At 47.7% G+C, this 114,549-nt stretch carries 115 protein-coding genes and 2 tRNA genes (1 of these 117 cut by a window edge); 33 read left to right on the forward strand and 84 right to left on the reverse strand.

Annotated elements, in window-relative coordinates; genetic code table 11:
* Positions 1–90 precede the first annotated feature (90 nt).
* From B5F83_RS00275 to B5F83_RS00345, 14 genes are all read right to left on the reverse strand, one after another.
* The gene (locus tag B5F83_RS00275; protein ID WP_087325122.1) at positions 91–5,592 is read right to left on the reverse strand and encodes a LamG-like jellyroll fold domain-containing protein; all 5,502 of its coding nucleotides are present in this window, start codon (positions 5,590–5,592) and stop codon (positions 91–93) included.
* Entirely contained in the window at positions 5,574–6,758 is a 1,185-nt protein-coding gene (locus B5F83_RS00280; RefSeq protein WP_239383782.1) for a LamG domain-containing protein, read from the reverse strand. The genes B5F83_RS00275 and B5F83_RS00280 overlap by 19 nt, the downstream gene beginning before the upstream one ends.
* A gap of 1 nt (position 6,759) precedes the next feature.
* On the reverse strand, positions 6,760–7,266 hold the full coding sequence (locus B5F83_RS00285; RefSeq protein WP_021927535.1) for a hypothetical protein: 507 nt from the start codon (positions 7,264–7,266) through the stop codon (positions 6,760–6,762).
* A gap of 2 nt (positions 7,267–7,268) precedes the next feature.
* Positions 7,269–12,620, reverse strand: coding sequence for a tape measure protein (locus tag B5F83_RS00290; RefSeq protein ID WP_087325124.1), 5,352 nt, complete (start codon positions 12,618–12,620; stop codon positions 7,269–7,271).
* Positions 12,621–12,875: 255 nt separating this feature from the next.
* Positions 12,876–13,520, reverse strand: coding sequence for a hypothetical protein (locus B5F83_RS00300; RefSeq protein WP_021927440.1), 645 nt, complete (start codon positions 13,518–13,520; stop codon positions 12,876–12,878).
* Positions 13,521–13,593: 73 nt separating this feature from the next.
* Entirely contained in the window at positions 13,594–14,103 is a 510-nt protein-coding gene (locus B5F83_RS00305) for a hypothetical protein (RefSeq protein WP_087325129.1), read from the reverse strand.
* Between the two features lie 11 nt (positions 14,104–14,114).
* Entirely contained in the window at positions 14,115–14,540 is a 426-nt protein-coding gene (locus B5F83_RS00310; RefSeq protein ID WP_087325131.1) for a hypothetical protein, read from the reverse strand.
* Positions 14,537–15,013 carry a hypothetical protein gene (locus B5F83_RS00315; protein WP_087325133.1) on the reverse strand — a complete coding sequence of 159 codons (477 nt, stop codon included), beginning with the start codon at positions 15,011–15,013 and terminating at the stop codon, positions 14,537–14,539. The genes B5F83_RS00310 and B5F83_RS00315 overlap by 4 nt, the downstream gene beginning before the upstream one ends.
* Positions 15,004–15,333, reverse strand: a complete 330-nt coding sequence (locus tag B5F83_RS00320) for a hypothetical protein (RefSeq protein WP_087207085.1) — start codon at positions 15,331–15,333, stop codon at positions 15,004–15,006. Before B5F83_RS00320 ends, B5F83_RS00315 begins: the two co-directional genes overlap by 10 nt.
* 2 nt (positions 15,334–15,335) lie before the next feature.
* Entirely contained in the window at positions 15,336–15,671 is a 336-nt protein-coding gene (locus B5F83_RS00325; RefSeq protein WP_021927445.1) for a DUF6706 family protein, read from the reverse strand.
* A gap of 1 nt (position 15,672) precedes the next feature.
* A complete protein-coding gene (locus tag B5F83_RS00330; protein ID WP_021927446.1) occupies positions 15,673–16,029 on the reverse strand; it encodes a hypothetical protein in 357 nt (118 codons plus the stop codon).
* A gap of 3 nt (positions 16,030–16,032) precedes the next feature.
* Positions 16,033–17,268 (reverse strand): hypothetical protein, encoded by a 1,236-nt coding sequence (locus B5F83_RS00335; RefSeq protein ID WP_087325135.1) that lies wholly within the window; start codon positions 17,266–17,268, stop codon positions 16,033–16,035.
* 17 nt (positions 17,269–17,285) lie between these two features.
* Positions 17,286–17,975 carry a hypothetical protein gene (locus B5F83_RS00340; RefSeq protein ID WP_239383783.1) on the reverse strand — a complete coding sequence of 230 codons (690 nt, stop codon included), beginning with the start codon at positions 17,973–17,975 and terminating at the stop codon, positions 17,286–17,288.
* Positions 17,932–18,546 (reverse strand): hypothetical protein, encoded by a 615-nt coding sequence (locus B5F83_RS00345; RefSeq protein WP_087207077.1) that lies wholly within the window; start codon positions 18,544–18,546, stop codon positions 17,932–17,934. The genes B5F83_RS00340 and B5F83_RS00345 overlap by 44 nt, the downstream gene beginning before the upstream one ends.
* Positions 18,547–18,812: 266 nt before the next feature.
* On the opposite strand from B5F83_RS00345, the gene B5F83_RS00350 reads away from it, so the two are divergent.
* The 6 genes from B5F83_RS00350 (at position 18,813) to B5F83_RS00375 (ending at position 23,148) form a co-directional block, all read left to right on the forward strand.
* Positions 18,813–19,280, forward strand: a complete 468-nt coding sequence (locus B5F83_RS00350; protein WP_087325139.1) for an HU family DNA-binding protein — start codon at positions 18,813–18,815, stop codon at positions 19,278–19,280.
* Positions 19,281–19,393: 113 nt separating this feature from the next.
* Positions 19,394–19,603, forward strand: coding sequence for a DUF4248 domain-containing protein (locus B5F83_RS00355; protein WP_087325141.1), 210 nt, complete (start codon positions 19,394–19,396; stop codon positions 19,601–19,603).
* 190 nt (positions 19,604–19,793) lie between these two features.
* The gene (locus B5F83_RS00360; RefSeq protein WP_087325143.1) at positions 19,794–20,675 is read left to right on the forward strand and encodes an Abi family protein; all 882 of its coding nucleotides are present in this window, start codon (positions 19,794–19,796) and stop codon (positions 20,673–20,675) included.
* Positions 20,676–20,702: 27 nt separating this feature from the next.
* A complete protein-coding gene (locus B5F83_RS00365) occupies positions 20,703–21,683 on the forward strand; it encodes a DUF4236 domain-containing protein (RefSeq protein WP_087325145.1) in 981 nt (326 codons plus the stop codon).
* A 299-nt stretch (positions 21,684–21,982) separates the two neighbouring features.
* Entirely contained in the window at positions 21,983–22,279 is a 297-nt protein-coding gene (locus B5F83_RS00370; RefSeq protein ID WP_087325147.1) for a hypothetical protein, read from the forward strand.
* Positions 22,276–23,148: a phage antirepressor KilAC domain-containing protein gene (locus B5F83_RS00375; RefSeq protein WP_087325149.1), complete on the forward strand. Its 873-nt coding sequence runs from the start codon at positions 22,276–22,278 to the stop codon at positions 23,146–23,148. The genes B5F83_RS00370 and B5F83_RS00375 overlap by 4 nt, the downstream gene beginning before the upstream one ends.
* Positions 23,149–23,482: 334 nt before the next feature.
* Here B5F83_RS00375 and B5F83_RS00380 read toward each other — a convergent pair whose 3' ends face one another.
* The 31 genes from B5F83_RS00380 to B5F83_RS00530 all read right to left on the reverse strand — a co-directional run bounded on the left by B5F83_RS00380 (position 23,483) and on the right by B5F83_RS00530 (position 45,388).
* Entirely contained in the window at positions 23,483–25,054 is a 1,572-nt protein-coding gene (locus B5F83_RS00380) for a hypothetical protein (RefSeq protein WP_239383784.1), read from the reverse strand.
* 182 nt (positions 25,055–25,236) lie between these two features.
* On the reverse strand, positions 25,237–26,661 hold the full coding sequence (locus B5F83_RS00385) for a phage portal protein (RefSeq protein WP_087325151.1): 1,425 nt from the start codon (positions 26,659–26,661) through the stop codon (positions 25,237–25,239).
* 11 nt (positions 26,662–26,672) lie between these two features.
* Positions 26,673–27,941: a phage terminase large subunit gene (locus tag B5F83_RS00390; RefSeq protein ID WP_239383785.1), complete on the reverse strand. Its 1,269-nt coding sequence runs from the start codon at positions 27,939–27,941 to the stop codon at positions 26,673–26,675.
* Between the two features lie 151 nt (positions 27,942–28,092).
* On the reverse strand, positions 28,093–28,635 hold the full coding sequence (locus B5F83_RS00395; RefSeq protein WP_087207055.1) for a hypothetical protein: 543 nt from the start codon (positions 28,633–28,635) through the stop codon (positions 28,093–28,095).
* Positions 28,636–28,685: 50 nt separating this feature from the next.
* Positions 28,686–29,066: a hypothetical protein gene (locus B5F83_RS00400; protein ID WP_143822422.1), complete on the reverse strand. Its 381-nt coding sequence runs from the start codon at positions 29,064–29,066 to the stop codon at positions 28,686–28,688.
* A 104-nt stretch (positions 29,067–29,170) separates the two neighbouring features.
* Entirely contained in the window at positions 29,171–29,401 is a 231-nt protein-coding gene (locus B5F83_RS00405) for a hypothetical protein (RefSeq protein WP_087325155.1), read from the reverse strand.
* Positions 29,402–29,431: 30 nt separating this feature from the next.
* Complete coding sequence (locus tag B5F83_RS00410) at positions 29,432–30,037, reverse strand: hypothetical protein (protein ID WP_021927472.1); 606 nt, start codon at positions 30,035–30,037, stop codon at positions 29,432–29,434.
* A 5-nt stretch (positions 30,038–30,042) separates the two neighbouring features.
* A complete protein-coding gene (locus B5F83_RS00415; protein ID WP_087325157.1) occupies positions 30,043–31,143 on the reverse strand; it encodes a DUF4417 domain-containing protein in 1,101 nt (366 codons plus the stop codon).
* Positions 31,133–31,570, reverse strand: a complete 438-nt coding sequence (locus B5F83_RS00420) for a hypothetical protein (protein ID WP_087207044.1) — start codon at positions 31,568–31,570, stop codon at positions 31,133–31,135. The genes B5F83_RS00415 and B5F83_RS00420 overlap by 11 nt, the downstream gene beginning before the upstream one ends.
* A gap of 80 nt (positions 31,571–31,650) precedes the next feature.
* On the reverse strand, positions 31,651–31,965 hold the full coding sequence (locus tag B5F83_RS00425; protein ID WP_239383786.1) for a hypothetical protein: 315 nt from the start codon (positions 31,963–31,965) through the stop codon (positions 31,651–31,653).
* A gap of 119 nt (positions 31,966–32,084) precedes the next feature.
* The gene (locus B5F83_RS00430) at positions 32,085–32,477 is read right to left on the reverse strand and encodes a hypothetical protein (protein ID WP_087325159.1); all 393 of its coding nucleotides are present in this window, start codon (positions 32,475–32,477) and stop codon (positions 32,085–32,087) included.
* A gap of 1 nt (position 32,478) precedes the next feature.
* Positions 32,479–32,805 (reverse strand): hypothetical protein, encoded by a 327-nt coding sequence (locus tag B5F83_RS00435; protein WP_087207038.1) that lies wholly within the window; start codon positions 32,803–32,805, stop codon positions 32,479–32,481.
* A gap of 2 nt (positions 32,806–32,807) precedes the next feature.
* Entirely contained in the window at positions 32,808–33,380 is a 573-nt protein-coding gene (locus B5F83_RS00440) for a 3'-5' exonuclease (protein WP_087207036.1), read from the reverse strand.
* 2 nt (positions 33,381–33,382) lie between these two features.
* Entirely contained in the window at positions 33,383–34,189 is an 807-nt protein-coding gene (locus tag B5F83_RS00445; protein WP_087325161.1) for a ParB/RepB/Spo0J family partition protein, read from the reverse strand.
* Between the two features lie 134 nt (positions 34,190–34,323).
* Positions 34,324–34,500 (reverse strand): hypothetical protein, encoded by a 177-nt coding sequence (locus tag B5F83_RS10685; RefSeq protein ID WP_164488559.1) that lies wholly within the window; start codon positions 34,498–34,500, stop codon positions 34,324–34,326.
* A gap of 318 nt (positions 34,501–34,818) precedes the next feature.
* On the reverse strand, positions 34,819–35,085 hold the full coding sequence (locus B5F83_RS00450; RefSeq protein WP_087325163.1) for a hypothetical protein: 267 nt from the start codon (positions 35,083–35,085) through the stop codon (positions 34,819–34,821).
* A 4-nt stretch (positions 35,086–35,089) separates the two neighbouring features.
* Positions 35,090–35,539, reverse strand: coding sequence for a hypothetical protein (locus B5F83_RS00455; protein WP_087325165.1), 450 nt, complete (start codon positions 35,537–35,539; stop codon positions 35,090–35,092).
* Positions 35,540–35,725: 186 nt separating this feature from the next.
* Positions 35,726–36,214, reverse strand: a complete 489-nt coding sequence (locus B5F83_RS00460; RefSeq protein ID WP_087325167.1) for a DNA N-6-adenine-methyltransferase — start codon at positions 36,212–36,214, stop codon at positions 35,726–35,728.
* Positions 36,215–36,216: 2 nt separating this feature from the next.
* Positions 36,217–36,765: a hypothetical protein gene (locus B5F83_RS00465; RefSeq protein WP_087207028.1), complete on the reverse strand. Its 549-nt coding sequence runs from the start codon at positions 36,763–36,765 to the stop codon at positions 36,217–36,219.
* Positions 36,762–37,415 carry an AAA family ATPase gene (locus B5F83_RS00470; protein WP_239383787.1) on the reverse strand — a complete coding sequence of 218 codons (654 nt, stop codon included), beginning with the start codon at positions 37,413–37,415 and terminating at the stop codon, positions 36,762–36,764. Before B5F83_RS00470 ends, B5F83_RS00465 begins: the two co-directional genes overlap by 4 nt.
* Positions 37,345–38,139: a hypothetical protein gene (locus B5F83_RS00475; RefSeq protein ID WP_087207026.1), complete on the reverse strand. Its 795-nt coding sequence runs from the start codon at positions 38,137–38,139 to the stop codon at positions 37,345–37,347. Before B5F83_RS00475 ends, B5F83_RS00470 begins: the two co-directional genes overlap by 71 nt.
* A 49-nt stretch (positions 38,140–38,188) precedes the next feature.
* Positions 38,189–38,953, reverse strand: a complete 765-nt coding sequence (locus B5F83_RS00480) for a hypothetical protein (RefSeq protein ID WP_087325169.1) — start codon at positions 38,951–38,953, stop codon at positions 38,189–38,191.
* 25 nt (positions 38,954–38,978) lie between these two features.
* Entirely contained in the window at positions 38,979–39,431 is a 453-nt protein-coding gene (locus tag B5F83_RS00485) for a hypothetical protein (protein WP_087325171.1), read from the reverse strand.
* A gap of 27 nt (positions 39,432–39,458) precedes the next feature.
* Positions 39,459–40,103, reverse strand: a complete 645-nt coding sequence (locus B5F83_RS00490; RefSeq protein WP_087325173.1) for a hypothetical protein — start codon at positions 40,101–40,103, stop codon at positions 39,459–39,461.
* 86 nt (positions 40,104–40,189) lie between these two features.
* Positions 40,190–40,666 carry a hypothetical protein gene (locus tag B5F83_RS00495; RefSeq protein ID WP_087325175.1) on the reverse strand — a complete coding sequence of 159 codons (477 nt, stop codon included), beginning with the start codon at positions 40,664–40,666 and terminating at the stop codon, positions 40,190–40,192.
* Between the two features lie 2 nt (positions 40,667–40,668).
* Complete coding sequence (locus tag B5F83_RS00500) at positions 40,669–41,397, reverse strand: MBL fold metallo-hydrolase (RefSeq protein ID WP_087325176.1); 729 nt, start codon at positions 41,395–41,397, stop codon at positions 40,669–40,671.
* 11 nt (positions 41,398–41,408) lie between these two features.
* A complete protein-coding gene (locus B5F83_RS00505; RefSeq protein WP_087325178.1) occupies positions 41,409–42,401 on the reverse strand; it encodes a recombinase RecT in 993 nt (330 codons plus the stop codon).
* Positions 42,398–42,688 carry a hypothetical protein gene (locus tag B5F83_RS00510; protein WP_143822423.1) on the reverse strand — a complete coding sequence of 97 codons (291 nt, stop codon included), beginning with the start codon at positions 42,686–42,688 and terminating at the stop codon, positions 42,398–42,400. Before B5F83_RS00510 ends, B5F83_RS00505 begins: the two co-directional genes overlap by 4 nt.
* 6 nt (positions 42,689–42,694) lie before the next feature.
* Positions 42,695–44,656 (reverse strand): AAA family ATPase, encoded by a 1,962-nt coding sequence (locus tag B5F83_RS00515; protein WP_087325182.1) that lies wholly within the window; start codon positions 44,654–44,656, stop codon positions 42,695–42,697.
* A gap of 1 nt (position 44,657) precedes the next feature.
* Positions 44,658–44,942, reverse strand: coding sequence for a hypothetical protein (locus B5F83_RS00520; RefSeq protein ID WP_087325184.1), 285 nt, complete (start codon positions 44,940–44,942; stop codon positions 44,658–44,660).
* Between the two features lie 230 nt (positions 44,943–45,172).
* On the reverse strand, positions 45,173–45,388 hold the full coding sequence (locus tag B5F83_RS00530) for a helix-turn-helix transcriptional regulator (protein ID WP_087325188.1): 216 nt from the start codon (positions 45,386–45,388) through the stop codon (positions 45,173–45,175).
* Positions 45,389–45,576: 188 nt separating this feature from the next.
* On the opposite strand from B5F83_RS00530, the gene B5F83_RS00535 reads away from it, so the two are divergent.
* From B5F83_RS00535 to B5F83_RS00550, 3 genes are all read left to right on the forward strand, one after another.
* Positions 45,577–46,266 carry a S24 family peptidase gene (locus B5F83_RS00535; RefSeq protein WP_087325190.1) on the forward strand — a complete coding sequence of 230 codons (690 nt, stop codon included), beginning with the start codon at positions 45,577–45,579 and terminating at the stop codon, positions 46,264–46,266.
* Between the two features lie 26 nt (positions 46,267–46,292).
* Positions 46,293–46,484 carry a hypothetical protein gene (locus B5F83_RS00540; RefSeq protein ID WP_143822424.1) on the forward strand — a complete coding sequence of 64 codons (192 nt, stop codon included), beginning with the start codon at positions 46,293–46,295 and terminating at the stop codon, positions 46,482–46,484.
* A gap of 265 nt (positions 46,485–46,749) precedes the next feature.
* Complete coding sequence (locus B5F83_RS00550) at positions 46,750–47,253, forward strand: hypothetical protein (RefSeq protein WP_087325194.1); 504 nt, start codon at positions 46,750–46,752, stop codon at positions 47,251–47,253.
* A 566-nt stretch (positions 47,254–47,819) separates the two neighbouring features.
* Here the strand turns inward: B5F83_RS00550 and B5F83_RS00555 are convergent.
* The 5 genes from B5F83_RS00555 to typA form a co-directional block, all read right to left on the reverse strand.
* Entirely contained in the window at positions 47,820–49,142 is a 1,323-nt protein-coding gene (locus B5F83_RS00555) for a phage integrase SAM-like domain-containing protein (RefSeq protein WP_087325196.1), read from the reverse strand.
* Positions 49,143–49,253: 111 nt separating this feature from the next.
* Positions 49,254–49,325: transfer RNA gene (locus B5F83_RS00560), tRNA-Arg, on the reverse strand.
* A 149-nt stretch (positions 49,326–49,474) separates the two neighbouring features.
* Positions 49,475–49,657: a 50S ribosomal protein L32 gene (gene rpmF, locus B5F83_RS00565; protein ID WP_087275663.1), complete on the reverse strand. Its 183-nt coding sequence runs from the start codon at positions 49,655–49,657 to the stop codon at positions 49,475–49,477.
* A gap of 19 nt (positions 49,658–49,676) precedes the next feature.
* The gene (locus B5F83_RS00570; protein WP_087275666.1) at positions 49,677–50,204 is read right to left on the reverse strand and encodes a YceD family protein; all 528 of its coding nucleotides are present in this window, start codon (positions 50,202–50,204) and stop codon (positions 49,677–49,679) included.
* Between the two features lie 97 nt (positions 50,205–50,301).
* Complete coding sequence (typA, locus tag B5F83_RS00575) at positions 50,302–52,101, reverse strand: translational GTPase TypA (protein WP_087275669.1); 1,800 nt, start codon at positions 52,099–52,101, stop codon at positions 50,302–50,304.
* 112 nt (positions 52,102–52,213) lie between these two features.
* On the opposite strand from typA, the gene guaA reads away from it, so the two are divergent.
* On the forward strand, positions 52,214–53,791 hold the full coding sequence (gene guaA, locus B5F83_RS00580; protein WP_087275671.1) for a glutamine-hydrolyzing GMP synthase: 1,578 nt from the start codon (positions 52,214–52,216) through the stop codon (positions 53,789–53,791).
* A gap of 37 nt (positions 53,792–53,828) precedes the next feature.
* On the opposite strand, the gene B5F83_RS00585 is transcribed toward guaA, so the two are convergent.
* Positions 53,829–54,869, reverse strand: a complete 1,041-nt coding sequence (locus B5F83_RS00585) for a phospholipase D-like domain-containing protein (protein WP_087275674.1) — start codon at positions 54,867–54,869, stop codon at positions 53,829–53,831.
* An 89-nt stretch (positions 54,870–54,958) separates the two neighbouring features.
* Here B5F83_RS00585 and B5F83_RS00590 point away from each other — a divergent pair.
* Together B5F83_RS00590 and B5F83_RS00595 are read left to right on the forward strand one after the other, a co-directional pair.
* A tRNA-Leu gene (locus B5F83_RS00590) sits at positions 54,959–55,042 on the forward strand.
* Positions 55,043–55,805: 763 nt separating this feature from the next.
* Positions 55,806–56,759, forward strand: coding sequence for a D-2-hydroxyacid dehydrogenase (locus tag B5F83_RS00595; RefSeq protein WP_087275677.1), 954 nt, complete (start codon positions 55,806–55,808; stop codon positions 56,757–56,759).
* A gap of 85 nt (positions 56,760–56,844) precedes the next feature.
* Here the strand turns inward: B5F83_RS00595 and B5F83_RS10690 are convergent, their stop codons facing one another.
* From B5F83_RS10690 to thrS, 17 genes are all read right to left on the reverse strand, one after another.
* Positions 56,845–58,632 (reverse strand): hypothetical protein, encoded by a 1,788-nt coding sequence (locus B5F83_RS10690; protein WP_087275680.1) that lies wholly within the window; start codon positions 58,630–58,632, stop codon positions 56,845–56,847.
* 202 nt (positions 58,633–58,834) lie between these two features.
* The gene (locus tag B5F83_RS00605; RefSeq protein WP_143822425.1) at positions 58,835–59,425 is read right to left on the reverse strand and encodes a hypothetical protein; all 591 of its coding nucleotides are present in this window, start codon (positions 59,423–59,425) and stop codon (positions 58,835–58,837) included.
* 25 nt (positions 59,426–59,450) lie between these two features.
* The gene (gene deoC, locus B5F83_RS00610; RefSeq protein ID WP_087275686.1) at positions 59,451–60,344 is read right to left on the reverse strand and encodes a deoxyribose-phosphate aldolase; all 894 of its coding nucleotides are present in this window, start codon (positions 60,342–60,344) and stop codon (positions 59,451–59,453) included.
* Between the two features lie 27 nt (positions 60,345–60,371).
* Entirely contained in the window at positions 60,372–60,854 is a 483-nt protein-coding gene (dtd, locus tag B5F83_RS00615) for a D-aminoacyl-tRNA deacylase (RefSeq protein WP_087275689.1), read from the reverse strand.
* Positions 60,855–60,858: 4 nt separating this feature from the next.
* On the reverse strand, positions 60,859–61,623 hold the full coding sequence (locus B5F83_RS00620) for a radical SAM protein (RefSeq protein ID WP_087275692.1): 765 nt from the start codon (positions 61,621–61,623) through the stop codon (positions 60,859–60,861).
* Positions 61,624–61,636: 13 nt separating this feature from the next.
* Positions 61,637–62,836 carry an amidohydrolase family protein gene (locus B5F83_RS00625; RefSeq protein WP_087275695.1) on the reverse strand — a complete coding sequence of 400 codons (1,200 nt, stop codon included), beginning with the start codon at positions 62,834–62,836 and terminating at the stop codon, positions 61,637–61,639.
* Positions 62,837–62,838: 2 nt separating this feature from the next.
* Positions 62,839–63,387, reverse strand: a complete 549-nt coding sequence (locus B5F83_RS00630) for a DUF4296 domain-containing protein (protein WP_087275698.1) — start codon at positions 63,385–63,387, stop codon at positions 62,839–62,841.
* Positions 63,384–65,846, reverse strand: a complete 2,463-nt coding sequence (gene pheT, locus B5F83_RS00635) for a phenylalanine--tRNA ligase subunit beta (RefSeq protein ID WP_087275703.1) — start codon at positions 65,844–65,846, stop codon at positions 63,384–63,386. The genes B5F83_RS00630 and pheT overlap by 4 nt, the downstream gene beginning before the upstream one ends.
* Before the next feature lie 7 nt (positions 65,847–65,853).
* Positions 65,854–66,792, reverse strand: a complete 939-nt coding sequence (ftsY, locus tag B5F83_RS00640) for a signal recognition particle-docking protein FtsY (RefSeq protein WP_087275706.1) — start codon at positions 66,790–66,792, stop codon at positions 65,854–65,856.
* Between the two features lie 194 nt (positions 66,793–66,986).
* Positions 66,987–67,142: a DUF4295 domain-containing protein gene (locus B5F83_RS00645; protein ID WP_087275709.1), complete on the reverse strand. Its 156-nt coding sequence runs from the start codon at positions 67,140–67,142 to the stop codon at positions 66,987–66,989.
* 11 nt (positions 67,143–67,153) lie between these two features.
* Positions 67,154–67,342, reverse strand: a complete 189-nt coding sequence (rpmG, locus tag B5F83_RS00650) for a 50S ribosomal protein L33 (RefSeq protein WP_087275712.1) — start codon at positions 67,340–67,342, stop codon at positions 67,154–67,156.
* A gap of 12 nt (positions 67,343–67,354) precedes the next feature.
* Positions 67,355–67,597 (reverse strand): 50S ribosomal protein L28, encoded by a 243-nt coding sequence (gene rpmB, locus B5F83_RS00655; RefSeq protein WP_087275717.1) that lies wholly within the window; start codon positions 67,595–67,597, stop codon positions 67,355–67,357.
* 76 nt (positions 67,598–67,673) lie between these two features.
* Entirely contained in the window at positions 67,674–69,020 is a 1,347-nt protein-coding gene (gene lepB, locus B5F83_RS00660; protein WP_087275719.1) for a signal peptidase I, read from the reverse strand.
* Positions 69,021–69,034: 14 nt separating this feature from the next.
* The gene (gene rplT / locus B5F83_RS00665; RefSeq protein ID WP_087275721.1) at positions 69,035–69,379 is read right to left on the reverse strand and encodes a 50S ribosomal protein L20; all 345 of its coding nucleotides are present in this window, start codon (positions 69,377–69,379) and stop codon (positions 69,035–69,037) included.
* Between the two features lie 80 nt (positions 69,380–69,459).
* Complete coding sequence (gene rpmI, locus B5F83_RS00670) at positions 69,460–69,654, reverse strand: 50S ribosomal protein L35 (RefSeq protein ID WP_087275724.1); 195 nt, start codon at positions 69,652–69,654, stop codon at positions 69,460–69,462.
* A gap of 46 nt (positions 69,655–69,700) precedes the next feature.
* Positions 69,701–70,198 carry a translation initiation factor IF-3 gene (infC, locus tag B5F83_RS00675; RefSeq protein WP_239383792.1) on the reverse strand — a complete coding sequence of 166 codons (498 nt, stop codon included), beginning with the start codon at positions 70,196–70,198 and terminating at the stop codon, positions 69,701–69,703.
* Between the two features lie 162 nt (positions 70,199–70,360).
* Positions 70,361–72,319, reverse strand: coding sequence for a threonine--tRNA ligase (gene thrS, locus B5F83_RS00680; RefSeq protein WP_087275729.1), 1,959 nt, complete (start codon positions 72,317–72,319; stop codon positions 70,361–70,363).
* Positions 72,320–72,396: 77 nt separating this feature from the next.
* On the opposite strand from thrS, the gene B5F83_RS00685 reads away from it, so the two are divergent.
* The 3 genes from B5F83_RS00685 to B5F83_RS00695 all read left to right on the forward strand — a co-directional run bounded on the left by B5F83_RS00685 (position 72,397) and on the right by B5F83_RS00695 (position 74,683).
* Positions 72,397–72,972 carry a DUF4199 domain-containing protein gene (locus tag B5F83_RS00685; RefSeq protein WP_087275732.1) on the forward strand — a complete coding sequence of 192 codons (576 nt, stop codon included), beginning with the start codon at positions 72,397–72,399 and terminating at the stop codon, positions 72,970–72,972.
* Between the two features lie 13 nt (positions 72,973–72,985).
* The gene (locus tag B5F83_RS00690) at positions 72,986–73,951 is read left to right on the forward strand and encodes a glycosyltransferase family 2 protein (protein ID WP_087275734.1); all 966 of its coding nucleotides are present in this window, start codon (positions 72,986–72,988) and stop codon (positions 73,949–73,951) included.
* A 222-nt stretch (positions 73,952–74,173) separates the two neighbouring features.
* Positions 74,174–74,683, forward strand: a complete 510-nt coding sequence (locus tag B5F83_RS00695) for a hypothetical protein (protein WP_143822426.1) — start codon at positions 74,174–74,176, stop codon at positions 74,681–74,683.
* Between the two features lie 1,074 nt (positions 74,684–75,757).
* Here the strand turns inward: B5F83_RS00695 and B5F83_RS00700 are convergent.
* The 4 genes from B5F83_RS00700 to B5F83_RS00715 all read right to left on the reverse strand — a co-directional run bounded on the left by B5F83_RS00700 (position 75,758) and on the right by B5F83_RS00715 (position 81,357).
* Positions 75,758–76,225 (reverse strand): polymer-forming cytoskeletal protein, encoded by a 468-nt coding sequence (locus B5F83_RS00700; RefSeq protein ID WP_087275740.1) that lies wholly within the window; start codon positions 76,223–76,225, stop codon positions 75,758–75,760.
* 164 nt (positions 76,226–76,389) lie between these two features.
* Positions 76,390–77,790: a dihydrolipoyl dehydrogenase gene (lpdA, locus tag B5F83_RS00705; RefSeq protein WP_087275743.1), complete on the reverse strand. Its 1,401-nt coding sequence runs from the start codon at positions 77,788–77,790 to the stop codon at positions 76,390–76,392.
* An 8-nt stretch (positions 77,791–77,798) separates the two neighbouring features.
* Positions 77,799–81,068 carry a preprotein translocase subunit SecA gene (gene secA, locus B5F83_RS00710; RefSeq protein ID WP_087275746.1) on the reverse strand — a complete coding sequence of 1,090 codons (3,270 nt, stop codon included), beginning with the start codon at positions 81,066–81,068 and terminating at the stop codon, positions 77,799–77,801.
* 118 nt (positions 81,069–81,186) lie between these two features.
* Positions 81,187–81,357, reverse strand: a complete 171-nt coding sequence (locus B5F83_RS00715; protein WP_087275749.1) for a 4Fe-4S binding protein — start codon at positions 81,355–81,357, stop codon at positions 81,187–81,189.
* A gap of 129 nt (positions 81,358–81,486) precedes the next feature.
* On the opposite strand from B5F83_RS00715, the gene B5F83_RS00720 reads away from it, so the two are divergent.
* Genes B5F83_RS00720 through B5F83_RS00730 form a run of 3 tightly spaced genes read left to right on the forward strand, consistent with a single transcriptional unit; the run spans position 81,487 to position 84,727 of the window.
* Positions 81,487–82,584 carry a DUF1573 domain-containing protein gene (locus tag B5F83_RS00720; RefSeq protein ID WP_143822427.1) on the forward strand — a complete coding sequence of 366 codons (1,098 nt, stop codon included), beginning with the start codon at positions 81,487–81,489 and terminating at the stop codon, positions 82,582–82,584.
* Positions 82,581–83,693, forward strand: a complete 1,113-nt coding sequence (gene meaB / locus B5F83_RS00725) for a methylmalonyl Co-A mutase-associated GTPase MeaB (protein ID WP_087275755.1) — start codon at positions 82,581–82,583, stop codon at positions 83,691–83,693. Before B5F83_RS00720 ends, meaB begins: the two co-directional genes overlap by 4 nt.
* Positions 83,690–84,727 (forward strand): putative manganese transporter, encoded by a 1,038-nt coding sequence (locus tag B5F83_RS00730; RefSeq protein WP_087275758.1) that lies wholly within the window; start codon positions 83,690–83,692, stop codon positions 84,725–84,727. Before meaB ends, B5F83_RS00730 begins: the two co-directional genes overlap by 4 nt.
* Before the next feature lie 19 nt (positions 84,728–84,746).
* Here the strand turns inward: B5F83_RS00730 and B5F83_RS00735 are convergent, their stop codons facing one another.
* From B5F83_RS00735 to B5F83_RS00745, 3 genes are read right to left on the reverse strand one after another with little or no spacing between them, the layout of a single operon-like run.
* Positions 84,747–86,423: a PCMD domain-containing protein gene (locus B5F83_RS00735; protein ID WP_087275760.1), complete on the reverse strand. Its 1,677-nt coding sequence runs from the start codon at positions 86,421–86,423 to the stop codon at positions 84,747–84,749.
* Positions 86,424–86,425: 2 nt separating this feature from the next.
* The gene (locus B5F83_RS00740; RefSeq protein WP_087275763.1) at positions 86,426–87,208 is read right to left on the reverse strand and encodes a hypothetical protein; all 783 of its coding nucleotides are present in this window, start codon (positions 87,206–87,208) and stop codon (positions 86,426–86,428) included.
* 14 nt (positions 87,209–87,222) lie between these two features.
* A complete protein-coding gene (locus tag B5F83_RS00745; RefSeq protein WP_087275766.1) occupies positions 87,223–88,416 on the reverse strand; it encodes a DUF4493 domain-containing protein in 1,194 nt (397 codons plus the stop codon).
* A gap of 197 nt (positions 88,417–88,613) precedes the next feature.
* Here B5F83_RS00745 and B5F83_RS00750 point away from each other — a divergent pair, with 197 nt between their 5' ends.
* Positions 88,614–90,464, forward strand: a complete 1,851-nt coding sequence (locus B5F83_RS00750) for a DNA topoisomerase IV subunit B (protein ID WP_204207291.1) — start codon at positions 88,614–88,616, stop codon at positions 90,462–90,464.
* 28 nt (positions 90,465–90,492) lie between these two features.
* Positions 90,493–91,026 carry a 1-acyl-sn-glycerol-3-phosphate acyltransferase gene (locus B5F83_RS00755; protein ID WP_158094116.1) on the forward strand — a complete coding sequence of 178 codons (534 nt, stop codon included), beginning with the start codon at positions 90,493–90,495 and terminating at the stop codon, positions 91,024–91,026.
* Here the strand turns inward: B5F83_RS00755 and B5F83_RS00760 are convergent.
* From B5F83_RS00760 to B5F83_RS00780, 5 genes are read right to left on the reverse strand one after another with little or no spacing between them, the layout of a single operon-like run.
* A complete protein-coding gene (locus tag B5F83_RS00760; protein ID WP_087275775.1) occupies positions 91,011–92,078 on the reverse strand; it encodes a polysaccharide pyruvyl transferase family protein in 1,068 nt (355 codons plus the stop codon). The two genes, B5F83_RS00755 and B5F83_RS00760, sit on opposite strands and share 16 nt — an antisense overlap.
* A complete protein-coding gene (locus tag B5F83_RS00765; RefSeq protein ID WP_087275778.1) occupies positions 92,075–93,217 on the reverse strand; it encodes a Coenzyme F420 hydrogenase/dehydrogenase, beta subunit C-terminal domain in 1,143 nt (380 codons plus the stop codon). The genes B5F83_RS00760 and B5F83_RS00765 overlap by 4 nt, the downstream gene beginning before the upstream one ends.
* Before the next feature lies 1 nt (position 93,218).
* Positions 93,219–94,766, reverse strand: a complete 1,548-nt coding sequence (locus B5F83_RS00770) for an oligosaccharide flippase family protein (RefSeq protein WP_239383788.1) — start codon at positions 94,764–94,766, stop codon at positions 93,219–93,221.
* A gap of 8 nt (positions 94,767–94,774) precedes the next feature.
* Positions 94,775–95,773 (reverse strand): glycosyltransferase family 2 protein, encoded by a 999-nt coding sequence (locus tag B5F83_RS00775; RefSeq protein WP_087275781.1) that lies wholly within the window; start codon positions 95,771–95,773, stop codon positions 94,775–94,777.
* Between the two features lie 21 nt (positions 95,774–95,794).
* Complete coding sequence (locus tag B5F83_RS00780; RefSeq protein WP_087275784.1) at positions 95,795–96,754, reverse strand: hydrogen peroxide-inducible genes activator; 960 nt, start codon at positions 96,752–96,754, stop codon at positions 95,795–95,797.
* 181 nt (positions 96,755–96,935) lie between these two features.
* Between B5F83_RS00780 and trxA the strand changes: the two genes are divergently transcribed.
* Complete coding sequence (gene trxA / locus B5F83_RS00785) at positions 96,936–97,364, forward strand: thioredoxin (protein WP_239383793.1); 429 nt, start codon at positions 96,936–96,938, stop codon at positions 97,362–97,364.
* Between the two features lie 128 nt (positions 97,365–97,492).
* Here trxA and B5F83_RS00790 read toward each other — a convergent pair whose 3' ends face one another.
* From B5F83_RS00790 to dnaX, 3 genes are read right to left on the reverse strand one after another with little or no spacing between them, the layout of a single operon-like run.
* Positions 97,493–98,695: an L-serine ammonia-lyase, iron-sulfur-dependent, subunit alpha gene (locus tag B5F83_RS00790; protein WP_087275787.1), complete on the reverse strand. Its 1,203-nt coding sequence runs from the start codon at positions 98,693–98,695 to the stop codon at positions 97,493–97,495.
* Positions 98,696–98,704: 9 nt separating this feature from the next.
* Positions 98,705–99,457, reverse strand: a complete 753-nt coding sequence (lptB, locus tag B5F83_RS00795) for an LPS export ABC transporter ATP-binding protein (RefSeq protein ID WP_087275790.1) — start codon at positions 99,455–99,457, stop codon at positions 98,705–98,707.
* Positions 99,458–99,503: 46 nt separating this feature from the next.
* Positions 99,504–101,234, reverse strand: a complete 1,731-nt coding sequence (gene dnaX / locus B5F83_RS00800) for a DNA polymerase III subunit gamma/tau (protein ID WP_087275793.1) — start codon at positions 101,232–101,234, stop codon at positions 99,504–99,506.
* Between the two features lie 61 nt (positions 101,235–101,295).
* Here dnaX and B5F83_RS00805 point away from each other — a divergent pair, with 61 nt between their 5' ends.
* The 3 genes from B5F83_RS00805 to B5F83_RS00815 are packed head-to-tail and all read left to right on the forward strand — an operon-like array spanning position 101,296 to position 104,056.
* Positions 101,296–102,153, forward strand: a complete 858-nt coding sequence (locus tag B5F83_RS00805; protein ID WP_087275796.1) for a hypothetical protein — start codon at positions 101,296–101,298, stop codon at positions 102,151–102,153.
* Positions 102,143–103,393 (forward strand): pitrilysin family protein, encoded by a 1,251-nt coding sequence (locus tag B5F83_RS00810; protein ID WP_087275798.1) that lies wholly within the window; start codon positions 102,143–102,145, stop codon positions 103,391–103,393. The genes B5F83_RS00805 and B5F83_RS00810 overlap by 11 nt, the downstream gene beginning before the upstream one ends.
* Positions 103,394–103,408: 15 nt before the next feature.
* Positions 103,409–104,056: an O-methyltransferase gene (locus B5F83_RS00815; protein ID WP_087275801.1), complete on the forward strand. Its 648-nt coding sequence runs from the start codon at positions 103,409–103,411 to the stop codon at positions 104,054–104,056.
* On the opposite strand, the gene B5F83_RS00820 is transcribed toward B5F83_RS00815, so the two are convergent.
* Positions 104,006–105,331, reverse strand: coding sequence for a peptidoglycan DD-metalloendopeptidase family protein (locus B5F83_RS00820; protein ID WP_087275804.1), 1,326 nt, complete (start codon positions 105,329–105,331; stop codon positions 104,006–104,008). The two genes, B5F83_RS00815 and B5F83_RS00820, sit on opposite strands and share 51 nt — an antisense overlap.
* A 149-nt stretch (positions 105,332–105,480) precedes the next feature.
* On the opposite strand from B5F83_RS00820, the gene B5F83_RS00825 reads away from it, so the two are divergent.
* The 9 genes in view from B5F83_RS00825 to murG are tightly spaced (at most 13 nt apart) and all read left to right on the forward strand, a layout consistent with a single transcriptional unit that may run on beyond the window.
* On the forward strand, positions 105,481–105,933 hold the full coding sequence (locus tag B5F83_RS00825) for a hypothetical protein (RefSeq protein ID WP_087275807.1): 453 nt from the start codon (positions 105,481–105,483) through the stop codon (positions 105,931–105,933).
* A 13-nt stretch (positions 105,934–105,946) separates the two neighbouring features.
* Positions 105,947–106,861, forward strand: a complete 915-nt coding sequence (gene rsmH / locus B5F83_RS00830; RefSeq protein WP_087275810.1) for a 16S rRNA (cytosine(1402)-N(4))-methyltransferase RsmH — start codon at positions 105,947–105,949, stop codon at positions 106,859–106,861.
* Between the two features lie 3 nt (positions 106,862–106,864).
* Positions 106,865–107,191: an FtsL-like putative cell division protein gene (locus B5F83_RS00835; RefSeq protein WP_087275814.1), complete on the forward strand. Its 327-nt coding sequence runs from the start codon at positions 106,865–106,867 to the stop codon at positions 107,189–107,191.
* A gap of 8 nt (positions 107,192–107,199) precedes the next feature.
* A complete protein-coding gene (locus B5F83_RS00840; protein WP_087275818.1) occupies positions 107,200–109,068 on the forward strand; it encodes a penicillin-binding protein 2 in 1,869 nt (622 codons plus the stop codon).
* Positions 109,065–110,507 (forward strand): UDP-N-acetylmuramoyl-L-alanyl-D-glutamate--2,6-diaminopimelate ligase, encoded by a 1,443-nt coding sequence (locus B5F83_RS00845; protein ID WP_087275822.1) that lies wholly within the window; start codon positions 109,065–109,067, stop codon positions 110,505–110,507. Before B5F83_RS00840 ends, B5F83_RS00845 begins: the two co-directional genes overlap by 4 nt.
* 13 nt (positions 110,508–110,520) lie before the next feature.
* Positions 110,521–111,705: a phospho-N-acetylmuramoyl-pentapeptide-transferase gene (gene mraY / locus B5F83_RS00850; protein ID WP_087275826.1), complete on the forward strand. Its 1,185-nt coding sequence runs from the start codon at positions 110,521–110,523 to the stop codon at positions 111,703–111,705.
* Between the two features lie 2 nt (positions 111,706–111,707).
* On the forward strand, positions 111,708–113,042 hold the full coding sequence (gene murD, locus B5F83_RS00855) for a UDP-N-acetylmuramoyl-L-alanine--D-glutamate ligase (protein WP_087275829.1): 1,335 nt from the start codon (positions 111,708–111,710) through the stop codon (positions 113,040–113,042).
* On the forward strand, positions 113,039–114,316 hold the full coding sequence (locus tag B5F83_RS00860; RefSeq protein ID WP_087275832.1) for an FtsW/RodA/SpoVE family cell cycle protein: 1,278 nt from the start codon (positions 113,039–113,041) through the stop codon (positions 114,314–114,316). Before murD ends, B5F83_RS00860 begins: the two co-directional genes overlap by 4 nt.
* Positions 114,300–114,549 carry the 5' portion of an undecaprenyldiphospho-muramoylpentapeptide beta-N-acetylglucosaminyltransferase gene (murG, locus tag B5F83_RS00865; protein ID WP_087275835.1) on the forward strand. It continues 863 nt past the right edge of the window, so only the first 250 of its 1,113 coding nucleotides appear in the window; its start codon is at positions 114,300–114,302; its stop codon lies beyond the right edge, outside the window. The genes B5F83_RS00860 and murG overlap by 17 nt, the downstream gene beginning before the upstream one ends.

The raw sequence follows: 114,549 nt of genomic DNA on the forward strand, positions 1-114,549 counted from the left end.
AACAGAATCGTCAGCAAAAACGCACATGGTATAGCATACACCAAATGCTTTGTCCTGTTACTCTCTTTTAGCCAGTTCATAGTTATACTATCAAAATTTGTATTGCCATTCTGGAGCTAAGATTATAAACTCACAACTTCCGTCATTCCTTGTTGAATCGTCAGAAGTCCAAACATCGAAATATGTTGTTGAAAGAGCCATAATAGTACCCTTTACTGGTGAATCAGAGTTGTTATACACAGTTCCATATCCAGTTAGCATTACCCTATATCCAGAGGGTATATTGGAACTCGAAAATGAAACCCTATATTTACCCTCTGCTTGTCGTGATACCGAAAGAATGGAAGTGATAGACTTTCCATCCCACCAAGTCCCACTTATCGAAGCTCCTGAATTAGTTCCACTAATCCTGCCTATTGCCAGTATAAGAGGATGTCTGCCTTTTGCTCCAGAGGTAACAAAATCAGTCCATGCGAAACGGCTTGTTATTTCCCATCTTCCTTTTCTTACCGTTGATGTTGATCCGGGCAATTCAAAACAAGTCATTTCTACTATTTCTTGAGGTCTTACTAAGGCGTAATAATCAAGAACGCTACTTGAAAATCCTGCCTCTGCTGTAAAACTATATACTCCAATTTGGTAATTGCCTTGACCATATTCTCCACTGTTGTACAGTCGGCACACTTTACCAATATCATCCATATCTTGCCCCATAGATATAGTTTTTAAGCTTGTTGTCGCTGGAAGATAGAATATATTCACATCAGAGAAAACACCAGACCAGCCAGTAGATAACTGCATTGTTCCCTGCAAACGTACTTCTCCGTTCACACCGTCCAGATATATGCTACCATTCTGGGCTTCCAGTCGGTTGTTTCTGAATACCCATCCTGCTATGTTGGCATTTTCAGCCAGAAGCAAGTTGGTAGCCACGCTCTCGAATTGCGCACCGAAAGGATTCCACTTGCTTGTATTGGTAGGCACGACACCCGAAAAAGTTCCGGCATCAATACGGGCGATATAGAAAATTCCGTTGTACTTCACTACATCAAGCCTGTACTTTGTACCATAGTAGGTTTTGGAACTGTTGTATGTGCCTTGATATACCGCTGCCGGGCTTTCTCCCTGATCGCCTTTTTCACCCGGATCACCAGTTTCTCCCTTTCCACCTGTTACACAGATAGCCGCTGTAGTGGTAGAAGTGCCGTTGGTATAGGTGATAACGGATCTCGTCCAGATATACCAGCCATCTTTCCAAGTAGGTCTGGTGGTACTCCATGAGCCGCCAGTTTGCGAAGTAGGGCTGCTGGATAGGTAGTATTGCTCCACAATGGATTTCACGCCCACGCCAGTAGAGCCAGTTGCACCCTTGCCGCCAGTGATACAAACAGCCTTAGTGTATTCGGTAGATCCATCGGTAAGCACGGTTTTTGTCCTTGACCAGATATATTTCCCATCTTCCCACGCTGGAGCGGTGGTTTGCCAGCCGCTTGTAGGTGCTGTAGTGTTGGAAGAGCTTTTGGCATACTCCACATCAACGGTGTTTATACCTACACCGTCCTTTCCATCGTAAGGATTGATACGGAAAGGGGTACACCAGTTCTGTACCAGTTTGTCGCTTGCTCCGCTCTTATCCTTGCCTATGTCAGTAGCCGATAATGCACCGTCATAAAGCCTTATGTTGTCATAGAACACGGAAGATCCAAACATATTATCATCGTACATGGAAAAGCCTACCACCTCTTCATTTATGCTGCCTGTCTGCACCAGAGATCCATTAATGAATATAGATACCGTTCTGTCATTGAAACGCAAAGCAACATGAAACCAAGTGTTCTTTGACACGGTTATGCTCTTCTCCACATAGTCCCTGCCATTGTAGCCGTTCAGCATCCACCGTATGAGCGTCTGATCCGTTTTCATCCAAAAACAGAGCGTGAAACTTTGACCAAACGGAAGATCCCAATTAATCTGACACTCCGCATTGTCGCTAAGATCAACGGCATATCGGCTACCGTCTTGCACAACGGAAGCACCATTTTTCAATGCCCCAGACACGCCATGCCCGGTAATATCCAGAAGCGTAGTTTCCCCTTGCTGCACGGGAATATCAAACACTTTCTTATCCGATAGCCCGGACTTCTTAGCCATCGTACACCACAAGTATTCCAGATTCCCAACGGTCGGCATGGTTGTACTCCACCCAGCCGGATTTTCGGCATCAGCATCCAGAGCCGGAGGTGAAACGGTAGATCCGTTTTTGGCATACCTGTATTCATAGTATTCTCCAGTGGTTGCATCGCTACCAGCCGCACCGCTTTCACCCTTGATCAAACTCCAAGTGTAATCAGTGGGGTTGTCGCTGTCTTTCTGTATGAAGTCCACATATTGCCCAATGTATGCGCCCGGCTCTTCACCGTTGTTTGCAGTGAATGACAAGCCCCCGTTATCGCTGTACTTGATATGCAGATAGGAAGTCTTTCCATCCTCACCATTTATGCCCGGCAATCCGTCCTCACCATTGAAGCCCTTGAATCTTGCCCATGTGTATTTTTTCGGGTCGTTGCTATCAGCTTGCGTATAGTCCACATAAGTACCTATGTAGTCAGACGGAGTTTCGGTCATTTGTGAGGCACTGGTTGGATTTTGCACGGAGGAGTATTTGATATGGAAATAGCTTGTCTTTCCATCTGCACCCGGAACACCCGGCAAACCATCATCCCCCTTAAACTTGCTCCAAACATAATCTTTCGGATCATCGCTTTCTGTAGCCGTTTCTTTATTTGTAGCAATACCTATGTACATGGTGGTATCTTTGGGCTGCTGGTACATAGGATTACCGTCTGCATTGTCAGAATAGGCAATCCATGTATAAAGCGTTTTTCCATCTTCGCCCGGCTCACCCGGAACGCCATCTTTACCCATTATGTCAGACCATTTATAATCCTTTGGATCGTTGCTTTCAGTCGGAGTTTCCTTGTTGTATGCAAAACCTATGAAGCCTTTTCCTGTAGGATTATCAGAAATGCCAGTACCGTTTACATCATCAGCATAACGAATCCATGTGTAGTAACTCTTTCCGGGTAGCCCATCTTCACCGGGTAAACCATCATCGCCTTTCTGCCCCTGCTGCCCTTTCGCTACTACTTTCCAATAAGTCGTATTGGTTGGTGTAATTCCCTTTGCCGGAGTTGGATAAATGTACCTGTATGTACAAGTTTCCGCACCGTTGCTATAGCTAACCTCATCGCCTGTATAGTACACATATTCCTCGTTGTAATCTCCACGATACACACCGATAAACGACACATCGCCAGAATCGCTTAACAAGCGTACATTATGCAAGGTAAGTTGTTTTAATGCCGTCACATTCCAGTCAATAGAGCTTGTGGTATCACCGATTCTGAATTTGTTTCCGTCCAAATCCAAATAACACTCCCCGTCACTGGTAACAATCGCTCCAGTGGTGATAGTCTTTCCGTTGATTCTGGTAAATCCATAAGTGGTTACGAAGTCACGGAAATTATCATCAGGATATAATGAGCTTATGATACCTATCTGGAAATAGTAGTTGTTCGGATCTTCTGTAGGCTCAAACTTGTAGGGTGTTTGCGTAACGACAAACACGCCATTCGATCCAGTCTTGCTACATTTGGCAAACACATAGTAACCGCCCTGTTCGGATAGCGTAACGCTCAATTCGCTTAAATTCCATTGCTTAATGGTGGTTTCATCTATTGTCAAGTGTGCCAATATGCCGGAAGAAGCATCAAATCTGTTGGCATTACCGTTTACATTGGCTTGCATCACCACACCGATCAGAACAAACTGCTGGCTCTTCGATCCAACGGTAAGCATATTGGTATCAATAGAATTAGGTCGTATGTTTTCTGGATCAAAATAACCGTCTGTGTCATACACCATATTCCTTAGCTCTTCTGTTGTACGCCATCCCCTGCGTGCCTTGCTCAAATCTTTCAGTCGGTTTGCTTCTATAATCTTGTTATGCTCAATCACATCTATAACCGTCTGTTGGCTTATGGATATGGTGGTAGTGTCGGATAGGGTAAGGCTGTAATCGTGATCCACAAGTAAGTTACGGCTTATCTTCTGGATTCTTATGCTCTTCTCCACACCGAAACGCACATCTTTTACTGGCACATAGTCCCCAACCTTAAAGACGCTGGTTTCGCTATCATCCGGCAAGTTTTCCAGAAAATAGGAACGGTCAAAGGTCAGAGCATACTGCACTCTGGACTGTGTACGTGGCTTGAAATCATCATACCCGGCATACCACAGATCTTCTTCTGCATTATCCTCATAGGACTTTGGCAGATTTATATCCGTGATCTTGTAGGTATTTCCAACCTCAACACGGAAAGCCTCACTATCAGTAGTTGGTATTGTAAGCCCTCGTTTATCTGTGAAAGGTATTAGGGTGAATTGCTTTTTAGCGTGATCATATCCACCATCAGCCTTAACCTCAAACTGTTGCCCGGCAAGCCTACCAGTAATGAAAGTGATCTTTGCCGTAACTCCATTGATAAGATACTTCGTACCGTTATCGTCCTTTTCGTTAAGGTCGAAGTCCATAGTATCATCAACGAATGAGTTTATATCATCCTCCACAATAGCCGTTACCACTCCTGTACGCTTCGGATATATATCATCATATTGTGCGCCATCCTCTTCACTCCCTATTTCCTGTGCCAGTTCCGCATCCTCAATATAACGCTTATTATCATCATCAATGCCTATCATTTCACTGTTTGCCGGGATAACCGTACCGTCAGCCAACGTATGCTCATTCTTATTCATACGCTTAGGGTATGGAAGTTGCAAGCGTTCTGAATAGTTCCTGTAGTCACTTCGTATGTTGGTAGTTCCACCCTCCACCCAAAGACGGGTGATAATGGCTTTATCATCCACCTTTTGATCTTTCAGAGTGAACAGTCCACCACCTTTCCCCCACTCGAAATAATCGCTTCCGTTAGGTGGCACTACCTTTGTCCCGAACTTTCCGATATGGATCGTGCGCACACCGTTGTTTTGGGTGATACGGAACTCCAGCTTGAAATTATTATCGCTACATAGCGATTGCAAAACCTGTAGGCAGTTCTGCTTTGAGAATGATATTGTGCGTGGCTCTGTGTCCGGGCAATTCGCTTCATCAAAAGCCCATAATCCCGGATAGTCACGGTTCATGTTGTATATGATCACCTTGACAAAATCCCGAATGGAATAGGTAAGATCAAAAGTCATGGAAGTAGATTTTCCGCTTTCGTCTGTATTCCTGTATTGGGTTTTCATCAGTTCATACATCACGCCATAGAATACTGCATCATACTGGTAGTATCTATCCGTTTTCATTTCACGGGTGGCACGTGTGCGGATCGTGTATTCTTCACCGCACACTATGATCTTATCGCCTTTCTCGAAGTCAAGCAATTCAGTGGAGATAATAGACAACTGTATGTTATCATCCCCCATCAAAGATATGTTCTGCGTTGCCGATTTTACGGTACAGAAAGGATCTCTGCTGAATAGCTGTATAGTACCCCCTTTTCGCTTGATTACTTCAATTTCTCCCATATTACGATCGCATTAGTGGAAAATTCCTCTATATCCTCAATTACACCGCTAACAATAATGTCATATTCCCCGGCTTCTTCGTAGGTGTGTTCCAAAGCAACATCCGTCCCATGCACATTAAATGTATGGCTTCCATCGCCCCAATACACGTTAAGGAACTTCGTGCTTGTAACGGTTATGGTTGCTTTGCTGTTGGCATTCCCAATATGCCGTAAAACCCTCTTCACTGGCTCACATTCAACCAGCTTCAACGAGAATGTACCAACCATAATATCGTTGTTGTAAGTTCCCCAAGTCTTATCCACATCTACATCATCAGGTACATACACTTCATATACCAACGGTTTTGCTTTTCCGTCATACTCGCATTTCAGGCGCACTGTACCCTCCTTGTCGAATTGTTCCATGAAGAGATTAACCCAGTTTACAAACTCCGATCTGCTGGAAGCCTCTATAAAGCAATCAAGCGTGATCGTGCGCTCCTTGTACCGTGGTCGCTTCAAGTCAATAACCTTTCCGTGATAGTTATCCCAATCCACTTCCAAACTTTCTTTCCTTTCCAGTCTGCCAAGAAGCCCGGAAGAAGCGGAAACATACACGCCAAATTCTTTTATGTTCTTTCCGTCTATGTAGTATTCCACATCTGTATTTGCCTGTAGCTTCATTACCTCCGTAGGTGTCTTTGCCACATTGAATAAACGCAACTCATCAATGAGTGATTGAGTACCGTTAAGGCTTTCATCATTCAATGATAGACCTTTCGGAGTGCCGGATATGGTTTCTTTGAATATACGGCTTGTGTTCTGGTAAACCTCGAAAGTGTTGCCGGACTTCACAAAGGCAAAGAAATACCAGTTCTTAGGCATTACGTTCACCCACTGCTCCAGATAATTATCCACACCGTCAAAGTTCAAGAGCCAGCCAAGTTTGCTTGTTGCCGGGTACACATAGCAAGACAATGTGAAATCGCCGCTGAAAGGGATAGCCTTTTCTGTCTGGCACTCACCAGCACCATTCATAGACAAAGATTTTCCGCTCTTCGCTATTTTGGAGAATGTAGCACCATCAGAAAGCGTTGCATCAGCCCTGCTTAATGAAAAATCGTATGCTTTACTGCCGTCTGGATCGTCAAATGGCAAATAGAGGATTAAATTATTGTCTATCATATCAATAAGTATTTTTATTTGTTCGTATTATTTTTACCTTTCCACCAACTGTTTCAACGGTTGCATTACCGTACACATTAACCAGTACCTCCGCATCACCGCCAGCCACAGCGATAGCAAGGTATGAGTTATCGAATATGTCAATGGTTACAATAGCATGATCGCCCACATTCACAGAGGCTTTGGAGTTGTGCCGGATATAGATGTTTGAAACAGCAAACCCGTCATACTCCAACATCGCTTTGCAGTCACCGTTCAACACTACATCTTTCCTGTTTTTCTCCACAACTTCATCATCCACATATACACCGTAATCCTCACACTTTCCTTTGAAGTTCGTGCGTAGGAAGTCCAGTGTTGGATAATCATTCTTTATACAGAAGTCTATCCCCCGTATATACAATTCAGCAAGGGAATCCACGCCCAAATCCGGTTTGAGCTTCATTTGCCATAAACGGCACAATCCCTTTGCTATCCCATCCTGTTTGATTTGGTGTACCAGTTCCATAATTACGATATTCCTTGTGATAATAATGAGTTGTCTTTGTTCTCTATCCTTTTCAAAGTTTCCTTTATCTCCGTAAGCTCATCGGCACTAATTTTAGTGTTCTGCGCTATCTGGATTTGATAGATAATGTTCTGCCTCATAATAGCTATCTGGTCGCTCTGGTTGATCACAAAGGCATTCAACCGTCCGGCAATCACTCCGCCCGTTTCCTCGCTCATCGAAGTAACAGCACCAGTAAGGGGATCGGATTCCTCTTCTTCATCTGTCTGATCCTTGATCCAGTCACCTACACCCTCCAAAGCCATATTGAATTTGTCCGCTCCCTCCTTTACCATTTCCTCAAACCGTTTCTTTTCATAGTCAGAAAGCACATTATCCTGCATGGCTTCTCCAAGATACAGAACGGCATCATTAATGGCTTTTGCAAGGAACTGGCGTTTCAATGCTTCTACAACCGCATTTTTCAGCGTTTCTTTTGTCACTTCTCCCAATGCCTTTGCTGCATCTTCACCTTGACAATAGGCATCTACAAGCGCATCGGCAAAATCATCAATGGCACTTTGAACATCTGTTCCGGCAAGCGTTTCAAGCATATTTCGCTCCAGATCCTCAATCTGTGTGTCAATGTCCTTAATGGCTTCTTCCAATTCTGCAATCTTGTTGTTGTCGGTGTCTTTTTTGTCTTTTTCCGCCTGTATCCGCTGCTTGATAAGCTCCTGTTGTTCCCGGAGATTCTGTTTCTGCAATTCATAGATAGCAAACATATCCCCGTTGTTTTGCTCTTGCTCTAAAGCATTTTTTAGCTCCTTGATTTGCTTTGTAAGTTGGGCATACCTTATGAAGTCCCAGCTTTGACGGGCTACAACCGCCTGTTGCTCCAATGCGGCTATCTCATCCTTTATCCCTTGTATGCGCTGCTCATGCGCTGCCCTTTCCTCATCGCTGTAAACCCAGAATGTCTGGTCGTATGAGTGTTGCAGTCTGTCAAAGGCATTTGATAGCTTATCAACATCCATCTGTATATTCTGAATCCTTTCCTCCAGTTCATCATCATTGTTAAACAGTCCGGCAATCCACTGGATAGCCTGTAAAGCAATGGATATGGCGGCAAGGATAACAGAGCCTTTTTCAGCCGTTGCTATGGCTGCTGACATGGCGATACCAGCGGTGGCAACACCCTGTATCATCTGGATAGTGGATTTGCCAGTCTCACCAAGTAAATCACCCAGTACATCGCAACTGTCTATGGCATCATTAACGAAGTTGAAACACCCCTCGGTGGCAGATGCTAAATTCTTCCAATCCGTTTTTATATTACCGCTGGAATGCTTAGATTTTTGTTCAGCCGTTCCAAAAACAGATTTTATTGCATTCCCTAATGATTTAAACGGATTTACATCAAGGATCTTTTGTTTAGCCTCATCCAACCTATCCAATACGGCTTTCATATCCGCTGGATTCAGATTCATATCAGAGGTATTCATCTTACTTTGAATATCTCTTACCAACTTATCTATTTGCTCCACTGTCAAAGCATCAAGATCCGTAAACAGATTACGCCAACTGTCGCTCTGCATAAGGAATGAAGCATTTAAGGCGGAAAGTGCCTCATTCTCGCCCTCGTTCAGCTTAGCCATTATTTCTTCATTGTTTTGTGCAATGGCTTGTGATCGCAACATCGCATATTCATCCTGAATGGCTTTCTTTTGTTCCTCATAACTTCTGTAATTATTCAGTATCTTATCCTGAATTTCTTTATCCGCTTCCGCCTGCTTCTCCGATATGAATAGGCTTGCTTCCGCTTTCTCATCTTCACCTACCAGCCCTGTACTTCCGCTTACAAGCCTTTCTTTGGCATCGGCTATGGCTTGTACCCTCTCTGCAAGTGTGCTTGATTGCGATATTGCTTCCGTCACACTTTCCTTGAAAAGATCCATTGCGGACTTTGCGCCCGTGATCTCATCATATTGCATATTCAGGGAAATAAGGTGGTTTCTCTCGCCCTCTGTCAGTGTTCCGGCTTCTTTCTTCTGGTTCATTTCTGCTATCTGGTTTTCCAGATATTGTTTGAATGAAGCACCGCCTTTCAGTAAGTTTGCGAACTGTGTGTTCGCCACATCTTCGCCCAGATTACGCACCCAGCGGAAATACAACTCATACTGCTGTTTTTTGTAGGCTATTTCACCATCAAACAACTTATTTTGATCTCTCTGATAACTGGTATTCTCAATGCTTCTTCTCTCATCGAATCCGGCTTGCTCCGTTGCAGTCAATCCACCCATTCCGGCTGCTTTACGTGCTTCCTCCAGTTCTCTTTTCTCTCTGTCTATGCGATCCAGATTCTCTTTGTGCTGTAAGTCCAGAATGGCTTTACGTTTCTCATAGCCATCTTCCATGATAGAGATACGTGCCTCTTCCAGTTTCCGATCCGCTTCCAGTTGCTTGTCTTTTAACGGATCTACCTTGTCAGCCTGTCTGGTAGTTGTCTTTGGTAGTCTTGATTCCAGCCCACTTATGGTTTTCGTCAGTTCCTTATATTTGGCACTATTGATAACCACATTTGAACGCTCTTCTTTAAGCTGCTTGATACGCTCATTTATGCCGGATTCAGTGTTAAGGTTGTCTGTCTTTGTGTCCCTTGCTCCCGTCAGTTCATCCATTAGCTTTTTGAGGCTCTGTAGTTCTGTTGTGTCAGCCTCAACCTTTACTTTCTTGGCATTGAGCGTGTCTATTTGGGTTTGAGTTTCCTGTATCTTCTTATCAAGCTCTTCAAAGGACATACTTACATAGTCCACACTGTCTGTTACTGGCGTGGCATCCTTTGGGGCAAAATAGGCACTAAGGCTATTATCAACTTGGTTAATAGCCTCGTTCATTTCCTTAGCCTTGTTTATCTGTGAGGTCAAGTAGGATTCTACTATACCCTTGAATCCGGCTATCTCTGCATCGGTGGCTTTGGTAGCTGCCTTTGTAGAGTTCAAGATGCTTGCTACAACCTCATTATATTGCTTAGTGAACGCATCCCCGGACATGGAAGCAAGCAACTTGGCATTATCCTCAATCTGGCTTCTTATGGCTTCCTGTACAGCACCTCCCATGTTCCGTATGTTTTCAGATGCTTCATATATCGGTACTTCGTATGTATCACCTCCAGTTGAGCGGTTTGTTACTGTCCGTTTCTTTCCTGTGTCATAGCTTGCATTTCCCAATCTCTTTATGAAGTTGTCATAATTTTCATCTGACTTCTCCAGATATTCCTGTAGTTCCTGCTCGACATACTTAGCCTTGATCTTTTCGGCTGTAGTCTGCTGGATTGCGGCTGTCAGTTCGGCATACTTCAATTTCTGTTGGTCTATGGTGGCATTCTCATCAAGCAAAGTCTTGTTGTATTCCTTGCATATAGCATTGATTTTACGAATGGCATCACCATGAGTTTTCGTGCCTTTCTCCGTATTGCGAAGAATGGCAAACAACAAATCCAGATTATCAATCTGCTTCTTTGTCGTGTCCTGAAACTCTCCCATTGCATCGGTGGCTTCCTCTTCGGAACTTTTGAACAATGTTAGCGCACTGATCAGCATTCCAACCAGAGAAAGAATCCATCCGATCGGATTACTCTTCATGGCAAGCCAAAGCGACTTCATCGCAAGTGTCGCTTTGTTTGTGATAGAGGTTAGTGCAGTCGTTATAGCCCCCTGCGTTGTCTTTGCCGCTGTATCGGCTACAGAGGCTGCTGTTGCCTGCCTTGTAGCTGTAGCCTCCAACTGCTTACGTTTGGTGTAAAAGTCCGTTTGAGCGGCTAATGCGGCTTTTCTGGCGGCACTCTGGTTGTCTTGCGCTGCCTCCAGTTTCTTTTCAGCCGTGGCGATCCTTGTTGCATCCCCGGCTTGCCTTGCCCAATACAGTTCATACCGTGCCATTTCGGTTGCTTGCATGGCAGAAACAGCCGTTTGTTTGGCGGATTCAACTTTTTGTGCTGCTGCCTTGACATCGGTACGCATAGCCTCCAGAGTGGCGGCATTGTTTCTTTGCTTCGCTGCCACTTCTTGCTCCAGAGCGGCACGATATACAGCACTCTTAGCCGATAGATCGGTTTTGCTAAGTGCTTCCCTTTGCTCAACAGTCAATACAGAAGTAGCTACAGCCTCATAATTGGCAGAAGAGGCGGTAAGGTTAAGGTTGGATAAGTATTCCTGCTGTTGTGCTGTCAAAAGTTGCTGTATGGTGGCAATACGGAGTTTCTTTACCAGATTGGCTTGCTCTTCCGCTGTAAGCTCCTTTTGCAATGCGGCTACATGGGCTTGTTGTACAGCTGTCATAGCCTTTATTTGTGCCGCTGTCTGCCCTGTAATGGTGGCTTCTGCTTTCAGTAAGGCTATCTTTGCCTGTTTAACCGTGTTGTCTATCAAAGCAACCCCGGTATATCCCTTTGTGGCAAGTGTATTCAGCATTATTGCCGCCTTGTAGCTTCCATAGGCAATAGTAACAGCCTGTACAATACGGATAATCTCATCCATATTCTCTACAAGGTCTATAGCACCCTGAATAGCTCCAGCGAACAAATCTTCATTATCCTTGCCGATCTTGTTAAGCGCACTATCCCAAGCATCGCCCAAGTTTGAAAGCATACCAGTAAGCGATTTGCTTTGCTCTTGCATGAGGTTGAAATATATTCCTCCCTCACTGGTCATGTTCTTAAATGCTTTCTCTACTTCCGGGAAGCCAACTTTTCCCTCTGTAACCAGCTTGTTAAGTTCTTGCCTATCTACGTTAAGCACCTTTCCCAACTCTTCATAGATAGGAATACCACGCCCGGCAAACTGGCGAATATCCACCGTGTATGCCCTGCCTTGCGATCTCAATGTTCCATAGAGGTAGATAAGATCTCCAAGTGGCGCACTCACACCAGAAGCCACATTACCAAGCATCACGATCTCATCTACCACGCTTCCCACATTTGATCCGAAAGCAAGCATCTGTTTTGCTCCTTGCGCTATACTGGTAAGGTCAAACGGAGTTTTAGCGGCTGTATCTACCAGTTGCGACATAAGCACCTGTGATTTTTCGGTGCTTCTCAACATGGTATTGAAAGCCAGTTCAAGTTGCTGGAACTGCCCACGCACTTGCACAATGCTCTGAACAAGGCTCATCATTCCTTGCCCAACAAGGTAGGAAACGATATACCTTGCCCCGTTTTGCGCAAAGGTCAGAAACGATTGCTCCATGCGGTTTGCTTCCAGCACGGCATTATCAGAGGCGTTTTTGATATACCGCCCCATCGCTTCGCTTGACACTTTGAAATCATCTATATCAAGAGTGGCTTTGAATGCTAATGCTCCACCTATATTTTCCATACTAAATTAAACCTTTGACATAGTTCTTAATATCTTCTTTCGTTTTGAGTTCTCTACGGATAACCTTTCCTCCTGTTTTTGGCTTCGGTAATCCGTTCTCATCCGTTTCTGTTTTCGGAATCGGCTTTGTCCTTGCCATATCCGCCATCATCATCTCTACATTCATCCAAGAGATACCCCAGAGCAAGTAATCATAACTCCAGCTGAACATTTTCAGCAATTCCGCACGATTACCCCACGGGCTGTTTAGCCCGGTTACTCTATCATATCCGCTCTGCTCTTCGGTTTCGTTTTCCCTACTTCCTTGATTGATATGATAGAGGATGTAAAACCCCCGGCATTCATCATCTGGCTTATCACATCGGCAAGTTGCTTCAAACGTGGTACAGTCAGATGCTCAATGAAGAAATCACGGAGTACCTTTGTCTGTTTGTTTACTGGATTAGCGATTGAGCCGTTGTTGATTACTGCAACTGCGGCTATCTCCGCCATGAGGGAAATGTATTTGAAATACTTTTTTGCTTCCTGCGTTGGTTGCTCCTGTATCTTTTCCTCATTGAGTTCTATTTGTAGGTACAGTTTCCTCAAATAGTCAATAGTACCCAGATACAGAGGCTTCACATGGAACTGGCGCATATATACTTCTACCATCTTCCCCTTATCCGTGTCCGGCATTTCCATTACTGACACATTCCAATCTTTAGGAATCCGCCTGTCATGCCATACCTTGACATGGTTAGGGAAATGCTTGTTCCACCAACGTACCCACTTTGGAGGCTTCACCGGGTTAATCTTCAAAGGCACGGAGAATTTCACCCCCATATCCAGAAGTGCCTGTATCGCTTGCTCTTCTATTTCAAGCTGTTGTTCTCTTGTCAGTTCTTTTGGCTTTTCTTCCATAGATATTTCTGTTAAAAAGAAAGCCCCCTACGTTGCTTGCAGGAGGCTTTCCTGTTACATAAAAGCATCAGGATTACGCTTTAGTCGGATCGGTCATAGCCTCATCAATTTGCAACTCGGCTTGATACTGGATCGTGAGCGGCACAAGGCAGATACCCGTTGAAGAGTAGGTAATCTCGAACTTCGGAATGATCCTCACATTCGGGCAACCGATAAACAAGCCCTCTTCCGGCTGCTGCCAAATGGCAAATTCCTTATAAGGCAGTTTCTTAGGTCTTACCCACTTACGGTTAGGAGTTTCCCCCTCTACAGTTCCGCCAAAATAGCGTGCAAGCAAATCCAGATCTGGATCCATCAGCGAAAGTGCCAATGTGGTTTCAGTTTCGCCTACCTGTGTAATCTTCTTGCTTGAAGTTTCTGACTTATGTACCGTTGTTTCAGGGTCAGAATCGGTAAGCTGGCAAGTGTCTTGATACACATCGCCAAGATCTTTCCAACCAGCGCCTTTTGCTGGCATAGTACCGTCAGCTCCCGCATCGGCAACATAGATCTTCTTCAATCCCATTGTTGATAATACTGGCATAGTCGTAAAATTTATTGGTTCATTTTCTTTTCTCTAACTGTTATCTCCAAAGCGATAGAAACAAAGTGTTCGTTATGGTCTGGCTCTTTGATAGGAGGATTGATCAAACCGATATTCCAGTTATAACCGCTTCCTATCTCGTAGTGGTTCTGCAAGACTGCAATAACCTTTTTCCTTATGTCTATCAGCCTCTGGTAGTCTATTCTGTACACGGGTGGATTTGTACGCTTCTTCACCTTATCCGGCACATGAATGTTTACGTTGATTTGCCCGTAACGCACGGATTCCTCACCGTCTATTGCATGAGGGACTATAATCACATCTTCTTTGCTGTAGTCGTTACGTTCATAGTCAATGCTCCCTGTAATCATGGTTTTTACTTCACTTCCCACAAGCATTTGATACACCCGTACCGCTATCTCTTCCGTTGTAATCATAACACACCTCCGAACAATTCATTTGCCTTTGATTTGGCTTTTGCCATAAGTTGATTCATTGCGGCTGGAAAATCCTTTTTGGCTTTCAGTTCTGCCGGAAGAATGACATTGTAACCCTTAGCCTCAACGTAAGCTGCGTAATTCATCCCGGCTACTATAATGAGAGAGAAAGCATCAGGCAAGCTGTTAGCCATTTGCATAGCCACTTTAAGGCTTGCTTTAGCTCCCTCATTGTTAGGCTGGTTTTCCCCACTAAAGTATTCCAGTTTCTTGTTACGCACTATCGCATAGGATATAGAGTTTGTGAGGTTTCCCGTCCTGTCTATATAGCTGTGCTTCTCCTTAGCGTACTTCACAAGGCTTTCGCCAAGAAACTTCAACAGGTAGAGTGTGGCGTTTTCAAGTCGGACTTGAAACGCTGCCACTGCCTGTGAAATGACACTGCTATGATTGTTAGTCGGAGCTATCCCCATATCTCAATGTATCTTCTGTTAAGGTTATCCACGCCTTGAATCTCGAAAACTGCTACTTTGCCATCCTCACTTGTGATCTGTACTGGCGTTGCAATATCCAGATTTCCTTTGAAGCACTTTGGTATAAGTACATCGTAAGTGTACTGGTGCATTTGCCCGTCTGTACCGATCTTTTGTTTGGCTGGCACGAATGTTTCTATCTGGCACTCGCAACCGTCCATCCAGTCGCCCGTTTGAGGCTCTGAAACAATAAACCCGGTATTCGGATCTATTTGCTCATCCTGAATTTCCTTGTATTTGAAAGTACCGTTATATCTCATGGCTACCACATATTAGATCCGTCCGTGATAGACGGGACTTCGACAAACTCCGAGGCATCCAGACCGTTTTCACTGCAAATAGCCTTGATACGCTTCTTTAGCTCATCCACGCTGTACCCTTGTGAGGATTTGCCCATGCTGTCACTTGTGAGGACAACCATTTTCTTTAGCACCTTGATAGCGGCAATGGCAATAGGTTTCCTATCCGTTTCCGCATCGTATTCGGCATCAGAATTGCCCACATTCGCATCAGCAAGAGCCTTTTTCAACGCAAGAGGGCTTGGCGTATATGGTTCAAGTTCACCGATCAGAGCATCGTATTTTGTCAAATTACCCATCTTAGACCTCCTTGTTAAGTATTTCAGAGAGTGAAGCGGCTTGCTCTTCCGTCAGCTCCTCCAGCTTCTTAGAAACACCTTTTACCCCGGCATTCTTTGAGGCTGGATTACCGATTTCTTCAAGTGCTGCTTTCACCTCATCAAGTCCGTATTCTTTCTGTTGGAATGAGATTGTTTCGGGCTTCTTCTCATCAGCCTTTTCATCGTCCCCATCACCAACAGAAGTAATCTCACACATACCACGCTTCACAAGGTCGTTTACCCTGCTTAGGTCGTTTGTGGTAAGAAGATCGCCAGACTTGTAAATAGTCTGGTGATCATTCTTATCTCTGAAAGGCTTTAATACTACCAGTTTCATAGTTTAGCCCTCCATAAGAGCATCAATGCCCTCAAACTCCTGCTTGGTGCAATACATACGCTCGTTTCCGTTGGAATCTGCCGGGATCGTCTTTTCGGAAATGCCTCTTACCTGCATACAGATAATGGCATTAATATCCGTAATGATAGGCAGCAAGCGTCCAGATCCTTGCGTAACTTCACCTGCTACCTGACCAGTGGATTCACCAGTACGCCACTTGGCGATACGGATTCCGTTACCAGCGTTCATGTAGTCCACATCGTCCTCTTCCATGAGTTCGCTGTCCTCAATAGACGGCTGGATTTCACCGATAACTCCGGCTGGCTTGATACAGATAAAGTTGTGATTCCACGGCTCAACAGATCCACGCTTACCGTCCTTGTCCTGTCCCATCTTACGGGTGACAACCGTAATGTTCGGGATTTCGTTTTCACCCAAAAGAGTTTCCAGTTGGGTTTTGGTTACGGTCTGCGCCTGTTTGTCGTTTCCATGCACCAGCAAGCGTGTGGTTTGATCCATACGCAACCAGTAGTAGAGATCCTGCGACATCAGGATTTCGCCCGGCTCAATTCCCCTTTGGCGAAGATCGGCACAAATGGCAGCAAGCATCAGAACGGGGCTTAACTTGCCTGCCTTAGTGTTTGCCGTAGTCCAGTTGAAAGCCGAAACGAGCTTGTTAGCCTCATCCATGTTGTAGTCGATCTCAAACTCCCTACCACCCGGATTGTTGATAGCTGGTTTGAACTGTGCAACACCCCAGTTGGAGAATGCCATAAGCGCAATGAAGTCCATGACATCTTTGCAGCCCAGATAGGCATCCTGCACATCCGCTTTGAGCGTCTTTTCGATCTCCCTAACCTTCTGAGCCTCCGAAAGACGGGGATTCTCGTACACTTCCATCAGCTTGCGATAGGTACGGGCTGGCATAAAGAACTTGTGACCCACACGGGGTATCTCCTTAGTCCAAATATCGAAGCCGTCAGAGCGTCTTTGAGGGGTAGGTGATTCATCAGCAAGCAGCGTAGCCATGAAGCGCAACCGATACTTGCCCATAATTCCCTCCGCTGTCAGTGACATTTGAGGGGTATTGTAGGTAAACCAGTTATCGGAGTACATCTTCTGGAACAAGGCTACTTCCCTTTCAGAAGCCTTATCGAAAGCCTTGCGCCACGTTGCCAGAAAGTCAATGGGTCTGCCATCCTTGTACAGACCTTTGAATTTTGAATAAATTGATTTCATGCGTTATCCTCCTTTCTTTAGAATGATTGAGTGAGTTTAACGTGCGGATTGGCTTTCAGGAACTTTCCTGTAGTGTCTTTCTGGCTTGCCGGGATAGGCGGAACACGCCTTTCATACATTGCGTATTGCATTGTATCTGCCGACACATCAATGCCAGTTTCAAACTCGCTTACCTCCACATCGTAGATAGTTACAGCGTTAGCCTCACCGATTTCAGCGGCATTGGAAGATTTATCCACTACCTCCACCAGTACATCATCCTTAGCAAGCCCGGTGATTTCTTTGGAAAGCGTGATAATGTAGTTTTCGTTCTTAGCCTCAATCTTGGAGATAGAAACAGCATCGGCAAAAGTGCCAGAGATAGCACCAGCCTTAGCCACCTTATCGCCAACAGCGAAGCAAGGAGCAAAAAACTCATCCACCAGCAAGCGAACGATCTTCTTATCATCGCTATCCACCTCCACCACCTTAGCGGTTTTCACCACGCTAACGAGCCGGGTTTGCTCATCGTAGATTGCAAGAGTTCCAGCCGGGATAGTGTCGCCAACATTGAAACGCTGTTTGGTGACATCCAGATTGAAACCGCCTTGCACAATAGAGGGACTACCCGTAAATATCGGGCGTTCCCCTGTAAATGAGTGCTTTTTCCTTTTCATTGCGATTTTATTTAACAGTGATTGATTCCAGCAAGCTATCAGCAGCTTCATCTATCTGTTTTTCGCTTGCCGCTTTAGAACCCTCTGAATCATCAGGCGCAAGACCTGCCGTAATGAAGTCTTGTTTGAGATTTGCTACAGCCTCTTCTATATCCTCATCATCGGATATGGATTTGGCGAAGCGATCACGGAACTTAGCCGGAATCTTGTGCTTTGCCATAGCAGCGTTAATATCCGCCATTCGCTTTGCCTTGTTTTCGTCAGCCTCATACTTAGCCAACTTCTCTTCCAGAGCCTTAATCCGCTTCTCATTCGGATCATCCTTTTTGTTGGGATCATCGCCAGAGCCTTTGCCGCCCTTATCGTCTGGATCGTCATCTTCTCCGTCCTTTTTCCCTTTTTTTGAATCATCCTTTTTCTTGTTTGCCCATCTGGTAGCTTCTCCCTGACTTTCAGTAGCCACGTCAGCTATCAGGTTTGCAGTCGTTTCAATCGCTGCATCATCGGTCGAATCATCCTCAATGCTGCCACCCAATTTTTCGGTTATCGCTTTAAGGTACTTCTCCGATAGACCAGTGTCCTTACACAAGTCCTTGACCTTTTCAAAGAGTTTCTTATTCATACTTGAATTGCATTTATAGTCCGTTAATATGTGACTTCTACAGCGCAAATATAGAAAATAATTCTGTATATATGTGTTTATTGAACACATAAAGAAGATTTTTTAGCCTTAAAATGCCTGTTTTTCTCAGTACGCAGAAAATATTTCCGTAAATTCACCCTGTAAATGCCATTTCGTCAACTCTGCGTGTCGGCACAGCCGTACTTTTGCGGTGTGCAATGGCATAGGAAACAACAAGAGTATTAACCAAGTGAAATGTTACAGAAATGGCAGAAATCAATTATTCAGTAGCGGCAATGAAGAACCCTATGAAGCAAAGCGAGCCGCCAAAGTATTATGCGAAGATGCAAGCCAGCGGCATAGTGGATATGGACGATCTGGCAGAAGAAATCAGTTATGCAACGACCCTCACGGACGGGGACATCTTGAACGTGCTTCGTGCGCTCATCAAGCAGATGAAACGCCACCTGAAAAGCGGCAAGATTGTGAAGCTGGAAAAGTTCGGCAACTTCCAGTTTCAGATATGCAGCGAGGGCACAGAAACCGAAAAGGAGTTTACCCCTGCGTGCATCACCAAAGTAAACATCCAGTTCCGACCGGGCACATTGTTGAGAGAGGTGCAAAACCTTGACACCCTTACTTTCAAGAAAGTACCCAAGAAGAGCGAAAGCAGCGGCAACACTTCCGAAGATGAAGATGATTCATCCGACTATGAAGAGAACCCGTTGGGATAATCACTACATAGCCATTGCATAGTGAAGAGTGATCTACTATATAGTAATTGAACGACTACCCTATAGTAACGCAACATTTACTATAGGGTAATTTTTTATCTTAGAACGAGCGTATGAAAGCAATCAGAATGGGCGAACTCGCCTGCCAATACTTCCCGAACTCCACCAAGCGGAGTGCCGTAACACAACTCCGGCGGTGGATTATCCTTTGCACCCCGTTAAGGGAGCGACTGGATGAGCTTTGTTTCCGGAAAGGGCAACGCATACTGACACCCCTACAGCACGAGGCGATATTGAAGTTTTTGGGAGAGCCGGGTGAATAGGTGTGTTCCTTGGACACATAATCAACCAACGAACCAAAATTTGCGAGCCAAATACTTTTTTTATTGAGGCAATATATCTATATTTGCAACGTAAAAAGTGCCGGAATGCACAAGCTGTACTCCTTGCACTATAATAAGGAACTTTAGGGATGCCCTTTGCGGTGTCCCTTTTTCATTAAAAGACAAATGAATGAAAACCGCAACAACAATAGAAGAACAAATTCAGTTACTCCATAGCAGGGGCATGGAGTTTCCCAATGAGGAAAAGGCTAAGGAAATCTTGCTGGATATTGGTTATTACCGATTGGGCTTTTACTGGTTTCCATACGAGCGTACCTATCCGGCAAAGAACAACCGCAACCATAAGTTTAAGGATAACACCTCTTTTGAAAATGTGGTTACGCTCTATTATTTCGACCACGACCTAAGAAGCATCATCGCCCCTTACCTGTATCGGATAGAGGTTAACTTCCGCACATTCCTCACTTACACGGTTTCCAACAGATACAAGAACAATCCCACATGGTTTGCCGATCCACGGATTGTAAGCAGTGACTTTGTAGCCTATCTGCCTAATTGCTATAAGACGATATGCAAGAATGAGGCTATCAAGCACCACCACAGCAAGTACATCAACGACATATACGCCCCGGCATGGAAAACACTGGAATATATGACATTCGGGGATATTCTCTACCTGTATTCCAGCCTGAAAGACCAGACGCTGAAAGAAGCCATAGCCCTACATTATAATATAAGGAACGTAGATGTGTTTGAAAACTACATGGGTACGTTGCGAGTGATACGCAACCTGTGTGCGCATGGTCATAACATCTACGATTTGAAGCTGCAAAAACGAATCCGAAAAGGTCCGATAGCGGAACTGAAAGGAAGCAGGTTGCATGATTTGGCTGGCGGGTTGCTGGTACTGACTTACATCCTTAACTCCATTTCAATGAATAGGGTACAGGATTTGCGCTACAAGCTGAATCTTTTGGTGTCGCAACCGCAAATCAGCAACATAGAAGATGTGATAAAGGATTTGAAAGACTTTATTAAAGAAAGCAAGTAAATGTGTTATTTGTAATATACACAATTCATGGGCATACGATTTAGAAAACGGGTAAAGGTGCTTCCGGGTGTGACATTGAATTTCAGCAAAAGCGGAATCAGTACGACCATAGGCACAAGGGGAGCAAGCGTAAATATAGGTAAAAACGGTGTGTATGGCAATGCCGGAATACCCGGAACTGGCATTTACATGAGGGAGAAAATAGCCGGAAGCAAAAAGTCAAAAGCTAAGAAATCCACACGTAATACCTATACTAATATAGATACCCCAATCAGTACGCAAACAGGCATTCCAGAAAGCAACGCACCAGCCACTGACAACTTTTCGTTTGGCTGTATGACTGTTGTAGTAAGTATCATATTCGGAATCTTTTTCGCTTGGGGTTTAGGTAACATCAAATTGACTTTCGTTATTGCACCAGTTGTAATGCTTTTGGTATTTATTACCCGGTTTGCCAAAGAGCAAAACAAAGAAGAAGATAAACCACAATCCGCCACTACGGAAAGGGTGCTGTTGGATGAATTGCTACAATACAAGTCCGTGACGGATGAAGAAACCTTTAAGCAACTGTTGGAGTACAAGAAAATGGGAGCAGTCCACGTGAATATCCCTATCGGCACGTTGGATAAGCTAAAGCAGATGAAAGCGGATGAAAAAGCGAAGCATGAAAAGGAACTTTCGGAACTTCAACAATCCGATGGAACTACTACACCCGGCTCTATGGAAGAATATAAGAAAAATGCCTTGCTTGCCGAATTTGAGAAAGACTACGAGAAAGCCAGCGAGAACTGGATGCAATATCTGAATGAAACGATGAAAAGCAAACGTGAACTGGAGGATGAAGTATTGGAACGTACTTTGTCTTGTTTCCGCAAAACGACCAATCTACAGCGTGAATTTTTCATGTATGAAGATTTGATAGCGCATTATCCAGATCACCCGAAACGCAGCGAATGGGAGAATGAACGGAACGAACTGGAAAGGATTATCCGGGCGCAAGAGAAATAATATCTGCGTTCAATAAACACATAATCACCTTACAGCCAAAGATTTTTCAAAATTTCTTTGGCTGTTTCGTTTATACTGTCTACATTTGCTCTTGTGCTACATATCTGAAAGGCGGGTCGTTCAGCCTGCCATTGTCGGTAAGGCTATTTTTATGCCTTGAAGTGTCGTAAGACTATCTACCGATATACGGCTTTCATACCCCCGTGTGGAGCGTTAATGCGCCCACTGCCTTTCAGGTGTAGCACAACGGGAAAGATGGAAGCCGTTTTTCATTTTCCCACTAACAGACTTTATAAGTTATGTGCAAACCTGAAAGAAGTCTGGAAGTGAACAATAGTAGCAACCAGACAGGGACAGTCCACCAAACGGACTACAAGGCAAACCGTGAACGCTTGAAAGAAGTGTTGCGCAAGGCTGTGGAACTCCAATGCAAACTGAATGAGCTTGCGGAGTACCTTTCTATGGACGGAGAATTTGACCGTGAATTTACGGAAGCCGAAGACAGGCTGCAAATGCTCATCCACAACGACCTCTCACCCATGTTGGGCTACCTCTTCATCAACGAAGAATTTCAAAAACTGGAGGAAGCCGTATGAATGATTCAAAGACATTTATCTACGAGGGTAGCCCCGTCACATTCCAGATAGGAGAGGCTACTATGGTGAACGCTACGGAAATGGCTAAACCTTTCGGGAAACAACCCGTGTTCTGGCTCAACAACCAATACACCAAAGGATTTTTGAAAGAATTAGCCGAACTTAGAAATTTAAGTTCGGCTGATTTAGTGAGAGTTATAAAGGGTGGAAACGATAAAAACGCACAAGGCACATGGTTTCATGAAGATGTAGCTTTGGAGTTTGCCCGTTGGCTTAGTCCGCAATTCGCCATTTGGTGCAACGACCGGATTAAGGAGTTGATGAAGTACGGAGTGACCGCCACGCCCCAGACCATAGACAGCGTACTTGCCGACCCGGACAATGCGATACGGCTTCTTACGGCACTGAAAGAGGAGCGCAAGGCGTTGAAAGCCGCCAACAAACAGATTGCCGTGCTGGAAGATCAGAAGAAAGCCTACCATTCCGAAAACCGCCGCTTGCTGAAACTGAAAGACAGACAGGATGAAATCATGCGTGAACAAGCCCCGCTGGTGGAGTATGCGCAAAACGTGCTTGACAGCTACGACACGTTCACTTCCACGCAGATAGCAAAGGAACTTGGCATGAGCGCACAAGCCTTGCACAAGTTCCTGAAAGATGCCGGGGTGATGTTCAAGCACGGCAGCCAGTGGTTTCTGTATGCCAAGTACCAAGCCAAAGGGTATGTAAAGACACGGGAACACACCTACCAGCGCAAAGATGGGCGCACGGGGTTGTTCCTTACGACCGTATGGACGGAAGCCGGACGGATGTTCGTGCGCCGGGTGGTGCAACTGAAACTCTCCATGACTAACCCGCCAGCGGAATAATCTGCCAATGGCATAAGACGAAGAAAGGCAGGGGAAGCGATTCCCTTGCCTTTGCTCAACTGCTGGTGGTGCGAATAATGCACGGGCGCAACGGTAAATGCCCGTGTCGGTCACAAAGATACTGAATATTTCCACAAGAATTTGCTTAGGCGAAAATAAATGCCTATTTTTGCAATACCATAAAGCCTTGATGCCGATAGGCTTCAAACAATTATCGGACAGAACTGTCTTACACGTTTGGCGCAAGCCTTACCCCAGTTATTCGGGAGCTTCTTTCAGGAGTGGTGTAAGTCGGATCTCCTCTTCACCCCGGCATTTGTCGGGGTGTCGTATTTTATAGCTCGAACACTTCATTTTCTCTACCCGTAAAGAAATACAAAACCTTGTACCCCATCTTTTTCAGCTTATAGAGTTTCGTGTGAATGGCTTCCGTTTCATTGTCAAACTGGAATATCACGATGTCAGCACCTTGTTCCCTTACCGCTTCTTTGGCATGGCGTTCTATATTGTTCGCACTGGACAGCCTTTTCAAGTCCGCCTTTGTTCCGTCTATGGTTATATCGGGGGAACTGATGCCCGGCACTTCTTCCAACATTTCAATCTGATACCCCTTTTGAGCCAACACCCGGCACATGGCAACCTCTTTGTCATACTTCGCCTTTTCGTTCTTGTTCTTTTGGGAGTTCTCGTAACGGGTGGAGTGGGCAACAAGGAAACCGCCCGTGTTGTAGTACCACATACGCCGCCACTGGCTCCCATACGAATTGTACTTCACTACGGGTACTTCCTTGTTGTCCCTCAAGAAGTAGGGCAATGTGCCTTTGGCTTTTGCAGCCCTTATGCGCTCATCGTTGTTTTTCACCCACTCTGTAAACTGGCGTGGCACTTCCTTAACCTCATTCTCGCTGTTTTCAAGTGTAGCGTTCTCATCCTCCAGAAGCCGATCCAACATCTTTTCTATTTCCTCATCCTTTGCCAGCACTGGCACTTGGTAGCACCTACAGTTAGGATGCCAGCCCGTCCATTTGAAAGTTTTGGGATAGATGCCTTTCAGATCATCGCAAATGTCATGTATGGGGTGGTTGTTGCTCAACTTGATTTCAATGCCTACCACAAAATCAAGTTGCGCCCAACGTGTGTAGTCGGCAGTCCTGTAGGCAATGTTTGTTTCAGTCCGGGCAAGTCTTTGTGCGTTACGATATGAGGAACGGTAAACACCCTTTCCGGGGTGGTATTTCTTCGGGTTATCATCTATCCACTTGTAGGATTCAGTTGCCGTGTCGTACACTCTGCGTTTCCACTTCCTGCCATATATGGGGTTTCCGTTCTCATCTTCTCCAATCTTCACACGGAAACGCCTGTACCACCTATCCGGGTCGTTCAGGTACTCTTTAATCTTGGTTGCAAGCCTGTTGGCTGGTATGCCCTCACCGATAGCCAGATCCAAAGTCTTTTCAAGCTCTTCTTTGTACATCCCTGTGTACTTCCAAACCTTTTGCGATAGGTTTAAGCCGTCCTTTGTCTTTCTGGCAAAGAAAGCATCCATAGCCTCCATGTTTCGGAGAAAGAACCGGGCAAAGTGCTTATCCTCTATAGAGTGTTCGCCAAACACACTTTTAACCAAACCATCATTGTTTTCATTGGATAAAAGCCACTCCTTTTCTACGCTGTTTCGGATCGTCTGGTAAGTCTGGCTGTACATATTGCGAAGTATGGGCGTAACATCTTCACTGTAGCCATACTCCGAAAAGGAAAACGGCTTACCATCTTCAAGCTCCGTGCCTTTCACAAGCTCAATGATTTTACCCAGTGAATCAAGATAGATCTTACGCACTTCGGAAGCATACCCCTCTGTGCGCTTGAACAACTCCTGCTGTAGCTTCTTTTCGTTTATGTACTTCGCCATACTGTTTTACCCTTTCTTTTGGAAATGTTCGCACCAGTCGCTATCCAGAAACTTTGAATACTTATGGAATGGGCATTTGCACAAAAACGGCTCACCTTTCCAGTTCAATTCATGGTAGCCGTATGAGTGCTTGCAATCCCTACAATGATACTTCAATTCGGATCGTTTAAGTTTCTTTGCCATTACTCGCCCTCCCCAAATACATCAGTTCTGTTTAGTGCCATTTGTCGCTCCAGTGCTTCGGCTTGCTCCTTGCTTATTTGCTCGTATTCCTTTTGTGCATTCTTCACAAGGTAGGAAAGTTCCAGAGTGGACTGCAAAGAGAGTGCGCCAGCCCCATACTGTTTCAGGACATCGGCAAGCATTTCGCTCACATCATCACCGAAAGGCTCTTGAAACTCGTGTGTCAGCTTCAATGCCTCATACTTGGATTTGTTCTTATAGTCAAGCACATTTCCCATGATCGAAAGCATGATACTTCCGTGCCTGTTCATGTAATCATCGTGGGTTTCCTTGCGTTTCTCTGCCTTGATAACAGCCAGAAGCATAACCTTTCGGATAGCCTTTGCGGAAAGGTTGCCCAGATTCTTCATGTTGTCAAAGTCAATGTTTGGCGTGAACGACTTGGAAAGAATGTGCTTATCCAGACGCTCATACTCGTTAGCCTTGCTCTGTGAGGCTTGATCCCATGTAAGATACTCTATTTTCCCACCGTCTTTGAGGATAAACAACTTAGCCTCATCCTCTGACTTTGGCAAAGAATTGAGGATTTCAGCCGTTGCCACCATAGCCGGGTTTGCAAAACGATCGTTCACATCTGCATCCGTGCTTTCCAATGATTCCGACCGCTCGATCATTGCTTGTACTCCTGCGTGTTCCACCTCTTGCTCAAACAGAAGCACTGGTATTTTACCAACAGGGTTTTGAAGCACCGCAACCTCCCATCCGATATTTCCACGCTTTGCCCGGTATATGGTATCGGCTGTGTAAATATCCACATGGTAAACAGTCCTATTCCCTGCCTCTGTAAGATAATACCCCCATGCAAATGCTGTGAGCCGCTTATATTGATCCTTGACGGTGTAAATATCATCGCCATTTTTCTTGCATAACACATTCAGCAAAAGCCGTGGGTTATCTTCTTTATCCCTATACACATGGTATAGTATAGCCGCTGTTCCCTCCGATCCAGCCGCTCTTTTGGCTTCTCGTACACGGGCATTGAAGTGTACTTCATCATTCAAATTTTTGTAATTCTCAAATGCTTCATCCGTACCCTCTGAAAGTTGCCCCCATTTTACAGGTCTTCCATACAGGAACACCAATGCGATCTCATTGATAAACGGCTGGTAAGGGATAGGTATTTTCCACCTCTTGCTCCAGCGCAAAAAGTTCCCGTTCTTATCATACACCGCACGATCCTTTCTTTCCATTATCTTGTGGCTGCTTACCTCGTAATCTCTTAGATTCTTGGCAGCGACAATGGAATGATCGTGCATCATCGTTAAGGCTCTTGATACATCCTTTGCATCCAAAAGCTCCGTCAAGCTCTGCTGGTAGCCAACAGCCGCTTTCACTTGGTTTGTCAGTACATTGAATAATCCCATATTATTTGAATTTACCCGGTTAAACCTAATCTCCGTTCTATATCGTCTGGTATCTCATACTCGTTGTAGTCAAACCACGATCGCATGAGCATCATATCCCGCCAGTCCGGGGAACAACCTAAATCCTCCTTGATTGCCTCCTTTGGTTTCAGCTTCAAACTTCCGTCATCGTCCGGCTTCCAAGTTTGCAGTTGTTCAAGTTCCCTCGCTATCTGCTCTTTGTCCGCCTGACTTACCAGATCCTCATCTATGCCCACATCGGAAGCGTTGATATGTTCTGCCAGCTTGTAGCCGCATTGCGCTTGCAAGTTTTGGTAGTTCTCATCTTTCAAAGCACGGCTGTTGTTCACAAATCCCTGTATCTCGCAACTATCCACGACACCACCGCCCACACCGTCCTCATCCACGATACACCGATAGTTTGGTATTCGGTACTTCTTCTGGCATCGGATAATGTACGCTTGTATGTCTGTAGTCTTGCTTACGGGAAAACTCCTTATGTCTATGATATTCCATCCGTCCCATACGGCTATCCTCGCATAGTCAGCACCGAAACGGGCAATATCTCCAGTTAGGTAGTGAGTGCCTGTTTTCTTGGCGATCCTGTTACCGAATATCGCCATGATAGCATCATGGGAACAAAGGGAATTTGGGTTATCGTCATACTCCCAGTTACCCTTAAACAGACGCTCGAACTTCACTTTATCAGAGGTCGTTTTCAATCCCTCTATGTAATCAGGATCAATAAACGGATTCTCTTGCACAAGGCACGATATGTAATACTTGTATTCTGGAAGTTTGCCAGTAGTGAAAGGCTTGTAAAACAAATCATACATCCAGTTCTTTTTGGGGTTGCAAGTGATAAACAGTTTGCGCCTTAGCCCGTATTCTTCATTCTTGAAACGCCCCACACGGGTTTTGAGGGTATCATAAGCACCGAAGTTTACTTCTCCACCCTCTTCAATCCAACCGCCCGTGAACTCAATAGATCCGTAACGCTCATACAGAGGATCACCCGGCTTGTATTGCAAATCCAGAAAGTCAATGCGTGATCCGTTGTAGAACTCAATGTAGTTAAGGTTGGCATTGTACTTATAAAGCGTATCATTCACACCGTAACGGGCGCACACTTGGTAGAATGTTATCAGTGTGGATTGGGTTATACGCTTCAACTCCGCACGTCCTATAAACCACTTCGTGCCGGGGTAGCAAAGGCACATGAAGATAAGCCATGCCGCACCAGTCCACGACTTAGCACCACCAGCCGCACCACCATACAAGATTTCAACGTGTTCTGTATCGGTAAGAATGCGCAAAGCATCAGCTTGTTTGTCGTGCCTCTTACCGTCACGGCAAACAATGAAGTCAAAACAGCCACGCTTGAACAACTCAATTTTGACTGCAAGCCCCATAGGTACTGTTATCGCCTTGCTACTTCTTGCCATCTTTCTTCATGCTGATCTTTTCAAGTAAGGAATTGTATTGCAATAGTTCCTCCGTACTCAATGCGGACAAATCCACATTGTTTGTTGTCGTTACTTGGGCATTCACATCGCCCTCAATGGGCTGTGTGGCTTTCCCAAACAGATACTCAATGATCCAACGGATCGTGTAGCTTTCCCCCTTTGATGTTTCCCTGTTGATAGCCTGCGATAGCGCAACAAACACTTGGCTTATCACTTCATCCTTGCTTAGAGCATCTGGAGTTTCGCCATTCCGTATTTGTTCCGCTATCTTCTTCATGTCATTGTTGAGCGATAGGTTTAGGGCTGTTGTCTGCCTTATATCCACACTCAATAGCGACTGGAGCAAATCAATAATCTGGCTTTGGGTAAATGTCCCATTGGAAGCCAGATTTATTCCGTACTTCTTTTTCAGTATGGAAAATATCTTTGGCTTCCTGCCGGGGTTTTCAGGCTGGTTGTCTTTCGTGAACCTGTTACCCTTTGAATTACCCTTTTCAAATCTTGCCATTTCTCAACTTCTCCGTTGTTTTCCCGTTGTTTTCTCATTCCACAGACGGGTTAGCCATTCAACAATTCTTTCCTCTTTTTCTCTGCTTCTTCGTATGTCTTTGCCACAACCAAACAATCCGTTTCGCTGTACTCCTTACCCTCCTTATCCAGATAGATAGCTTCAATGGTAGTATCTACACTACCCATCACCGTTTCATATCCGCTAAAGCTGGTTGTTACCTTGTAGCCCTTTGTCAGTACCGGGAAAGCCTCTTTGCTCGCATCTGTCACAATATGGTTTTCTACTCCTACTTTCAGGCTGTCACTAACAAGGAATAGGGGCAACTCCCTTACTACCTCCTTGATCTTATCGTACAATGTGGCTTCAACGCTTCCGGCTTCTTCTACGCCTTGCGTGGAAATTTCCACATCAGAAAAATTCTTCTGCATACTGAAACTCATTTTAATCATAACAATCTGTGTTTATTGAACACACTATAAAGCCAAAAGAAAATCGGATATAGTTTACCCGATTCCCTTTTCATTCGGTTATGTTAGGCTTTTTCTTGCGCTTGGTACTTCTTCCAATACCAATCTATCAAGTCATTGCCTTGCGCTTCCAGTTCCTCGTAAGCATCCTCTTCATCCAGAAGATCGTTTGCTTTGTCAATTACTCCCATGAGCACCCGTTGCTGCTCTTCGGTGGCACTATGCACCTCAATTTCTCCGTTGAGTTGCTGTTGGATCACCTCAATTTCCTTTTCTGTTAGTACAATATTTTTCATTTTCAATATCTTTAGTCGTTACAAAATTACTCATAATTTGTATTTCTTGGCTATGTTCTTAACCGCTGTTGTGTATTTGTCGGACTTTCCATGTATGGCTTTCGTCACCGTTTCAGCCCAAAACTCACTAACATTTGTTGCGGCATACTTACCATAGCCGGACTTCTTTTTATCCTTACGCCATTGGGTGTATAGCTTGTTGATCTCCTTTCCTGCCGCCTTTTGTTTTGCACCCGTCATGTGTTGATTCCATGTTGCGTGTGCCAGTTCATGTGTCACTGTGTGCGCAATAGGCTTGTTTGTCTTGGTACTCCAGCCGCTTGCATATCCTTTTCTATGCGAAGCCTCAATAGCACTTTTTGACTGGTTGAAATGAGCCTTGTTAAGATACACCCCATCAGACTTCCCATTTACTGTTACGTGAACTCCGTATGTCCCTGCTGGCAAGTCTGCCAGTTTCACACTTCTTTGCCTCACGCCCATCACAGCATGGTATCTGGAAATAGCTTCTTTTGTCGCCTTGTACGCTGCTGGATCTTTCATGTTCACCAACGGCTCTGGCTTTGATATTTTACCCTTGAAAGTGGCATCGCCCGGCTGTAAGCCTCCACGTGTTCCGCTTGAATTTCTACCCATATTCGTTACTTCTTTTTTGCGTTTATAAAATCGGTTACATACAGTAGCCCATGTTTCCGGCAAAACGCTTTCACTTCCTCACCACCTCCATAAACAAGTAGGTTAGGCTTTTCAAGCCCGGAAATCTCCTGCGCTACTTGGAGATCCGATTTAAGGCTTTCCATCCACCCGTCCAGCCCTCGTGTGGCAAAAGCATTATATCCTTTCGGAATCCCCATTTTGTTGTACTCTATGAATTTGTGAGATACATTCAAATCAGCATACACCCTTATACCGCATTCTTGGAAGTAACGGGATAACCAACGCTTTTTGTAGATAAGCTGTAATCCCCATGCTATAGGTGTCTGGTCATGGCAGCTACAATTCGGCTCTACCACCGCTTTGCAGCCACTTGTGAGCAAGTTTATCGGATCTTTGAAAAGAGCCTCAAACCTGTAATCATCCACATAGAAATGATAGGTTACTACATCTTTCCTCAATCTACTGTTAGCACCCCACGGAGATAACGGCAACTCCAGTTTTCCGGCTTGCATTTCCAGAAGCAAGTTGGGGATCTCAAAAATGTTGTCGCTCTCATACAAAACATCTTTGAACATGGAGCGGTAGAAAGCCTCTTTGTCGTTTGCCTCTTCGCTTCCATCCTCTTGCTCATCGCTCGCTGCCTCATCTTCCGGCTCATCCTCTTCAACCGCTTTCTTCTTTGACTTCTTAGGCTCTGCATCCTCCGGGATAGTCAGACCTATAAAGCTGAAATCGGTATCTTTCCAGACATCATCCACTTGCAATGCGTTGAAATCCCATTCTCCGTTATTGATATTGTCCCGGAGAATGATATTCTTTTCCTCATCCTCCGTAAGATCCGAATAGACAACGGTAGGGACTTCTTTCAGCTTCAATTTCTTAGCCGCTTTCAAACGCTGGTTTCCTGCTATCACAACCAGTTTGCCCGTCCGGTCGGATAGCGTAATAGGTCGGTGCTTCCAGAATCCGTAAATCTTGATACTATCCACAAGCCGATCCATATCGGCTTTCTTGATAGTCCTCGGATTGGATTCCAAAAGCACCATTTCCGACAAAGGGCGATATGTAATCTCGCTACACTTCATCCTCTGCCTCCTTTTCCTCGTTATCTTCCGTTTCCTCAACCTCACTCACTGGCAGATTATCCAGATACTGATCCAGCCCTATAGATTTGCGGAAACGCTCTACAATCCGGCACGGTATGATATATCTACGCTTCCTCATGTATAGGAAACGGCTGTTATCCGACACATCTACGCCAACGGCATAGAACTTGCCACGATAGGACAAAGGCAAAGGCAGTTTGTCATAGATAAAGACACGGTTTTCCTCAACCTTTGAAATGGTCGCTTTCCTGTTATATTCGTTGTTCAGGTAAATGTACATCACATCACCTTGCTTCATATTGTCGGCTGGCATCCACTTGTTTACAAGGTAGCCGCCCCAATTATGCAACACAAACAGAACGCCAACTATCACGGCAAACACGATAAGAACATCAATTATCAGCATAGCTTTCAATTTACTTGGTTAATGATACAAAGATATGAATTTATGTGTTTACTAAACACACTTTTAAGCATAAAAATAGCCTAATAACCGAAAACAAGCATAGCCGCATCCCTGCCATGCTCATTTGTCTGCTTTCCCCACCCGGTATATCGCTTGAAAGTTTCCTGTTTGAGCTTGGTTACATTCCTTTTAGGGGCAACCATTTCAAACTCAACTCCCAGATCTTTCAGGTAATCTTCCCAGATAGAGGCATCACGCTTCACCGATCCAACACCTTGCAGCCGTTTCCTTTCCTCTTCCCTTGACATCCTTTCAGTGCCGAACCAGTTTCTTTGCCTCGGATCTTCCACCCTCACAAACACCTTATCGCCTACAGCCACATATTCATCACGCAAGGATCGGACATTTTCCATTGCCTTATGAATGGGCAAAGAAGTCACCATAAGTAGGGATCGCTGCTTGCTGTCCCAAACAGCGAATCCCGTATGTACGCCTGTATCTATCCCAATACAAATCATTCCGCTACTTCGTTTTCTTGATTGTTGGGAATCTCATACAATATCACGCCTTTCATTTCACTTGCATCCTTTCTTGGTGCATACAGTTGCGCCATCAAAAGGTTGTCCGGCAAAAACTTGTAGCGTATTTCCTTGATAAGCGGCAAGCCTATAGGAACTTCGCTCATCATGTGCAAAGTCCAGAGGTCGTTTTCCTTTCTCACGCTTACTATAGCGGACTTGTAGAGGAATGTACCCGTCTTGTATTCTCCGTACTCATCGGAACACTCCGCTTCTTTTTGTGCCGTTTCTTCCAGCATCTTAATGAATCCGGCATTAAGCCTTTTCTTCCGTTTCGCCCAGTATTCCGGGTAGATAACTCTTGCTTTCTTGGTTTCGTCAGTTTTCATATCATTCTTGGGTTTTAATTGATACTCTTATAGATGCTTTCGTTTCCACATCAACCAGATATTGAGCATACATATCCTTGTGTTCCTCTTGGAATCTGGTTTTGTCGAAATTCTTACGCTTGGACGGTGCAATGTAGGATATTCGTATTCTCTCATTCTCCGCTTTCTTCAGGTCGTGTGTTTGCATAAGCTCCAGCATACGATCCTGTAACTGCTTCTTACGCTCTTCCAGCCGGGTTATTTCAGCATCAACGGAAATATACTCATCCTGTAGTGCCAGAAGATCATCCGGCATCGGATCAAATGTTTTTTCTTTCTTCTTTGCCATAATCAGACTTTGTAAGGTGAAACAATATCGAATATCGCCTTGCATATCTCTATATCATAGAGCGCATCATGCAAGCGGTTGGAATCTACATCAATGCCCAGAAACTTTGCAACCGTCCCCTGCTTGAAATTCTCCATTTCCGCACGTCTGGCGGCAAGATACGGAGTGGCAAGCACCATCACATCTATAGAATTGCTCCAGAACCACGATCCGAAATACTTATCTTCATTCTGCACGAACCATGCACGGAGAAACTGGTTATCAAATGAGGCATTGTTGTACCCGGCAAGAAAGAACTTATCCTGCCTGTTGTACTTATCCACATACTTAGCCAGCATATCCACAAACTGCCTGTACACTTCGCCCATAGGTGGGTAAGCCATTATTTGCTCCTTTGTAACTCCTGCCACATCCAGAGCCTCTTGTGTAATATCGGCTTTCGGATTGGGTTGTACATGGAAATTGAAACTTTCACGGACTTCACCGTCAATTACTACCATACCGCTTATCTGGTGAATGCCGTGCCGATTTACCAGAGTGCCAGTAGTTTCCAAATCAAAAAATAATACTTTCATACTTACATCTTTTTATATTGTTTCATTGCTTGGTATAGGCTTTGTTCCTTATCCAGAAGCGTAATCAGCCGATCCACATCTACCATCTTTTCACCGTCCAGATATGCCCAGATACTACGCAAGGCATTGGCTACCGCCTTAGCCTCATTTGATTCTTTCAGGTGGGCTGTTACCTCTCTGTTGGTTGCAGTCTCTCTTCCTTGTTCCTTTGCCGCCTTAACAGCATTTTGAGCCGCTTTCACTTGATCCGATTCCGTTTCATAGCTTGAAGCAATCTCCCTTGCCGCTGTTATGGATAGCTCATTTCTCATAATCCGCTCTTGCAACTCCTTTGGAAGATCCAGAAGAGAAAGGCACTTGCTGATATATGCCGGGGACTTCTTGAATTTGTCCGCTATCTCCACCTGTGTATATCCGAACTCTTCTTTGAACCGCTGGAACATCAAAGCGCATTCATATTCAGTAAAACGCTTTCCCTCATTCCTCATCATCTGCTCTATGTACAGATCCTCACGGCTCATTGTTGGCGGTCGCTTCAACGCTTTCACAAAGGGAATATCCGCACCCTCTGAAATGGCTATCATAGTGGCACGGAATCTGCGTTCACCATCTACCAGCCTGTATTTCTCATCACCGTTTTCATCCTTGAAAGCGATCACGGTTAAGGGATTCAGCACCCCTTTCGCCTTGATTTGCTCTTTCAATTCATCCAGATCAAAATCTCTACGGACATTGAAGCCATCTTCCACTACTATGTTTCGTGGATCAATCAGGAACACATCCGTTTTCTTTGTTGCATTATTTTTCATTCTACTTATTGTTTTGTTGGTAAAACTTACATGGTTTCTTTCTTGCTGTTATTCTCTTAGCCAGCTTGCAGCAATACATCTGACCTACTTTCGGATTACTCCAGAAGTGCTTACATTCGCTACAATGCCTATCGTCACTCATCGCTATCAAAGTATTCTTTGTTATCTTCCAGAAACTCTTCCAGCGCATCATCGCAAAACATACCATCACACGTTATTTCCGGGGTATGGTCTATTTCACCTCTACGCCACGGGCAATATGCGCATAGCTCTTCGCCCAGACTTTCTTTCAACTCTTCATTTCTATTCATATCTGCTACGGAATTTCCCACAGTTACATTTGAAGTGTGGCATTACACCTTTCGGATCTTCATAGCGTGTTCCTCCCTTAACATAGGAATGAGCCGTACAACAATAAGCCTTATAGCCTTTTCTAATCTCCAATAGCTTCATATAGGAGCAATTTTCACAAGTCTTATCCATATCAATAACCGAATATCATTCTAAAAACATAACTTACAGAGCCGGAATAAACCTCATTCCCCTTTGAAGCACGGATATGTTTGCCCAATGTGACAACCTTAAAACCACGCTCCTTAATCCGCTCAATCTTCCGCTCCTTATCCATATCAGTACACCTTGAAAGTATGAAACACAAGCGAACCACCGTACATTTGAAAAGTACCTATGTATTCCAGCCTGTCGCTGTCTTGAATTGTATGCCCTGTACCATGTACTCTGATATGTACTCTTTCTTTTTCAGCATTAGGATCAACCATTGCCCAAATGCAAGGAACACCATTTTGAGTTTGAACCGTCAGAATTTTTGCGCCAACTGGCATTTCGATATTCTGATCATCCGTTACTTCAATCCTGTATTTATAAATCTTCTTCATATTGTTAGTATCTAAAATCCGTAAAATGAATAACTACACCCTCAAACACATTATCCTTAGTGAAGAACCATGAAATGAAGTCCTCAACGCTCAAACCGTCATTCTTGGCTACCACTTCAATAGGCACTCTCTTATCATCAATCCAGATTTGAGGCACGGCATCGCTGCTGTCATAAGTCATTGTTATGCGTTGCAGTCCTATTTCCTCATACCTTGCAAACTCCCTTTGTTCGGAGTTATACGGTCTGCCAGTCCATTCCCTAACAGATAGGTACTTTCTGCCAGAGGAAATGCCCTTGTAACGCTCATCCCATACACCTTTGGCATTGTGCCTTATCGTGTGGATCTTCGTGCCGCTTTTCAGCTTGCTTTCAAATTCTGTAGGCACTCCGGCTTTCGGGTGTGTTGCCGGAAATTTCTTACAGAGAGTTACTATCACTTTCTTCTTTTCCATGTCTAAATATGTTTATTGAACACACTTATTGAAACAAATTAGGCATATTGGGTGCTAAGTTGGATAGCATATTATCCACATTACGCTCCAGTTCCTTTGACTTTGCAAGGATCGCTTTATCTCTTGTCTTGAAATACTCCTTTTGGGCATTTCTCATTTCCTGTACAGTTTTTACAAATTCGTCCATCATTTCAGTTTTATGTATTTACCCGGTATATTTGACTTCTCCAGAGCTTCGGCATTGCTTTCTCCAAATGCAATAAGAACGCTTCCACATCCCGGACTATCGCCCTGTGTTCCATCTGGTCTGTAAAACTTGATCCTACCCCTCACAAACAGAATCGCACTTGCATTGGGGAAAATTAGATCTTGGAACATCTTGCTATCACACCTGTTGAAAAGCAATGCTATGCCGTTATTGTTAGCCACCATCTTCTCCACAAAACGCTCAATAAGAGGTCGTGAATAAGGAGGATTTAGCCATACTCTTACCCCCCTCCCCCACGAGGTTTTTAATCCGTCCTCTTGTGGCGTTATATGCCTTTTGGCGGTATTCCACAATCGGTTTGCCGGGGAACACGGATCGAGGTCAAATTCACCGAGTGAATCAATAATCCATTTCGGGGTATACCATTCATCCGTTGTATTGGCGCATCTTTCAAAACTTGTATTCATACTCAATACTTTTTCCCGTGTTTGACTTCTCTACTTTCGTTGTACAGCATCTTTTGTTCTATGTGCCATTTGAGATTTATTTTCAAGATCTCCGACAATCTTCTTATCTGGTGCAACGCATAATTAATTTGCTCTTCTTGCGAATACCTGTAGTTCACCAGATCCTTAACTATGGCAAAGATGTTTTCCGTAAAAGTCTTGCGTGGAGTAACAACGTGCTGTATGCAGAATGTATTCAAATTCAGATTGTGCGCTCCGGCAAGATCCAGAAGCCGTATGGCGGCATCTGCCAACTCATCCTCTACGGTATCTTTCAAATGCGATTCAAACAATCCTTTGAAATCTTCACCAGACGCTAAATCATCTTCAAAAAGTTTCTTCATATCCTTGCCTGCGTAATCACCTTTTCGATCCGCTTCTACGGCTTCCATAAGCTCACTTATAACCAGACAAAGGAAATGTTGGTCACTTGGGCTGTTTTCCCAAAATCCGTGTCTTACGGAATTGGCATGGGCTTTCTCCCTTAGTTTGTTCCACTCAATCATATTCATCTTCTGTAACTATTCTGTTTGTAATGCAGTCTTTCAAACATTTCTTCCATCCTGTCAGCAATACGCAATCCGTACCGCTCTCCAAACTCTTCATCCGCTAAGTTTGAAGTGGCAATAGTGAACAACTGTCTATCATATCTCGCATATATCAACTCTGTTACTGGCGAAAATTCATTTCCCCAACTCTTCACACTTTCCGGCTCTGTACCCACATCGTCTATAAACAGAAGTTCTTTGTTTTTCAACCTTGAAAAGTAACTTGGATCGTCTAATACATACTTAGCCAGATTCAACGCTGAAACACGGTATATTTCCGTTCTTTCAGATGATATTGAACTTCCGCCGTAAAGAATGCCTATAAGATTGCATATCGCCTTTGCTAAAGTAGTCTTTCCAGAACCTACGCTTCCATAAAGCAACAGCCCTACTTTGTAATCGCCACAGAGCCATTTTGCAGCCTTACCTATCTTTTCCAGTGTACTATCATCGGGAATGTACTTGTTTCTTCTACGCTCCACTTCCGACTGATAACACATACGCAGCATTTCTTCTATCGTTTCTTGCGGAAAATTGGTGATCTTAAAGCGTGTCCCTGTAGCTGCCTGTCTTGCCAGTATCGCTTGAAGTCTTTCCGCTAATTGCTTTTCCATATCGTTGTATTTCTTCGTTATATCTATCTACTACCCAATTCAATATGGCTCTATAGTCAGACTTGTATTTCTTTCCTTTTGAGCCTTTGTAGTTGTCAAGTATTTCTATCATCCTCTTTGCCGATTCCTCTGAATACCGCCCGCATAGTGCAGCGTACTCATCCCTTGTAAGAGTGACAAATTCGGCATACTTGTACTTCTTCGCTTTCTCCGCTTTTGCCTGCTGTTCCGGGGTTAATGGCGGTGGGCTTTCTTCCGGGAATAAATCCGGCTGTTGTTCCCCTACAGTTCCCTGCTTGGGTTGCTCTTCCGGCTTCTGCATTGGTGGCTGTTGTACTGGTGAAACATCAAAAACCTTAGCCTTTGTTATATCACCACCTTTCTTGCCAGCTTCACGCCTCTTTTCCCTTATAGCCTCATCACGAACCATACGCCTACTAAATACAGCACCATCATCACGAACTCCGCACAAACCGTTTTCTATAAGCATATCAAGCCAGCTTTCACCTACGGAGCTTTCTTTCCCTAACAGCCTTAGTATTTCCTCATGCGTATAGATTTCGCCTGTAGGCTTTACCATCACGCCACGATCCGCACTTTCCCACATATAGCAAAGCATATCAATCCACAGCCCCTTAACATCAAGTGGCAGTGCTTTCAATACTGGATCACTCAACCAGTATTCAGTATCGAAAGGCATTGGATTTTTCTTCTTTCTTGCCATCGTGGAGCTTCTTTAAGGGTAGGGGATAAATCCCCCACCCGAAACACATTTAGATTTCCATGATTGCAATGCCTGGCGCAATGTCTTTGATCTTGGTAAGAACATCGTCAATGCAACTGTCACGGTAAGATTCCGTCAGTTCATTTGCGCCCGGAGAAACAAGCTGTAACAGCACTTCGCCATCTTTAAGGTAGTGATCAAATTCCACCTCAATAGGTGTTTTTGCAGTTCCTTTGAAGATAGCCACATTGATAGTGAAACTCTTCGGCAAGTTGCTTTCCACCTCTTGACGGTACACATCCGCCATAGAGCCGGACGGATCACGCTGCTTCTGGATCTCTGCCTTTGCCTTTGCTGTGAAGTTTTTGAGTGCAGAAACGAGTTTCATGCAATCCTCTTTGTCGGCAAACAGCACACGGTTAATGCGTAAGAACTGCCCCAACTTTGCCGGAATCCAGCCAGAACTGGCATCATTGATACCAAACTTTTCAAAGGCTTCTGAAAACTCAACCTTTCCAACGAAAGTGTTTTTCGTGTAGTAATCATCCTCATTCACGGTAAGGGTGATCGTCATTTTCTCACGATCCACTTTCACATTAGCCCGTTTCTGGTCTATCGTGCCAATACGCTTCTCCAGCCAGTCAAACGGAGTGGATATAACACCAGTAACACCTATCTTCTCCGGCTCTTTCGTTTCAAGCGGATTGGGTGATTTCGGTGCAGCACCCTCACGGTACACAATCTCAATAGGATTTTCGCCTGTGTAGTTCTCAATGTTTACGGTCAAGCCGTTTTCTTTTTCGTTTCTTTCCATCTTAGTAATTTTGAATAATTAAACATTAGTTATCTGTACCAGTCTTAGACATCTGTACTTTCATATTTTCCCGTATTCCCTGAAATATGGTGCGTGTCCTTTCTTCCGGGCGCATATCACGCTCTTCAATCTTGTAACCGTTAGGATCATACAGAGCCACTTTTCCCTCATCAGCATCTAAGAACTGGTAACATTCTCCAGATACCCATTCTCCACCAGCTTTCAATTCGCCACGGATCTTACCCATGCGTTCAGCAAGTGGCTTTATACGCCCTTTTAAGTCAGCCCGGACTTCTGCCAGTTTCTCTTCCAGATCTGCAATCTGAATGGAAACATTGGCAAGTTCAGCACGTTTTTCATTCGTTTCTTTCGTGTCGAATTTCCGGGTGTAGCACTTCTCAACAATCTTATCGCAACTATCCCGTAAGATTTGCGCCCGTTCCTCAATCGGGGTGTCCGCTAACATTACATCTTTCATCCTACAAACATTTTAGTGATTAATGAATTATTCTAAGAGTCCTGTAACTTTGAAACCGAAAGCCAGATATTCAGCCCACAACTCAATGAATTGTTTTCCGAAGTATTCCGCTTTCTCTGGCGTTTCTTGGCACAAGCGGAAACCAAGGTACGCATTCGAGTACGAGGAACGACCATACGCACTCAGAGAACCGAAGCCCGCAAGCGCCCCAGAAATCGCAGTACCACCGAACAGAGCACCACGCAGAGATTTACGTTTTTCTTCGCTCATTTCTTCCATTTCCTTTTTGGTGTATAAGGCAAACCACGGATACCAATAAATTTCCTTACCCTCTGCATCTGGCTTTGGCTGGAAGTCTTTACCCCACAAAGCCCGGCTAATAATTTCCAGCTTCATAAGGGCTATAATGTGCTTAGGCATATTTTGCCGAAAATCGTAGTGATCTGGAAACTGTGCGCAAAGAGCCTTGTTTCTGTTTTCCGAAAGGATCGGAGTTAGCCCCAGCACTTCACAAGCATCTTCGTAACTCTTGATCGTTTTGTAATCGTCAAGTGTCGGTTTTGCAGCCTCACAGACTTCTTTGCCGAACATCTTAATCAGCATTTCCTTTACACCATCACAAGCATCTTTATAGGCGGCTTGTACTTTCTCCTTTTCAATTTGAATTTTCATCTTTCAATGTTTTTAGTTTGACAATCAGTTTTTTAGTTAATCTTATCGCATTATCCACTCTGGTACTCCGTCCGGGTGGAATGTTTTCAATCAGCACTGGCAGAAGTCGGATCAGTTCCGAAACTACACCGTTGGGTATTCTTTTCATTGCACTTCCAGTATTTATCAGGATCGGGTATTTCCACATTCAGAAACTCTCTTCCGTACTCCCTTAGCTTTTCGCAATAGGTGGAGAAAGTAAGCGTGTCCATAGTGGCTGTAGAGCCGGGGAAAGTCAGGATTTCGCCCGTGTGTTTGTTTACCACTTTGTCAGAAGTCATTTGAGCCTTAAAGAACTCATGCACTTGCTCCACGCTTACAAACTCATATCCGGCATCCAGAAGAGCATCTAAAAGCATCGGGTAGATACACCCCCACAACCACCCGTTTTGGTCGTTTGATCGTGGTTTTCTCACCCTTTTAACCTCTATCCGATACATCCCATCTAATTGATGTTTGAACCATTCATAAAGAGGTTTGAGGTTAAACAGCCCGTTTCTTTTCTCTACCAGAAGTTTTGCCATACCTAAATCCTATCCAGTTCTATTTCAAGTCCAGTATGTGCCGCATAAACCACCTTTCCAGTCTGCCTTTCTATCTCCGAAACAAAGTTCTTTTCATCGCTATTGTTGTCGGATAAGTGAAGCAGGACAATGTTTGCCACATTGGTAAGGTCATTGGCACATAAGAACCCTTTGCAAGTATTTAGCTCCATGTGTGAAGTCATCAGGCGTTCACGCTGTGAGGGAAGTGTACGCCCGGCATTGATAGCCTCCACCAGCTTTGCATCAGAGTAATTGCACTCTATCATAACTTGGTTTAATCCGGGAAACACATACTCACACATACAACTATCCGTAAGGAACATTATACGCCCTGTTTCCGGGTGGTCTATCAGGTAGCCGACACAAGGCACATCGTGGCAAGCATCGAATGGCAGCACCTTGAATCTTCCAAACCTGTAGCCCTTTCCACGCTCAATACAATAGGCACGGCTTCCAGTAACCCCCTTTGCAGTCCAAACCTCTTCCAGTGCCAGCGTTGGGAATCCACTTTCCACCATTGCCTTAATGTATTTTGCGTGATCGTTATGTTGGTGCGTGATCAAGCAGCCAGACACTTTGCGTATATCGAAGCCCAGAGCCTTTTTCACCTCAATAAATCTTACTCCAGCCTCAATGATAAGTGCCTCATTCTTATTCTCCAGAATGTAGCAGTTACCCTGACTACTTGATCCTAACACTTTCAAAACCATATCACACTCCGTTAATAGTCCGGCTCATTTGCCGCATTTGGATTAGCGTTACTTTCGGTCGCAACCTCTTCATAGGTCGCATCCGTCATATCCAATACCTGTTTGTTGGCATTGTCCTGAATCAGATTATCACGGAAATCTGTGTATTCGCCCTCATAGTCGCTTGTGATAGCATTCTGCATTTCAATAGACAGATACCCGTATTTACTAAGTAAATTGCGTATAACCGTCTTGATAGCCATTCCGTGAAAGTTACCCATCCAGCCTACAGCCGTACTATCTGGAGATACCGGAAGATTTGAAAGGCTCAACAGATGCTCAACAGTAGCCTTTTCGTCGTTCTTCAAAGCCTTAGAATACCTCTTTGCGTGGGTAGCCATTTGTTCGGTTGTCATATACAAGGTTTTTGCAAACCCGTTGATCAACTCGAAGTAGCAGAAGTAACCGATCACCTTATCAGACTTCCTTTCACCGTCAAAGGCTATTTCTCCAGTAAGCCTATTCACCTTGCGCAATTCGCCATCATAGACTACATCAGCATTGATTGTTTTGTATTGCCCGGATCTCAAAGCCAACTGGATAAGTCCTTTGTAGCCTATCTGGAAAGTAGGCTCATAGACCTTAACCCACTTCTGTAGTGTCTTACCGTCACGTCCGATCTTTGGTTTTCCGTTCTCATCCAGATCATCAATTCTCTTGCTATTGTTGAAAGGAATGATAAAGGCATAGCCCAGAGCCTTGTTGATAGGCAAGTGTAATACAGCAGCTTTCAGAGCCTCCATTACTACCTGTTTTGGCTCGCATAACTGTAACTTGGAATCACTGTTGTACAAGTCAATCACAGAAGCCACGAAAGTAGAAGCGTTCTTTTGCAAGGCATTCTTGAATTGTTCCATTACAGAGGGTGCGTTAAGCATCTGTTTCAGAAGATCCACGCCCTTTGTTTTCTTTGCGGCAACCGCTCCACTGTTTGCAGTCGCCACCGCTGTTGTTACTTGTGTCATTTCCCGAATATTTTAGATAACTTCATAAAATTCAAAAACTTAATAGCCCTATTAAACAAACCTCTTGATTCGTTTCTAATTGCAAATTGGGCTATCGCATATACCAACTTTTCTTCCGTACCAGCGGCAAGAACTTGTGTATTCGCATTATCTCCTTTTTCGTTTTCTTCTACCGCAATTACAATAATTGCTCGTTTGTTGTTGTTATCTTTCGCCACCATGCAAGTAGCAGAAGAAATAAACTCTGAAACTTTCTTTTGAAAGTCTGTTGTACAGCATCCGTTCATAATTGATTATTTAATGGTTAATTCTTTGTCATGGCTAACCACCAGATTAATAACCTGTGAAATGGTTGGTATGATCTCATTCACACGCTCCCTGTTATCAATGAAGATAGGTGCGGATATGCCTTTCACTTTGCACATGGCATTGATAATATCCAATCCGGCATTAAGTTTCTTTGCATCATTCAGATCTGGATAAGGAACACCGTCTATAGTGCATACGCAAGTCAGTTTCTCACCTCCGTTAAGTTGCTCATTCACGAATGAGAAAGAAACAATCTGGAACATTCCATTAATGCGCTTCATAAGCTCATTATCCTTTGCCTTTTGGAAATCCAGCATAACAAACTCTGTTTTCTCCAGATCGGCAAGTGCCTGATTGTTGGCAATACGCTTTTCTTCCAGCGTTGCAATCTCCTTATCAGCCCGTTCTATGGCTTCACGCTTTGCAAGCCTCTTAACCAGTTCGGAAATGGCACTGTCAAGCACCTTGATACCGTCTTTGAGATCTGTAGTATCTACTGGCTTTGCTTCCATTGTAAGCTGGTTTTCCAATTCCGCAATCTCATTGCGAATGGCAATGCAATCGGAATCAGATTCTATCAGTTGGCGCACATCCACGCTTTCCGGCATACTTGCCTTTTGAGCCTCAATATCTGCCTTGATTTGTTCAATCATTGCCCCCAGTTCAGCAACCTTAGCCAAAGCATCCTCACGTTTTTTCTTTGTTTCTTCCAGAGAGGATTTGATACCTTTTCCTTTCGTGGAATTAGCCTGTAGCCTTGCAGATTTGCTTTGGTTGAAATTAGCCTCCATTTCGTGCTGTTTGGCGGCAATATCATCCGCTTCAAGCTGTCTATGGCAAGTAGGGCATACGAAAGCACCCTCCGGGTATGTCAGTTGCTCTTGGCTTATCTGCCTGTATTGCCCACGCAACGTATCAAGTTCCGTGTTCATTCTCTGGATTTGTGCCTCATAAGAGGATATTTCGTTGCGCTTCCGCACCAAATCCCCCTCATGTAGTTTCAGCTTGTATTCCATATCACGGATCTTCAATGAAACATCATTGCGACCTTTGTCGGCTGTTGCCCTCAACTCATTCTCCTTTTGGGTAAGGGAAATCCGCTTTTCTCCGATAGTCTTTTGGATATTGGCTTTCCGCTTGTACTCTTCCTCTACCAATTTGGATTTATCAGACAAAGAGGCTTCCAGTTCGGCTTTCTTCGTGCGCTTTTCCGTTAGTTCGGCATCCAAAGCCACCCAATCCTCTTCTTCCGGCTTCAACCTGTTTGCAGTCTCAATGTTGGACGGTATCACCAACAACTCATCCTTGATCGCCTTTTTCCGTGAGGCTATCTCTTTGGAGTATTGAGCCAGCGACTTGCCGGATAACTGCGCAAGCAGTTCCACATACTCCGGCTTCAATCCTGCCACATCTTCATCCGTCACATCGCCTGCCATGTCAAGCAGCATACTTTTCTGTATTTCGGGATTAAGAGAGGTGAAATAAAACGGATTGGTGATCATCCGTGAAACATCTTCCGGCAAAATGGAAGCTACCGTACTATCGTATTCCTGTTTGGTAGCCAGTTTCACATCATTCACATAAAACTCTGTCTGGTGGTTTTTCAGCGTTTCTTCTGTAGTTCCACGAGGTTTTACCCACTTCTCCACATACCTACGCTGTAACTTCACCGACTTTCCATCTACCGAAAGCAAACCACTAACATAATGCTCTATCTTCAAGATAGGCTTTCCGTTTTCATCCAACGTCTTAATGTTGAAATTACTATCGGATCTGCCTTTGCTATCCTTTCCGAAAAGAAGCCACGAAAAGGCATCACATACCGTTGTCTTACCTGTACCGTTCTCACCATATATCCACGTTTCCGCATTGGTGAAGTCCAACGTAAGGTAACGGATTCCCTTAAAATTGTTTAGGGTCAAACATTCCAACTTAATTGTTCTCATTTTACTTGTTTATTAAAGTGTTAAGTTTTTCCGATTTATCAGCAGCCAGTAATTCCGCTCTGGAATAAAGAACTTTGGAGCGTATGGAAGCACCGCCACGAGTAGTAGATACCGTACCTCTTTGTACCCACTTCTTAACCCGGCACTCCTGAAACTCCCTGTATGCCTCACGCTGTGAAATAAGGTCATTTGCCGGGGCGATACGCTTTGCGTAATTTGCCGCACCCAGTTCAGCCATTTCAGCGCATAGGTTTTTCAGTTCGTATAATTCCAGAATGATAGGCATGATTACTTGCTTTTGATACGTTTGAAGAATGCAGACACGCTTTCAGTGCCGTACTCATCATCAGTGTATAGCACATAAGCCATCAAAGCGCACATAACGAATGTGACGAAATGCCACCATGCGCCAAAGAAGATCGCCCCGATTAGGGCTGTGATTCCAAGCAGTCCGAAGATTACCGATCCTGCCAAATTGATTAATGTTTCAAACTTCATAATCAGTGTTGCATTTGATTAGTTGAACAATTCGTTTTCTGGTACGCCTAACTTTTGGGAAAGCAGGGAAATTTTCAAAGCATCCGGCTTTTGCGCTCCTGCCAACCAACAGCGTACAGTTTTCTCTGAAACTTTGCATAACTCCGCAACTTCTTTTACAAAAGCCGTTTTCGGAGCTACGGGTGCTTTTGCCGGAAGAGCGTCATAAATCTGTCTGAACTTACTTTTTTCCATATTTTTACCCAGTAAATTAGCGTTTGGCAAACACATTTTTCATATATTTGCCCTGTAATAACATTGATTACACCGCAAATATACGGAGAATAATTCTAATAAAGCAAATAATTACGGAGTTTTTTTCTAAGAAATTTGCGAGGGAATTATAAGTTATTGATTATCAAATTAGAATTAAAGTCGGTAAAATGAGCGAAACAAAAGATAGATTGCTGGAATTTCTTCGGTACAAGGGATTGGGTCAGCAAAAATTTGAAATCTCAATCGGAATGAGTAACGGTTGGGCGAACAAAGTAGGTGATAGCATCCGTGAAAACACATTGAAGAAAATAAGTGAGGTTTACCCGGAACTAAACATAGCGTGGCTAAAGTCTGGAGTTGGGATAATGCTGAATAACGGAGAAAGTGAGGAAACTCTGTACACTCCGAAAGAAGAGCATCCCAAAGAGCGCAACCAGAAAGATGCAACGGAAGAGACTGCAAAGATGGTTCTACTTCTTCCAGTGTCCGCACAAGGAGGCAGCTTGAATGACTTCGTTGTATCGGTCAAGGAAAGCGATTGTGAAAAGGTAGTATCTCCGATCCGTGGCGTGGACTTCGCTATGACCGTATCAGGTGATAGTATGTCGCCTGAATATCCCAACGGTAGCCGGATCTTCATAAAGAGGATAAACGAAAGGGCTTTTATCGAATGGGGAAAGGTGTATGTGCTTGATACCTGTAACGGTACTGTGATTAAGATACTCGTTCCTGCTGAAAAAGAGGGGTATGTAAAGTGTGTATCTATTAATCAAGATCCTATCTTTGCACCCTTTGAGGTTGCATTTGAAGATATTTACGGAGTGTACAAGGTTTTGCTTTGTATGTCTGTTAAATAGTTATTGATATGGAAAATTTTAGTAGAATGGTGATCGACCTGTACAAACAGAGTTTCACCGATTATGTGAATGGGAACACGGTTAATGTAGATGCAATTCTGGAAGCGCAAGAAGCCCTTAGCAATGCGATAATCAAAGCAAGGATAGAAAACACTGGCACGGAGTTTCTGGAGCATCTGAAAGCCGATATTGATTATTTGAAGTATAACATCCTATGAATACGGCTGTGAGCAAACAAATAATGGAGCGTTTTTATACTGCACTTGATGCGATAATAGCCATGAAGAAGATTCGTGGAGTGAATACATATTGCCGACTGAATAACATAGACAGACGGAATTTCATTGCCCAGCGCAAAGATTTGGATCGTGGATGGTTTCAGTTATCGTGGCTACAACCTATGGTTAGAGAGTATGGTGTAAACGCCAGATGGCTACTTACCGGATTTGGAAGTATGTTTGAGAACAACAAAACAGAATCAAAATGAGAAAACTTATACTCATGCTCTTTGCGATCATCCCTGTTGTCGGATTTTCGCAAGTGAAAAATGCCGGGTGCTTTTTGAGATTGGAAAAGCCCTACCAGAGTGATACGCTTTCAATGGAAAATGACAGCGTAAAAATATCATTCCGCTTCAATTCACTAAACTACTTCTGCGAATTGTCTATAGAGAACAAGACGAATGAGGTTGTTTTGGTTGATTGGGATAAGTTCCTAATGGTTATGGAGGGTGAATCTCTTCCAGTCCTATTTGAAGATACACAGATGATCAACAAGGACGGATCAAAAGGACAAACACCGATAGCCCCAGAAACGAAACTCGTAAGAAGCGTTGCCCCTATTGACTATATAGATTTGGATATGTCACTATACAATAAGGGCTGGATAAAGAAGCGTGGCGATCAGGAAATAGGCTTTATGATACCTGTTGTTTTTGGAGATCAAACAAAATACTACCATTGCTCAATATCCGTATCTCTGAAATGAGATATGATTAACCAAGTAAAGAGGGTGCAAATTGAAAGCACCCTTTTTTTGTTCTTTCCCCCATACCCCCTATTTCATATACTATCTATTCTTATCTATAGATCTATACTTATATATAATATAATATAATATATATACCCCCGGATAACTTTTGCTTAGGCAAAACGCAAAAATTAGATTGTTCATTATTAGGCATTTGCAAACTTTTGCTTAGGCAAAACAAAAACGGTCAAATTTTGCTTAGGCAAATATGCAAAATTAAACATCTGATTTTCAGAGCGTTCTATATTTTTGCTTAGGCAAATTGATTTTGCTTAGGCAAAAGTGCGTAAAGCATTGATAATCAATAAAAGTGCTATTTTGCTTAGGCAAAAACAGACCGAAATAATTTTGCTTAGGCAAAACACGATTTTCCGAACATTGATTTACAGATAGTTATAAACTTTTGCTTAGGCAAAATGGTACTTTTTGACACTCGAAAAATGCCGCATTTTGATGAAAATTGCGTTTGCTTAGGCAAATGGAAAATTTGCTTAGGCAAAACGCAAAAATTACTTTGTTGGTTATCAATCACTTTCAGAAATTTGCTTAGGCAAAATTCTTTTTTGCTTAGGCAAATATACTGGCTCATCTACAGAGCAAATGTTGAGTTTGACGGTATCAAGCACCTTTCTATTAGCTTTGTCTATGAAGTCCCACGATTTCTTGATATAGATGTCCGTCACCCTCATTGTTTCGTCCACATGGTTTAGCGAAGTGTGAACGGTGTACTTATCCACTCCAGCCTCATTGTTTGCTATGGTTGCCCATGAGTGCCGGGCTGCGTAAAATTCCAGATCTTCAACTCCGAGAATCTTGCCGATCTTCTTTAGCCCATAATTCAAAGCAGCACTAAAAGAATCCATCCGGCTATACCAGTGGTAGAATCCAAACACACGCTCACCAGCCGGATCACGGTACTTATCTACCAAAGCCTGTATCTCCGGCTCTATCCTGATAGATATTTCCGCTTTGTCCGCTCTTCTGTTTTTTGTCTTAGTCCGCTGGTAGGTGATCCGTCCGTTCTTGCAGTCCGTGCAGAAGTACAAATCTACGGCATTCATACCAACCAGTGCGAAACTCAACAAAAACACATCCTTTGCCAGATTGAACCTGTTTTTACCCGGTTGCATTATCTCCGTATATGGAAGTTCCGCAAATCTCCGCATGGTCGCAACATCCAACGCCCTTTTTCGTGTTACCGGGATCTTAGGCAGCTTTACTTTCTTGAATGGGGAATAGGGTATGCGTATCACTCCCATATCCTCATCATTAAATTCAGCCTTTGCCATATTGTGTATGGCTCTTAGCTGGCTTGGGTACAATGATTGCGCCCTTTCCCCTTTTTTTCGGTTTGTTCTGGCTGGCTGTGATGCAATCCACCTTATCCAGTCCTCAATGAATCGTGATGTCACTTCATGGATGCTTATCTTTTCCCTGCCAACAAACTTCACCAGATTGTTTATCGCCACTTCGTATGAATTGGCATTGCCGTTATGTCCGCTATCACGGAGTTTCTGGATATACTTCCGGGCATAGTCCACGATGTCAAGATCGAAGTGTTCTCCATTGTCAGAAGTGATAAGATCCACAACCTGATCCACCGTCATATCTTTAATCCTTTCCCCGGCACGGTCACAGATGTTTCGGTACTTCTTCACAAGTTGGTCTGTGAGGTCTATGTACTTCTGGTTTTTCAGTTTCAGCGCACGGGTCAGATCTTCTTTCGTCACATAGTATGTTGTGGCAAGATACCTTTTCTGCCTGTTGTGCGTAACCCTTATCTTTATGTTATATGTCCCGTCTGATTTCTTTTGATGGGCATATACTTCCGCTTTGAATGTAGCCATATCTTTTTTCTGTAGAACATTTGTAGAACTTTGTACCGCAAAGATAGGCTTTTTTTGCTGTAAATGCGGAAAAGAAAACGCCCACCCTTGCTAAAAGAGTGGGCGAAAAAGTAGCTCCGATGGGAATCGAACCCATATTTGCGGTTTAGGAAACCGCCGTTCTATCCGTTGAACTACAGAGCCTTATGTAAATTTCAAGAGGCTTGCCGGATTTGTTTACTTGGTGAATCCGGCTCACCTCATCTTTTTTGTGCCTTGCCCCCTGCCATACGTTTAGGAAACTTCCATTCTATCCGTTGAACTACGGGGCCGTTGCAAAACCGCCTTTACGCTCAGGCAGTGTGCTTCTCGATTATCTGACGTCCGCGATAATAACCGCATTCAGGGCATACCCTGTGGTACAATACGGTAGCACCGCAATTAGAGCAAGTCGCAAGTGTAGGAAGCTCTGCCTTATAATGCGTTCTTCTCTTGTCTCTCCTCTGCTTGGAGATTTTGTGTTTTGGATGTGCCATCTTATATTATTTTTTAAGTTTATATTTCATCATCGTCTCCGCGCACAATGCCTTTCAATACGGCAAAAGGCGAAGTCTCTTCAGCTTTGCGCTCCCTGCATTCTTCAAGAATCCGTATCATCTCCATGTCGCACTCGCCATCCCTGTGTACCCTTCTCAAAGGAAGACCCAGCATGCAGTAATCGTAAACATACTGTTTCATGTCCAAATCGCTGTCATGTCCTGGCAGTACGACCGCATCTTCACTGTCCTCGTCATCCTCGGAACCTTCTCCGGAGAAACTCACCGAGAACTTCCTCTCGAACTCCAACGGGAAGGCGACCCCGTCCAGACAACGGTCGCATGGAACGGCAACCTCACCATCGGCCCGGCAAACCACTGATACCGACCCTCCGGATTTGGTCACTTCAATCTCCACATCGACAGAAGCGTCCAATACGGCATCCTCATCAAATCCTGCAAAGAACTCTTTTCCCAATTTCTTCCGGAAAAGGTGCTTCCCGGAAGCCAATCCATTCAAAGGAATGACCAAATCATCACAGTCCATACCCGACAATAAATTGAGCCCGCAAAGTTAAAAATAATTTTTATTATACCAAGAAAACTTTTAAAAAATGTTTTCAACTAATAAGAATCAGGCCTTGCTAATTGCCCGACTTGCGCTTCCTTTCCACGTCGGACAAAATGATTTTCCTGATACGCATGGAATGAGGCGTGACTTCCACAAGTTCGTCAGCCTGAATGTATTCGAGACACTCTTCGAGGCTGAAGACTATCGGAGGAGGCAACATCACCTTGTCATCGCTTCCGGAGGCTCGCATGTTGGTAAGTTTCTTGGTCTTGCAGACATTCACATTCAAGTCGTTTTCACGCGTATGCTCCCCTACTACCTGCCCCGCATAAATCTCCACTCCCGGCGAAATGAAGAAACGGCCTCTGTCCTGAAGCTTGTCCATGGCATACGCCACCGCCGTCCCTGTTTCCAAAGAAACCAGAGAACCGTTGTTACGTTTTTCTATTTCACCCTTATAAGGTTCGTAATCCTTGAAACGGTGGGCGACTATGGCCTCACCCTGCGTTGCGGTGAGGAGATTGCTCCTCAGGCCGATGATTCCCCTCGACGGGATGTCGAAATCAAGATGCACCCTGTCCCCCTTCGCTTCCATACGGATAAGGGCGCCCTTCCTGCGTGTGGTCATCTCTATGGCCTTTCCTACAAATTCTTCCGGAAGGTCTATGGTCAGGCTCTCTATAGGCTCGCACCTCACTCCGTTGATTGTCTTGTCGAGAACCTTCGGCTGGCCCACCTGGAGCTCGAAACCTTCACGGCGCATTGTCTCAATAAGTATCGAAAGGTGCAGGACACCACGGCCGTACACGATGAAGGAATCGGCGGTAGGACCGGGTTTTACCCTTAGGGCGAGATTCTTCTCCAGTTCGCGGTCGAGCCTTTCCTTCAGATGCCTGGAAGTGACGTATTTTCCTTCACGGCCGAAAAACGGCGAGTCGTTTATGCAGAACAGCATGCTCATCGTAGGCTCGTCTACGGAAATCGGAGGCAGCGGCTCCGGATTTTCAAAATCAGCTATCGTATCGCCTATCTCGAAATCTTCCAGCCCCACAACGGCACAGATTTCCCCGGACGGCACTTTTTCGACCTTTTTCTTCTCAAGGCCTTCGAATACCATGAGGTCCTTTATCTTGCTTTTTACCTGGACATCGTAACGCTTGCACAGGGTTATGTTCATTCCGTCGCAGAGTTCCCCGCGCGTAACCCTTCCTACGGCTATCCTTCCGACATACGGAGAATATTCGAGCGAAGATATGAGCATCTGCGGAGTTCCCTCATTTGTCGGAGACACAGGTATTTCCTGCAAAATCACGTCGAGCAGAGGGGTTATATCGTTTGTCGGCTTGCGCCAGTCGAGCGACATCCATCCCTGTTTCGCACTGCCGTAGACAGTCTTGAAATCCAGCTGGTCCTCGGTAGCCCCAAGCGAAAACATCAGGTCGAACACCTCTTCGTTCACTTCGTCCGGACGGCAGTTCTGCTTGTCGACCTTGTTTATCACGACGACAGGCTTCTTGCCCATCTCAATGGCCTTCTGCAAAACGAAACGGGTCTGAGGCATGCAGCCCTCGAATGCATCCACGAGCAGCAGCACCCCGTCGGCCATATTCAGGACACGCTCCACCTCACCTCCGAAATCGCTGTGCCCCGGAGTATCTATGATGTTTATTTTCGTACCTTTATAAGGGACAGAGACGTTTTTCGCCAAAATTGTTATTCCGCGCTCGCGCTCGAGATCATTGTTGTCGAGTATGAGTTCCCCCATCTTTTCGTTGTCCCTGACAAGCTTTGACTGATAAATCATACGGTCGACCAGGGTAGTCTTGCCATGATCGACATGGGCGATTATCGCTATATTTCTAATTTCGCGCATATAAGAATTGTAATAAGCCTGCAAAATTACCATTTTCCTTTATTTTCTTAAAGGATTTTCGTTATTTTTGCAGACTTTTCATTGAATCCGACTTATTTTTAAGACAATCTATATGACAGAGAAAATCATCATCCTGGATTTCGGTTCACAGGTAACCCAGCTGATTGGCAGAAGGTTACGCGAGTTGAACGTCTACTGCGAAATCTATCCTTTCAACAAAATCCCGAAGCTGGACGAAAGTGTCAGAGGAATAATCCTTTCCGGAAGTCCATACTCGGTCAGGGACAAGGAAGCCCCGCAAATCGACCTGAAGGAAATCAGGGGCAGGCTGCCCATACTCGGGATATGCTACGGAGCACAATATATCGCATACCATTGCGGAGGAGATGTAAAACCATCTCTTTCAAGAGAATACGGCAGAGCAAAACTGCACATAACATCTCATAGCCGGCTTTTTGAAGGGGTAAGGGACGGTTCGCAAATATGGATGTCCCACGGGGACACTATAGCCGAAATACCGGAAAACGCGGAAACCATAGCATCGACCGAGGATATAAGGAACGCCGCATATCATATTAAAGGTGAAGAGACATACGCAGTCCAGTTCCATCCCGAAGTATTCCACTCGGAAGACGGACCGAAAATACTTGAAAACTTCGCACTCGGCATTTGCGGATGCAAGGGCGACTGGACCCCGGCTTCTTTCATAGAAAGCACTGTCAGGGAGCTCCGCGCCAAAATAGGCGACGACAAAGTGATACTCGGGCTGTCGGGCGGCGTGGACTCCACCGTGGCAGGAGTACTGCTGAACAAGGCCATAGGGAAAAACCTGCACTGCATATTCGTTGACAACGGGCTGCTCCGCCTGAACGAGTTCAAGGACGTGCTTGCCTCTTACGAGGACATGGGGCTCAACGTAACGGGCGTGGATGCGTCCGAAAGGTTCCTGTCCGCGCTCAAAGGGGTGACGGATCCGGAAGCCAAAAGAAAGGCCATCGGGAAAACATTCATCGAGGTTTTCGATGAAGAAGCACGGAAAATCGAAGGGGCGAAATGGCTCGCACAGGGCACTATCTATCCGGACGTAATCGAGTCGGCTTCAGTGAAAGGGCCTTCCGCCACCATCAAATCCCACCACAACGTGGGAGGGCTGCCTGAAAAAATGTCTCTTAAAATAGTCGAGCCTTTGAGAGCGCTGTTCAAGGACGAAGTAAGGCGTGTCGGACGGGAACTCAATGTCAAGAAAGACCTCATCGACAGGCACCCTTTCCCGGGACCTTCATTGGGAATCCGCATACTCGGGGAAGTCACGCCGGAAAAACTCGACATACTCCGCAAGGCCGACGACATATTCATCAGGGGCCTTCGCAACACGGAATGCACGGCAGGAATAAAATCAGCATCGGACCCGTTGCGCGATGCGGAAACTCTTTACGATTCCATCTGGCAGGCAGGGACCATATTGCTGCCTGTAAAAAGCGTAGGGGTCATGGGAGACGAAAGGACATACGAATATACCGTGGCACTTAGGGCTGTAATCTCTACCGACGGAATGACGGCAGACTGGGTACACCTGCCTTACAGCTTCCTTGCAAAGGTATCAAACGACATAATCAACAAAGTACGCGGGGTAAACAGGGTAGTATACGACATCAGTTCCAAACCGCCTGCAACGATAGAGTGGGAATAGCGGAGTGGGAATGACAGGCCCGCTGCCATGGTGCAGCCTAAAGGAACCTGTACAGCAATCTGGCCAGGCGTTCATAAAGACGGGAACGCTTCGGCCTTTCTTTCCAATCATCAGGGCCATGCAGATTGCGGCAATATTTCAAATCACGTGAAAAACGTTTTAGCAGAAGCCCCACATAATCCCTGTTCCTGATTTCCGCCATTATTTCATAATCGAGCCTCAGGCTACGGTTGTCCATATTGGCCGAACCCACATACGCGATTTCGTCATCGACTATCAGCACTTTCGAATGGTTGAATCCGTTGTAGAACAGATGGAAGGACAGCCCCATTTCGAGACAGGCCTCGATTGAAGCCATATTGCAATAATGCAGGATATTCGAATCCGTACGGTAGGGAATCATCAGATCTATCGACACCCCGCGCATGCAGGCCGAAGCCAGGACCTTGTAAAGTTCTTTCGAAGGGGCGAAATATGGTGTGACTATCCTGATGCTCGAACGTGCCCCTGAAATCTTCGAAACCAGCCATTGCTCCCCCACAAGTCCGCCGGATTTGTAAATATGGTTGAAATCGTTATAGAACAGCGCTGAAAGCTGCTCGGCAGTCCCCTCCCCGGCAATACGGCAGAAAGTATCCCTCCAAAGTGCATATTTGCCGCCGTCATAATACCTGTCGGCGATATTGACCCCTCCCACAAAAGATATATTCTTATCAATGACAGCCACTTTTCTATGGTTCCGGTGATTGATATGCCCCAGGCCGTAGACCGAAAAAACCGGATTGAATTCTGAAACCATTATGCCGGCCGCAGCCATCTTTTTGAAAAAACGTTTCCTGGTAGAAGAAGATCCTATTGCATCGTAACAGACCATGACCCTCACGCCCGAACGTGCCTTTGCCTCCAGGAGTTCCGCAAAGCGTTTTCCGGAATCATCGTCATCTATGATGAAAAATTCAAGAAGAACGGACGAATTTGCAGACTCGATGGCGCCGTAAAGGGCGTTCAAGGCATCTCTTCCGGTAAAATAAAAATTTACCGTATCGTTCTGGCCCGTTTTGACTTCCTGCAATCTCATACGCCGTTTTTTCTAAAGTTTTTTACATTTTTTCACAAGAAATTTTCAAAATTAGAAAAAAGTTTCTACATTTGCAATCCCAATCGAAAGCGCAGGTGGCGAAATTGGTAGACGCGCTACTTTGAGGGGGTAGTGCCAGCAATGGCGTGTCAGTTCGAGTCTGATCCTGCGCACTGCAAACGAGACCGGTCACATTTTTGGCCGGCCTCGTTTTTTGTATGGTTTTCAAGAGTGCGTGCGAAGTGTGGTTGCGGCGTGTGGCCTGCGGGGTATTGCTTGCGGGGTGTCGGCCAGCTTCCTTTTTGGGGAAAGTGAACCATTTTGCCGCGAATCAGGTGCACTTTTCCCTGAGGTGAATTTATGAGGTAATTTATAAAATGCCGATAGTCAACGCATCCATAAAGTTGGCCACACTTCACGGTTCCATTTCGTGACAGATAAAGCAACATCCCGGGAGAAAAATGACGAGGCCATGATGAAGGAAGGAAAACCGGATTTTATCGACATATTTTCCACCCCATGTCCATCTTGTTAAGTTTGATAGTGTTGATAATCAGCGAGTTGTAAAAATATGGACTGGCTTTGGGTACTTTCTGAGGCACCCAAAAGCAGGGGCGATTTTAACAATCTACTGATTATCAATAATTTACTAAAGCACCAGATGGACATGGGGTAAAAATCGATGCTTGCAAGCCGGTTCACTGGCACGTCTCCGAAAACAGTGCTCATGTGCAAGACCCATGTATATTGTCACCTCAGTTATCCCGGAAGAGGCTCGCACCACCCGGGGCAATTATAAGGGAATTATCCAGCAATTATCAGGCAATCATAATAAGGGGGATTATCATGGAATTATCAGGACAATTATTCGGAAAATGAAAGGGATGAATGTACGAATCGGAGCAAATTTTGTAACTTGCAATAAAATTCAAAGCAATGAAAATAGTATTTCTCGACAGTGACACGATGGGGGACGTATCATTCGCCCCTATTGAAAAGGCAGGGGAACTCATCCTCTATCCGCGCAGCACCCCGGAAGAAGCACTCGAAAGGGTAAGGGACTGCAATGTAATGATTGTCAATAAAGTAATCGTGGATCAGAAACTGATTGATGCGGCAAAAAATCTCAAACTGATTTGCGAGGCGGCAACCGGAATAAACAACATAGATGTGGAATATGCCGAAAAGAAAGGAATCCCTGTAAGGAACGCGGCTGGCTATTCCACGGAATCAGTGGCACAAATCACCTTCATGCACATCCTCAACCTCGTAAGTCATGGATTGTATTACGACCGCAGGGTTAAAAACGGGGAATATTACGGAACAGGCATCTTTGCCGACATGTCATGGCATTTTTACGAACTCAAAGGCAAAAGGCTCGGAATCATAGCAATGGGGAATATCGGCCGCAGGGTTGCCGAAATAGCATCCGCCTTCGGAATGGAAATAGCATATTACTCCACATCCGGGACATCGCACTGCAAGGATTACCCGTCCCTTCCGCTTGAAAGGCTTTTGGCTGAAAGCGACATCGTGACAATCCATGCCCCATTCAATGAAAAAACACGCAATCTGATTACGCTCGACAAAATGCGACTGATGAAACCATCAGCCTACATACTGAACATGGGCAGGGGAGGCATCATAAATGAAGAAGACCTCGTAACCGCTCTGAAGGAGGGCATCATCGCCGGAGCGGCTGTAGATGTATATGCAAAAGAACCTCTTTCTCCGGACCACCCTTACATGCAGTTAAAAGATTATTATGACAAGGACGGACACTGCATCAAGGACAAATTGCTCATGACACCGCACATAGCATGGACGAGCGACGAAGCGTTGGAGACATTGGTAAGGAAAATAGCTGAAAACATAGAAAAAGAGCTGTAGAAGCTGTTTAGAGGTTGTTTAGAAGCTGCCTAAAATTTTTCTCTGAAAATTTGAGACAGCTTCTAAAAAATTTTCAAACAATATTCTAATGCCAGAACTTCGGAAAATCAGGGTCCGACTTGTGCTGATTGTCATCGTCCGAGCCGTCATCCGGATTGTCGTCCGAGCCATCATCTGAACCGTCGTCCGAACCGTCATCTGAACCACCATCAGACCCGCCGTCATCCGAGCCATCGTCCGAGCCGTCGTCAGAACCACCATCAGACCCGCCGGAATCCCCCTCATCATTGCCGCTACCGCCGTTTCCGAAATACTTGTCGAAAATTTTTCCGTATTCCTCACCCAATTCGGAAACGATGCTATCCTCCAATGCATCTATCGTGGACAGTTCTTTCGTAAACAGGGAGAAAATCGCCTCTGAAGGCACCCCGGCCTTGTCAAGGTCATAAAGCATCTGAGGCTTGAACCAGTAATCCTTTCCGTAAACCAAGTTCAGCCCATAACGCTGGTTGAACAGTTTAGAGCCATAATAGTATGCCCACATTTCCGTAATTCCGGCATACTCGTCGGATTCGTTTCTCCCGCTCCCGAACCTGTCCACGCCGATTATGGCATTGTAGGCCAACGAAGCGGCATATTTGTTCCAATAAGTCTTGCCCACTTTCATATAATGGCTCGCGTGAGCGGCTTCATGGTAAGTATCCGCATAAAGGTCAAAGGCGGAATCGCAATCCTTCACACCTATCAGCATATCCGGAGAAAAAATCTTCAGCAGGGACACCACGAACGGCAGTCTTTTGGCTATGAATGAATTGTCCCAGACAGCCCCCTGATGAAGCATGAGCGTATAGCCATCGGTCATGGAATCCATCAGCCATATTCTGAGCCCCGATGGAGGCGTAGGGATTTCCGTACCTTCACGTCCTTTCCAATACTGATACATGGCATTGTTTACCGTAGAGCGCCTCCATGTCTTCGGGTCTCCCGCAAATGTGAAATGCATCTCGATTCCGGACGACGGCTTTTTGCCCAATGAAGCGACCGAAGCCGGCACAAGGATGAAATTGAACCCTATCGCAAAGCCGATCTGGTTCTTGAAAACCATCCTGTACCTTACCTTGGATGAAGAAAAGCTCTTGTTTACTTTGAAATAGCCGTTCTCGTCCGTATACCCGCGGGCTATCTTGACAAACACATTGGCGGCTACACGTACACCGGCCACGCCTACCTTCTCGCCGCCATTGAAATTCATGTCCGATATGGTAAGCCTGCCTTGAGGGATATTCCTTCCGGCCTTTGTAGCAGGGGCAAGCATGTCTTCATTGCCCGTAAGCCTGAATGCCTCCCTTTCGAGCGCATCGATGTCTATGTCACCGGCACGGGTCATTGCATCGGATTCCGTAATGCAGCATTCCTCTATCACTTCGTAATATATCGAAGACGGAAAGGCGAAATCCTTCTCCACCACCGCATACTGCCATGTAATGTCCCCATCGGGTATCTCCGGGTCTACATAATAGTCTCCGTCCACAAGTATTTCATAATCCAAAGGATAATCGAAAAGCTCAATCCCCGTGGAAGACAACTGCTCGTATTCGTCCCCGCCTTTCGGAAGGAAACGCACATAAAGGTGGGTGGTCTCGATGACATCGCGGGAGCGCGTAGGATAAAGGGAAGAATAGGCCTCCTGCATATTCTCCGTAGAATAAGGATTGTCGAGACGTTTTCCGAGAACCATCATTCCATGGGACAGGTCCTCGACAGTACCGTCATCGGTTTCGGGATAGGATCCACTGTTTGCCGCAAAATCTTTCTCACAAGCCGTCAGCACCATAAGCGGCAGTGCCAACATCAAAATCAAAACTTTTTTCATGTCATAAATTTTATGTTCAGCACCGCGAATATAGCATGATTATCCCTGCCCTCAAAACGGAAAAGCGCAGCAATAGCCGCGCTTTTCAATTATATATCAATCAGTTATAAATTAACCCACTCTTTATACACGCAACAGACACCCACAGGACGTGATTTTTTCAGTTATAAGTAACGCCATGAAAATTTAACAATTTTTCCTGTCAAAAAGTATAGCGTATGCCTATCGTCAGGTCTCCGAGCCTTGCCGCCGGCCTGTCCTGCGAATAAAACTGTTCCGGTCTCAGAGGATTGCCGTTTTCGTCCCTGCTGACAAGCTTCTTGCTCCCGACCACCTGTACTTTCGGGGACCATGCGAATGAAAGTGCCAAAGGAAGATCGGCCATTTTGTACTCTATACCGACCGCCGCATCGATGGACAGATAAAAATTGGCTTTCGTGCCGAGCATCCGTTCAAGATACTTGTCTTCCTCCTCATATCCCAACTGGGCTCCGACCGAAACACCGGGACCGACGAAAACATTCACACCGGGCGCAAAAACGTTGAAATGGAAAAGGTATTGGGAGTAAAACAGGGCGAACTGAGGCTCGCTCCTGTCTTTCAGTCCGTTGAACGGCTCCAGCACCCCTATTCCGAAATCGAGCGCCTGGCTGCTGTTGACGAAAATCTTATAGTCTATCCCGAGACTGTTTCCAATCCTTATGCCGAGCCCGCTCGGATAATCCTGCGCCGAAGCCGTGAATACGGCCGCAAAAAACACCGGAACGGACAATAATATTTTTCTGAATCCCATTTTCATGAACGCATTTTTAATAAAACTAAAAATACACCGTTCTTTCCTGCCGCAGGTCCGTCAGAAGATTATTGGCCATACGGCTGACCCCGAAACGGAACAACTCCTTATTGAGCCAGTCCTTTCCGAGCACGGCTGACACTATAAAATAGTAGCTTGCGGCATCCTTGCTTGTAACCATCCCTCCTGCCGGCTTGAAACCCACTTTGCGGGATGTCGCCCTGTAGAAGGCCGATATGCACTCGCACATTATGTAGGCCGCCATCGGAGTTGCGGAAACTTCCGTCTTTCCGGTCGAGGTCTTTATGAAATCCGCCCCGGCCTCCATGGCAAGGAAAGAAGCCGCTGCTATGTTTTCCGGAGTGACCAGAAGGCCCGTTTCAAGTATGACTTTCAATATGGCCTTCCTTCCCGCCGCCGCGGCAGCCTTGTCGACCTCCGCCCTGATTGCGCGCAATTCGGCGGAAGTCCTTTCGTAATCGCCTTCAAGGAAAGCATTCAGGGCAATCACTACATCTATCTCGTCCGCCCCGGCCTCTACCGCCATCCTGCACTCGGCCAGTTTTACTTCAAGAAAACTTTGCGAATGAGGGAACACGCCTGCAACGGCGGTAATATGCACGTCTTCGCTCTTCTTTTCCGACCGGATGACAGGGACGAAATTCGGGAACACACAGATGGAAGCCGGATTGGGATAATCCGGGTAAACGCCTCTGAATGCATCCACTTTCGCCACGAGCCGGCGTATGTCGGACGGAGTATCGGTATTTTTCAACGAGGTAAGGTCCATCATGCCGAAACAGTTCCGGAGAATCTCCGGAGTGACCGCTCCGTCTATATTGGAAGCTATAATCTCAAGGTTACGGTCTATGCTGTCCTTATCAGGCCTGTAACCGTATTTTTCAAACAAATAATCCATAAAAATATTTTTACGAGTTATGATAAATCAAAAAAATCTGTTCTTCGAATCCATGATAATCGTCACGGGCCCGTCATTGACAAGGGAAATCTTCATGTCCGCTCCGAAAACGCCCCGTTCCGCCCTTTTGCCGGACAAAGCCGAGACCGTGTCGAGAAAATCCTCATAAAGAGGGGCAGATATTTCCGAATGGGCGGCCCTGATGTACGAAGGCCTGTTCCCTTTGGCCGTCGATGCCATAAGGGTGAACTGGCTTACTACGAGCAATTCGCCGGAAACATCGGCAAGCGACCTGTTCATGACCCCTTGCGCATCATCGAAAATCCTCAAGGACACGATTTTTCTGGCCATCCATTCCAAATCCTCATGCGTATCGTCGCCGGTAAAGCCCACAAGCACGAGCAGGCCCTTTCCGATCCGCCCTGCGACAGGAAGGCTTTCCAGTTCCGTCCATCCCGGAAAGGCCGTCCTTACATCCGCTGAAATCACGCGCTGCAATACGGCTCTCATCTTCTCACCCCCTTATCTGCACCGTAAATCCCTCCTCTTCAAGAGGGGCGGCAATCCTCTGCATTTCTTCGACAGATACCTTCGACAACCCTTTTTGAGGAGTGTCCCGGTCTATCGTATACATCATTATTTCGCGGGGTTTCACCCTCCTCACGATATCATACCACCTTCTTACCCGGCCGTCATCCGTCATATCATGGCCCGACCCCTGGAAAAAGATTGTCTGGAGGATGAAATCCCCTTTGAACGCCTCCATGCCCTCTATTACGGTCTCTATCGAGTACTCGCCCTGCGGCCTGTTTACCGCCTGCACGACTTCGATATCGGGACTGTCGAGCTTGAGGATGGGATTGTCCACCTTCATCAGAGCTTCGCGAACCTCTTTTTTCCAGACCCTCGTGGCATTGGAAAGGACGGAAACCTTCGACGCTGGAAAATATCTGTCGCGAAGTTCTATCGTCTTTTCAATGATACGTGGAAAATCAGGATGCAGGGTAGGCTCACCGTTTCCGGAAAACGTTATGGTATCCAAAGGCTTGCCTTCGGAAGAAAATTCTTCAAGCCTGGATTCGAGGGCGAGGGCTACCTGCTCGAAAGACGGCAGGACATTATCCCCGCGGCGTTCTTCGTTCCAGCCGCACTCGCAATATATGCAGTTGAAATTGCACAGTTTCCCATGCTGGGGGAGCAGGTTCACGCCCAGCGACACCCCGAGCCTGCGTGAGGATACCGGGCCGAAAACAATATTTTCAAACAAAGCCGTAGACATGGCACCTGTATTTTTAAAGAATCCTTACTGACGAAGATTTTTCGGAAAGTTTCATTCCCTGCACGTCGAAACCCTCGATATTCACTATCCCGGGCTTTTTCCCGGCTTCGAAAGAGCCTAACAGGTCCTCCTTGGCCAGAAACTCCGCACCGTTGGCTGTCGCCCATTTGAGAATCTCGGCAAAAGGTATGGAAGGAAAATTGTCCTGGATGCATTTCATTTCATCGACAATGCAAAGCGAGTCGTTGCTCGAAAGCGAATCCGTCCCTATGGTAATCTTCAGCCCCTTCTCCCTCATCAGGTCCAAAGGAGGCAACTGATTATGTATGAATATGTTTGACAAAGGACATACGGCAAAATACGGAGAACGGAGCCATTCTTTCGCATAGTCTATGCTTTCTTCATCAATCACGACATTATGGACAAGCAGCACATGGCCCTTTATCGGGGAACGGAGCACTTTCCTGAGGTTGTCTATAAAATATTTGAGGGCCGAACCGCCTGTGACCGGAGGCGTTGGAAGCCCCCTTCCCTTGTAGTTTTCCGCAAGCTCGCCGGTACCGTACCTTATGAGTTCCTCCTCCTGCCCGCTCTCCTGGGAATGGTAGGAAAGGAAACCGCTTTTAAGGCCTGCCGCTGAAGCCGCCTGCAACAATTCCGGGCACATCGTATAACATGAATGCGGAGTCGGAGCGGCATCCAAATCCATTTCCTCCGCCTCGCGGGCCAGTTCCCGGGCACCTTCTATTATGGATTCGGTTTCAGCCGGGTCCGTACCGAACACCTCTATGAAAGTCCTCGTATACATCGGCGAATGCGACTTGCACTCGAAACTTTCATCGCAATTGGATATGTCTGCCATGGCCGAAACGCCCTGACGGTAAAGACTGCGCATCTCCGCTTCCAATGCATTGATACGCCCGTTTCTGTCCACCGATTCACGCAAAGCGTTAATCTGGTTTATGAATCCGGACATTCCGCTGCCCTTCTTGAAAGCTCCCCTCAAATGGGAAAGTTCTATGTGGCAATGCGCGTTCACGAATCCCGGAACAATCGCGCCGGGAAAATATTCGGCGACCGAAAGGGCCGGAGGATTCAATTCGCGGGCCGCACCCATTTTCAGCACATAGCCTTCATCGTCAGTCATCACATAGCCGTCCCTGATAGGGTCGCTGACGACAGGAAAAATATAATCAGATGTAAAAATTCTCATTTTTATAACAAGTCATTCAAATGGTCATTTAAAATATATTTCATCGTGTCCTCCAAAACGAACACGCTGTCAGTCACGATGTGTATCCCGCCGAGGCTGTCCACGGACAGAATCCCGATGCTGTCGGTAAAATGCGGCAGATAGCCCACGGGCGGCAGGGAACGGATGATGCTGTCAAGGATAAAATCGGCCCGCCTCTCGCTGTCGTCCCTCAACATGAGCGCAATGACTTCCTTCTCGCGTTTTTCCAATATCGAACGGCTCTTCTTCAGTATCTTGACATACCTGTCGGCATCAAGCATATAATAGTCGAGACTTCTCATATAGTCCTCGCCCGTACAGCCGTATTTTTCAAAAACACCCGCATATACGAACGAGGTATCGGCCATCCCTCCGTACCTCTGGTTCCGCAAAAGCCATTCGTCCACAAGGAAAAGCTCGGCGTTTATTTCCGCCATCTTCTTTTTGGAGATTATGCCGCGCCCCGAACACGCCGCCAAAGCGGACAGCATGATCAGTGACAGAAGTATGGCGAACATTTTACGCATCATCTCAACTGGGCCGCAAATTCTTTTTCGAAAACATTCACAAGGTTTTCCATAAACTTCTCGACTTCCTTGTCGGTCAATGTCTTGTCAGCATCGCGAAGCACGAAGGACAAGGCATATTGCTTCTTGCCTCCCGGTATTTTGTCCCCTCTGTAGACATCGAACAGGGTGACTTGCCTCAGAAGTTTCCTTCCTGCCTTGAAAGCCGCCCTGCGCATATCTGCAAAAGTCACGCCCTCGTCTACCAGAAGGGCCAGATCGCGTCTTACTTCAGGGAATTTAGGCAGCGGGGAATACTTGATTACATTCGTGCGTGCGAACGTAAGCAAGGCATCGAAAGATATCTCGGCGGCAAACACCGGCTGCTTTATGCCGAATTTCTTCAATACCGAAGGAAGGACGGTGCCTATGACCGCGACCTTCTCTCCGCGCAGGGAATATTCAAGGCCTTCCGAGAACAAGTCCTCCGGAGCAGGAAGGCAGTCCATCGAGTAAGAATCCGCCCCGAAACGCCTCAGAATCAGTTCCAGATATCCCTTCAGAACGAAAAATCCGCTTTTTTCCGACGGAGCGCACCATGATTTTTCGGTAGCGCCGGTAATCAAGAGTGAAAACGCCTTATGCTCATCGATATCCTGAACGCCGTGTATCTCCGGGGATTTTTTCGAATATACCGAACCGAATTCGAAAAGTTTCATCGAAACGACCTGCCTGTTGATATTGTGGGCTATCACTTCCATCCCCCCGAACAGCAGGGTCTGGCGCATAACGTTCAAATCCGAACTCAGAGGATTCAGCACTCCGACCGACCTCTCCTCGGGGAAGGTCGACAGTCCTGCATAATAATCCCCCTTGGTGAGGGAATTGTTCATGATTTCACGGAAACCGTTAGCCGAAAGCAAGGACGACACAGCTTCCGACACATGCTCCCTGCGGTTCTCCGACGATGAAGAAGCCGAAATCCTCACCCTTTCAGGAAAATCGACGTTGTCATAACCGTATATCCTCAAGATTTCCTCAACCACATCGCATTCCCTCAAAACATCGACCCTGTAGGAAGGCACTTCCACCACAATCCCGACAAATGCCCCGTCAATCGCATAAACCTTTTCAAGAACCCTGAATTCAAGGGCCTGCAATATTTCCACTATCTTATCCGCACCGATGGCCTTGCCGATCAGCGACTCCATGCGTAAAAAATCAAGGGCGACGGTATTTTTACGGATGTCGGATGAAAATTTCCTTACTATATCCCCTTCGATACGTCCTCCAGCGATTTCCGTAATCAGCAGGGCCGCCCTTTTGGCTGCATAATCCGTAAGGAAAGGATCGACTCCCCTTTCATAACGGAAGGATGCATCCGTCTTTATCCCATGCCTCTTCGAGCTCTTGCGGATTGAAACCGGATTGAAATATGCGCTTTCGAGGAAAACATCCGTCGTGCTTTCGCTTATGCCGGAAAACTCCCCTCCGAAAACTCCGGCAAGGCACATTGGCCTCACGGCATCGCAAATCATCAGATCCTCGGCAGACAGAGTCCGCTCCACACCGTCGAGGGTAACGAATTTTTCACCTTCGGCAGCACGGCGGACAACTATTTTTCCGCCTTCTACTTTCGCAAGATCGAACGCATGCATCGGAAGCCCGGCTTCCAGCATGACGAAATTAGTGACATCGACTATATTGTTTATCGGCCTAAGCCCAACCGACAGCAGATGCTTTTTGAGCCATTCAGGGGACTCTCCCACTTTTACTCCGCGCAAGGTTATGCCGGAATAACGCGGAGCACCGTCCGGGGCCTGCACTTCGATTTCCGTCCCGTGACCTTCACCCGGTCTGAACGCAGCGACCGACGGAAGTGTCATTTCCGCCTGGTGCCCGTGGGATACGAGCCATGCATACAGGTCCCTTGCCACACCGATATGCGAAGCCGCGTCTATCCTGTTCGGTGTAAGGCCTATTTCGAAGACCGCATCGGTTTCAAGTCCCAAATAAGTCTTTGCCGGTGTCCCCGGAACGGCATCGGCATCCAGCACCATTATGCCGTCATGCGAAGAGCCTACGCCCAGTTCATCCTCGGCACATATCATTCCGAAAGACTCGACACCTCTGATTTTCGATTTCTTGATCTTGAACTCCGAGCCGTCCTCGGCAGGAAGGCGCGAACCGATTTTTGCCAGAAGCACTTTCTGGCCTGCCGCCACATTGGGAGCGCCGCAGACTACCTGAAGGATTTCACCGTTTCCCGCATCGACCCTGGTCACATGCAGATGATCCGAATCAGGATGATCCGTACATTCAAGGACTTCGGCCACCACTACCCCTTCAAGTCCTCCTGGTACAGGCTCTACATACTCCAAAGCCTCCACTTCAAGCCCTGTGGAAGTGAGGGTCTGCGCTATCTTGGCGGCATCGAAATCCGTCGCGATATATTCTTTAAGCCAACTGTAAGAAATCTTCATATCAAAATCATTTATCTTTAATATCGTCTACTGAAAAAATCGAATTTATGAACTCGCGTTTGTCGAAAACCTTCAAATCGTCGACACCTTCCCCGATTCCCACGAATTTTACCGGAACCTTGAAACGGTCCACGATTCCTATCACCACCCCTCCCTTGGCTGTCCCGTCCAATTTGGTGACGGCAAGGGCGGTAATATCCGTAGCTTTCGCGAATTCCTGCGCCTGGACGTAAGCATTCTGCCCCGTAGAACCGTCCAGGACAAGAAGGACTTCATGAGGAGCCCCTGGAACGACCTTCCCCATTACGTTCCTTATCTTGGTAAGCTCGTTCATCAGGTTTATTTTGTTGTGGAGCCGTCCTGCCGTGTCCACAAGCACGACATCGGTGCCTTTGGCTACGGCCGACTTGACAGTATCGAAGGCGACAGAAGCGGGATCCGCCCCCATGCCCTGTTTAACTATATCGGCACCCGAGCGCTCGGCCCAAATGGAAAGCTGGTCCACGGCCGCCGCCCTAAAAGTGTCGGCCGCCCCCAACATCACACTTTTGCCCTGCGCCCTCAGCATGGAAGCGAGCTTGCCTATCGTCGTGGTCTTGCCGACCCCGTTCACTCCGACAACCATAATCACATATGGCTTTTTGGAAAAATCGAAAGGTTCTACCGGCCCTGCCTCGCTGTCTGAAACGTCAAGCATCGAGAGTATTTCATCCTTGACTATGTCTGCCAGTTCCTTGAGACTGGTATATTTGTCCCTGTGTACCCTGTCCTCTATGCCGTCGATGACCTTCATCGTAGTGTCCACACCCATGTCCGAAGCAATCAGGGCCTCCTCTATGGCATCGAGCACATCCTCGTCTATGGCGGACTTGCCGAGAATCGCCTTGGAAAGTCTGGAGAAAAAACCGTCCTTGGTTTTTTTCATTCCCTTATCAAAAATACCCATACGAATAACTTTTGTTCAATTTGCAAATATACGCAGAAGCCGAGAGCAATGCAAATGAACTTGTTCAAATTGTATTGCCGAGGCGCAACAGTATTTCTGCCATAGGCAAATTGCGAAGCAGTACTGCCGAATGCAAGAAGGCGGCCAAAAAGGCCGCCTCCGACTAATATCAGTTTATCTGGAAACTGTCAGTTTTATTTCTTGGCGAAAAAATCTTTCACCTGCTCGGTAGGTACGAGCTCTTCTTTGAACATATATGCGCCGCTTTTAGGCGATTTGTCCATACGGATGCACTTGATCACGTTCCTTGTGCTTCCTTTCGAGAATGTTGCGACTGCTTTCTTTGCCATAGTCTAAAAAATTATTTTATTTCGCGGTGAAGCGTTACCTTTTTCAAATACGGGTTGTATTTCATGCGCTCGAGACGCTGGGTCGTATTTTTCCTGTTCTTTGTAGTGATATACCTTGAGATTCCCGGCACTCCGGTAGCTTTCTGTTCGGTGCACTCCAAAATCACCTGAACCCTATTACCTTTTGCTTTCTTTGCCATAGCGCACTAAAATTAAATGTTTTTAACATAACCCTTCTGCCCTGCCTCTTTCAAAGTTGCGGACAGTCCGTTCTTGCATATCTGCCTGAGACCTTTGCAGGAAACCTTCAACGTAATAAATTTCTGCTGCTCCTCGGACCAGAACTTCTTCGTCCTGAGGTTGAGGGCAAATTCGCGCTTTGTGCGCCTCTTGGAGTGGGAAACGTTGTTTCCTATCATCCTCTTTCTTCCAGTTATTTGACAAACTCTTGCCATTTCAGTATATTTTTATTTTATTATTCAAAAACTAAGGGCTGCAAAATTACCCCTTTTCTAAGTAAAAAACAAATTTTTATAAAAATTTGAACAAACGGTTCCACCTGATATTCTTCGGGAAAGGCTTGGTTTTGTCCGAAGAGAACCATACTACGGCCGGCTTGCCGACTATGTGGTTTTCCGGGACGAATCCCCAATAACGCGAATCCAAAGAATTGTGGCGGTTGTCTCCAACCATAAAATAGTAGTCCTGTGCGAATGTGTAGCTGTCGGCCTCATTCCCGTCTATGTATATCCTTCCGTCCTTGACTTCGAGCTCATGACCTTCGTAAACCTCTATTATCCTCCTGTACAAAGGAAGTACGGACAAATCGAGTTTTACCGTCGCATCCTTTTCGGGTATCCATAAAGGGCCGAAGTTGTCCCTGGTCCAGTCGTAGGACTTGTCGAACGGGAAAATCATAAGGTAGCCTTCCGAGCTGTCCCCGCCTTTCTTCTGGATGTCGGGGGTGACCGAAACGACTGCCGAAAGATTCTCTATGCCTTCAAGGGCCTTTTTCGTGAGAGGCAGGGCTTCATATCCAGGCAAAGCCGGATTGAAATAAGCATCCTCCGAATTCACGCCGAGCCCGTCGAGAAGCATCGAGTTCAGCCTTTGTCCCGAAGTCACCACGCGATATGTATTCTGGACACCTTCATAATCAGGAAGCCTTTCCCCATTGACACTGATGACACCGTCGGTTATCTCCAGCGTATCACCGGGCACTGCGACACAGCGTTTCACATAGTTGTCCTTCTTATCGTCCGGCCTTACCTTGATTGGGCCGTAATTGTCAAGGACGAACTGCCTGCCGTTAATCCGGACATGGGTATAATAGTCTTCCGACGGGAAGCGTGCCAACACCGTATCCCCGTGAGGAAATGCGAAAACCACATAATCTCCGCGCTCCACTTTCCCGAAACCTTTCAGACGCCTGTATTTCCACTCCACCGCCGTAGAATAGGATTCCTTTCCCGACGGCATCATATTGTGGGTAAATGGCACTGTAAGAGGGGTCTGGGGAATCTTCGGGCCATAAGCCAGCTTGCTTACGAACAGGTAATCCCCTGTCATAAGGGAATTCTCCATGGACGAGGAAGGAATCTTGAACGCCTGGAAAAAGAAAATATTGATGAAAATCACAGCGATTAGCGCGAAAATAATCGCGTCGAGCCAATCAAGCAATACGTTGCGCTTTTCTCCTTTCTTGTACTTTTTCGTCCAGAAAGCCCATTTGACTTTCTTGGTAACGTTCAGGTCAAAAACTATAATCAGCCCCAGCAGGAACCAGTAGTTCCCGAGCCATACGACCCATGCGGTATACAGAATCGCCCAAAAGGCGAATCTGAGCCACCTGTTGCGATATAGTTCCTTCAGACTCATCCGCCGGTCTCAAACTATTTTACAGAGTTGATTATAGCTTCGAATGCCTGCGGGTTGTTCATTGCGAGGTCGGCGAGAACTTTGCGGTCGAGACCTATGTTCTGTTTCGCGAGACGACCCATGAACTGGGAATATGTCATTCCATACTGCCTTGCAGCTGCATTGATCCTCTGAATCCAGAGCGAACGGAAAGCACGTTTCTTGTTCTTACGGTCACGATAGGCGTAAGTAAGGCCTTTCTCGTAGGTATTCTTCGCTACTGTCCAGACGTTTTTACGAGACAGGAAATTACCTTTTGTCTCTTTTAAAATCTTTTTGCGGCGCGCTCTTGAAGCGACTGAATTTACCGATCTTGGCATAACTTTGATTTTTTGGGAGGCAGCGCCCCTCTGGGGTCTTCCGGCTGCTTTTCCCGGTTAAACATTAATTAAACTTAAAATTACCTGCCCAATAAAAGCTTGATCCTTTTCGCATCGCATGCATCCATGATAGCGAAATGGGTCAGATTTCTTTTCTGCTTCTTGGTCTTCTTTGTGAGAATGTGGCTTTTGTAAGCGTGTTTTCTCTTGATTTTTCCCGTTCCGGTAAGTGAAAAACGCTTTTTGGCACCGGAGTTGGTCTTCTGTTTTGGCATTGTTAAAAAATTTAACTGTTAATATTATTAAAAACTATATGCTCCCTTACTTCTTCTTCAGGGGGGCAATCATCATAATCATACGCTTGCCTTCGAGTTTCGGCATCTGTTCCGCCCTTCCGTACTCTTCGAGTTCCACCGCAAACCTCAGCAGGAGTTTTTCGCCCTGATCGGAAAACAATATGGAACGGCCGCGGAAGAACACGTATGCCTTGACCTTGGCACCTTCGGACAGGAACTCCTGGGCATGCTTCAGCTTGAACTGGAAATCATGCTCATCGGTATTCGGTCCGAAACGAATCTCCTTGATTACCACCTTGGCCGCATTGGCCTTCATTTCCTTCGCCTTCTTCTTCTGCTGGTAAAGGTATTTCTGGTAATCCATTATCTTGCACACCGGAGGATCTGCCTTGGCTGAAATCTCGACAAGGTCGAGCTGAAGTTCGTCAGCCAGTTTCATTGCCGCCGAAACCGTATATATACCCGGCTGTGGTATATTGTCTCCGACAAGTCTCACTCGGGGAGCCGTAATCGCTTCGTTTATGCAGACTCCGTCATCCTTCTTCTTTTGCGAGGCTCTGTCGTTCTCGGGTCTTCGCGAATTGTCGTAATTCTGTTTTGCACCCAATGGTTTTTTAAATGGTGTTGCGATAAAAAAATCCTCCAATGTTTATAACGCCTTGGCGTTGTTAATACTAAAAATTATCTAAGCCAATTGTTTCTTTACTTCGTCATTTATAAGGTCCGTGAAAGCCTCGGCACCCATTTCGCCGCAACTTTCACCGCCCTGCCTGCGCACTGAAACGGTTCCGTTCGCCTCTTCCTTCTCTCCTACCACCAGCAGATAAGGAATCCTCTTCATCTCGTTCTCGCGTATTTTCTTTCCAATCGTTTCGTTCCTGTCATCGATTGAGGCGCGAATATCGCAATTATTCAGCAAATTGCAAACTTTTTTTGCATAATTGTTATATTTCTCGCTTACAGGGAGTATGACAGCCTGCTGCGGGGTGAGCCAGAGAGGGAGTTTCCCGCCGGTATGCTCAAGCAGCACGGCCACAAAACGCTCCATGGAACCGAAAGGCGCACGGTGTATCATGACCGGACGGTGTTTCCTGTCATCGCTTCCGGTATATTCGAGTTCGAATCTTTCCGGAAGGTTGTAGTCCACCTGTATGGTACCGAGCTGCCACTTCCTTCCGATGGCGTCCTTGACCATGAAGTCGAGTTTCGGACCGTAGAAAGCAGCCTCGCCGTATTCCACGACGGTCTTCAGGCCTTTTTCCTCGGCAGCCTCGATGATGGCCCTTTCGGCCTTCTCCCAGTTTTCGTCGGAACCTATGTATTTTTCCCTGTTTTCAGGGTCGCGCAACGAAACCTGCGCTATGTATTCGTTGAAATCGAGTGTCTTGAAAATATACAGCACGATGTCTATCACCTTGCAGAATTCTTCCTTCAACTGATCAGGACGGCAGAAGATATGCGCGTCGTCCTGCGTAAAACCGCGCACCCTCGTAAGCCCGTGGAGCTCGCCGCTCTGCTCGTAACGGTAAACAGTACCGAATTCGGCAAGTCTCAAAGGAAGGTCCTTGTACGACCTCGGTTTCGAGCGGTATATCTCACAATGGTGAGGGCAGTTCATCGGTTTCAGCAGGAATTCCTCCCCTTCCTGCGGCGTGGTTATCGGACGGAAAGAGTCTTTACCGTATTTTGCATAATGGCCCGACGTTACATAGAGTTGCTTCTGGCCGATATGAGGAGTGATGACCGGCAGATATCCGTAAGCCTTCTGCACCTTCCTCAGAAACATTTCGAGCCTTTCCCTGAGCATGGCCCCGTTTGGAAGCCACAAAGGAAGACCCTGTCCCACCTTGGAAGAAAAAGTGAAAAGTTCCAGCTCCTTGCCTATTTTCCTGTGGTCCCTCTTCTTTGCCTCTTCGAGAAGGACGAGGTACTCATCCAGCATCGACTTCTTAGGGAAGGTTATGCCGTAGATACGTGTAAGCATCTGCCTGTTCTCGTCTCCCCTCCAGTAAGCCCCCGCTATGGAGGTCAGCTTTACCGCCTTTATTACGGAGGTATCCCTCAGGTGCGGGCCGCGGCACAGGTCGGTAAATGAACCGTTGGTATAGAACGTAATGGTCCCGTCCTGGAGATCGCGGATAAGCTCGCACTTGTATTCGTCGCCTTTTTCCGTATAGGTACGCATCGCCTCGTCTTTCGAAACCTCCCTGCGCACAAAAGGTTCCTTGGTCCTGGCGAGCTCGATCATCCTGTCCTCTATTTTTTTCAGATCGCTTTCCGAAAGGGTACGGTCGCCGAGGTCTATGTCATAATAAAACCCGTTTTCGATGGCAGGGCCGATTCCGAACTTGACACCGGGATAAAGCTGCTGGAGAGCTTCGGCCATAAGGTGCGACGAAGAGTGCCAGAACACATGTTTTGCCTCCGGGTCATCCCATTTGTGCAGCTTTATGGCGGCATTTCCGTTTATGGGACGGTCAAGGTCGTATATCGTTCCTTTCCCTGTCCTGTCTTCGGGGAAAATCACTGTTGCGGCAAGCACTTCGGCCGCGAGCCTCGGGCTTATACCCTCCGCTATTTCGTACGGCGTTACACCATCATTGTACTGGCGTACGCTTCCATCCGGGAAAGTTATGTCTATCATATCAAAACTGTTTAATCCAATCAAACGTGCAAAGATACGAAATAATTAATTATATTTGCATCCAAATAAACGGGAAAATGAAAGAGGTAACGACCAAACAGCAAATCTGGAACAGCGCGGCAAAGGACGGGGCCATTCTGGCCTGCATAACGATAGGAGCCGGCCTGATCAACATCCTGATGAACAAAATTACCGGAAACAGCACTTCACCGGGCACGACAATGATTGCGGCTACCGTATCGATGCTGCTGTGGATAGTCAAGACCGTAGGTTCATTCCTGCTTCTGAAAAGGCAGGTGACAATATTTTCAAACGCCAACGGCGATCCGGGAAAACGTTTCGGATACGGTGTCAAGGTAGCCCTATTCTCCTCAATCCTCTGTGCGGTTTTTGTTGCCGTCGACCTGCTTTACATCTCGGCTGACACCCTGTCGGGGACATGGGACATGGTAATGCAGATGTACAGCGGACAACTGGACAGCAACTCCACCAGAATGCTTGAAAACATAAAGGAGTACATTCCTGTTTACAGTACGATAGGCCAGTTCATCTGGATGTTCATCATAGGGATAGTCTTCAGCGCCATAATCTCCTCCATGAGGAAATCCACCCCTTTCGGACAGGACGGGAACACTGACGGACAGTACAACTAAAAAACCGGGGGAGATGGATTTATCTATAGTAATATCGCTGTATAATGAAAACGAGTCTCTGACCGAGCTCGTGGAATGGATACGCAGGGTTCTTGAAGACAGGATTCCGGATTACGAAATAATATTGGTCGATGACGGGAGCAATGACGGGTCCTGGCAGACAATAGCCGGACTGTCGGAAAAATACGGTCCTAAGATAAAAGGCATTTCATTCCGCCGCAATTACGGAAAATCCGCCGCACTCTATTGCGGTTTCGAAGCCGCCGAGGGCGATGTCGTCATAACCATGGATGCAGACCTTCAGGACTCGCCGGACGAAATACCGGAACTGTACAGGATGATCCGTGAAGACGGATACGACCTCGTGTCCGGATGGAAAAGGCACCGGCTGGACAACAAGCTGACCAAAAACATCCCGTCCAAAATATACAACGCCACGGCCCGCCGGATAACAGGGATAAAGCTCCACGACATGAACTGCGGTCTGAAAGCCTACCGCAAGGAGGTCGTCAAGAATATAGAAGTGTACGGGGAAATGCACCGCTACATACCTTATCTCGCCAAGAATGCCGGATTCACCCGCATCGGCGAGAAAGAGGTGGTTCACCGCAAAAGGAAATTCGGCAAGAGCAAGTTCGGCATCAACCGTTTCGTAAACGGCTATCTCGACCTGCTGTCCCTATGGTTCCTGATGACCTTCGGCCGCAAGCCAATGCATCTTTTCGGGCTCATCGGCTCGCTGCTTTTCCTTATCGGAGGCATAATGGTGATATGTATGATAGTCATCAAGGTCAGCAACCAGGTGCAAGGCATGGATTTCAGGCCTGTCACCGAGCAGCCCCTGTTCTACCTCTCGCTCACATCCATAATCATCGGCACCCAGCTTTTCCTCACCGGTTTTATCGGGGAAATGATTTCACGCAACAGCGAAGGCAGGAACACCTATAATATAAAAGAAAGGCTGAACCTGAAAGGCTGAACATGTAGGTGCGATTTGCATCATCAAAATTTTATTCCTAACTTTAGCAGGTCATCTGCGCCGGCAACGCCGATGTCCCGCCCGGACACTGCCGTACGGTTAAGTTTCGCGGCACGTCCGAGAGGCGGCCTCCCGCATCATAAACTCAGAAACAACTTCTAAAACCGACAAAGGCCTGAAGTCAGAATTCCGTAAAAAACCGTCATCCTTGCGCAGGTAACGGTGATAAAAGACCAGCGGATAAACGACTATGAACCTCCTCAATTTGAGGCATTGGATTTCTCCACCTTCACCATCAACGGACTTGAAATGGCCGGGCCGGAATACACGGAACAGGACATAATAAGGGCATTCGGGCAGCCCGATACCGTGATGTTTGATGAATTCGGATATACCTACACATACTTTTTCGAAAGCGATATTTCATCAGTACAGTATGGAAATGCAGCGGAAATAACGCTGTATAGCAAGCCTAAGGGGCCGATTATGACAGCGTACGTATTCGATGGCAAATATAATGTCAATGGATTCATTCGCGTAGGGGACCCCATTTCGAAAGTATATGAAATGGACGGGGACTTCAGCAACACACAGTATCATAAAAACCGCGCAGGAGCCATATTCTGGCGACCTACAGGAACAGGATGGGAAAATGTGGAGTTTTTCAATTGCCCGGAATTCACCTATGACGAAGACGGGGTCATCACAAGCATCGGATTCTGGAGTTTTTGAGAACGGATATTTACTCACTCACTGGAGAACCGTTTACATGTAATTTTAGAACAATCGGTGCATGGCAATTTTGGACCAGCGGATAATTCCGGAATCGCGGCATGCAAGAATAGTGACAAACCGGGCACGCCCCGACTTAACTCAAACGCATCGCTATACACTGATTAACAACAAATTAACTCCTTGGTAAAAAATTTCAAGTGTGGATTCTGACTGGTTCCGAACCCCTTGAAATCCACAGTTATCTTTCCTCTTACATATTATTTATTGTTGATTTACAATGCATTACAACAAGAAAAGTTAAGTCGGGGTGTGCTCTGAACCCAAAGTTTTGTCCTCAATTCCGGGAAAGTGAACCAAATTCCCACGAATCCATGACACTTTCCCCCGGGAATATTGCTCATAACGCTTTTTTCATCTGCATTATCGGGGAAAGTGAACCAATTTGCCATGAAACCGCGGCACTTTCCCCTGGGAATATTGCTCATAACGCTATTTTCATCTGTATTTTCGGGGAAAGTGAACCAATTTACCACGAAACCGTGGCACTTTCCCCCGGAACTAAAGCGGTTCGACAAATATATCAGAAGATATTATTGACACCGCCGCCGAAATATCCACCCTCGATTTTTCCAGTGCATTTCATCACCCGAAATGTCGCGCAGGTAACGGTGACAAACGGCCAACGATGGCAAACGACACGGGAAAAAAATTTGTAAAAACGTAAAATTTGTGGAAACGAAAAACAAGAACAGGACTCGCTTCGGGGTATGTCCGCACACCACCCGAAAACAAGTCCTATTTTATTATAATAAAGAATCTATCCCCCTCGCACCAAGCTACCGGCCACTCAGCATCTCACATCAAACGGCCGTCCACTCGGCATCTCGCATCAAACACCTGCCACTCGGCATCTTACCACCGGCAGAAGTTCAGTCACTGCCAGCCCAATCATTGCTAAGCCCAGCCATTGCCAAGTCCAGTCACCGCAATCACTGCCAGCCCAGTCATTGCCAACACAGTCACCGCAGTCACTGCCAACACAATCGCCGCCAAGCACAGTCACTGCCAAGTTCAGTCTTTGTCCGAGACCTTGTCTCCGGCAGAAGCTTTACTGGTAGCAGAAGTTACAGAAGTTTTGCTGCCGGCAGAGGCCTTGTCGCCTTTTGCAGACTTGAGCCTTTCGTCGAAATCGCCGGTCGTAATCATCCGGCAGGTGCAGTTGAATATCGAGCCGATTTCGACACTGAGCTTCACTATCTCGGCCGTACCGGAAAGAGAGCAGCCGTTTTTCAGGGAAAGGGTATCCCCTATCGTCACGCTTCCGCTGACCTTGCCCCAGATGTCCGCACTGCGGGCAATGATATCGCCGACAATCTCGGAAGTTTCACCGACGAGCACTTTGCCCTCGGTGATTATGCTACCCTCGAATCTGCCGTCAACCCTGATATCCGAAGAAGATATCATCGTACCTTTCAGCTCAGTACTCGATGCGAGCCTGCTTATCTCATTGAAGTTTACATTACCTTCGTTCTTTGCCATATATAACTGTTTTTATAATTACAAAATCAAACCGTCCGGGGTCAATTACAAAATCAATGTCCGGAATCAAATACAAAACAACGTCCGGAATCAAATACAAAATCAATGTCCGGGATCAAAGTCCCGCTACGGTGCTATGGTGTTACGGTGCTACGGCGATACAGCTAAATATGTACCGCTTCACCGTGGACGGCGGAAGCCGCTTCCATGATTGCCTCGCTCATCGTAGGATGAGGGAAAATTACCGACATGATGTCCTTGCAGGTGGCATTCATCTTCATGGCAAGCGAAATCACAGAAAGCATTTCCGTGACATTCTCGCCCACCATGCTTGCTCCAAGGACCCTGTCGGTCTCGGGATCAGCAAGTATCTTCACGAATCCTTCCCTCTCGCCGGAAGCCGTAGCCTTGCCGGAAGCCGTAAACGGGAATTTTCCCACTTTGTAAGCGATTTCCTTCGCCTTGGCAGTACGTTCGTTCAAGCCTACCGAAGCGACCTGAGGACAAGTATAGGTACATGAAGGTATTATTCCATAATCGACCGGGGCCGGAGCCAGCCCGGCTATGTTTTCGACACAGTTGATTGCCTCAGCCGAAGCGACATGTGCCAAAGCCGGGGTAGCTATGACATCTCCGATGGCATAAACACCCTTGAAAGAAGTCTCATAATGCCCGTCCACCGGTATACGGCCCTTTACGCATTCGATTCCGAGACTGTCGAGGCCGATATTGTCAGTATTAGGGACGACACCTACTGCCGACAGGACTACATCGGCCCTGAGCTCCGTCTCCCCTTTCTTCGTGTCGATTTTCAGGACGACCCCATCTCCGGAAGTGTCAACGGATTTCACTGCGGATGACACCATCACCTTTATTCCGCGCTTCCTGAAAGAACGGCTGAGCTGCGCGGAGGCTTCGTCATCTTCGAGAGGAAGAATCCTGTCCAAGAACTCTATTATGGTAACATCCACGCCCAATGATGCATAGAAAAACGCGAGTTCGCTGCCTATGGCTCCCGAGCCTATTACAGCCATTGAAGACGGAAGGGTTTCAGGCACCAGGGCATGACGGTAGCCCAGAATCTTCTTTCCATCGATCGGGGCGAAAGGAAGTGAAGCCGCACGGGCGCCGGTCGCCACGATAATGTGTTCCGCACCGTATTCCGCACTGCCCCCTTCCGCAAGGGCGACATCCACTACGGCATGTCCGCCGTCATTACGCAAACGGGCCTCGCCCTTTATGACGGTGACACCGTTTTTCTTGAACAAGTACTCTATTCCTTTTGACATGGTGGAAGCCACTCCCCTGCTGCGGGACACTATGGCCTGTATGTCCGCTCCGACATTTTCCGCCGAGAAACCGTATTCGGTCCCGTGGATGGCGGTAAGATAACTCTCCGCGCTTTTCAACAGAGCCTTGGTCGGGATGCATCCCCAGTTAAGGCAGATACCGCCAAGCGATTCACGCTCTATCACGGCGCATTTCATTCCCAGCTGTGCAGAACGTATCGCAGCCACATAACCGCCGGGCCCCGCACCTATTACTATGACATCGAATCTTTCCATTATCGTTATTATTGATTTTTACCGCAACAATTTTTGTATTTCTTCCCGCTTCCGCAAGGGCATGGGTCATTCCTGCCGACCCTCTTTTCGACCCTTACCGGGGCTTTGCTCTTAGGTTCCCCGCCATTGGTGTAAAGCTCCGACCTGCCGGTCTGCATACGGCTCATGTCGGTGCGGCGCTGCTCGCTCTCGCGTACAGTGGCGTTCTGCCTCAAAGGTATGAAAGCCCTCAACAGGAAAGAAAGGACATCCGAAGATATGCCTTCGACAGTCTCCTTGAACAGGCCGTAGCTTTCCATTTTATAGATAAGAAGCGGATCCTTCTGCTCGTAAGTCGCATTCTGGACGGACTGCTTCAGGTCATCCATGTTTCTCAGATGCTGCTTCCAATGTTCGTCTATCTGGTAAAGCATTATCGTCTTCGCAAGAGACCTGGAAATCTCCCGGCCCTCGTTTTCATAAGCCTTTTTCAGATTCACGGCAATGGTAAGGGCCTTTACACCGTCGCTTATAGGAATTGCTATGTTTTCGTATATGGCACTCTGCGTTTCATATACATTCTTTATTATCGGCATCGCCTGGGTTATCATGGTATCCATGCGGCGGTCGTAAGTTGCCGTAATCGCTTCCGCGAGTTTGTCAGAAAGTTCATCGCGTTTCGAGTTTTCAAACTCCTTCTCGGTAAACGGCACCTCGATCGAAAGGAGCTTCATTATTTCATACGAAAACGCCCCGTATTCGTAGTCGCCGTATTTTTCCATGACGGAGTCCGCCAAATCCTGAATCATATTGGACAGGTCAATCTCTATCCTCTCTCCGTTCAATGCATTGCGGCGGCGCCCGTAAATGGCCTTCCTCTGGGCGTTCATCACGTCATCATATTCGAGAAGCCGCTTACGGATACCGAAGTTGTTTTCCTCGACACGCTTCTGGGCGCGTTCTATCGCGTTGGAAAGGGCTCCCGCATTCAGGGCTTCGCCCTCTTTCAACCCGAGCCTGTCCACTATCCTCGATATACGCTCCGCTCCGAAAAGTCGCATCAGATTGTCTTCAAGGGACACATAGAAGACCGAAGATCCCGGGTCCCCCTGACGTCCGGCACGGCCGCGGAGCTGCCTGTCCACACGCCGGCTGTCATGCCTTTCCGTACCGATTATGGCGAGACCGCCGGCCTTGCGGACCTCCTCGGTAAGTTTGATATCGGTACCACGTCCGGCCATGTTCGTTGCAATGGTGACAGTACCGGCCTCCCCGGCATGGGCGACAATCTCGGCCTCACGTGCATGCTGTTTTGCATTCAGCACCTGATGGTTTATGCCGCGCATCCTGAGCATGCGGCTGAGAAGTTCGGAAACCTCCACGGACACCGTACCGACAAGGACAGGACGGCCTTTTCCTGTAAGGTTTACGATTTCGTCTATGACGGCCTTGTATTTTTCATTCTTCGTCTTGTATACGATATCGTCATAATCGATTCTGATTACAGGCTTGTTCGTAGGAATGACCATCACATCCATCTTGTAAATGGACCAGAACTCTCCTGCTTCCGTCTCCGCCGTACCGGTCATACCGGCAAGTTTATGGTACATCCTGAAATAGTTCTGGAGGGTGATGGTGGCGAAGGTCTGGGTGGCCGCTTCGACCTTGACATTCTCCTTCGCCTCTATGGCCTGGTGCAGTCCGTCCGAATAACGGCGGCCTTCGAGGATACGTCCCGTCTGCTCGTCCACTATCTTGACCTTGTTGTCCATAACGACATATTCGACATCCTTTTCGAACATCGCATACGCTTTCAGCAACTGGTTGACGGTATGGACACGCTCGGATTTAAGGGCATAGTCGGAAAGTATGGCATCCTTCTTCTGCTGTTTTTCCATTTCCGAAAGTGCGGTGTCCTTCTCCAGTTCCGCTATCTCCTCTCCCACGTCGGGAAGCACGAAGAACCTGTTGTCCTCGAATCTTTCGCTGAGAAGGTCATGTCCCTTGTCGGTAAGGTCTACCGTCCTCTGCTTTTCATCTATGACGAAATAAAGAGGGTCGGTGATAATATGCATGTTCCTGTTATTGTCCTGCATGTAACGGCCTTCCACACTGAGCAACAGCTGTTTCATACCCGGCTCGCTGAGGAATTTGATAAGGGCGCCCATCTTAGGCAGGGCCTTGTGGGCACGCAAAAGCGGAACCGCACCTTCGTCGTTCTTGCCTTCGGCTATGAGTTTTTTCGCCTCGTTGAGATAACCTATCGCGAGCTGCCTCTGGGCATTGTAAAGTTTTTCTACGTATGGCTTGTACTCCATGAACTGCTGGTCGTCACCCTTCGGCACCGGGCCGGAGATAATCAACGGAGTACGGGCATCGTCGATGAGCACGGAATCGACCTCGTCGACTATGGCATAATGATGCTTGCGCTGTACGAGGTCCTTAAGGGAAATGGCCATATTGTCCCTGAGGTAGTCGAAACCGAACTCATTGTTGGTACCGAACGTTATATCCGCATTGTAGGCAGCCTTGCGGGCCTCGGAATTCGGCTGGTGCTTGTCGATGCAATCCACGGAAAGTCCGTGGAACATGTAAAGCGGCCCCATCCATTCGGAGTCTCGTTTCGAGAGGTAATCGTTGACGGTCACCACATGCACGCCTTTTCCGGCCAGGGCGTTCAGGAAAACCGGAAGCGTGGCGACAAGGGTCTTTCCCTCACCGGTCGCCATCTCCGCTATCTTTCCCTGATGCAAGGCGATACCGCCAATGAGCTGCACGTCATAATGCACCATGTCCCACACTATCGTATTTCCGCCTGCCGTCCACGAATTTTTCCACACGGCCTCGTCCCCCTCGATATGCACGAAATCTTTCTGGGAACTGAGTTTCCTGTCGAAGTCCGTGGCTTTTACGCGTATCTCGCTGTTCTGCGCGAATCTTCTTGCCGTCGATTTCATTATGGCGAATGCATCCGGAAGGATTTCGTTCAGCACCGCTTCTATTGTATCGTCGATGTTCTTCTCAAGGGTATCCGCCTCGCTTGCCAGCTTCTCCTTTTCGGCTATGGGAAGTTCCTTTTCCAGCTCGGCCTTGATTTCGGCAATCCTTTTCTCGTCCGCCTCTATCGCGGCCGCCACACGCTCCCTCAGCTTCCCGCTCGCTTCACGCAGCTCGTCCACAGAGAGCTTGTCTATCCTGTCATAGGCCGCCAGCACCTTTTCCAATATCGGCTTCACGGCCTTCAAATCACGCTCGGCCTTGGAGCCGAACAGTTTCTTCAAAATATCAGCAAAAGACATATTTCATCAAAATTGTAAACAATCCTGCAAAGATAATAAAATATACGCACATAAAAAAGACGGCCGCCATCGCAAAACGACAACAGCCATCTCTTTTTTCTATGTCTCTCCTACCGGATTATTCAGCCAACGATATGGCGCCGGTCGGGCAGACATCCGAGCAAGCACCGCATTCGATGCACTTGTCCGGATCGATTTTGTAAATATCGCCCGCAGAGATTGCCCCTACTGGACATTCATCGATACATGTGCCGCAAGCAGCACAATTTTCAGAAATTTTGTAAGCCATTATAAAAAACTTTAAAAATTGTTAAATGTCATTGTTATTAGGGCGCAAATATATCATATTTTTTTTAATTGGAGCCAAATATGGCGTATATTTGTCGGACAATTTTTATTTTTGAAATCCGAAGACGGAATGAAAACATATTTTTACATATTGTCAATCATCGCATTCGCGCTCTTTTCGGGGACATGCCTCGGACAGTCCGGCGAAACATTCGGAAACGCGGTAAGGTTCGACAGGACGACCCACGATTTCGGTACGATAAAATTGGGAAGCGGCCCCGTGGAGTGCGTTTTCACCTTCGAAAACATAAGCGGAGGGCCGATGGCCGTATACAACGTGGTGACGAGCTGCGGCTGCACCACGACAGAATGGACGAAAGAGCCCATAATGCCGGGAGGGAAAGGGAACATTACCATAGAATATACCAATGACGAGGGGCCGTACCCTTTCGACAAGACCATAACCGTATACATGTCCAACTATACGAGGCCCATACTATTACGAGTAAGGGGAGTATGCATCGACAAGGAGAAAAAGCTGGATGAAATCTATACGGAAAGCTACGGGGCGCTGGGACTGAGAAGCAATGAATTTTCGGTAGGGAACATAGACCAGGGAAAATCCAAGGGGGACGAAATATATGTCGCCAACACCTCCGCCTCCCCCGCCAGGATAAGTTTTACGGAAATAACGCCAGGCCTCGAAATAGAGGTCTCGCCCAATCCCATACCGGCAGGCGCCACGGCAAAACTGGCATATACGGTTACGACCGGCCCGGGAGAATGGGGGAAAACCGTTTATGAAGCCACACCGGTAGTGAACGGAAAGGCACAGACAGGCAAGGACCCGTTGAAGATACGGTGCTTCATAAAGGAGGATTTCAGCGGCTGGAGCGAAGAGGAGATAAGGAACGCGGCGCTGCCGATGTTCAATGCGAGCAGCTATACCTTCAACCCAGTAGCGAAAGGCACTGAGGTAAAAGGCTCGTTCTCCCTCAAGAACCACGGGAAGAGCCCGCTCGTAATACACAAGATAGAAGCGGACAGCGACGACATATCCTTTTCACCCGTAAATGAAATAGGAGCCGGGGAAAGCGGAAACATCGACTTCGTTTTCGACACCTCGGACAGGACTCCGGGCGAAGAGGTACTCATAATAGCGACACTTACCACCAACGCGCCGAAAAGGCCGATGATAAACATTTTCATACAGGGATTCATAAAATGAAACAGCAAGGAGATTTTTTCGACGATTACCATAACGACGACAGCGCCCTCGGGATACAGGACGGAGTCGTACATCCGCCGGCCGTAAACCCTTATCTGGACAGGATACCGAAGAGGAAAAAGACCGTACAGCCGGCAGAATTCTACATAGAAGGCATATTCAGGGGGGACAGGACCATACTCAGCCAGGCAATCACGCTCGTGGAAAGTTCTCTCGCCGAACACAGGGCGATAGCCAACGAGATAATCGCCGCCTGCCAGAAACGTTCATCCAAAACCGAAAGCATGCGCATAGGCATAACCGGGGTTCCCGGAGTAGGCAAGAGTACGTTCATCGAAGCCTTCGGAGGGTACATAACCTCACAGGGACACAGGCTGGCCGTATTGGCGATAGATCCGAGCAGCGAGCGCACCAAAGGCAGCATCCTCGGGGACAAGACAAGGATGGAAACCCTGTGCAACGACCCCAACGCCTTCATCAGGCCGAGCCCGAGCGCCGGTTCATTGGGCGGAGTCGCAAGGAAGACAAGGGAAACCATATTGCTGTGCGAAGCAGCCGGCTTCGATGTGATATTCATAGAAACAGTCGGCGTAGGGCAGTCCGAGACGGCCGTCCATTCGATGAGCGACTTCTTCCTGCTGCTGATGCTTTCCGGGGCAGGAGACGAATTGCAGGGAATTAAAAGAGGTATAATGGAGATGTCCGACCTGATAGCGATAACCAAGGCGGACGGGACCAACGTGGACAAGGCGACCATGGCCATGGCACTGTACAGGAATGCGCTCGCGCTGTTCCCTCCTACCGAATCCGGATGGAAACCGACGGCACTGACATCCTCGGCCGTCACACGTGAAGGCCTGAAGGAAATCCTCGAAAAGATAAAAGAGTATTTCACCCTCGTGAAAGGCAACGGATACTATCTGAAAAGGCGTCGCGAGCAGGCGCGTTTCTGGATGTACGAAAGCATAAACGAATCCCTGAAGGAAATGTTCTACGAAGACGGGGAAATAAAGAAAATGCTTCCGTTTTATGAAGAAGCCGTGCTGAAAGGGGAGCTCGAATCCTTCAGCGCCGCAGGGGAACTGCTTGACAGATACCGGAGGAAATGACGGGCATACTTGGCAGCAGCATACTGATTACCGGCATCGTAATCTGCATGATGCTGATGATTGAACTCATAAACGAAAGGACAGGAGGCCGTTTTTTCAGAAAATTCAGTTCTTCGGGAGTAAAACAGGTAATATTCGCCGGACTTTTGGGCTGCATTCCGGGCTGTATCGGAGGCTTCGCGGCCGTTTCGCTCTACAGCCGGAAAATGCTGAGCATGGGAGCGCTTACCGCCATGATGATTGCATCTTCGGGGGACGAAGCGTTCGTAATGCTCGCAATGTTTCCCGGCAAGGCGCTGCTTCTTACCGCCGTACTGTTCGCAATCGCCGTAGTGTCGGGGACAGTAATCGACAGAATGTGGCCGCACGGCATCCGGGACACCGAATACATCGACTGCAAGGATGAACATGAAGAAGGAAAAGGCGCAAGGGAAGACGGCAAAGGCTACCGTCTGAAAAGGGCCGGGCTTGCAGCCGGGTTCCTGCTGTTCATAGCCGTCCTGTCGGGCGGATTCCTCGGGCATTCCCATACGGAAGGGAGCAACGGAGTACAGATCAACCTCCTCAACGAGACATGGATGAATGTCCTGTTCGGCATTTTCGCGCTTTCGTTAGTATTTTACTCGCTGTTCGGAAGCAGGAAGGCCATCGACATCGAAATGCACATCATCAAGAAACACGCCCTGCCGATATTCCTGTGGACACTCGGAGCGCTCGCATTCGTCCACATCCTCATAGAATACGTAGACATGGGGCGCTGGATAAGCGAAAACGCCCCGCTCATGATAGTGCTTGGCTCGCTGATAGGCATAATCCCCGAATCCGGCCCCAACCTCATATTCGTCACCCTCTTCGCAAACGGAAGCATCCCTTTTTCAGTGCTGCTCGCCAATTCGATTTCACAGGACGGACACTCATCAATCCCGCTCCTGGCCGGAAACAAAAGGAGCTTCGTCGTAACGAAGCTCCTGAACACCTTGATAGCGCTTGTATGCGGATTCGCCGCATTCGGCATCGAGAATCTGTTTTCCTGATTTTATTTTAAACAGATTCTTATTCCCTGTCGCCTATGTCAGCATTGCTGTTCACATAGTCCTTGTCAACGATGACCACCGAGCCGTCCCGCGGAACAGTGGATTCATCATACACGAGCTCGAATTCATCCACATAAAGCAGACTTCCCACACCGCCGGTAAAATAATTGCCATAACGGCTTGCACATGAAATTACCACTATGTGCGTGGCTTTGCGGGCCTTGTCCCTCCATGCCTCGTCATCGAGATGGATGAAGAACTCCACCCACTCGCCATTGGTGCTCTTGTCCGTAACGAGCTCCCTGAAAGCGAGTATGTCCGGATCGTCCATGTCTATGTACTGGCGCTTCGTGCTGTTGACATCGAAAGGCTTGTCCCAGGCGGTGAGCATGATGTATATCTGGCACATGTCCGTGCGCCCCATCAAGTCCTCATACGGTTCATCCACCTTGTTTATAACGGCAGGCTCGTATGAATAGTATCCCCTGAGCCCTATAGGACGAGACTCGAAAGGCACGCCGAATTCGAGCAGGGCCGAAAGGCCTTCAGTGCCCTTGTAACGCCCGCTGTAAAGGTTTCCTGCCGCCATCACTCCCAAAACCGATTTCGTTTCAAGACGGGCCGCACGTTTTCCTTCGCCGGCAACCGCAAGAAAATCGTCTTCAGGAGTCGTCGGATTCACAGGGCCCAGCGTATTGGCCCCCATATTGGCCGTATCCCACCATGTTTCCGCATCCTCGGAAGCACGAGGGAACCAAGCTCCCTTGCTGTTTTGGAACCAGGCGTCGTATGAACTGTTCGGCAGTTGCACGGCAGCCTCAGTATGGAAATCGAATTCCGCTGAGTGCTCTTCGCCGGAAACCATCCTCACCACATAATCGGTATCGTCCTGCAAACCCGCAATGGTAGCCGAAACATTGATTCCGTCCACCGAGACATCCCCTTCGAAACGGGTCCAGGACTCGTCCGAAGCCTTTTTATATTCGAAAACCGTTTCCGCCGCATTGCCCGACACGGAACCCGTGACATCGGCACTGAAAGCCCATGCATTCACGGATGAAATGCCGAGGCCGACTTCCCATGGAAGGACCCGCACGCCCCACTTCTCGGAAGTTTCCTCATACGAGACATCGAAATAGACGAGGTCCGTAAAATCATGCACTTCCCTGAAATCGGGAGCAATCACGCTGCCCTCCATGCCGAGTTTCGCTTCGAGGACTTCTATTTCGGAGAGAGGATTGGATTCCGCCACCTTCACGACGACCATTTTTTCTTCATTGTTGATATCTTCGGAACCGACCTGGTTGCGTATCTTGAAATACCTTACAATCTCCTGCCTGGCGATTATGGTCCATTCGAAAGATTCGTACACGCTGACAGTCACGACGACGGGATTGCGCAAATCCATATAGGTTTCCGAGGCATTCTGGACAACCCCCGCCCCGAAACTTATAATGGAATCGTAGTTGGAAGATATTTCCAGAAGTTTTACCGAAGAAAGGTCCACTGTTTCATAAATATCTACAGTCACCGTCCTTGTGGCATTGTCAATGACTGCATCTCCCACCTGGCCTTCAAAGCGGATGGCGGTAATAGCCGGCTTCACATCCGGATAAGACATGTCGTTCTTCAGACAGCCCGTAACGGCCGCCAGCAGAAAGAACGGCAGAACAAAAGAAAATGACTTCCATGCCATGGCTATTTTCCCCTTCCCGTATTTGTCGGTATATAGAATGTGATTCCGAAATCTATGTTGAGGATGTTAATCTTGAAATTCGCCCCGCTCTTTTCAAAAGTCCCCTCATACACCTGATTGGTATATTGTCTCACACGCTTGTAGTCGAAGCCGAGGACACCGACGGATATTTCGAAAGCAGTCTCATTGGTGACGAAAAACACGATTCCCGGGATAAAGCCGAGTTCGAACTGCATCATGTCCTGATAAGTCCCGTACTTGTTCCCGTCCACTACCTTGTAGTTCTTTCCCTGTCCGTAACCTCCAGTAAGCCTGACTTCCGTAAAGAAGCCGAAGCGCTTGCTGTCGCTTATCGGGAAATAGTTCCTCATAGTAAGCGATGCAAGGTAGCTTCTGTCGATAATGTTTCCATCACCTATATCGAAGGCAAGGTCATCGGAAAGGTCTATGGAAGCGCCTCCCATGCCTATGCTGTAGGTATCATAATCGAAACGCGCCCCTAAGGAAAGGTTGTTCTTCACAAAATAGGAAACGTGGGGAGCTATGCCGAAACTGCTTCCCGAAACCGTCATGCCGTCGATAATAAGGAATTTGTAGTTGTCGAAATCATAATTGGCATAAGACACGGACATTCCGGCCATCACAGTCCCTTTGGGCACGAAAACGAAAGATTTGTTCCTGCCCAGGCCTCTGTCGAAACGCTCCGGCTCCTCTTCGGCAAGCATTGCCGGCGTCGAGAAAGCCATGAGCGCCACAGAAACGACAATGGTTTTAAAAAAATTCATTTTCAACAAAAATATTATTCAGCCACCCTATGAACTGTAAGGGTCTTTGATGTTTCCTGTCCTTTCGAATCCACCACCCTTATTGCAAAAGGATAAGGGTCAGGGGAAGCAAACATAAACGACATGAAAAGACCGATGGAAAAAGTATGTTCTGTCTTCCCTTTTATCGGGTCTTCCGCATTGTAAAGCCCCAGTCCGCCGAGGAATTCGGCCAATTCCGGATCGGAAACGTTGGCTATGTCCCAGTTGCCGGAAGCCACGACATCCCCCAGTCCCAACCCGCCGAGAAGGCCGAGAAGGGTCTGTGATTCAATCTTCACATACAGGTTCTCTATCCCGTTTTCAGCCTTTATGGTAACGTCCACTACCGCGGACTGCGCTTCGGCATCGGTAAAGGTCACATCATCGGGGCAGGAGAAAGTGATTTCAGGAGCAGCTCCCACAGGCTCCACCGGCTCTGCCGGCACCGTTATGTCCACATTCCTGTCATTGGTACTTTCGTCTATCGATATCTTTATGGTTCCAGAGCCTTCCGTAGACGGAACCTCCTTCACGGATATGTTCAGTATGAAGTGGTCGCGAGGGTTCACATCCTCGATATCGGTCACTATGTCGACAGGCTCGTCATTGGAAATCCTCTTGCCCACTACATTTACCTTCAATGGCGATACGGCGAAATAGGCGGCCTTCCCTTCCTCTATATATTGGGAAGTGAAAACCAGCGATTTGTCATAATTGACAGCCGTCACCGTCACGCTGTAGTCCTTGATTGCATCCGTAAAAGACTTGTCGAGATTTACCGAAACCTTTACATTGTCAAGCCCGCAGGACAGTTCCACGGTGGTAACTTCGCCTTCCGTTATGGTGAATTCCTTTTCACCGGAGAATGAAGGGGAGTCGAAAGCGGCTTCAGCCACGCCTGAAGTATAAGCCTTGACTGTATACTGGCCTGGGGCGAGCTGTATTTCGGCAGGCATGGCCGAAGCATCCGGATAAGAAGCGACTTCCGTATCACCGGCATCCCTTATCACGACTGCCATGGATGACAGATTGAAATCCACGGCTTTGGTGGAAATGTCGATATAATCATTGCCGTCATATTCCAATGTAAAAGCCAATGTACCCTTTGCCCCGCTGACCATTTTCTCCTGACATGAAGCAGCCGCAAAAGCCGCCACGGCCAGAAACAGATAAATAAATTTCTTCATTTCAAACACAGTTTAAATCAATTTTCCTAACATAAAATCGGCTTTGCAATAAAGTCCGAAGCAGCAAAGGTAATAATTTTTCGGGATTTCAAACAACTGAGCGGAATTTCGTTCCGGGTTCCGTCGGGTCCAAACGACCGCACCTCTGCTCAACTACTGAAAATTTTTTAGTATTTTTGCACGAAATTTTACCGTTGATGAATACGAACGACTACACAGACGACAAGATAATCACGCTCGACTGGAACGAGCATATCCGCCGGCGTGCCGGAATGTACATCGGCCGCCTCGGTAACGGGGAAAGCCCTGACGACGGAATTTATGTGCTACTGAAAGAGATAATAGACAACGCCATAGACGAGTTCATCAGCGGGCACGGAAAGACCATCGTCCTGGAAGTGGACGGAAAGAGCGCCTCGGTAAGGGATTTCGGGCACGGAATACCCCTGAATTCACTTGTAAAAGTAGTGACTACCCTCAACACAGGAGCGAAATTCGACAGCGACGTATACGCCAAGTCCGTGGGGCTTAACGGAGTCGGTTCAAAGGCCGTAAACGCCTTGTCTTCGGAATTCTACATAGAAAGTTTCCGGGACGGGCAATCGAGATATGCCGTATTTTCCGGAGGAAAGCTCCTCGATACCGCGACGAGGCCGACGAATGAAAAAAACGGGACTTTTGTAAGATTCGTGCCGGACATCGATATTTTCGGCGAGTACAACTTCAATCAGGAGTTCGTGGAAACGATGGCGAGGAATTATTCCTACCTCAACAAGAACCTGACTATCAAGCTCAACGGGAAAGACTTCATATCCAGGAACGGACTTCTCGACCTTGTGAACGATTCGATGGTCAAGGAGAAGAAGGAACCGCTTTACAAGCCGATTCATCTTGTCGGGGACGACATCGAGATAGTGATGACCCACGACAACAGTTACGGGGAAAACATAGCTTCATTCGTGAACGGGCAGAACACCCGCGACGGCGGAACCCATCTGGCAGCTTTCCGCGAGGCCATAACCAAGACTATAAAGGAGTTTTACAAAAAAGACTTCGACCCTTCCGACATCAGGCAGGGCATCGTGGGGGCCATAAGCATCAGGATACACGAGCCCAATTTCGAGTCACAGACAAAAATCAAGCTCGGTTCTACGGAGATGTACAAGGACGGCCCTACCGTCAGGAACTATGTAAACAACTTCATAAAGACGAATCTCGACAACTACCTGCACATCAACAGGGAGACCGCCGACATACTGCTCAAGAAAATCCAGAGTTCCGAAAAAGAGCGGAAAGAAATGAGCGGCGTACAGAAAAAGGCGAAAGAGAGGGCGAAAAAGGCCGCCGTACACAACAAGAAACTCTACGACTGCCGTTACCATTACGGGGACAAGAACGAGCTTGGGGAACAGAGTTCCATCTTCATAACGGAGGGCGACTCGGCGAGCGGTACGATAACGACAATCCGGGATGCCAATACGCAGGCGGTCTTCAGCCTGAGAGGAAAACCGCTTAACTGCTACAAGGCAAGCAAAAAGGTGATTTACGAAAACGAGGAATTCAATCTGCTCGTTTCCGCCCTTGGCATAGAAGAGGACTCGGACAACCTCAGGTACAACAATGTCATCATCGCCACCGATGCGGATGACGACGGGATGCACATCAGGATGCTCGTAACCACGTTTTTTCTCAAGTTTTTCCCTGACGTGATACGGCGCGGACATGTCTACATACTCCAGACCCCCCTGTTCAGGGTAAGAAACAAGAAAGAGACGTGTTACTGCTACTCGATTGAAGAAAAGGACACAGCGGCGAAAAAAATGAAGGCAGGAGTCGAGATAACGAGGTTCAAAGGCCTCGGGGAAATCTCGGACCATGAGTTCAGGCATTTCATAGGAAAAGACATAAGGCTGGACAAGGTAATGATAACAGACGAAGACTCCATCCAGGAAATCCTGGAGTTTTACATGGGCGACAACACCATGGAGCGCCAGGAGTTCATAAAGGGGAATCTACGTTCGGAAGTCGAATTGGAAGACATAATGTAAGACCATGTGGAGAAAATTCTGTAAACTGATGCTTAAGATGATGGGCTGGACACCCGTCGATCCCGAGCCTATCCCCGAGCCCAAAGCAGTCGTGCTCGGAGTCCCGCACACATCAATCATGGATTTCTTCGTCTCGTATTTTTACTACAAATCCATAGGCGGAGACCCGCACATAATGATCAAGAAGGAGTTTTTCTTCTGGCCGGTCGGCCCGATTCTGAAAAAATTAGGAGCCATCCCGGTAGACAGGGGTAAGGGAGCCGCCCTGCTGGTACGCTCCATAATCCATGAATTCGAGAAAAAGGACAGGCTGCATCTGGCAATAGCCCCCGAAGGCACACGCAAGGCAGTAAAAAAATGGAAAACGGGCTTCCATACCATCGCACGGGCAGCCAATGTACCTGTATATCTCGGTTACTTCGACTGGGGAACAAAGCGTGTAGGACACGGGCCGCGGTTCGAGCTCAGCGACAATGCCGCCGCAGACCTTGCAAAAATACAGGCCATCTACGAAGAAATGCACCTCGTAGGAAAACATCCCGAGGGCTATCTGACACACTGACGCGCCAAAAGCATCTCGATGAAGTCCCTGCCTTCACGGGCATATCCGTCCATAAGTGAATCCACGGCATCCCAACTGATATCGCGGCTGAAGATTTCTTCGGCGCGGCGGCCGTCGTAGGCGGGAAGGATTCTGTCCGTGAGTCCGACACGGGAAAGCAGGGTCGCAAAACGGTCGTTCATCCCGGCCGCCGCGCCCGTTTCCAGCAAGGAAACGAAAGGGATATGGAAAAGCAGGGCGAATACTGTACCGTGGAAAGAATTGGTCACAAGGCGGTCGGCATATCTGATTTCCAAGAGCCAGTCCGGCACGGAACAGCCGCCCAAAGGCCTGACTGTCCCGAAATCATGTTCTATCCGGGGGTTAAGTGCGGACCGTCCGTGCAGGAGATATGTTGCGGTATGGCCGGAAGGACCGTTGCCGCCGGCGGAAAAGACCTTGTCATAGGCCGAAGCCCCGGCAAGGATGGTCGGGTCAGGAACCGTCCACAGACGGCCTTTGTAACCGAGGGATTCGGCGACATTTACGCCAGTCGTTTCGCGTACCGACAGCAAATCGAAGCGGCCGATATATTTCCGTGCCACTGCTGCGGCCCCTTCGGGATATGAAGTACAGCCGAAGCTCACCGCATAACCGGCCCTGAAGACATCAGCTCCCCCGAAATCGAGCATATATGCAGGTGCAGGCCGGCGTTCACCTTTCATCAGGGTGCGCGGATGGAGCACCTGGTCGCTTCCGGAAACATAGATATCCGCCGCCGGCGGGTCGTTCCGCAACTCCTCCAAAGAACCGTATCTGCGGCTGCGGACAAGGTATTTGCGGCGGAATTCCTCGAAAAGCCTGTCCAGAGCAGCCTCTCGCACATATTGCAAAGGATGCGGCAGCTTCCTGTTTAAGATGAAATTCTTCAGATTATGGTCTCTGTTGCCGGGCTTATAGTCAATCATATAGGCCTCATGGCCAAGATTACGCAGATAAGTCTGCAAGGCGTATGCCTGGAGCACTGCCCCGTAATTGACGGCCCAGTGGAAAGTCATTATGCCTATCTTCATCGCGAAATCCTCAATTTTTTCAAACGTTTTCTCAGGCGCAGGGTGAACGGATCGCGGGTATATTTCCGGATAAGGGGCCCTATCCTCTTCGCACGGGCTGCCTTTCTGAAAAACGCCTCCCTGCCCTTCAACGGCCTGAAATCATTTTCGATGGCCGGGTTGCCGGCAGAAGCCGGGGCGTACGGAGTCTCGACACGCTCGAAATCCACCGAATCGAAAAGCCTTGCACCCTTGGCGGTATTCACCAGCACGAGCCCGACACCCGTATTGTCATCGAAATCCGGCAAGGTTTTCTTCAGATGCCAGTAATCCGCTATGGTCAGATCGCTACCGCTACGGCCCTTGCGGGCAGGGCAACGGTAACATGACGGACGGAGATACAGGTTTTTCAGGAATCCGTCCATAAATACATTCTCATCCTCGCGCTGGGAAAACAGAACCTTGCCGGAACTGTCTTTCATGACGAGGCTGAACCGTTTCCAGCCGGTGACCTTGTCCCTGAAGTTCACCGATGCTGTACCTTCCGGGGCGGTTTCGTCCATATACCTCCTCCATATTCCGGGGCTCGGGACACCATGGCATACAAGGTCCACGGTATAAAGGTTTTCATAATCCTTGCGCAGGAATTTCCTCAGTCCGGCTATCTGGCAGGGCGTGCCCGAATAAAGCACCGGCACTCCGTTTTCCAAAAACATTTTCGTCATGGAATAGGTCCTTCCCGTATCGCTCTGGATATATTTGCTGCCGCTGAAACGTTTCACTCCGTCGGCATCGGAGGCGCAGGCATGGCGGGCGGAACAGAAATCTTCGGAAAACTCCACTCCGAAGACCTGCCCTCCCTGGCGCAAGACCTCACGGGCAAGAGGCAGGAACATTCCTCCCGAGGAACTCTGGATACGCTCCTGCAAATCCCTGTTTTTCGCGGCATAGACCTTCAACGGAAGCCTTTCCACATCCGGGGACAGTACCGGACAGACCTTAACGCACAGGGAGCAATCGATGCATTTTCCTTCATCCACCGAAGGATAGGCGAAACCTTCCGCATCCTCCCGGAACGAAATAGCATTTTTCGGACATACATTGAGGCACGCGCCGCAACCGCAGCAGCCTTCGACGAACGGATTATTTACTGTAGCCATTTTATTTTCCAGTCTTTAAAATTTTCATAAAAAAGCCGCGGACAAGCCCTTTTTCCGAAGCATTCATGCCCGCAAGCCAGAACAACGGCAGATAGACCGCGCAATAGGCAAGGATTCCGAGTGCAAGCCTCCATACGGAATCGAGCCGTATATCCCTGAATATGAAGTACGATACCGCACAGACACAGGCCGGCACCACGCTCATACGGAAAATCTCCTTCCAGAACCGCAGGATGTCTATCCTTTGCACCTTATAATAATATATGTTCATGATGATTATCTGGCCGAGCACCAGGCCTGCCGCCACCGCCCAGGCACAACCCTCGACGCCGTAGCGCTTCGACAGCAGTATCTGCAACACGAGGGAAACGGCGGCCACACCGACATACATCAGGGAACGGAAACGCATCATCCCCTTCGCCTGGAGGATGGTTATACCGAGATTCTGGACAAGCGGGACTGTCAACGGGATGAAAAATATCAGCGAGACGGTGTATACGGCGACTTCGTCATAGTCCGGCCCCGCCCACAAGGCTATGAACTGCCGCCCGAAAACGATGAACCCCGTCAGGACAAAGGCAAGCACGCAATACTGTATCCTGCCCGTCCGTATGAACAGGTCCGATATAGCCTTGTCGCCTTCCCCGCGCGCAACCATGGAGGTGACTTTCGGAAGGAAGACCGATGAAATAGCCGTCGAAAACGACATATACATCTGTTCCAGCCTTACGGCTACGGAAAATACGGCTACCGCCGCCGTACCGGCCACCGCTCCGAGCACGAACTGCCCCGTACTCCAATACACCCTGTCCATCAACACATTAAGCAATATCCAGAAAGAATACGCGGCCACTTCCTTGAAAAATCCGAAACGGAAGCGCCCGAACACGACCTTCACATTCAGCCTTCTGCGGCAGAATATCCAGTTTGCTATCAGCTGCGCTATGTTGAAGACCGTCTGGACCACTACGAGGGCCATCGCCTTGTAACCGAAATGCAGCAGGACAATCATCACCGCCGTACTGAGGAGGAGGCGGCCTATCACGAGCAGTTTCTGGAAAACGAATTTTTCGTATGCGGTTATGATTGAACCGAAAACACTCAGGGGAAAAGTAATCACAAGATTGAAAAGCAGCATGAGCAGCATCGGCTTCATCCGGGCAAGCTCGGAAGCGGTCATCTTCGCACTGAAAACGGCATCCACATTGGCATACAGGAAGCCTCCCGCGACAAGCGCCACAAGGCTTATGGCAGAATAAATCAGGATGAACATCCCGAACATTTCCTGTTGTTCCCGTACCTTGCCTTCCGCCCGGAACTTGGCCGTGTATCTGATTACCGCATTGGTAAAACCGAGGTCGAGCACCGTAAGGTAGGCTATGACGGAAGCCACCAATGAATAGAGCCCGAACTCGCTTTGCCCGAGCATGCGGAGCATATAAGGCATGTACAGAAGCCCCAACAGATTGTTCAGCAGGATTACCGCATAGTTAAGCACGGCCCCCGCCTTGAGTTCCCCGGTACTACCCATATTTTTAACCCCGTCCATCGTTTTCATCAGCCGACACGCTTTCCTTTCAGACAATTCTGGATTTTCAACAAAAAATAAAATGCCGCAAGGGATTTGTCCATGATTCTTATCTTCCACCTTTCCCGCGGAACATTTTCAATGCCAACCGGAAGATAACCCTCCGGGAGCATTTCCTTGAATATGCGCAGAGCCCCCGTCACTCGGTACTCGATGGACAATTTCATGTAATGCAGCAATATGCTGTAACGGTAAAATTCCACCAAAGGCAGGGATTCGGGCACTTCGGCACGGACTTTCCCGGCAAGTTCCAATGCCGCCTGTAGATTGTAACGGCAGGCAGCCAGCCTCTCCCGTGTAAAAGTCCTCGAAGCGCTGCCGTCGCGCATGTAAATCAGGTACAGCACACGCTTCCAGACCATTATGCTTCGGGCGTAAGGCAGGAGCGAATGTATGAAAGTCGAGTCCTCTCCCATCGCCACCCTTTCATCGAACCGGGCCCCGCACCTCTCTATGAAATCCCGCCTGATGACAAGCCCAGTTACAGTCGAACGGAAATATCCCCGACGGAACAGTTCCGGTCCCGAATATGAATGGAAATCCTCCGCCATCCCTTGCCAGGAATATTTTTCCGAACCGTTCCGGGCATAGACTTCCTGCATCATCAGTATCTCCGCACCGCCGAAACGCCGTACCTTTGAGAAAAACTCCCTCAATGCGCCAGGCGCCAGGGCATCGTCGGCATCCAGGAAAACGACCCACCTACCACGTGCCGCATCCAAAGCCAGATTGCGTGCGGAAGACACTCCGCCGTTGGATTTGCGGAGCAGGACGAGATTGGCGTGCCCCGCACGGTAGGACTCCATGATTTCCACAGACCTGTCCGGGCTACCGTCATCCACGGCCACCACTTCGAAAAGGCTGTCTTCGAGCCCTTGGAAATACACCGAATCCAAGGCCCGGGCAATGCAGTCCTCCACGCGGTAAACCGGAATGATTATGGACAGTATAGGCGTTTCATGCTCCATGGATGCAAAATTAGCAAAAATTCATATCTTGATTGCAAAACGCTTTGTCCCCGTGTCAGACATATCGTCCGGTATGACGTTTCTGATGCTGTCAACCACTATGTTCAACATCTTTTCGCGGACGAAATCCTCACGGATCATCAGCGAAACCCTGCGCACCGGGCAGCAGTATCCTCCCTCTTCTCCGGGATGACGGCACACTATCGGACGTACGTTTCCCTGCTGGGAATCACTAAGCAAAGGCACATGAAGTTCCGGGATGACGGTATAGCCGCCGTTGGAGTCCACGACCCTGACGAGCGTATCTATGCTGCCCGCCCTGTATTCCGCATGCGCACTCTCTTTGTTCTGACAGAGGCCGGACACCTCGCCGTTCATGCAATGCCCGTCTTCGAGCACCCACATCCTGTCGGACGAGAGGGATTCGGCAGGGATTCCGTCCAGACGGTAAAATTCGTCTTCGGGCGACACGTAAGCCACGAAACGCTCATAATACATAGGCACTTCCAACAGGGCTCCGTGTTCCTGCGGGGCCACCATGACTGCCATATCAATCTGCGCGGAACGGAGTTTTTCCATCAGGGATTCCGTCCTCATCTCCGACACCCTGAGTTCCACGCCAGGATGGTTGGAACGTATCTCCCGGAAAAGGCCCGGAAGGATGTACGGAGCCACGGTAGGAAGCATGCCCATCGCAATCTTTCCCCTTTCTTCATTACGCTCGTCGAGTATCAGGTCCTCTATCAGCGAGACATCGTAAATCGTCCTCCTCGCCATTTCCACAATCCTTGAGCCCAAGACGGTAGGCTCGACAGGATGGCTGTTGCGGTCGAATATCACGATATCGAGCTCCTCCTCCATTTTCTTTATTGCCGCACTCAAAGTGGGCTGTGTCACTCCACAGGCCTCGGCCGCCTTTACAAAATTGCGATACGCCTCCAGGGCGACGATATATTTTAACGTGGACAGATTGATTTTCATACTAAATGTCTTTTAAACAGCTTCTTATATATAATATTTTTTTTGCAAATATAGTTTTTATCTATAATAATATAAAAAATATCGATTTGTTTTATATATAATACTCTATTACCTTTGCGCCGTGAACATAAGGGACAAATATATGATGAAAAACAGTTTGAAAATATTATTAACCGCCGGAATGATTTTCCTCGCATCTGCATCCGTTTCATGCGGACAGAATGCCGGAACCGGTAAAAAAGACGAAAAAATGAACACAATCAAAATCAACAGGGAACAGTTCCTTGAGAAAATCTACAATTACGAAAAGAATCCGCAGACATGGAAATACGAAGGCGACAAACCGGCGATAGTCGATTTCTTCGCAACATGGTGCGGCCCGTGCAAGGCTCTCGGTCCTGTACTTGAAGAACTTGCAGCAGAATACGCAGACAAACTCTACATTTACAAAGTGGACGTAGACCAGGAACCTGAACTTTCCGGGGCATTCGGAATACGCTCAGTGCCTACCCTTCTCTTCATCCCGGCATCCGGAGAGCCGTCAATGAGCCCAGGAGCACCATCCAAGGCACAACTCAAGCAAATCATTGATGAGCACCTTTTAAAATAAGGAAAGTCTCATAACGGCGCATACTGAAAAGAGCGGGAACCGAACCGATACCCGCTCTCATCGTATATACTAACCTATCTTATTATGAAAACAATCCGTTTTAGTACCATGCCAATTGCGTGCCAAAATCAATTCAACCTTTTGGCAAGGCCGCCCTGGGAAGTTTCCTTGTAAAGGCTCGGTATGTCTTTTCCGGTCTGCTGCATCACGTCCACGACATCGTCGAAACTGACACGGTGACGGCCGTCAGAAAAATTGGAATAAGTGTTGGCATCCAGGGCACGGGCGGCAGCAAAGGCATTGCGCTCGATGCACGGTATCTGCACAAGGCCGCCTACAGGGTCGCAGGTCAGGCCAAGGTGATGCTCCAACCCCATTTCCGCCGCATACTCTATCTGTGAAGGAGTCCCGCCGAACAATTGGCTTGCAGCCGCCGCGGCCATGGCACAAGCGACTCCCACTTCCCCCTGGCAGCCCACGGCCGCACCTGACACGGAAGCGTTTGTCCTGACAACATTTCCGAAAAGGCCCGCCGTAGCCATGGCGTGGAGAATCTTTTTGTCCGAAAACTCACGGCTGCGTTTCAGATGGAAAAGTACGGCAGGAAGCACTCCTGAAGAACCGCAGGTAGGTGCGGTAACAATCTCGCCTCCGCAAGCGTTTTCCTCGGAAACAGCAAGGGCATAAGAATACACCAGGCCCCTTCCCCTTACAGCGTTGCTATAACCGATGGCCTTGATATAATACTCTCCTGCTTTCCTTCTGAGGCCGAGCCCGCCCGGTATCACCCCTTCGGTATCCAGACCGCGGTGTACGGCATCCTGCATCTTCTTCCAGGCCTCGTTCAGATAATCCCATATATCGGAATCCTCGAATTTTTCGACATATTCCCAATAAGAATATCCCGTTCCGCTGCACCACTCACAGATATCGGTTATCCGATTCCTGTCATAAAGTCTGACAGTCTCACGTTCATCCCAGACATCATCGGCAAGAGCCCCGCCCCCCGTACTGTACACGGTCCATGAGCACATCTCCGCTTCTTCTGGACTGAACGCCTTGAACGTCATCCCGTTAGGATGAAGCGGAAGGTTTATTTCGGGAAACCATTTTATTTCCGTGGGAGCTACGTGGCCGAGTACATCCAATATGGCCGTATCAGTCATGTGGCCTTTCCCTGTTGCAGCGAGGGAACCGTAAAGCCCCACTTCGAAACGGGAAACTCCCCGTCCGGCTTTCTCCAAAAACATTTTTGCAGCCCTCATCGGTGCCATGGTATGGCTGCTGGACGGACCGCGCCCTATACGGTAAATATTTTTAATCGAATCCATTTCCAATCCCTACTTTTTTCTGTTCGGATTAAGGACCGCCTTCCTCAACTCGAAATTGGTCCCGAGATATTTTCTTCGCACATCCTCGTTAGCCGCCAATTCCTCTGCCGTCCCGCTCTCAAGGATATTGCCTTCGTAAAGCAGGTAGGCACGGTCGGTAATCGCAAGTGTCTCATGGACATTATGGTCGGTGATTATAATACCTATGTTTTTATATTTGAGTTTTGCGATAATGTGCTGTATATCTTCCACGGCAATGGGGTCCACACCGGCGAAAGGCTCATCAAGCAGTATGAACTTCGGGTCTATGGCCAGCGCACGGGCTATCTCGCAACGCCTTCTCTCGCCTCCGGAGAGCTGGATACCATAACTTTTACGCACCTTGTGAAGACCGAATTCATCTATAAGCGATTCGAGCCGTTCCCTGCGCTCCTCCTTGGTAAAATGGGACATCTCCATGACCGACATTATATTGGCCTCGACACTCAGTTTCCTGAACACCGAAGCCTCCTGGGCCAGATACCCGAGGCCTTTCTGCGCCCTCTTGTACATCGGAAGATTGGTTATCTCCTCGTCATCGAGGAAAATTTTCCCTCCATTCGGCTTGATAAGTCCGGTTATCATATAAAAACTCGTGGTCTTCCCGGCCCCGTTAGGTCCGAGAAGCCCGACGATTTCACCTTGTTCGACATCGAAGGACACGCCCTTTACAACGGTACGCATCCCGTATTTCTTGACAAGATCCCTGCAATAGAGTTTCATTGTAAAAATCCGTTTTATAAAAATCCAAATCGGGGCACGGAGACCGTCATTTGAGATCAAGCCCGAGATCCGCACACAAATTCCGCACCTCTTCCGATTTTTCCATCATATATTTTGCTTTTTCCGACGGCATGTAGTGGTGTTCCTGCCTCTCTCCCGTTTCCTGTTCGACTTCGATTGCCAGAAAAACATTGGCCGCGCCGAGGCCCTTTCTCAATTTGGCTTCCAGTTCTTTCTGTACCTTGGAGCGAATCCACTCCTTCTGCGCCTCGTTTGCCACGAAGAAGCGCACATAATAACGCCCGTCCTTCTCATCGAGAGCTGTTTTGGCGGATACGATTGCGGAATACAGGTTCTTCCTGGATTTGTAGTCCTCGGCCATTTCCTTCCACACCGGCTGCACCTCCTCGAAAGAGATTTTACGTCCGGACACGTTTGCGGATTCATCCGAAGCGGCAGGAGAAGGCGTAGCGGAAACCGCATCGATTACCGATGAAATGGAAATCCCGGTTTTCTTCCGTACAGGAGCAGCCTGTTCCACGGCGGGCTTACTGACAGCGGCCTGCTGTTCAGCAGCCCTGGCCGGCTGTTCCGGGACACGGGCCGACTGTACCGGAGGGACCTGCCGGGCCTGCACGCCCTGGCGAAGACCGGCGGCATCCTGGGAAGACATGCCGGACACAAGGGAGGACATGCCGGACAGCTTCATCAGCGTAAACTCTATCAACAGCCTCTGGTTTACGCTCGACCGGTACGCCGTTTCGCACTTGACCGTCGTTTCGAGGGCGGAATAGAGATACTGCATGGCAAGTCCGTCCGCCTGCTCCTTGTAACGGGCCTTCAGGGAATCCGGAAGCTCTATCAATGAAGAGGCTGCCCCGCACTTGCTCACAATCAGATCCCGCAGATGATGGCTAAGACCGGATACGAAATACAGTGCATTGAAACCTTTGGAAAGCACCTCATCGAAAAGCAGAAGCGCCGAAGAATGGTCGGAAGCCTTGAAATAATCCACCAACCTGAAATAATAATCATAGTCGAGGACATTCAGATTCGAAATCACGTCTTCATAGGCGACATCCCTACCGCAGAAGGCGACAGTCTGGTCGAAGAGCGTAAGCGCGTCCCTCATCGCGCCGTCCGCTTTCGCCGCAATAACATGCAGGGATTCGTCGCTGATTACGACACCCTCCTTGGAAGCTATGGAGCGAAGGTTCCTTACTATGTCCTCAACGCTTATCCTGTTGAAATCGTATGTCTGGCAGCGGGACAGGATTGTAGGAAGTATCTTGTGCTTTTCGGTCGTAGCAAGGATGAAGATTGCATGTGCCGGCGGTTCCTCCAGAGTCTTCAGGAAAGCATTGAAGGCCGCCTGGGAGAGCATGTGCACCTCGTCTATGATATAAACGCTGTATTTTCCTATCTGAGGGGGAATCCTCACCTTGTCCATGAGCTGCTTGATATCCTCCACCCCGTTATTAGAAGCCGCATCGAGCTCATGTATGCAGTAAGAACGCCCTTCGTCGAAAGAAACGCACGATTCGCAATGGCCGCAGGGCTCCATATCCCCGGTAGGGCTCATGCAATTGATGGTCTTCGCAAAAATCCTCGCCGTACTCGTCTTTCCCACCCCACGGGGGCCGCAGAAAAGATAGGCGTGCGCCAACTGTCCCCGAAGAATCGAATTTTTCAGGGTTTTCGCTATATTGTCCTGCCCTATGAGGCTTTCGAAACTGTCCGGCCTGTATTTTCTTGCCGATACTATATATTGTTCCATAATTTACAAAAATAGGAAAAATTCCTTAATTTTGCCGTTCCTGCTCAAAAAACAAAGAAAAATGAAACTCAAGATTCTGCTATACGCATTATTTTTCGCGGCCGCGACGGTACCGGCATACCCGCAGGCCGAAATAATGACGAAAAAGAAAGACATAGGCGACGTATCGAGCATGATAACCAAGGTCGTCATATCCGGAGGGGACGCCTTCGTGAACATGGTGCTCGAAGACGAAATCGAAAGGAACTGGACTGTCTCCCCTTACGAATTCTGCGACATGGAAGAGTTCGAAAGGCTGAAGTGCGACACGAATTATTTCTTCCTGATACGCACCAAAGGGCAGTACGGCAAGGAAAGCGGGCCTTCCGTAGAGTTCCTCTCCCTGCTCAGGGGAGGGCCGAAAGCGGAAAAAGGCATAGACGGAATGCCCGAAGTCATCTCGCTCCCGTTCAGGACGGCCGAGGATGACGACGGCCGCTGCATGGCATATATCCCGGCATTCATAAACATCATCCAGGAGCACGTTCCGAGGGTTACCAAATCCGACATTTCCGCATACACGGCAATGAAATCGTATTCGAGGCTGATGCCCGGCTGTTCCTGGGATGAGATTGTCTTCGCCGAAGAAGACATGTCGCCGGAAACCGCCGCCTACATGGACGGGAACTATGCAGGAAAGGGGATGCGGACTGCAACCGATGAAGAAACCAACGAGATACTTGAGGAAATGCGACCGGGAACCATCGTTTCATATACGATAATCCCCGAAGGAGGAAAATTTTATTTCAAAATGCTTGTTTCGGCCGAAGACTACAGCCTGTTTTATTACAAAAAACAGAGAATTCCGAAAAAACAGGCAGCCGGTTTCAGCAAATCCGAAATAAGGAAAATAGCCGCGACGAAAAAGGATGGAAGATAACAGAGTTTTCACGACCGTACTGCCGTGCGGAATAAGGTTCGCATTCAAACGAAGCAATTCGGAAGTGGCATATTGCGCCCTGACGTTGAGAAGCGGGACGAGGGACGAAAAAAAACAGGGAAGCGGCGTGGCCCACTTCACGGAACACCTCCTGTTCAAAGGGACGGAAACGAAGACCGCAAGGGCAATAAACAATTATCTCGAACGCTCGGGAGGAGACCTCAACGCCTTTACCACGAAAGAAGAGACGGTAATCCATGCGGCACTTCTCAAAGAGGAACTAAGCAAGGGCATATCGCTCCTGCTGGAACTCGCATACAGGTCCTTGTTCCGCGAAAAGGACATAGATACCGAGCGCAACGTGATAATAGACGAAATCCAGTCGTACAAAGACTCCCCTCCGGACGAGATTTACGACCATTTCGAAGAACTGTTATTGGAAGGCACCCCGCTCGCCCCGCAAATCCTCGGTTCCATAAAAAGCGTAAGGAAAGCCGTCAGGGAAGACATCGAAGAATATGTACGCGAAAATTTCAGGTACTCATGTTCCGCCCTGTCGGTAGTAGCGGACATGGATGAAAAGGAGGTGATGCGCAAGGTTGCGAAAGCGGTGTCCAAGGCCGGAATCCCGGGACAGGAAGAGCCCGTAACGGCATATCCGGTATCCTCGTCACTAAAGGAAGGCAGGATTTTCGACAAGGTCCTGAACAAAAGGAACCACCAGGCCAACTGCATAATAGGATGCACCGGCTACCCTATCGGGTGCGAAAGGAAAAGGATAGCCCTCGTGCTCCTCTGCAACATACTCGGAGGACCGGCAGCAAGTTCGGTGCTCAATACGGAACTGCGCGAGAAAAGGGGCTGGGTATACGGAGTGGACGTCTCCTATACCCCATACGCCGACAACGGGGTAGTCGCCATCTCATTCGGCTGCGACAAGGAAAGAATCGAAGACTGCTGCAAGGCGACAATGGGAATCCTCCGCCGTTTCCGGGAAAAACAGATGAAGGAGACAGCCCTTAAAGCAGCAAAGAAACAACTTTTGGGACAGTTGCTTATCGCATCGGACAACGGGGAACAGAAATGCCTCGCCATAGGTAAAAACATTCTGCTTTTCGGAGAAAACGCCGACGAAACAAGGGGAAGGAAAATACTGGAATCCATAACAGCGGAAGAGCTCGCCGGATGTGCGCGTGAGATTTTCGCCGAAGAAAGGCTTTCAAGACTGATTTATATCTGAAAAACACGGCACACAATGGAAAGGAATCTGCCCGAAGAGGAAATATCGTATATAACATCGCATTCGAGCCCTGCCAACAAAGCCCTGGAATGGCTTACAAGGCAGACGAATCTGAGAACCAACCACGCCAGGATGCTTTCTGACGGAATCCAGGGCCTGTTCCTGTCCATGATTTCACGGATAATGTCCCCCCGGAAAATACTGGAGATAGGCACCTTCACAGGCTACAGTGCAATCTGCCTCGCCGAAGGGCTGGCGCCAGACGGCACGCTCGACACCCTCGAAATCAACGACGAACTCGAGGACATCATCCTCGAAGCATTCGTAAAATCGGGATACTCCGACAGGATAAGGCTGCACATAGGCGATGCGAAGAAGACCCTCGAAAATCTCGAAGGGCCATACGACCTGGCCTACATCGATGCCGACAAGCGCGAATACGCCGAGTATTACGGAATGGTTTTCGACAAAGTACGCAAAGGAGGGGTGATTCTGGCCGACAACGTGCTCTGGGACGGGAAAATATTTTCCTCCGGGAAAGCGGCGAAAGACCGCCAGAGTTCCGGCATAATGGCCTTCAACGACATCGTAGCCCGGGACAGCCGCGTAGCATCAATGATTCTGCCCCTGCGCGACGGGCTCAACATCATCTACAAGAGGTGAGGCGACGGCGGCCATAGCCCTCTCGTAAAGCCTTGCTGCATATATCGAATCGACCGTATTCCTGTATGCACCCATTATATCCATGAACGCCCCCATATTTTCGCTCTTGAGAGGTTCAGCCGACGGAGACTCCATCTTCAGCGGATTGATAGGCGTACCGTTCTTCCATATACGGTAATCAAGATGAGGGCCTGTCGAACGGCCCGTACTTCCCACATAACCGATTACATCCCCCTGCCGCACACGCTTCCCGACTTTCATGCCCTTTGCAAAACGGGAAAGATGCAGGTACGCGGTAGTATACACGGAATTATGTCTGATTTTCACGATATTTCCGTTTGCTCCCTTGTAGCGGCACTCTATGACGATCCCGTCCCCGACGGACATCACAGGCGTACCTGTCGGAGCGGCATAATCCACTCCCGTGTGGGGCTGCACCCTTCTTGTGACAGGATGCTTGCGGGCGTATGAGAAACCGGAACTTATGCGCGAATAATTCAGAGGGGCCTTCAGGAAAGCCTTCCTCATGCTCTCGCCTTTCTCATTCCAATAGATATTGCCTCCGTCCCCCTGGTCGAACATCACCGAAGGGAACATTTCTCCCAGATGGGTGAACTCCACATATTTCACATCCCCTATCTCGAAGACTTCTCCGTCGCATACCACTTCGTCGTAGAGCACCCTGAAGACATCGCCTTTCTGGAGCGCGAAAAAGTCCACCGTCCATGCATAAATGTCCGAAAGCTTGATAATCAGAAGCGGAGAGACCCCGGCATTTACCATATCGTACCACAGGGAGTTTTCGATAGTCACATCGGCATAACGCGGAACGACCTCCATCTCCTTGCGGAATATCCGGGCCATAGCCGAATCCGGAGCGTTCATGTCCAACACCAGACTGCTGCTTCTGTCTATTTCGTACACCCAGTACCCGAGGGACGAATCAGCCTCGGAGATATATGCCGAATACTCGTTGCCTATCCTGATGTCCCTTATGTCGAAAGTATCCTTTATGGCTTCCGATATCCTGTAAATCCTCTGGTTGGAAACGCCGTAACGGTTCAGTATGTTGGAGAAAAACTCCCCTCTCGCCACACGCCCCTCGTATGTTTCATAGCCTTCGAGAGGTATTCCGAGCTCGTTCCTTTTCACGCTGTCACGGAGTTCTTCCCCTTCCGCGGAACAGTCCGTCGCGACATCCCCGCCTCCGCAGGAATACAGGGCCGCAACCATGGCCGCGACCGCCGCCGTATATAAAAATTTTATTGCAGACATTATAAAAACCTGTTTTGAGGGCGCAATATATGGCAAAATACGGAGCTTTCAAAAAGACTTGTGGAAAAATTTGTATTTTTTTGTAAGAAAGTGGAAATTTTTGATTATTTTTGCGCTATCATGTTTTTAAACGTCACGGACACGGGATTATGATAAAATTCATCGGCGAATACAAAGTGAAACTGGACGACAAGGGGAGGTTGGTTTTCCCTTCGCCGTTCAAGAATCTCGTATCCGGACAGAAGCCCTGCCTCTTCGTAGTCAAGAAGGACATTTTCGCGGAATGCCTGGAGATGTACGCCTACGAAGAATGGGAGCGCCAGTCGGAAAAGGTCAGGTCGATGCTCAACCCCTTCAACAGGGAGCATGCCGAATTCTGGAGGGCCTACACGAGGAACAGGGCGGTCGTGGAACCGGACCCGAAGCTCGGAAGGATTACCATTCCGAAAAAGCTTCTTGAAACAATCGGAGTAGACAAGGAAGTAGTATTCAGCGGAAACGACGACAAGATAGAAATCTGGGCCGCCGAAAAATACGAATCCAGCAATATAAGCGAAGAACGTTTTGTTTCATTAGCCGGAAAGATTTCCGGTCAAATTTAACGGAGGCTCCAACATGTCCGAATACCATGTCCCAGTGATGCTTCACGAAAGCGTTTCAGAACTCATAACCGACCGTTCCGGAATATATGTCGATGCGACCTTCGGAGGAGGCGGACACAGCAAGCGCATATTGTCCGAACTCACCAAGGACGGACGGCTTCTGGCATTCGACAGGGACGCCGAAGCCATGGAAAATGTTCCGGAAGACATAAGGATAAACTTTGTACACAACAACTTCCGGTTCATACACAACTACATACTTGCAGGCGGCTACAGGGACGGGGTAGACGGAATACTTGCAGACCTCGGAGTTTCGTCCCACCAGTTCGACACGGCCGGAAGGGGCTTCTCGTTCAGATTCGACGCGCCGCTGGACATGAGGATGAATACGGAAGGGGAAATCACGGCAAAAGATGTAATAAACAGTTATAGTAATGAAGAGCTGGAGAGGCTTTTCCGGGTTTACGGGGAACTGCGCGAAAGCGGAAGGATTGCGGCGGCGATATGCTCCGCAAGGACGGCAGCCCCGATAGAGACCACCGGCCAGCTCGGAAAAGCCATTGAAAGGCTCCTGCCCGGTTTTGCAGAACACAAATTCCTCGCAAAGGTGTATCAGGCCCTGAGAATCGAGGTGAACCGTGAAATGCGTTCCCTTGAAAAATTCCTGAAAGGCGCCCTGAAATCGCTGAAGCCGGGAGGAAGAATCGTCATCATCACATACCACTCGCTGGAAGACAGGATGGTGAAGAATTTTCTCAAAACCGGGAACACCGGAGGGGAGACGGAAAGCGACATTTACGGAATGCGCCCGTCCCCGTTCAGAATGATTACCAGGAAACCGGTAACGCCGTCGGAAGATGAAATCCGCTCCAACACGAGGGCGAGAAGCGCAAAATTGAGGGTAGCCGAAAAAGTACGGGAACAATAAGCGATGGCAGCGATATCGAAATACATAAAAAGCTTTTTCAGGGGGGACTTCCTGACCGTCATAAAGGCGGACAGGAACATTCCTTTCATATTGTATGTATTCGTCCTTATCATACTGTACATCACAATAAACCTGCTTATCGAGCAAACGATGACGGTAAGGCAGGAAAATGAAAGAATCATAAAGGAACTCAATATCGACTACACCCAGAAAAGCCTCGAACTGATAAGCATAGACACGAGAAGCAAGATAGAGGAAATGCTGCGCGAGAAAGGCTCTTCGTTGGAAAAGCCGGAAACCGCCCCTGTAAGAATAACCGCCGACAAGTGATTTTAAATATGAAAAACATTAAAAATACGGCTTCACCACAAAGGCTGCTCATCGTTTACGTAATAATGATGGTTGCAGCCGTAATCGCCGTATTGAGAATCGCTTACCTCCAAATCTTCTATGTCCCGGACACCGAATTCGGCGCCAAAGGGATAACCGAGACACTTGAACCGGCACGCGGAAACATCCTCGCCCGCGACGGCCGGCCTCTGGCCGTATCGTCCCCAAAATATGAAATCAGGATGGACTGCACCGTATCGAAATCGGAAACCTTTGAAAGCGGGATAGACTCCCTCTGCATCGAATTGGCGAAAATGTTCGGAAACAAAAGCGCGGCAACATACGAGTCGGAAATCAGGAAAGCCCGCAACAAGGGCGACGGTTACTTCCGGATTGGGAACAGATACATATCCCACGATGAAATGAACAGGCTGAAAAATTTTCCCATATTCCGCCTCGGCAGAAACAGAGGAGGCCTCATCATCGAAAAACAAGACAGCCGTATATATCCATACGCGAAACTTGCGCGGAGGACAATCGGCTATGTAAAGGATAACGCCAACTCTTCAGGCAACAACCTCATCGGCATTGAAGGAAAATACAACTACCTCCTGCACGGAAAGGAAGGGGTACGGTCGCTGCGCCGCACCGAGAACAAAGAATGGATTCCCGACCTCGACAAAGAGATAATCCTGCCGGAAGACGGAACGGACATCCTCACTACAATCGACATAGAGTTGCAGGACATAGCAGACAAGGCCCTGCGCTCCAAAATAGACACCGTATCCTCCATCGAGAAAGCCTGCGCGATAATCATGGATGTGGAGACCGGAGCCATAAGGGCGATGGTAAACCTCGGAAGGACGAAAAACGGGGAACTCGACGAGATTGAGAACTACGCAATCAGCATGGCGGCAGAACCGGGCTCGGTATTCAAACTCGCCTCGCTTGTGACCCTTCTGGAGGACGGCAAGGCCACACTCGACACCAAAATCAAGGGAAACAAGGGCAGATGGTCCTACAACGGGCGCACATTCTACGATGAATATATCAGAAAAGAAGAAGAGGCGACAGTACTCTGGGGCTTCATGAAATCCTCAAACCAGGTATTCAGACAGCTCGTGTGCGACAATTATACCGGGCATGAAAAGGAATATGTGGACAAACTGTACAGCTACAAGCTCTGCGAAAAATTCAACTTCGACATCGAAGGCGAGGGACGGTCGTTCATCCCTACCCCGGGAAGCGCCAACTGGAGCGGAAGCTCGCTGCCGTCCATAGCAATCGGATACAACGTGAACATCACGCCGCTCAACATACTCACCTTCTACAACGCGATAGCCAATGACGGCAAAGTCATGAGGCCGTATTTGGTAGAGGCGCTCGAAAAGAACGGAAAAACGGTAAAGGAACTCGGGCCTACGGTACTGAGCGGGAAAATATGCTCGCAGAAAACAATCGACACTGTAAAACGGGCGCTCCGCACCGTCGTGGAGAAAGGTACCGGCTCGGCATTGAAGAACGCAAAATGCAAAGTGTCCGGGAAGACAGGCACGGCCAGGATGCTCGTGGAATACACTAACTCAAAAGGAAAAACCGTTTCAGGCTACGAAGACCCGAAAGGCTACAAGCGCCACCAGGCCACTTTCGTGGGTTTCTTCCCGTCGGACAAGCCCAAGTACAGCGCCATCGTGGTGGTATACTCCAAAAAAACGAGAGGCAACTTTTACGGAGGCAGCTGGGCGGCCCCGGTTTTCCGCGAGATAGTGGACAATATATGCACGCTCGGGCCGGAATGGGGCGAAGAGCTCGTACCTAAGGCAGGATTGCCTGAAATCAAAACTGACAGCGAAGAAAAACAGAGGGAAAACTCATGAAATTCGAAAAATTCATACAGGCCGTCGGGGCCGATGAAACATACGGAGATATCGGGACTGAAATCACGATGGTTACCGACGACTCGCGCAAATGCGTTCCGGGAGCCCTGTTCATAGCGGTAAAGGGATTCGGGACAGACGGGCACGCATACATAGGAAAGGCCGTGGAAAACGGGGCCTCGGCCATAATTTTCGAAAATCCGGATTTCCGTCCCGAAGGGATTCCGGCAGCAAGGACAACCGATGCGAGGAAAGCAGTCGCACTTGCCGCCGACCTTTTCTACGGACGGCCTTCGACCAAACTGAAACTCGTAGGCATCACCGGCACCAACGGGAAAACGACAACCGCCACCATGCTGTACCGCCTGTTTACAGGAATGGGCTACGGCTGCGGCCTCCTGTCCACGATAGCCAATTATATCTGCGGTAAGGAATACCCTACCCTGAACACTACGTCGGACCCAATCACCATCAACTCGCTCCTCGCCGAAATGGTAAAGGCCGGCTGCGAATACTGCTTCATGGAAGTAAGTTCCGTAGGGATAGAACAGGAAAGGGTCGCCGGGCTCACATTCGCCGGAGGGATTTTTTCCAACCTCACCCATGACCACCTCGACTATCACAAGACATTCGCCGAATACCTGAGGTGCAAGAAAATGTTTTTCGACAGCCTTCCGCCGGACGCCTTCGCACTGACGAACATTGACGACAGGAACGGCAGGGTGATGGTTCAGAACACGAAAGCCAGGGTAGTCACATATTCCTGCCGGAGCGCGGCGGACCATACGTGCAGAATCATCGAGGAAAGTTTTGACGGCATGCTTGTCAGGATGGACGGCAAGGAAGTCTGGTGCAGACTCATAGGCGCCCACAACGCATACAACCTGCTTGCGGTATATTCCGCGGCAGTCCTGCTCGGGGCCAACGGAGAAGAGGCCCTGCAAGGCATCAGCGGGCTGACACCGGTGGCAGGAAGGATGGAGTACCTCAGGGGAAAGAACGGCCTTACGGTAGTAATCGACTACGCGCACACTCCGGACGCCCTTGAAAACGTACTGAAGACCCTCCGGGAGACAGGGCGAGGCAACAGCATAATCACCGTTTTCGGCTGCGGAGGAGACCGGGACAGGAGCAAACGCCCCGAAATGGCTGCCGTTGCTGAAAAATACTCCGACAGGGTTTTCGTCACGTCCGACAACCCGAGGACGGAAGACCCCGAGGCAATCATAAACGAAATCATGACAGGCTTCAGCGCTGAAGGCCTCAGGAAGGCCATAGCGATAACCGACAGAAAGAATGCCATAAGGACGGCAGTGATGACAGCCCCGGAAGGAGCGGTAATCCTGCTTGCCGGGAAAGGGCACGAGACCTACCAGATAATAGGTCATGAAAAAAGGGATTTCAACGAATACGGAATAGTCAAGGAAATTTTGAACTGATAGATAGAGGAATATGTTATACCACCTGTTCGAATATTTGAAAACGGTAATGGATTTTCCTGGCTCCGGGCTTATGCAGTACATCTCGGTAAGGGCGGTCTGCGCAAGCCTGCTGTCAATAATACTCTCTCTGATTTTCGGGAAAAAGATAATCCGCATGCTCCAGCGCAGGCAAATCGGAGAGGAAATCAGGGATCTCGGACTGGAAGGCCAGCTTCAGAAAAAGGGAACCCCGACTATGGGGGGCATCATCATACTGATGTCGATACTGATTCCTGTACTCCTGTTCTGTAACCTCACCAATTTTTATGTTATATTATTGATAATAACCACTTTATGGTTAGGAGGACTCGGATTCGCGGATGATTATATAAAGGTATACAGGAAAGACAAGAACGGACTCAGCGAAAAGAAGAAACTCATAGGGCAGATACTGTTGGGCATCATCGTAGGAGGGGCTGTCCTTTTCCACAGCGGGATTCATGTAATGCCGGACACTACGATTCCTTTCGTCAAGAGCCACGAGTTCAATTATTCCTCCCTCAGTCCGTTTTCCGGAACATTGGGAGAGATTTTCACGTGGGCGGTATACATTATAATGATAATACTCGTCATTACGGCCTGCTCCAACGCATCGAACCTCACCGACGGGATGGACGGGCTGACTACCGGAATCTCGGCCATCGTCGGTACGGCCCTCGGAGTCCTCGCCTACCTGTCCGGAAACATCAATGACGCGGGATACCTTAATATAATGTATATCCCCGGCTCGGGAGAAGTGACGATAGTTTTTGCAGCCTTTGTCGGCGCCCTCATAGGTTTCCTCTGGTACAATTCCTATCCCGCACAGGTTTTCATGGGAGATACAGGAAGCCTCGCCCTCGGAGGCATCATCGGAGTGGCGGCGATACTGATAAAGAAGGAACTGCTGATTCCGATACTCTGCGGAGTATTCTTCGTGGAAAGCCTTTCCGTGATAATCCAAAGGGGGTATTTCAGGTATACCAAAAAGAAATACGGCGAAGGCCGGAGGGTGTTCAAGATGACACCTCTCCACCACCATTTCCAGAAAGAGGGAATCGATGCAATCATAAAAAGGCCGGCGAGGGCCATTCCCGAAGCGAAAATAGTCGTCCGCTTCTGGATAGTCTCGATACTGCTGGCGGTAATAACGATAATAACATTGAAAATCAGATAACGATGGGCAAGATAGCGATACTCGGAGGAGGTGAAAGCGGCACAGGAGCCGCCGTACTGGCAAAAACGAAAGGATTCGACGTTTTCCTTTCGGACAACGGTTCCATTCCGGAAAACCAGAAACAGAGGCTTGCGGAATGGGATATTCCTTACGAAGAAGGGGGACACAGCCTCGACAGGATACTGGATGCCGCCGAGGTAGTCAAAAGTCCGGGGATACCTGACTCGGCAGCCGTAATCCGCTCGATCAGGGAAGCCGGAATAAACATAATATCCGAAATAGAATTCGCCGGGAGATATGACCGTGCGAAGAAAATATGCATTACCGGAAGCAACGGCAAGACTACGACGACATCGTTGATTTACCATCTGTTACAGCTCGCCGGCCTCAACGTAGGGCTCGGAGGGAACATCGGGAAGAGCTACGCATACCAGGTGGCCACCTGCGACTATGACATCTACGTGCTGGAAATAAGCAGTTTCCAGCTGGACAACATGTACGATTTCAAGGCGGACATAGCCGTACTTACCAACATAACCCCCGACCACCTCGACAGATACGACCATAAGCTCGAAAACTACGTAAAAGCCAAGTTCCGCATCACGAGGAACATGGACAAGGACGACTGCTTCATATTCTGCTCGGATGACGAAATAACTGTAGGCCATCTGAACGATATCGTAATCAAGGCAAAGATGCTGCCTTTCACACAAAAAGGGAAAGTCGAGGAAGGAGCATACGTCGAGGACGGCAGGATTGTCGTAAAATACGGGGAACACGAGTGCAGGGTCTTCCTCAACGAGCTATCATTGCAGGGCAAACACAACCTGTACAACTCCATGGCCGCCGCCATCGCCGGCAAAGTCATGGACATAGATGACGAGAAGATAAGGGAAGGCCTCAAGACTTTCAAAAACATCGAGCACAGGCTCGAAAAAGTAGCGACCGTAAACGGTGTCCTGTATATCAACGACTCGAAGGCCACCAATGTCAATTCGGCATGGTACGCCCTCGAAAGCATGGACAGGCCGGTAGTATGGATTGCGGGCGGGACCGACAAGGGGAACGACTATTCGGAACTTTACGGCCTTGTAAAGGAAAAGGTGAAAGCCCTCATCTGCCTCGGCGTCGACAACAGGAAGCTGCACGAATCGTTTTCCGGAATGGTTCCGGTAATCACCGACGCCCGCTCGGCGGAAGAGGCGGTGGAAAAGGCATATTCCGTGGCCGAGAGCGGAGACGTAGTGCTTCTGTCCCCTTGCTGCGCATCGTTCGACCTGTTCAGGAACTATGAAGAAAGGGGAAGGCTGTTCAAAGAAGCGGTAAGGAACTTATGAACACTGTAAAAACATACGCCGAAAAGGCGAGCTGCTGGATAAACCGGAGCATAAAAGGGGACAAGGTGGTATGGATAATAGTCTTTCTGCTGTCCATGTTCTCGCTTGCGGCCGTGTATTCGGCCAGCTCCTACAGGGCCATGCATTCCGACGTGAACAAAATCGTCATCTTCCTCGATCAGCTGGTATTCGTGCTGGCCGGCTGGGCGGCCCTGCTCGTATGTTATTTCATACACCCAAAATACTACCGCAAATTTTCCTTCCTCGTCTACGGGATAAGCATAGTACTGCTGCTGTTGCTGTTCGTAGACCCGTTGACTGCCAGACAGAACGGGGCCATCAGAGGTCTAAAGCTGCCCGGATTCACCTTCCAGGTCTTCGAAGTGGCGAAGGCCGCAATCATAATTTACCTGGCGAGGGCCATGGAAATCTTCGAAATAAAGAAATTCAAGGATTACCTGTTAAAACTGCTGCTTCCGATAGCCCTGACCTGTGTCCTGCTATTGCGCGGAAGTTTTTCTTCAGCAGTTTTCACCGCAATGATATGTCTGGTAATATTATGGATAAACAAGATAAACTGGAGATATCTCGCGCTCACCATCGCCGGCGGAATAGCCGTGCTCGGAATATGTTACGGCCTGTACAAACTGACCGAAAACAATGAGCACCCGCTGTTCGAACGTTTCGAAACTGCCGAATCCCGAATAGACAGCTTCCTGCATCCGGCAGACGAAGAAGTTGCCATAAAAATGACGGAAGAGGAAAAACAGGCAGCAATAGATGCGGAAAGGCAATCGGAGAATGCGAAAATCGCGATACACGAGGGAGGAATCATCGGAAAAGGCCCGGGGAAAAGCACCCAAAGATACACCCTTTCGATGGCCTTCTCGGATTTCATATATGCGTTCATAATAGAAGAGTACGGAAGTATCGTGGGAATTTTCGTCATGTTCCTGTACATCTGGCTCTTCGCCCGCTGTGCAAGGCTGGCGGCGAAATGCAAGACCACATTCGCAGGAACGACGGTCTTCGGACTCGGCCTGCTTACGACATTCCAGGCGCTGATGCATATCTACGTCAATATCCGCATGATACCAATCACGGGGCATACCCTTCCGCTGGTAAGCCACGGAGGCACGGCGTTCATAATATTCAGCGGTATTTTCGGTGTAATACTTTCTGTCAGCAAATCGATTCAGGAAATAGACCTGAGCAAAGTCGACCCTGAGCCGGCCATAACGGAAAAAGGAGAGAAAAATGAAAGTGATAATTAGCGGCGGAGGTACCGGAGGACATATCTTTCCGGCAATCTCAATAGCAGGGGCACTCAGGGAAAAAGACCCCGGATGCGACATCCTTTTCGTGGGAGCCGAAGGCAAGATGGAAATGGAAAGGGTTCCGGCTGCCGGCTACCCCATAATCGGACTTCCCGTGGCAGGGCTCAAAAGGAGCCTGTCGCTGTCCAATCTCGTTCTTCCGTTCAAGGTATTGAAAAGCATCCGGAAAG

Source organism: Muribaculum sp. An289 (genome assembly GCF_002159555.1).
In the GTDB taxonomy this organism is placed as follows: domain Bacteria; phylum Bacteroidota; class Bacteroidia; order Bacteroidales; family UBA932; genus Merdivivens; species Merdivivens faecigallinarum.

Excerpts from the sequence above, each read along its gene's own strand:
- lpdA (WP_087275743.1), bottom strand. The coding sequence starts at position 77,790 with ATGGAAAGATTCGATGTCATAGTAATAGGTGCGGGGCCCGGCGGTTAT.
- dtd (WP_087275689.1), bottom strand. The coding sequence starts at position 60,854 with ATGAGAGCCGTATTGCAGCGCGTGATTTCAGCGGATGTAAGGACGGCC.
- B5F83_RS00325 (WP_021927445.1), bottom strand. The coding sequence starts at position 15,671 with ATGGGTAATTTGACAAAATACGATGCTCTGATCGGTGAACTTGAACCA.
- B5F83_RS00455 (WP_087325165.1), bottom strand. The coding sequence starts at position 35,539 with ATGGAAAAGAAGAAAGTGATAGTAACTCTCTGTAAGAAATTTCCGGCA.
- B5F83_RS00685 (WP_087275732.1), top strand. The coding sequence starts at position 72,397 with ATGAAAGAGGTAACGACCAAACAGCAAATCTGGAACAGCGCGGCAAAG.
- B5F83_RS00400 (WP_143822422.1), bottom strand. The coding sequence starts at position 29,066 with ATGCAGAAGAATTTTTCTGATGTGGAAATTTCCACGCAAGGCGTAGAA.
- rsmH (WP_087275810.1), top strand. The coding sequence starts at position 105,947 with ATGTCCGAATACCATGTCCCAGTGATGCTTCACGAAAGCGTTTCAGAA.
- B5F83_RS00290 (WP_087325124.1), bottom strand. The coding sequence starts at position 12,620 with ATGGAAAATATAGGTGGAGCATTAGCATTCAAAGCCACTCTTGATATA.
- B5F83_RS00700 (WP_087275740.1), bottom strand. The coding sequence starts at position 76,225 with ATGGCAAAGAACGAAGGTAATGTAAACTTCAATGAGATAAGCAGGCTC.
- B5F83_RS00420 (WP_087207044.1), bottom strand. The coding sequence starts at position 31,570 with ATGCTGATAATTGATGTTCTTATCGTGTTTGCCGTGATAGTTGGCGTT.
- B5F83_RS00495 (WP_087325175.1), bottom strand. The coding sequence starts at position 40,666 with ATGGCAAAACTTCTGGTAGAGAAAAGAAACGGGCTGTTTAACCTCAAA.
- B5F83_RS00770 (WP_239383788.1), bottom strand. The coding sequence starts at position 94,766 with ATGGACGGGGTTAAAAATATGGGTAGTACCGGGGAACTCAAGGCGGGG.
- dnaX (WP_087275793.1), bottom strand. The coding sequence starts at position 101,234 with ATGGAACAATATATAGTATCGGCAAGAAAATACAGGCCGGACAGTTTC.
- B5F83_RS00415 (WP_087325157.1), bottom strand. The coding sequence starts at position 31,143 with ATGAAGTGTAGCGAGATTACATATCGCCCTTTGTCGGAAATGGTGCTT.
- deoC (WP_087275686.1), bottom strand. The coding sequence starts at position 60,344 with ATGGATTATTTGTTTGAAAAATACGGTTACAGGCCTGATAAGGACAGC.
- B5F83_RS00555 (WP_087325196.1), bottom strand. The coding sequence starts at position 49,142 with ATGGCTACATTCAAAGCGGAAGTATATGCCCATCAAAAGAAATCAGAC.
- B5F83_RS00500 (WP_087325176.1), bottom strand. The coding sequence starts at position 41,397 with ATGGTTTTGAAAGTGTTAGGATCAAGTAGTCAGGGTAACTGCTACATT.
- B5F83_RS10685 (WP_164488559.1), bottom strand. The coding sequence starts at position 34,500 with ATGAATAGAAATGAAGAGTTGAAAGAAAGTCTGGGCGAAGAGCTATGC.
- B5F83_RS00435 (WP_087207038.1), bottom strand. The coding sequence starts at position 32,805 with ATGGCAAAGAAGAAAGAAAAAACATTTGATCCGATGCCGGATGATCTT.
- meaB (WP_087275755.1), top strand. The coding sequence starts at position 82,581 with ATGAAACAGCAAGGAGATTTTTTCGACGATTACCATAACGACGACAGC.
- B5F83_RS00345 (WP_087207077.1), bottom strand. The coding sequence starts at position 18,546 with ATGAATAAGAAACTCTTTGAAAAGGTCAAGGACTTGTGTAAGGACACT.
- B5F83_RS00740 (WP_087275763.1), bottom strand. The coding sequence starts at position 87,208 with ATGAATTTTTTTAAAACCATTGTCGTTTCTGTGGCGCTCATGGCTTTC.
- B5F83_RS00820 (WP_087275804.1), bottom strand. The coding sequence starts at position 105,331 with ATGTCTGCAATAAAATTTTTATATACGGCGGCGGTCGCGGCCATGGTT.
- B5F83_RS00605 (WP_143822425.1), bottom strand. The coding sequence starts at position 59,425 with ATGGGATTCAGAAAAATATTATTGTCCGTTCCGGTGTTTTTTGCGGCC.
- B5F83_RS00860 (WP_087275832.1), top strand. The coding sequence starts at position 113,039 with ATGAACACTGTAAAAACATACGCCGAAAAGGCGAGCTGCTGGATAAAC.
- B5F83_RS00750 (WP_204207291.1), top strand. The coding sequence starts at position 88,614 with ATGAATACGAACGACTACACAGACGACAAGATAATCACGCTCGACTGG.
- B5F83_RS10690 (WP_087275680.1), bottom strand. The coding sequence starts at position 58,632 with ATGAAAAAAGTTTTGATTTTGATGTTGGCACTGCCGCTTATGGTGCTG.
- guaA (WP_087275671.1), top strand. The coding sequence starts at position 52,214 with ATGACAGAGAAAATCATCATCCTGGATTTCGGTTCACAGGTAACCCAG.
- B5F83_RS00645 (WP_087275709.1), bottom strand. The coding sequence starts at position 67,142 with ATGGCAAAGAAAGCAGTCGCAACATTCTCGAAAGGAAGCACAAGGAAC.
- pheT (WP_087275703.1), bottom strand. The coding sequence starts at position 65,846 with ATGAAGATTTCTTACAGTTGGCTTAAAGAATATATCGCGACGGATTTC.
- B5F83_RS00765 (WP_087275778.1), bottom strand. The coding sequence starts at position 93,217 with ATGGCTACAGTAAATAATCCGTTCGTCGAAGGCTGCTGCGGTTGCGGC.
- B5F83_RS00835 (WP_087275814.1), top strand. The coding sequence starts at position 106,865 with ATGGCAGCGATATCGAAATACATAAAAAGCTTTTTCAGGGGGGACTTC.
- B5F83_RS00355 (WP_087325141.1), top strand. The coding sequence starts at position 19,394 with ATGAAAGCAATCAGAATGGGCGAACTCGCCTGCCAATACTTCCCGAAC.
- B5F83_RS00465 (WP_087207028.1), bottom strand. The coding sequence starts at position 36,765 with ATGAATATGATTGAGTGGAACAAACTAAGGGAGAAAGCCCATGCCAAT.
- B5F83_RS00595 (WP_087275677.1), top strand. The coding sequence starts at position 55,806 with ATGAAAATAGTATTTCTCGACAGTGACACGATGGGGGACGTATCATTC.
- B5F83_RS00275 (WP_087325122.1), bottom strand. The coding sequence starts at position 5,592 with ATGGGAGAAATTGAAGTAATCAAGCGAAAAGGGGGTACTATACAGCTA.
- B5F83_RS00585 (WP_087275674.1), bottom strand. The coding sequence starts at position 54,869 with ATGAGATTGCAGGAAGTCAAAACGGGCCAGAACGATACGGTAAATTTT.
- rpmF (WP_087275663.1), bottom strand. The coding sequence starts at position 49,657 with ATGGCACATCCAAAACACAAAATCTCCAAGCAGAGGAGAGACAAGAGA.
- B5F83_RS00810 (WP_087275798.1), top strand. The coding sequence starts at position 102,143 with ATGGAAGATAACAGAGTTTTCACGACCGTACTGCCGTGCGGAATAAGG.
- rpmG (WP_087275712.1), bottom strand. The coding sequence starts at position 67,342 with ATGGCAAAGAAAGCAAAAGGTAATAGGGTTCAGGTGATTTTGGAGTGC.
- B5F83_RS00395 (WP_087207055.1), bottom strand. The coding sequence starts at position 28,635 with ATGGCAAGATTTGAAAAGGGTAATTCAAAGGGTAACAGGTTCACGAAA.
- B5F83_RS00530 (WP_087325188.1), bottom strand. The coding sequence starts at position 45,388 with ATGGAAAAAAGTAAGTTCAGACAGATTTATGACGCTCTTCCGGCAAAA.
- B5F83_RS00805 (WP_087275796.1), top strand. The coding sequence starts at position 101,296 with ATGAAACTCAAGATTCTGCTATACGCATTATTTTTCGCGGCCGCGACG.
- B5F83_RS00370 (WP_087325147.1), top strand. The coding sequence starts at position 21,983 with ATGTGCAAACCTGAAAGAAGTCTGGAAGTGAACAATAGTAGCAACCAG.
- B5F83_RS00570 (WP_087275666.1), bottom strand. The coding sequence starts at position 50,204 with ATGGACTGTGATGATTTGGTCATTCCTTTGAATGGATTGGCTTCCGGG.
- B5F83_RS00480 (WP_087325169.1), bottom strand. The coding sequence starts at position 38,953 with ATGGAAAGAAACGAAAAAGAAAACGGCTTGACCGTAAACATTGAGAAC.
- B5F83_RS00720 (WP_143822427.1), top strand. The coding sequence starts at position 81,487 with ATGAAAACATATTTTTACATATTGTCAATCATCGCATTCGCGCTCTTT.
- B5F83_RS00760 (WP_087275775.1), bottom strand. The coding sequence starts at position 92,078 with ATGAAGATAGGCATAATGACTTTCCACTGGGCCGTCAATTACGGGGCA.
- B5F83_RS00315 (WP_087325133.1), bottom strand. The coding sequence starts at position 15,013 with ATGGGGATAGCTCCGACTAACAATCATAGCAGTGTCATTTCACAGGCA.
- B5F83_RS00780 (WP_087275784.1), bottom strand. The coding sequence starts at position 96,754 with ATGAAAATCAATCTGTCCACGTTAAAATATATCGTCGCCCTGGAGGCG.
- B5F83_RS00335 (WP_087325135.1), bottom strand. The coding sequence starts at position 17,268 with ATGAAATCAATTTATTCAAAATTCAAAGGTCTGTACAAGGATGGCAGA.
- thrS (WP_087275729.1), bottom strand. The coding sequence starts at position 72,319 with ATGATAGACATAACTTTCCCGGATGGAAGCGTACGCCAGTACAATGAT.
- B5F83_RS00475 (WP_087207026.1), bottom strand. The coding sequence starts at position 38,139 with ATGGCAAGAAAGAAGAAAAATCCAATGCCTTTCGATACTGAATACTGG.
- B5F83_RS00430 (WP_087325159.1), bottom strand. The coding sequence starts at position 32,477 with ATGAAAACTGACGAAACCAAGAAAGCAAGAGTTATCTACCCGGAATAC.
- trxA (WP_239383793.1), top strand. The coding sequence starts at position 96,936 with ATGATTTTCCTCGCATCTGCATCCGTTTCATGCGGACAGAATGCCGGA.
- B5F83_RS00625 (WP_087275695.1), bottom strand. The coding sequence starts at position 62,836 with ATGAGAATTTTTACATCTGATTATATTTTTCCTGTCGTCAGCGACCCT.
- B5F83_RS00735 (WP_087275760.1), bottom strand. The coding sequence starts at position 86,423 with ATGGCATGGAAGTCATTTTCTTTTGTTCTGCCGTTCTTTCTGCTGGCG.
- ftsY (WP_087275706.1), bottom strand. The coding sequence starts at position 66,792 with ATGGGTATTTTTGATAAGGGAATGAAAAAAACCAAGGACGGTTTTTTC.
- B5F83_RS00840 (WP_087275818.1), top strand. The coding sequence starts at position 107,200 with ATGAAAAACATTAAAAATACGGCTTCACCACAAAGGCTGCTCATCGTT.
- B5F83_RS00470 (WP_239383787.1), bottom strand. The coding sequence starts at position 37,415 with ATGGAAAAGCAATTAGCGGAAAGACTTCAAGCGATACTGGCAAGACAG.
- B5F83_RS00450 (WP_087325163.1), bottom strand. The coding sequence starts at position 35,085 with ATGAAGAAGATTTATAAATACAGGATTGAAGTAACGGATGATCAGAAT.
- lepB (WP_087275719.1), bottom strand. The coding sequence starts at position 69,020 with ATGAGTCTGAAGGAACTATATCGCAACAGGTGGCTCAGATTCGCCTTT.
- rplT (WP_087275721.1), bottom strand. The coding sequence starts at position 69,379 with ATGCCAAGATCGGTAAATTCAGTCGCTTCAAGAGCGCGCCGCAAAAAG.
- B5F83_RS00745 (WP_087275766.1), bottom strand. The coding sequence starts at position 88,416 with ATGAAGAAATTTATTTATCTGTTTCTGGCCGTGGCGGCTTTTGCGGCT.
- B5F83_RS00815 (WP_087275801.1), top strand. The coding sequence starts at position 103,409 with ATGGAAAGGAATCTGCCCGAAGAGGAAATATCGTATATAACATCGCAT.
- B5F83_RS00330 (WP_021927446.1), bottom strand. The coding sequence starts at position 16,029 with ATGAAACTGGTAGTATTAAAGCCTTTCAGAGATAAGAATGATCACCAG.
- B5F83_RS00410 (WP_021927472.1), bottom strand. The coding sequence starts at position 30,037 with ATGGGTAGAAATTCAAGCGGAACACGTGGAGGCTTACAGCCGGGCGAT.
- B5F83_RS00490 (WP_087325173.1), bottom strand. The coding sequence starts at position 40,103 with ATGAAAATTCAAATTGAAAAGGAGAAAGTACAAGCCGCCTATAAAGAT.
- mraY (WP_087275826.1), top strand. The coding sequence starts at position 110,521 with ATGTTATACCACCTGTTCGAATATTTGAAAACGGTAATGGATTTTCCT.
- B5F83_RS00755 (WP_158094116.1), top strand. The coding sequence starts at position 90,493 with ATGCTTAAGATGATGGGCTGGACACCCGTCGATCCCGAGCCTATCCCC.
- B5F83_RS00460 (WP_087325167.1), bottom strand. The coding sequence starts at position 36,214 with ATGAATACAAGTTTTGAAAGATGCGCCAATACAACGGATGAATGGTAT.
- B5F83_RS00340 (WP_239383783.1), bottom strand. The coding sequence starts at position 17,975 with ATGAAGCTGCTGATAGCTTGCTGGAATCAATCACTGTTAAATAAAATC.
- B5F83_RS00825 (WP_087275807.1), top strand. The coding sequence starts at position 105,481 with ATGATAAAATTCATCGGCGAATACAAAGTGAAACTGGACGACAAGGGG.
- B5F83_RS00690 (WP_087275734.1), top strand. The coding sequence starts at position 72,986 with ATGGATTTATCTATAGTAATATCGCTGTATAATGAAAACGAGTCTCTG.
- secA (WP_087275746.1), bottom strand. The coding sequence starts at position 81,068 with ATGTCTTTTGCTGATATTTTGAAGAAACTGTTCGGCTCCAAGGCCGAG.
- B5F83_RS00445 (WP_087325161.1), bottom strand. The coding sequence starts at position 34,189 with ATGAAAAATAATGCAACAAAGAAAACGGATGTGTTCCTGATTGATCCA.
- B5F83_RS00305 (WP_087325129.1), bottom strand. The coding sequence starts at position 14,103 with ATGCCAGTATTATCAACAATGGGATTGAAGAAGATCTATGTTGCCGAT.
- B5F83_RS00300 (WP_021927440.1), bottom strand. The coding sequence starts at position 13,520 with ATGGAAGAAAAGCCAAAAGAACTGACAAGAGAACAACAGCTTGAAATA.
- murD (WP_087275829.1), top strand. The coding sequence starts at position 111,708 with ATGGGCAAGATAGCGATACTCGGAGGAGGTGAAAGCGGCACAGGAGCC.
- rpmB (WP_087275717.1), bottom strand. The coding sequence starts at position 67,597 with ATGGCAAGAGTTTGTCAAATAACTGGAAGAAAGAGGATGATAGGAAAC.
- B5F83_RS00485 (WP_087325171.1), bottom strand. The coding sequence starts at position 39,431 with ATGAAAGATGTAATGTTAGCGGACACCCCGATTGAGGAACGGGCGCAA.
- typA (WP_087275669.1), bottom strand. The coding sequence starts at position 52,101 with ATGCGCGAAATTAGAAATATAGCGATAATCGCCCATGTCGATCATGGC.
- rpmI (WP_087275724.1), bottom strand. The coding sequence starts at position 69,654 with ATGCCAAAACAGAAGACCAACTCCGGTGCCAAAAAGCGTTTTTCACTT.
- B5F83_RS00620 (WP_087275692.1), bottom strand. The coding sequence starts at position 61,623 with ATGTCTACGGCTTTGTTTGAAAATATTGTTTTCGGCCCGGTATCCTCA.
- B5F83_RS00715 (WP_087275749.1), bottom strand. The coding sequence starts at position 81,357 with ATGGCTTACAAAATTTCTGAAAATTGTGCTGCTTGCGGCACATGTATC.
- B5F83_RS00380 (WP_239383784.1), bottom strand. The coding sequence starts at position 25,054 with ATGGCGAAGTACATAAACGAAAAGAAGCTACAGCAGGAGTTGTTCAAG.
- B5F83_RS00515 (WP_087325182.1), bottom strand. The coding sequence starts at position 44,656 with ATGAGAACAATTAAGTTGGAATGTTTGACCCTAAACAATTTTAAGGGA.
- B5F83_RS00365 (WP_087325145.1), top strand. The coding sequence starts at position 20,703 with ATGGGCATACGATTTAGAAAACGGGTAAAGGTGCTTCCGGGTGTGACA.
- B5F83_RS00540 (WP_143822424.1), top strand. The coding sequence starts at position 46,293 with ATGGTGATCGACCTGTACAAACAGAGTTTCACCGATTATGTGAATGGG.
- B5F83_RS00405 (WP_087325155.1), bottom strand. The coding sequence starts at position 29,401 with ATGAAAAATATTGTACTAACAGAAAAGGAAATTGAGGTGATCCAACAG.
- B5F83_RS00440 (WP_087207036.1), bottom strand. The coding sequence starts at position 33,380 with ATGAAAGTATTATTTTTTGATTTGGAAACTACTGGCACTCTGGTAAAT.
- B5F83_RS00375 (WP_087325149.1), top strand. The coding sequence starts at position 22,276 with ATGAATGATTCAAAGACATTTATCTACGAGGGTAGCCCCGTCACATTC.
- B5F83_RS00310 (WP_087325131.1), bottom strand. The coding sequence starts at position 14,540 with ATGATTACAACGGAAGAGATAGCGGTACGGGTGTATCAAATGCTTGTG.
- B5F83_RS00550 (WP_087325194.1), top strand. The coding sequence starts at position 46,750 with ATGAGAAAACTTATACTCATGCTCTTTGCGATCATCCCTGTTGTCGGA.
- B5F83_RS00630 (WP_087275698.1), bottom strand. The coding sequence starts at position 63,387 with ATGATGCGTAAAATGTTCGCCATACTTCTGTCACTGATCATGCTGTCC.
- lptB (WP_087275790.1), bottom strand. The coding sequence starts at position 99,457 with ATGAAACTCTATTGCAGGGATCTTGTCAAGAAATACGGGATGCGTACC.
- B5F83_RS00520 (WP_087325184.1), bottom strand. The coding sequence starts at position 44,942 with ATGCCTATCATTCTGGAATTATACGAACTGAAAAACCTATGCGCTGAA.
- B5F83_RS00775 (WP_087275781.1), bottom strand. The coding sequence starts at position 95,773 with ATGGAGCATGAAACGCCTATACTGTCCATAATCATTCCGGTTTACCGC.
- B5F83_RS00385 (WP_087325151.1), bottom strand. The coding sequence starts at position 26,661 with ATGGGATTATTCAATGTACTGACAAACCAAGTGAAAGCGGCTGTTGGC.
- B5F83_RS00280 (WP_239383782.1), bottom strand. The coding sequence starts at position 6,758 with ATGATAGACAATAATTTAATCCTCTATTTGCCATTTGACGATCCAGAC.
- B5F83_RS00790 (WP_087275787.1), bottom strand. The coding sequence starts at position 98,695 with ATGGATTCGATTAAAAATATTTACCGTATAGGGCGCGGTCCGTCCAGC.
- B5F83_RS00360 (WP_087325143.1), top strand. The coding sequence starts at position 19,794 with ATGAAAACCGCAACAACAATAGAAGAACAAATTCAGTTACTCCATAGC.
- B5F83_RS00285 (WP_021927535.1), bottom strand. The coding sequence starts at position 7,266 with ATGGAACTGGTACACCAAATCAAACAGGATGGGATAGCAAAGGGATTG.
- B5F83_RS00510 (WP_143822423.1), bottom strand. The coding sequence starts at position 42,688 with ATGAACGGATGCTGTACAACAGACTTTCAAAAGAAAGTTTCAGAGTTT.
- B5F83_RS00730 (WP_087275758.1), top strand. The coding sequence starts at position 83,690 with ATGACGGGCATACTTGGCAGCAGCATACTGATTACCGGCATCGTAATC.
- B5F83_RS00320 (WP_087207085.1), bottom strand. The coding sequence starts at position 15,333 with ATGAGATATAACGGTACTTTCAAATACAAGGAAATTCAGGATGAGCAA.
- B5F83_RS00350 (WP_087325139.1), top strand. The coding sequence starts at position 18,813 with ATGGCAGAAATCAATTATTCAGTAGCGGCAATGAAGAACCCTATGAAG.
- B5F83_RS00535 (WP_087325190.1), top strand. The coding sequence starts at position 45,577 with ATGAGCGAAACAAAAGATAGATTGCTGGAATTTCTTCGGTACAAGGGA.
- B5F83_RS00845 (WP_087275822.1), top strand. The coding sequence starts at position 109,065 with ATGAAATTCGAAAAATTCATACAGGCCGTCGGGGCCGATGAAACATAC.
- B5F83_RS00505 (WP_087325178.1), bottom strand. The coding sequence starts at position 42,401 with ATGACACAAGTAACAACAGCGGTGGCGACTGCAAACAGTGGAGCGGTT.